This window comes from Azospirillum sp. Marseille-Q6669 (genome assembly GCF_965111635.1).
The window spans coordinates 1092501-1207843 of sequence record NZ_CBCOOP010000001.1 but is presented as its reverse complement, the minus strand read 5'-3'; the positions used below and the strand labels follow the sequence as shown (position 1 = coordinate 1207843).

95 protein-coding genes and 2 pseudogenes (1 of these 97 only partly in view) are annotated in these 115343 nt (G+C 68.9%); 62 read left to right on the top strand and 35 right to left on the bottom strand.

All coding sequences use genetic code 11. The features are described 5' to 3' along the window. From dxs to ACWPXE_RS05155, 3 genes are all read left to right on the top strand, one after another. On the top strand, window positions 1-639 hold the 3' portion of the coding sequence (gene dxs, locus ACWPXE_RS05165; protein ID WP_454016949.1) for a 1-deoxy-D-xylulose-5-phosphate synthase. 1278 nt of this gene lie to the left of the window's left edge; the window shows 639 of its 1917 coding nt (coding positions 1279-1917); its start codon lies beyond the left edge, outside the window; its stop codon occupies window positions 637-639. 249 nt (window positions 640-888) lie between these two features. Continuing rightward, window positions 889-1797 (top strand): histidine kinase dimerization/phosphoacceptor domain -containing protein, encoded by a 909-nt coding sequence (locus tag ACWPXE_RS05160; RefSeq protein ID WP_454016948.1) that lies wholly within the window; start codon window positions 889-891, stop codon window positions 1795-1797. 89 nt (window positions 1798-1886) lie between these two features. After that, window positions 1887-2630, top strand: a complete 744-nt coding sequence (locus ACWPXE_RS05155) for a TlyA family RNA methyltransferase (protein WP_454016947.1) — start codon at window positions 1887-1889, stop codon at window positions 2628-2630. A 258-nt stretch (window positions 2631-2888) separates the two neighbouring features. On the opposite strand, the gene ACWPXE_RS05150 is transcribed toward ACWPXE_RS05155, so the two are convergent. The 8 genes from ACWPXE_RS05150 to ACWPXE_RS05115 form a co-directional block, all read right to left on the bottom strand. Beyond that, window positions 2889-3884: an MDR family oxidoreductase gene (locus tag ACWPXE_RS05150; protein ID WP_454016946.1), complete on the bottom strand. Its 996-nt coding sequence runs from the start codon at window positions 3882-3884 to the stop codon at window positions 2889-2891. Window positions 3885-3952: 68 nt separating this feature from the next. Then, window positions 3953-5557, bottom strand: coding sequence for an AMP-binding protein (locus ACWPXE_RS05145; RefSeq protein ID WP_454017903.1), 1605 nt, complete (start codon window positions 5555-5557; stop codon window positions 3953-3955). A gap of 119 nt (window positions 5558-5676) precedes the next feature. Beyond that, window positions 5677-6933: an ABC transporter substrate-binding protein gene (locus ACWPXE_RS05140; RefSeq protein WP_454016945.1), complete on the bottom strand. Its 1257-nt coding sequence runs from the start codon at window positions 6931-6933 to the stop codon at window positions 5677-5679. Window positions 6934-6988: 55 nt separating this feature from the next. Continuing rightward, window positions 6989-7690 (bottom strand): ABC transporter ATP-binding protein, encoded by a 702-nt coding sequence (locus ACWPXE_RS05135; protein WP_149167731.1) that lies wholly within the window; start codon window positions 7688-7690, stop codon window positions 6989-6991. Further along, the gene (locus ACWPXE_RS05130; RefSeq protein WP_454016944.1) at window positions 7677-8399 is read right to left on the bottom strand and encodes an ABC transporter ATP-binding protein; all 723 of its coding nucleotides are present in this window, start codon (window positions 8397-8399) and stop codon (window positions 7677-7679) included. Before ACWPXE_RS05130 ends, ACWPXE_RS05135 begins: the two co-directional genes overlap by 14 nt. Further along, window positions 8392-9444 (bottom strand): branched-chain amino acid ABC transporter permease, encoded by a 1053-nt coding sequence (locus ACWPXE_RS05125; RefSeq protein WP_454016943.1) that lies wholly within the window; start codon window positions 9442-9444, stop codon window positions 8392-8394. Before ACWPXE_RS05125 ends, ACWPXE_RS05130 begins: the two co-directional genes overlap by 8 nt. Window positions 9445-9447: 3 nt before the next feature. Beyond that, window positions 9448-10332 carry a branched-chain amino acid ABC transporter permease gene (locus ACWPXE_RS05120; protein ID WP_014198513.1) on the bottom strand — a complete coding sequence of 295 codons (885 nt, stop codon included), beginning with the start codon at window positions 10330-10332 and terminating at the stop codon, window positions 9448-9450. A 4-nt stretch (window positions 10333-10336) separates the two neighbouring features. Continuing rightward, entirely contained in the window at window positions 10337-11206 is an 870-nt protein-coding gene (locus ACWPXE_RS05115; protein WP_454016942.1) for a MaoC family dehydratase, read from the bottom strand. 212 nt (window positions 11207-11418) lie between these two features. On the opposite strand from ACWPXE_RS05115, the gene ACWPXE_RS05110 reads away from it, so the two are divergent. Then, window positions 11419-12066 carry a TetR/AcrR family transcriptional regulator gene (locus tag ACWPXE_RS05110; RefSeq protein WP_454016941.1) on the top strand — a complete coding sequence of 216 codons (648 nt, stop codon included), beginning with the start codon at window positions 11419-11421 and terminating at the stop codon, window positions 12064-12066. Between the two features lie 75 nt (window positions 12067-12141). Here ACWPXE_RS05110 and ACWPXE_RS05105 read toward each other — a convergent pair whose 3' ends face one another. Beyond that, on the bottom strand, window positions 12142-13071 hold the full coding sequence (locus ACWPXE_RS05105) for a LysR family transcriptional regulator (RefSeq protein ID WP_454016940.1): 930 nt from the start codon (window positions 13069-13071) through the stop codon (window positions 12142-12144). Window positions 13072-13195: 124 nt separating this feature from the next. Here ACWPXE_RS05105 and ACWPXE_RS05100 point away from each other — a divergent pair, with 124 nt between their 5' ends. Further along, window positions 13196-14386 carry a serine hydrolase domain-containing protein gene (locus tag ACWPXE_RS05100; protein WP_454016939.1) on the top strand — a complete coding sequence of 397 codons (1191 nt, stop codon included), beginning with the start codon at window positions 13196-13198 and terminating at the stop codon, window positions 14384-14386. A gap of 115 nt (window positions 14387-14501) precedes the next feature. After that, on the top strand, window positions 14502-15713 hold the full coding sequence (locus ACWPXE_RS05095; protein ID WP_454016938.1) for an MFS transporter: 1212 nt from the start codon (window positions 14502-14504) through the stop codon (window positions 15711-15713). Window positions 15714-15756: 43 nt separating this feature from the next. On the opposite strand, the gene ACWPXE_RS05090 is transcribed toward ACWPXE_RS05095, so the two are convergent. From ACWPXE_RS05090 to ACWPXE_RS05075, 4 genes are read right to left on the bottom strand one after another with little or no spacing between them, the layout of a single operon-like run. Then, window positions 15757-17361, bottom strand: a complete 1605-nt coding sequence (locus tag ACWPXE_RS05090; protein WP_454016937.1) for a gamma-glutamyltransferase family protein — start codon at window positions 17359-17361, stop codon at window positions 15757-15759. A 55-nt stretch (window positions 17362-17416) separates the two neighbouring features. Continuing rightward, a complete protein-coding gene (locus ACWPXE_RS05085; protein ID WP_454016936.1) occupies window positions 17417-18454 on the bottom strand; it encodes an ABC transporter substrate-binding protein in 1038 nt (345 codons plus the stop codon). Between the two features lie 26 nt (window positions 18455-18480). Continuing rightward, on the bottom strand, window positions 18481-19254 hold the full coding sequence (locus ACWPXE_RS05080; RefSeq protein WP_454016935.1) for an ABC transporter permease: 774 nt from the start codon (window positions 19252-19254) through the stop codon (window positions 18481-18483). A 3-nt stretch (window positions 19255-19257) separates the two neighbouring features. Then, complete coding sequence (locus ACWPXE_RS05075; protein ID WP_454016934.1) at window positions 19258-20100, bottom strand: ABC transporter ATP-binding protein; 843 nt, start codon at window positions 20098-20100, stop codon at window positions 19258-19260. 233 nt (window positions 20101-20333) lie between these two features. On the opposite strand from ACWPXE_RS05075, the gene ACWPXE_RS05070 reads away from it, so the two are divergent. Continuing rightward, entirely contained in the window at window positions 20334-21038 is a 705-nt protein-coding gene (locus ACWPXE_RS05070; RefSeq protein ID WP_454016933.1) for a GntR family transcriptional regulator, read from the top strand. A gap of 32 nt (window positions 21039-21070) precedes the next feature. On the opposite strand, the gene ACWPXE_RS05065 is transcribed toward ACWPXE_RS05070, so the two are convergent. Then, window positions 21071-21469, bottom strand: coding sequence for a nuclear transport factor 2-like protein (locus ACWPXE_RS05065; protein WP_014198525.1), 399 nt, complete (start codon window positions 21467-21469; stop codon window positions 21071-21073). A 16-nt stretch (window positions 21470-21485) separates the two neighbouring features. On the opposite strand from ACWPXE_RS05065, the gene ACWPXE_RS05060 reads away from it, so the two are divergent. Continuing rightward, window positions 21486-22796: an amidohydrolase family protein gene (locus tag ACWPXE_RS05060; RefSeq protein ID WP_454016932.1), complete on the top strand. Its 1311-nt coding sequence runs from the start codon at window positions 21486-21488 to the stop codon at window positions 22794-22796. A 144-nt stretch (window positions 22797-22940) separates the two neighbouring features. Here ACWPXE_RS05060 and ACWPXE_RS05055 read toward each other — a convergent pair whose 3' ends face one another. Both ACWPXE_RS05055 and ACWPXE_RS05050 read right to left on the bottom strand, forming a co-directional pair. Continuing rightward, a complete protein-coding gene (locus tag ACWPXE_RS05055; protein WP_237906424.1) occupies window positions 22941-23195 on the bottom strand; it encodes a DUF4167 domain-containing protein in 255 nt (84 codons plus the stop codon). Between the two features lie 61 nt (window positions 23196-23256). Continuing rightward, a complete protein-coding gene (locus ACWPXE_RS05050) occupies window positions 23257-23721 on the bottom strand; it encodes a hypothetical protein (protein WP_454016931.1) in 465 nt (154 codons plus the stop codon). Window positions 23722-24034: 313 nt separating this feature from the next. Between ACWPXE_RS05050 and ACWPXE_RS05045 the strand changes: the two genes are divergently transcribed. The 10 genes and pseudogenes from ACWPXE_RS05045 to ACWPXE_RS05000 all read left to right on the top strand — a co-directional run bounded on the left by ACWPXE_RS05045 (window position 24035) and on the right by ACWPXE_RS05000 (window position 29117). After that, window positions 24035-25750: an Ig-like domain-containing protein gene (locus ACWPXE_RS05045; protein ID WP_454016930.1), complete on the top strand. Its 1716-nt coding sequence runs from the start codon at window positions 24035-24037 to the stop codon at window positions 25748-25750. Next, a pseudogene (locus ACWPXE_RS05040) lies at window positions 25720-25986 on the top strand (calcium-binding protein); the annotation flags it as partial. The gene ACWPXE_RS05045 and the pseudogene ACWPXE_RS05040, both read left to right, overlap by 31 nt. Window positions 25987-26042: 56 nt before the next feature. Continuing rightward, window positions 26043-26546 (top strand): calcium-binding protein, encoded by a 504-nt coding sequence (locus ACWPXE_RS05035; protein ID WP_454017902.1) that lies wholly within the window; start codon window positions 26043-26045, stop codon window positions 26544-26546. Continuing rightward, the gene (locus tag ACWPXE_RS05030) at window positions 26516-26698 is read left to right on the top strand and encodes a hypothetical protein (protein WP_454016929.1); all 183 of its coding nucleotides are present in this window, start codon (window positions 26516-26518) and stop codon (window positions 26696-26698) included. Before ACWPXE_RS05035 ends, ACWPXE_RS05030 begins: the two co-directional genes overlap by 31 nt. Next, on the top strand, window positions 26656-27402 hold the full coding sequence (locus ACWPXE_RS05025; RefSeq protein ID WP_454016928.1) for a calcium-binding protein: 747 nt from the start codon (window positions 26656-26658) through the stop codon (window positions 27400-27402). The genes ACWPXE_RS05030 and ACWPXE_RS05025 overlap by 43 nt, the downstream gene beginning before the upstream one ends. Next, entirely contained in the window at window positions 27381-27728 is a 348-nt protein-coding gene (locus ACWPXE_RS05020) for a hypothetical protein (protein ID WP_454017901.1), read from the top strand. The genes ACWPXE_RS05025 and ACWPXE_RS05020 overlap by 22 nt, the downstream gene beginning before the upstream one ends. Further along, a pseudogene (locus ACWPXE_RS05015) lies at window positions 27680-27799 on the top strand (calcium-binding protein); the annotation flags it as partial. The gene ACWPXE_RS05020 and the pseudogene ACWPXE_RS05015, both read left to right, overlap by 49 nt. Window positions 27800-27859: 60 nt before the next feature. Continuing rightward, window positions 27860-28603, top strand: coding sequence for a calcium-binding protein (locus ACWPXE_RS05010; protein WP_454017900.1), 744 nt, complete (start codon window positions 27860-27862; stop codon window positions 28601-28603). Beyond that, complete coding sequence (locus ACWPXE_RS05005) at window positions 28531-28857, top strand: hypothetical protein (protein ID WP_454017899.1); 327 nt, start codon at window positions 28531-28533, stop codon at window positions 28855-28857. Before ACWPXE_RS05010 ends, ACWPXE_RS05005 begins: the two co-directional genes overlap by 73 nt. After that, complete coding sequence (locus ACWPXE_RS05000; RefSeq protein ID WP_454016927.1) at window positions 28845-29117, top strand: hypothetical protein; 273 nt, start codon at window positions 28845-28847, stop codon at window positions 29115-29117. The genes ACWPXE_RS05005 and ACWPXE_RS05000 overlap by 13 nt, the downstream gene beginning before the upstream one ends. A 142-nt stretch (window positions 29118-29259) precedes the next feature. Here ACWPXE_RS05000 and ACWPXE_RS04995 read toward each other — a convergent pair whose 3' ends face one another. Further along, the gene (locus ACWPXE_RS04995; RefSeq protein WP_454016926.1) at window positions 29260-29550 is read right to left on the bottom strand and encodes a hypothetical protein; all 291 of its coding nucleotides are present in this window, start codon (window positions 29548-29550) and stop codon (window positions 29260-29262) included. Window positions 29551-29600: 50 nt separating this feature from the next. Here ACWPXE_RS04995 and ACWPXE_RS04990 point away from each other — a divergent pair, with 50 nt between their 5' ends. The 3 genes from ACWPXE_RS04990 (at window position 29601) to ACWPXE_RS04980 (ending at window position 44990) form a co-directional block, all read left to right on the top strand. Continuing rightward, the gene (locus tag ACWPXE_RS04990) at window positions 29601-41972 is read left to right on the top strand and encodes a calcium-binding protein (RefSeq protein ID WP_454016925.1); all 12372 of its coding nucleotides are present in this window, start codon (window positions 29601-29603) and stop codon (window positions 41970-41972) included. 228 nt (window positions 41973-42200) lie between these two features. Next, on the top strand, window positions 42201-43760 hold the full coding sequence (locus ACWPXE_RS04985) for a glycosyltransferase (protein WP_454016924.1): 1560 nt from the start codon (window positions 42201-42203) through the stop codon (window positions 43758-43760). Window positions 43761-43763: 3 nt separating this feature from the next. Continuing rightward, the gene (locus tag ACWPXE_RS04980; RefSeq protein ID WP_454016923.1) at window positions 43764-44990 is read left to right on the top strand and encodes a glycosyltransferase family protein; all 1227 of its coding nucleotides are present in this window, start codon (window positions 43764-43766) and stop codon (window positions 44988-44990) included. Window positions 44991-45065: 75 nt separating this feature from the next. Here ACWPXE_RS04980 and ACWPXE_RS04975 read toward each other — a convergent pair whose 3' ends face one another. Both ACWPXE_RS04975 and ACWPXE_RS04970 read right to left on the bottom strand, forming a co-directional pair. Further along, complete coding sequence (locus ACWPXE_RS04975; protein WP_454016922.1) at window positions 45066-45794, bottom strand: aspartate/glutamate racemase family protein; 729 nt, start codon at window positions 45792-45794, stop codon at window positions 45066-45068. A 61-nt stretch (window positions 45795-45855) separates the two neighbouring features. After that, a complete protein-coding gene (locus tag ACWPXE_RS04970) occupies window positions 45856-47304 on the bottom strand; it encodes a helix-turn-helix domain-containing protein (RefSeq protein ID WP_454016921.1) in 1449 nt (482 codons plus the stop codon). Window positions 47305-47523: 219 nt separating this feature from the next. On the opposite strand from ACWPXE_RS04970, the gene ACWPXE_RS04965 reads away from it, so the two are divergent. From ACWPXE_RS04965 to ACWPXE_RS04935, 7 genes are all read left to right on the top strand, one after another. Continuing rightward, complete coding sequence (locus ACWPXE_RS04965) at window positions 47524-49056, top strand: acyl-CoA carboxylase subunit beta (RefSeq protein ID WP_035678801.1); 1533 nt, start codon at window positions 47524-47526, stop codon at window positions 49054-49056. 23 nt (window positions 49057-49079) lie between these two features. Beyond that, window positions 49080-51080 carry an acetyl-CoA carboxylase biotin carboxylase subunit gene (locus tag ACWPXE_RS04960; protein WP_454017898.1) on the top strand — a complete coding sequence of 667 codons (2001 nt, stop codon included), beginning with the start codon at window positions 49080-49082 and terminating at the stop codon, window positions 51078-51080. Between the two features lie 38 nt (window positions 51081-51118). Beyond that, the gene (locus tag ACWPXE_RS04955) at window positions 51119-51712 is read left to right on the top strand and encodes a biotin transporter BioY (RefSeq protein WP_137141241.1); all 594 of its coding nucleotides are present in this window, start codon (window positions 51119-51121) and stop codon (window positions 51710-51712) included. Between the two features lie 173 nt (window positions 51713-51885). After that, window positions 51886-54039: a methylmalonyl-CoA mutase gene (scpA, locus tag ACWPXE_RS04950; RefSeq protein WP_454016920.1), complete on the top strand. Its 2154-nt coding sequence runs from the start codon at window positions 51886-51888 to the stop codon at window positions 54037-54039. A gap of 102 nt (window positions 54040-54141) precedes the next feature. After that, a complete protein-coding gene (locus tag ACWPXE_RS04945) occupies window positions 54142-54378 on the top strand; it encodes a type II toxin-antitoxin system CcdA family antitoxin (RefSeq protein WP_172428560.1) in 237 nt (78 codons plus the stop codon). Beyond that, the gene (locus tag ACWPXE_RS04940; RefSeq protein WP_454016919.1) at window positions 54378-54698 is read left to right on the top strand and encodes a CcdB family protein; all 321 of its coding nucleotides are present in this window, start codon (window positions 54378-54380) and stop codon (window positions 54696-54698) included. The genes ACWPXE_RS04945 and ACWPXE_RS04940 overlap by 1 nt, the downstream gene beginning before the upstream one ends. A 19-nt stretch (window positions 54699-54717) precedes the next feature. After that, window positions 54718-55410, top strand: coding sequence for a DUF2161 domain-containing phosphodiesterase (locus ACWPXE_RS04935; protein WP_454016918.1), 693 nt, complete (start codon window positions 54718-54720; stop codon window positions 55408-55410). A gap of 7 nt (window positions 55411-55417) precedes the next feature. Here the strand turns inward: ACWPXE_RS04935 and ACWPXE_RS04930 are convergent, their stop codons facing one another. From ACWPXE_RS04930 to ACWPXE_RS04920, 3 genes are all read right to left on the bottom strand, one after another. Then, window positions 55418-57616 carry a tetratricopeptide repeat protein gene (locus tag ACWPXE_RS04930; protein WP_454017897.1) on the bottom strand — a complete coding sequence of 733 codons (2199 nt, stop codon included), beginning with the start codon at window positions 57614-57616 and terminating at the stop codon, window positions 55418-55420. Between the two features lie 94 nt (window positions 57617-57710). Next, entirely contained in the window at window positions 57711-59090 is a 1380-nt protein-coding gene (locus tag ACWPXE_RS04925) for a sigma-54-dependent transcriptional regulator (protein ID WP_454016917.1), read from the bottom strand. Next, entirely contained in the window at window positions 59087-60916 is a 1830-nt protein-coding gene (locus tag ACWPXE_RS04920) for a sensor histidine kinase (RefSeq protein ID WP_454016916.1), read from the bottom strand. Before ACWPXE_RS04920 ends, ACWPXE_RS04925 begins: the two co-directional genes overlap by 4 nt. 229 nt (window positions 60917-61145) lie before the next feature. Here ACWPXE_RS04920 and ACWPXE_RS04915 point away from each other — a divergent pair, with 229 nt between their 5' ends. From ACWPXE_RS04915 to pflB, 8 genes are all read left to right on the top strand, one after another. Then, complete coding sequence (locus ACWPXE_RS04915; protein ID WP_454016915.1) at window positions 61146-62447, top strand: dicarboxylate/amino acid:cation symporter; 1302 nt, start codon at window positions 61146-61148, stop codon at window positions 62445-62447. A 165-nt stretch (window positions 62448-62612) separates the two neighbouring features. Then, window positions 62613-64931 (top strand): NADP-dependent malic enzyme, encoded by a 2319-nt coding sequence (locus tag ACWPXE_RS04910; protein ID WP_454016914.1) that lies wholly within the window; start codon window positions 62613-62615, stop codon window positions 64929-64931. A gap of 65 nt (window positions 64932-64996) precedes the next feature. Further along, a complete protein-coding gene (locus ACWPXE_RS04905; RefSeq protein ID WP_454016913.1) occupies window positions 64997-66691 on the top strand; it encodes a tetratricopeptide repeat protein in 1695 nt (564 codons plus the stop codon). A 111-nt stretch (window positions 66692-66802) separates the two neighbouring features. Further along, a complete protein-coding gene (locus tag ACWPXE_RS04900) occupies window positions 66803-67504 on the top strand; it encodes a hypothetical protein (RefSeq protein ID WP_237906408.1) in 702 nt (233 codons plus the stop codon). Between the two features lie 158 nt (window positions 67505-67662). Continuing rightward, window positions 67663-68946 (top strand): paraquat-inducible protein A, encoded by a 1284-nt coding sequence (locus ACWPXE_RS04895; protein ID WP_454016912.1) that lies wholly within the window; start codon window positions 67663-67665, stop codon window positions 68944-68946. Continuing rightward, the gene (locus ACWPXE_RS04890; protein WP_237906406.1) at window positions 68939-70633 is read left to right on the top strand and encodes a PqiB family protein; all 1695 of its coding nucleotides are present in this window, start codon (window positions 68939-68941) and stop codon (window positions 70631-70633) included. Before ACWPXE_RS04895 ends, ACWPXE_RS04890 begins: the two co-directional genes overlap by 8 nt. Before the next feature lie 8 nt (window positions 70634-70641). Then, complete coding sequence (locus tag ACWPXE_RS04885) at window positions 70642-71265, top strand: PqiC family protein (protein WP_454016911.1); 624 nt, start codon at window positions 70642-70644, stop codon at window positions 71263-71265. 322 nt (window positions 71266-71587) lie between these two features. Beyond that, window positions 71588-73858 (top strand): formate C-acetyltransferase, encoded by a 2271-nt coding sequence (pflB, locus tag ACWPXE_RS04880; protein WP_454016910.1) that lies wholly within the window; start codon window positions 71588-71590, stop codon window positions 73856-73858. 147 nt (window positions 73859-74005) lie between these two features. Here pflB and ACWPXE_RS04875 read toward each other — a convergent pair whose 3' ends face one another. Then, window positions 74006-75442, bottom strand: a complete 1437-nt coding sequence (locus ACWPXE_RS04875) for a sigma-54 interaction domain-containing protein (RefSeq protein ID WP_454016909.1) — start codon at window positions 75440-75442, stop codon at window positions 74006-74008. Between the two features lie 203 nt (window positions 75443-75645). Here ACWPXE_RS04875 and ACWPXE_RS04870 point away from each other — a divergent pair, with 203 nt between their 5' ends. From ACWPXE_RS04870 to ACWPXE_RS04855, 4 genes are all read left to right on the top strand, one after another. Continuing rightward, complete coding sequence (locus tag ACWPXE_RS04870; protein WP_454016908.1) at window positions 75646-76221, top strand: sigma-70 family RNA polymerase sigma factor; 576 nt, start codon at window positions 75646-75648, stop codon at window positions 76219-76221. Then, window positions 76218-76871, top strand: a complete 654-nt coding sequence (locus ACWPXE_RS04865; RefSeq protein ID WP_454016907.1) for a ChrR family anti-sigma-E factor — start codon at window positions 76218-76220, stop codon at window positions 76869-76871. Before ACWPXE_RS04870 ends, ACWPXE_RS04865 begins: the two co-directional genes overlap by 4 nt. Before the next feature lie 68 nt (window positions 76872-76939). Then, a complete protein-coding gene (locus ACWPXE_RS04860; protein ID WP_454016906.1) occupies window positions 76940-78139 on the top strand; it encodes a DNA polymerase IV in 1200 nt (399 codons plus the stop codon). Window positions 78140-78233: 94 nt separating this feature from the next. Continuing rightward, window positions 78234-78626, top strand: coding sequence for a DUF4280 domain-containing protein (locus ACWPXE_RS04855; RefSeq protein ID WP_137104949.1), 393 nt, complete (start codon window positions 78234-78236; stop codon window positions 78624-78626). A gap of 168 nt (window positions 78627-78794) precedes the next feature. Here ACWPXE_RS04855 and ACWPXE_RS04850 read toward each other — a convergent pair whose 3' ends face one another. The 11 genes from ACWPXE_RS04850 to ACWPXE_RS04800 form a co-directional block, all read right to left on the bottom strand. Then, window positions 78795-79472 carry a toxin-antitoxin system YwqK family antitoxin gene (locus ACWPXE_RS04850; protein WP_454016905.1) on the bottom strand — a complete coding sequence of 226 codons (678 nt, stop codon included), beginning with the start codon at window positions 79470-79472 and terminating at the stop codon, window positions 78795-78797. A gap of 1 nt (window position 79473) precedes the next feature. Beyond that, window positions 79474-81549, bottom strand: coding sequence for a type VI secretion system Vgr family protein (locus tag ACWPXE_RS04845; protein ID WP_454016904.1), 2076 nt, complete (start codon window positions 81547-81549; stop codon window positions 79474-79476). Between the two features lie 16 nt (window positions 81550-81565). Further along, the gene (gene tssH, locus ACWPXE_RS04840) at window positions 81566-84181 is read right to left on the bottom strand and encodes a type VI secretion system ATPase TssH (RefSeq protein WP_454016903.1); all 2616 of its coding nucleotides are present in this window, start codon (window positions 84179-84181) and stop codon (window positions 81566-81568) included. A gap of 40 nt (window positions 84182-84221) precedes the next feature. Further along, window positions 84222-85397 carry a type VI secretion system baseplate subunit TssG gene (gene tssG / locus ACWPXE_RS04835; RefSeq protein ID WP_454016902.1) on the bottom strand — a complete coding sequence of 392 codons (1176 nt, stop codon included), beginning with the start codon at window positions 85395-85397 and terminating at the stop codon, window positions 84222-84224. Continuing rightward, window positions 85394-87190, bottom strand: a complete 1797-nt coding sequence (gene tssF / locus ACWPXE_RS04830; protein WP_454016901.1) for a type VI secretion system baseplate subunit TssF — start codon at window positions 87188-87190, stop codon at window positions 85394-85396. The genes tssG and tssF overlap by 4 nt, the downstream gene beginning before the upstream one ends. A gap of 14 nt (window positions 87191-87204) precedes the next feature. Then, window positions 87205-87678 carry a type VI secretion system baseplate subunit TssE gene (gene tssE, locus ACWPXE_RS04825; RefSeq protein WP_454016900.1) on the bottom strand — a complete coding sequence of 158 codons (474 nt, stop codon included), beginning with the start codon at window positions 87676-87678 and terminating at the stop codon, window positions 87205-87207. Between the two features lie 143 nt (window positions 87679-87821). Continuing rightward, window positions 87822-88337: an Hcp family type VI secretion system effector gene (locus tag ACWPXE_RS04820; protein WP_052584407.1), complete on the bottom strand. Its 516-nt coding sequence runs from the start codon at window positions 88335-88337 to the stop codon at window positions 87822-87824. Between the two features lie 38 nt (window positions 88338-88375). Further along, window positions 88376-89845 (bottom strand): type VI secretion system contractile sheath large subunit, encoded by a 1470-nt coding sequence (tssC, locus tag ACWPXE_RS04815; protein WP_454016899.1) that lies wholly within the window; start codon window positions 89843-89845, stop codon window positions 88376-88378. Window positions 89846-89894: 49 nt separating this feature from the next. Further along, window positions 89895-90431, bottom strand: coding sequence for a type VI secretion system contractile sheath small subunit (gene tssB, locus ACWPXE_RS04810; protein ID WP_094306710.1), 537 nt, complete (start codon window positions 90429-90431; stop codon window positions 89895-89897). 168 nt (window positions 90432-90599) lie between these two features. Continuing rightward, window positions 90600-91235 carry a hypothetical protein gene (locus ACWPXE_RS04805; RefSeq protein WP_454016898.1) on the bottom strand — a complete coding sequence of 212 codons (636 nt, stop codon included), beginning with the start codon at window positions 91233-91235 and terminating at the stop codon, window positions 90600-90602. Between the two features lie 128 nt (window positions 91236-91363). After that, window positions 91364-91678 (bottom strand): hypothetical protein, encoded by a 315-nt coding sequence (locus tag ACWPXE_RS04800; protein ID WP_040134766.1) that lies wholly within the window; start codon window positions 91676-91678, stop codon window positions 91364-91366. 169 nt (window positions 91679-91847) lie between these two features. Between ACWPXE_RS04800 and ACWPXE_RS04795 the strand changes: the two genes are divergently transcribed. From ACWPXE_RS04795 to modC, 20 genes are all read left to right on the top strand, one after another. After that, on the top strand, window positions 91848-92600 hold the full coding sequence (locus tag ACWPXE_RS04795; protein WP_454016897.1) for a hypothetical protein: 753 nt from the start codon (window positions 91848-91850) through the stop codon (window positions 92598-92600). After that, complete coding sequence (locus tag ACWPXE_RS04790) at window positions 92597-94540, top strand: hypothetical protein (protein ID WP_454016896.1); 1944 nt, start codon at window positions 92597-92599, stop codon at window positions 94538-94540. Before ACWPXE_RS04795 ends, ACWPXE_RS04790 begins: the two co-directional genes overlap by 4 nt. Continuing rightward, window positions 94537-96561: a PP2C family protein-serine/threonine phosphatase gene (locus ACWPXE_RS04785; RefSeq protein ID WP_454016895.1), complete on the top strand. Its 2025-nt coding sequence runs from the start codon at window positions 94537-94539 to the stop codon at window positions 96559-96561. Before ACWPXE_RS04790 ends, ACWPXE_RS04785 begins: the two co-directional genes overlap by 4 nt. Continuing rightward, window positions 96558-97157, top strand: coding sequence for a lytic transglycosylase domain-containing protein (locus ACWPXE_RS04780; RefSeq protein WP_454016894.1), 600 nt, complete (start codon window positions 96558-96560; stop codon window positions 97155-97157). Before ACWPXE_RS04785 ends, ACWPXE_RS04780 begins: the two co-directional genes overlap by 4 nt. A 10-nt stretch (window positions 97158-97167) precedes the next feature. Continuing rightward, on the top strand, window positions 97168-97698 hold the full coding sequence (locus tag ACWPXE_RS04775) for an SPOR domain-containing protein (protein WP_454016893.1): 531 nt from the start codon (window positions 97168-97170) through the stop codon (window positions 97696-97698). Between the two features lie 217 nt (window positions 97699-97915). Then, a complete protein-coding gene (locus ACWPXE_RS04770) occupies window positions 97916-98668 on the top strand; it encodes an SPOR domain-containing protein (protein WP_454016892.1) in 753 nt (250 codons plus the stop codon). 41 nt (window positions 98669-98709) lie between these two features. After that, window positions 98710-99135, top strand: a complete 426-nt coding sequence (locus ACWPXE_RS04765; RefSeq protein ID WP_454016891.1) for a hypothetical protein — start codon at window positions 98710-98712, stop codon at window positions 99133-99135. A 27-nt stretch (window positions 99136-99162) separates the two neighbouring features. Further along, window positions 99163-100506, top strand: coding sequence for a type VI secretion system baseplate subunit TssK (gene tssK / locus ACWPXE_RS04760; protein ID WP_376999336.1), 1344 nt, complete (start codon window positions 99163-99165; stop codon window positions 100504-100506). 8 nt (window positions 100507-100514) lie between these two features. Continuing rightward, the gene (locus tag ACWPXE_RS04755; RefSeq protein WP_454016890.1) at window positions 100515-101396 is read left to right on the top strand and encodes a DotU family type IV/VI secretion system protein; all 882 of its coding nucleotides are present in this window, start codon (window positions 100515-100517) and stop codon (window positions 101394-101396) included. Window positions 101397-101411: 15 nt separating this feature from the next. After that, window positions 101412-103184 (top strand): type VI secretion system protein, encoded by a 1773-nt coding sequence (locus ACWPXE_RS04750; protein ID WP_454016889.1) that lies wholly within the window; start codon window positions 101412-101414, stop codon window positions 103182-103184. A 522-nt stretch (window positions 103185-103706) separates the two neighbouring features. Further along, on the top strand, window positions 103707-105545 hold the full coding sequence (locus ACWPXE_RS04745) for a hypothetical protein (RefSeq protein ID WP_454016888.1): 1839 nt from the start codon (window positions 103707-103709) through the stop codon (window positions 105543-105545). A gap of 8 nt (window positions 105546-105553) precedes the next feature. Beyond that, window positions 105554-106657: a type VI secretion system protein TssA gene (gene tssA, locus ACWPXE_RS04740; protein ID WP_454016887.1), complete on the top strand. Its 1104-nt coding sequence runs from the start codon at window positions 105554-105556 to the stop codon at window positions 106655-106657. Between the two features lie 3 nt (window positions 106658-106660). Next, window positions 106661-107218, top strand: a complete 558-nt coding sequence (locus ACWPXE_RS04735; RefSeq protein ID WP_454016886.1) for an Hcp family type VI secretion system effector — start codon at window positions 106661-106663, stop codon at window positions 107216-107218. After that, window positions 107215-107802: a TIGR00645 family protein gene (locus ACWPXE_RS04730; RefSeq protein ID WP_454016885.1), complete on the top strand. Its 588-nt coding sequence runs from the start codon at window positions 107215-107217 to the stop codon at window positions 107800-107802. The genes ACWPXE_RS04735 and ACWPXE_RS04730 overlap by 4 nt, the downstream gene beginning before the upstream one ends. A gap of 26 nt (window positions 107803-107828) precedes the next feature. Next, on the top strand, window positions 107829-108770 hold the full coding sequence (locus tag ACWPXE_RS04725; RefSeq protein WP_454016884.1) for a hypothetical protein: 942 nt from the start codon (window positions 107829-107831) through the stop codon (window positions 108768-108770). Window positions 108771-108866: 96 nt separating this feature from the next. Then, on the top strand, window positions 108867-109598 hold the full coding sequence (locus ACWPXE_RS04720; RefSeq protein WP_454016883.1) for an SIMPL domain-containing protein: 732 nt from the start codon (window positions 108867-108869) through the stop codon (window positions 109596-109598). A gap of 417 nt (window positions 109599-110015) precedes the next feature. Continuing rightward, window positions 110016-110807 (top strand): TOBE domain-containing protein, encoded by a 792-nt coding sequence (locus tag ACWPXE_RS04715; protein WP_454016882.1) that lies wholly within the window; start codon window positions 110016-110018, stop codon window positions 110805-110807. A gap of 24 nt (window positions 110808-110831) precedes the next feature. Further along, window positions 110832-111578 carry a molybdate ABC transporter substrate-binding protein gene (gene modA, locus ACWPXE_RS04710; RefSeq protein WP_454016881.1) on the top strand — a complete coding sequence of 249 codons (747 nt, stop codon included), beginning with the start codon at window positions 110832-110834 and terminating at the stop codon, window positions 111576-111578. Between the two features lie 34 nt (window positions 111579-111612). Beyond that, complete coding sequence (gene modB / locus ACWPXE_RS04705; RefSeq protein ID WP_014198586.1) at window positions 111613-112281, top strand: molybdate ABC transporter permease subunit; 669 nt, start codon at window positions 111613-111615, stop codon at window positions 112279-112281. Beyond that, window positions 112278-113384 carry a molybdenum ABC transporter ATP-binding protein gene (gene modC, locus ACWPXE_RS04700; protein ID WP_454016880.1) on the top strand — a complete coding sequence of 369 codons (1107 nt, stop codon included), beginning with the start codon at window positions 112278-112280 and terminating at the stop codon, window positions 113382-113384. Before modB ends, modC begins: the two co-directional genes overlap by 4 nt. A gap of 18 nt (window positions 113385-113402) precedes the next feature. Here modC and ACWPXE_RS04695 read toward each other — a convergent pair whose 3' ends face one another. Further along, on the bottom strand, window positions 113403-114302 hold the full coding sequence (locus ACWPXE_RS04695) for a DMT family transporter (RefSeq protein ID WP_454016879.1): 900 nt from the start codon (window positions 114300-114302) through the stop codon (window positions 113403-113405). 12 nt (window positions 114303-114314) lie between these two features. Between ACWPXE_RS04695 and ACWPXE_RS04690 the strand changes: the two genes are divergently transcribed. Together ACWPXE_RS04690 and ACWPXE_RS04685 are read left to right on the top strand one after the other, a co-directional pair. After that, on the top strand, window positions 114315-114758 hold the full coding sequence (locus ACWPXE_RS04690) for an acyl carrier protein (protein ID WP_454016878.1): 444 nt from the start codon (window positions 114315-114317) through the stop codon (window positions 114756-114758). A gap of 103 nt (window positions 114759-114861) precedes the next feature. After that, on the top strand, window positions 114862-115290 hold the full coding sequence (locus ACWPXE_RS04685) for a DUF1489 family protein (RefSeq protein WP_454016877.1): 429 nt from the start codon (window positions 114862-114864) through the stop codon (window positions 115288-115290). The last annotated feature ends 53 nt before the right edge of the window (window positions 115291-115343 follow it).

Sequence of the window (115343 nt, the reverse complement as noted above, 5' to 3'; positions counted from 1 at the left end):
GGGGCGGACGGGGCGACCCACGCCGGGGCCTTCGACGTGGCCTATCTGGGCTGCCTGCCCGACATCGTGCTGATGGCGGCGGCGGACGAGCTGGAGCTGATGCACATGGTGGCGACCAGCGCCGCCATCGACGACCGCGCCTCGGCGCTGCGCTACCCGCGCGGCGAGGGGGTGGGGCTGGAACTGCCGGAGCGCGGCGAGGTGCTGCCCATCGGCAAGGGCCGCATCCTCCAGGAAGGCACCAAGGTGGCGATCCTCAGCTACGGCACGCGCTTGGCCGAGGCGCGCAAGGCGGCGGCGGAGTTGGGCGCGCGCGGGCTGTCGACGACGGTGGCCGACGCGCGCTTCGCCAAGCCGCTGGACGAGGAACTGGTGCGCCGTCTGGCGCTGGAGCACGAGGTGCTGATCACCATCGAGGAGGGCTCGGTCGGCGGCTTCGGCAGCTTCGTGCTGCAGCATCTGGCGATGGCCGGCCTTCTGGATGGCGGGCTGAAGATCCGCCCGATGGTCCTGCCCGACCGCTTCCTCGACCATGACAGCCCGGCCAAGCAGTATGAGGAGGCCGGCCTCGCCGCCCGTCACATCGTCGCCACGGCGCTGCAGGCGCTGGGGATCGAAGCGGCAGCGGTGCGGGCCTGACTCCGGACGACAAGCGCCGCTGCTCGACCCTGAATGTCGAGCCTGGACGAAGGGGCTAATGCCATTAGCCTAAGGTCGCGCGGGGCGCTTTCTCTGGTGCGGCTGGGACCGCTGTCTTACAATTCGAAAACAATAGATAATTAACGTATCCGGCGGGACTGGGTGTTGTCGAACATGCCTCAGGTGTTTGCAGCGGGTGCAGGGCGTGCATCCGACGAGAACGGCGCTTCGCCTCAGGATGGTCCGGGGATGTTCCGGTCCATCGTTGAGTCGTCTCCGACGCCCACCGCCGTGGTCGACGGGACATCCTTCCGTTGTCTTTACGCCAACGCCGTCATGCGCGCCCTGGGTTTGGAAGCGGGACATGCCCTGGCCGGCCGCTTTCCGGAGGCCTCCGACGAGCGCATGGCCGAGACGCTGCGCAATGGCGAGGGCGCCCGTCTGCGGATCACCGGGCCGGAGGAGGTGTCCTGGGACCTGACTGTGGCCGCGCTCGACGGCGGTCCGCCGCTTCTGGTCACCCTGCGTCCCGCCGAGTCCGAATCGACCGAGACCGCCCATCACCACGCGCGGGAGGTCAGCCACCGGGTCAAGAACACGCTCCAGCTGGTGTCCAGCCTGTTGACGCTCCAGACTCTGTCGGCCAAGGACCCGGACATGCGCCGCGCCTTCCAGGAGGCGTGCAGCCGCATCGGAACGGTGACCCAGGCGCACCAGCGCGTCCATGCCGCCGCCCGCGGCAGCCTCGTCGATTTCGGGGCTTATCTGAGAGACGCCTGCCGGGAGATGGAAAGCCACTTTGCGGTGGGGGGGCCGGAACGGCGCATCGCCGTGACGGTGGAACAGGCGATGCTGCCCGTGGATTCGGTGATTCCGCTCGCCCTCATCCTCAACGAACTGGTCGGCAACGCCACCAAATACGCTTATGCGGCGGGCAGCCCGGGAGACATCGAGGTCAGCCTCGTGCCGCGTGACGAGGGTGGTCGCCGCCTGACCGTCGCCGACCATGGGCGCGGCCTGCCGCCGGGCTTCGAGGTTGCGCGCGCCGACTCGCTGGGCATGAAGGTGGCGCGGGCCTTCGCCGGCCAGCTGAAGGGCAAGCTGCGCGCGGAGCCGAACGCTCCCGGCACGCGCTTCGTCCTGGATCTGCCTTTCTGATCCTCCGTCGCCTGTGACGGCTCATCGCCCCTTGCCGAACGCCGCGTCCTGCGCCATGCATCCAGCCTCGTCGACGGGGGAGTTCTGAGATGGCGCGGGTGCGTGCGGATGTGGCGCTGGTGGAGCGTGGGCTGGCCGAAAGCCGCGCCAAGGCGCAGGCGTTGATCCTGGCCGGGCTGGTCTATTCCGACACCAAGCGCATCGACAAGGCGGGCGACACGATCGCCGAGGACGCCCCGCTGTCGGTGAAGGGGCAGGACCATCCCTGGGTGTCGCGCGGCGGGCTGAAGCTGGTCAAGGGGCTGGACGTTTTCGGTTTCGACCCCGCCGGCCTGACCGCCGTGGACGTGGGCGCCTCGACCGGCGGCTTCACCGACGTGCTGCTGACCCGTGGCGCCGCCAAGGTCTATGCGGTGGACGTCGGGCACGGGCAGTTGGCCTGGAAGCTGCGCAACGACCCGCGCGTCGTGGTTCTGGAGAAGACCAACGCCCGTCACCTGACCAGCGCCGAAATTCCCGATCCGGTGGACATGGTGGTGTGCGACGCCAGCTTCATCGGACTGGAGGTGGTGCTTCCCGCCGCCCTCGCTCTGGTTGTGCCGGGCGGACGGCTCGTCGCGCTCATCAAGCCGCAGTTCGAGGTCGGCAAGGGCCGTGTCGGCAAGGGCGGGGTGGTGCGCGAACCCGAACTGCACCAGGAGGTCTGCGACCGTATCCGCGGGTGGCTCGATGCCCTGCCGGGTTGGCGTGTGCTGGACATCACCGAAAGTCCGATCACCGGCCCCGAAGGGAACAAGGAGTTTCTGATCGGGGCGGTAAAGGACCGGGGCTAACCGGGGTGGAACCATAAACCGTTACGGAAGCACCCGTAAACCGCACTCCGCGGAACCTTAGATTGGTTCACTGCAACCGCGCGCCAGGATCGGCGACCAGAATGCTGGGCGGTTGTAGAGCAGCATCCGATGGGCGATTTCTCTCGTGTCATGCCGCTCGATGGCCGAGCGCGAGGGGGTGCCTGATCTGAGTCTCTGGCCGGTGGGTGGCGGCCACCCGGAGCGGAAGGGTGGCCGCCACGAGGAGGGGCTGCCTCCTCAGCCGCGAACGTCGATGACGACGCGGCCGCGGATTTGACCGGCCAGGATCCGGCTTGCCAGATCCGGCAGCGCCTGGAATGGCTGCACCTCATACATCGTCTTCAGCAGGCCACTGTCCAAATCGCGGGCCAGCCGTGTCCAGGCGGCGTTCCGACGCTCCTGCGGGGCCATGACGGAATCAACTCCCAACAGCGCCACGCTGCGCAGGATGTGCGGCAGGACCGTTCCCGGCAGATCGGAGGAGCCGGCCAAACCGCAAGCGGCGATGGCACCGCCCCAGACCGTCTGCGACAGCGCGTTGACCAGCGTCTGCCCGCCCACCGAGTCGACGCCGCCGGCCCAGCGCTCCTTCTGCAAGGGGGCACCCTTCTCCTGGAGGGCGGTGCGGTCGATGAATCCGCTGGCGCCGAGGCTGCGCAGATAATCGTGAGTCTCCGGCCGGCCGGTTGAGGCCACCACCGGACAGCCGCGCTTGGCGAGCAGCGCCACCGCGACCGAACCGACACCGCCGGCGGCCCCGGTGACCAGAACCTCCTTGCCGCCCGGCTGGATCGCGCCCCATGCCTCCAGGGCATCGACGCAGAGCGCCGCTGTGTAGCCGGCGGTGCCGATTCCCATCGCCTCTTCCAGCGAGAAGGCGTTCGGCAAGCGGGTCAGCCACTCGGGTTTCAGACGCTGGAAACGGGTGTAGCCGCCCCAGTGCGTTTCCGACAGGCCCCAGCCGTTGGTCACCACCTTGTCGCCGGGCTTCCAGGCGGAGGAGCGGGATTCGACCACCGTGCCGGCCAGATCGATGCCGGCAACCATCGGCAGCTTGCGGGCGATGCGCCCCTTGCCGCTGACCGCGAGCCCATCCTTGTAGTTGACGGTGGAATAGGCGACCTCGACCAGAACGTCGTTGTCCGGCAGGTCGGCGAGGGTGAGTTGCTTGAAGCCGCCCTTGGGCTTGCCGCCCACGTCTTCGATCACAAAGGCATTGAAAGTTTCGGCCATGGTTGGGTCCTTGTTTTGCGGCGACAGGAATTGTTGCGGGAATTGTTTAATTCCGGAGGCAGTGCGCGTCAGCCGCCTGCGGAGAACGTCAGCTGCGCCCGCTCCTTCAGCTTGCCACGCTGGATTTTCTCTCCGTTGGGGCTCATCGCCGTCGGGAACTGGTCCACCACGACGAAACGCGCCGGAATCTTGAAATCGGCCAGCGCCGCGCCGACACGCTCGCGCAGGGCGGCCTCGTCGAGAACGGCGCCCTCGCGCAGGCGCAGGAAGGCCACCGGCTTGTTGCCGCGCTCCGTCGCCGCTTCGACGACCACGGCGGTCTCCACGCTGCCGTCGCGTTGCAGCACCGCCTCGATCTCCGCCGGATCGACGAGGAAGCCGCCGAGGCGGAGGACGTCGCCGCTGCGGCCTTTGAAGATGAAGCCGCCATCCACCCGCATCGTCGCCAGATCGCCGGTGATGAAGAAGCCGTCCTCAGTGAAGGCGGCCCGGGTTGCTTCGGGATTGCCGAAATACGCGGAGAACAGCGTGTCCGACGCGATCTCCAGGCTGCCGATCCCGCCCGGCGGCAGGACGCGCCCGGTGGCGGTGTCGCGCACCCGGACCCGCGCCTTGGGATTGACCGGATGGCCACCGGACAGCTTGCGCAGGCCGATCGGGGCGTTCGGGGCCTGTCGTGAGAAGAACGAAAAGATCTCGCTCATCCCGAAACCGTTGGTCATTGGCACGCCGCGCCACTCCGCCTCTTCCGGGAACAGGGCCAGGGTCGGGTTGAAGGAGGCGATCAGGCAGTCGCGCAGGGACGGAAACGGCTTGTCCTCCGGGCAGACTTCGAGCAGGCGCTTGAAGAGGTCGTCCGGTCCGTTCAGGTGGGTGATCGACCGTGACCGGATCAGGTCGCGGGCTTCCTCCGGCTCGAACAGGCTCATCAGCGTGACAGACGCGGCGCCGGCCAGGGTGGCGGCGAATTGCGAGAAGCCGAACACGCCGCAGAACGGGATGGCTTGCAGGAGATGGGCGTCGGCGGCGTCATAGCCGAAGGCGGCGGCCACCTGCGCGGCGTGGTGGGCGACGGCGCCCTGGCGGTGCAGGGCGAATTTGGGAAGACCGGTGGTGCCCGAGGTCGGGAAGATGATGCAGGGCAGCTCCGGTGCTGCGGCGCTTTCCCCAGGCGTTTCGGCCAGCAGGCCGCGGTGATGGACTACCCGCACATCGGGCAGCGGGAAGCCGGACCGCCCATCGTCTTCGCACAGGACCGCCAGACGCAGCGACGCCATCGCGGCGGGGTCGAGTTCGCCCAGCATGGTCAGGAACGGGATGTTCTTGAAGCCGGGCCAGACGACGATGGCCGACGCGCCGGTGCGGCTGACAATGGATTCGACCTCGGCCCGGCGGAAACGGGTGTTTACCGAGACGGCGATGGCGCCGATGTGCAGGCAGGCGAAGAACAGGTCGAGATACGGGATGCCGTTCGGCAGCCAGAAGGCGACCCGGTCGCCCGGACCGACGCCAAGCCCCCGGAGCGCCGACGCGCAGCGCAGGCTGCGGTCCAGCAGATCCCCGTAGGACAGGGAGTGCTCGTTCCATCGGATGCGTGCACCGGGCGCCGTCGCGGCGGCGTGGCGCAACTGGTCGATGGGGGTGACGGTGAAGGGGGAGGCCATGTGCGTCATCACGGTCCTGTCGGCATCCGATAAGCCGTTGGAAAGAAGGAGGGGTGGGGAGGGAAGGCGTCCCCTTCTTCCCAGGAGGGGAGAAGGGGACACCCCGTCGGGCCGATGGCCCGGCGCCGTTACCGGTCGCTCCACTTGGGCAGGGGAACCTTGCGCATCTCGGCGTTGGCGGCGCTCTGCGGCCAGACGACCTGCAGCTTGCCGTCCTGCCACTGCATGACCGAGATCAGCGCCCGGCTGTTCTGCCCCGCTTCCTTCTCGCCGATCTGGTTCAGCTTCACCCCGGCGCCGGTCAGCAGGCTGCCGTCCGGCAGATCGGTGGCGTAGGCGGCCTTGCGCAGCGCCGCCAGATCGGTCGAGCCCGCGCGCGGGATGACGTCCGTGAACAGCGTCCAGAAGCCGCCGAAGGCGATCAGGCCCAGCGGACCCGGATCGCGCTTCTCCTTGGCGCGGAAGCCTTCGATGAACTCCGCGTACAGCTTCTGCGTCGCCTCCGGCAGGTTGGAGACGTTCGGCGAGGCCGGGGCGTCCACGTCGAAGATGCCGTCGGCGCTGGCGCCCGTCGCGGCGAGGAAGTCGGGCAGGGCGTAGCCGGTGCCGATGCCGATCATGACCGGAATGTGGAGGTCCAGTTCACGGACCTGGCGCCAGAACAGGGCGGCGTCGTTCAGGTAGGAGGTCGCGATGACCGCGTCGGGCTTGGCGGCCTTCAGGCTGAGCACCAGGGACGACAGGTCGTTCACGGTGCGGCTGTAGCGCTCGTTGGCGACCAGCTGCATGCCGAGAGTCTTGGTCTGGTTCGCCGCCGCGTCGCCGACCGACTGGCCGAACTCCGAATCCTCGGAGATCACGGCGATGCGCAGATCCTTCGGTTCCTTGCCCAGCTTGCCGGCGATGTCCTTGGCGAAGTCCGCCGCCGTCTGGCCCATCATCGACGCGTTGAAGGTCAGGCGGATGGTGTTCTTGTACTTGCGCTGGGTGATCTTGTCGGCGACGGCGATGGTCTCCCAATACAGGGCGCCTTCGCGCTCCGCCACCTCGCTGGCGGCCAGGGCCAGCGAACTGGCGTAGCTGCCGGCGATCACCGGCACCTTCTCGCGCACGATCAACCGGGTCGCCTCGGCGTTGGCGGCGGTCGGGGCCGGCGCGTCGGCGACGGCGTAGGTCACCGGACGGCCGAGCACGCCGCCGCGCTTGTTGATCATGTCGCGGGCGACCTCGGCGGCCTGATAGGCCTCGTTGCCGATCAGCGCCATCGGGCCGGACAGCGGGAACAGGACGCCGATCTTCAGCGGATCGGCGGCCTGGGACGGGACCGCGGCACCGGCCGCAGCCGCGGCGATGGCCGCCGCGGCGAGGATGGATTTCAAGCTCATGATGGTTTTTCCTCCCATTGTGTTTTGTATCGTCGCGCCGTTGCCCGCCCGCGGATCAGCCGCCGAGATAGGCTTCCTTCAGGCGCGGGTCGGTCAGCAGGTCGGCGGCCGGGCCGGACAGGACGATGTGGCCGTTCTCCAGCACATAGCCCCGGTCCGACATGGCGAGCGAATGCTTCACGTTCTGTTCGACCAGCAGGATGGTGATGCCGGTCTCCTTGATGCTGCGCACCAGCTTGAAGACGACGTCGACCATGATCGGGGCGAGACCCAGCGTCGGCTCGTCGAACATGATGGCGCGCGGCTTGGCCATCAGCGCACGGCCGATGGCGCACATCTGCTGCTCGCCGCCGCTCATCGACCCGGCGAGCTGGCCCGAGCGCTCCCGCAGCCGGGGCATCAGGTCGAAGACCTTCTCCAGACTCTCCGCGCGGTGGGCGCGGGCGTGCGGAGCGAAGGCGCCAAGTTCCAGATTCTCCCGCACCGTCATGAAGGGGAACAGCCGCCGGCCCTCCGGCACCTGGACCAGTCCGTGCCGGGCGATCGCGTGCGGCGGCAGGGAACCGATGTCCTGGTCAAAGAAGGACACCCGTCCGTACCGTTCGACCGTCCCGGAAATGGCGTTCAGCAGCGTGGTCTTTCCCGCCGCGTTGGCGCCGACGACGGAAACCACCTCGCCTTCCCGGACGTCGAGGTCGATTCCATGGAGCGTTTGGATCTCGCCATAGAAGGCATCGAGCTTTCTAACCGTGAGCACCGAAGTCCTCCCCCAGATAGGCTTGGATCACCGCCTTGTCGTTCAGCACGTCGGCCGGCAGCCCCTCGGCCAGCTTGCTGCCGTGGTTCATGACCACGATCCGGTCACTGACTGCCGTGATGACGCGCATCAGATGTTCGATGATCAGGATGCTGACGCCGTGCGCGCGGATGGCCTCGATCAGCAGGATGGCCTTCTCCACCTCGGACGGGTTGAGGCCCGCCATGACCTCGTCCAGCAGCAGCACCTTCGGCCGGGTCGCCAGCGCGCGGGAGATTTCCAGGCGCTTGCGGCCGGGCAGCGGCAGGCTCGCGGCCGGCACGTCGCGGCGGTCGGCCAGCCCGGTCAGGACCAGCGCCTCCTCGGCGATGCGGCGGGCCTCGGCGATGTTGTGCGTCTGGTTGATCGCGCCGACCACCACGTTGTCGAGCACCGACAGCCCGCCGAACGGCTTCACGATCTGATAGGTGCGGGCCAGCCCGGCGCGGCAGACCTGATGCGCCTTCAGGCCGGTGATGCTCCTGCCCTCCAGCAGCACCTGCCCCTCCGTCGGCGGAAAAGCCCCGGCGATGCAGTTGAACAGCGTGGTCTTGCCGGCCCCGTTGGGACCGATCAGGCCGACGATCTCGCCCTTGTTGATGGTGAGATGGACGTCGTTGACGGCGCGGAGGCCGCCGAACTGCTTGCTGATGCCCCGGACTTCAAGCATGGCGGCTCTCCTCGCGGACCGGACGGCGACGGGTGGACCCGCCGAACGCCCCGCGCAGGCGCCGGGCGGTGGCGCGCGGCGCGCGGATGGCGCTCATCAGGCCCTGCGGCATGGCGATGACCATCACGATGAGGAGCGCGCCGTAGACGAGCAGGTACAGGCCCTGAAGGCTGCCGGCGAACTCCGCGCGGAGATACTCGCTGAGCGGAACGATGAGCACCGCGCCCAGGACGGGGCCGAGCGGCGTGCCCATGCCGCCGATGATGGCAATCAGCGCGATCTCCACCGAGAAGCCGATGCTGAGCACGGTGGACGGTTCGATCAGCAGGATGTAGTTGGCGTAGAGCGTGCCGGCGATGGCGCTGAGGAAGGCCGACAGACCGATTGAGAACAGCTTGGCCCGCACGGTGTCGACGCCCAGCGCCTCGGCCGCCTCCTCGTTCTCGCGCATGGCCGCCAGGGCGTAGCCGATCCAGGAGCGTTCCAGCACGTAGGTGATGAGAAGCACGACCAGAAGGGCCGCCATCATGATGTAGACGTACCAGAGCCGGTCGGAAAACATCATGTTGGCGAAGCTCGGGTCGAACGGCAGGGACAGACCTTCCGCCCCGCCGGTGAAGGAGCGCCAGTTGACGATGGCGATGCGCAGCACCTCGGCGAAGGCGATGGAGGCCAGCGCGAAGAACGGCCCCTGAAGGCGCAGGGTCAGCGCGCCAATCAGCGTCGCGAAGGCCACGGCCGCGGCCGCCCCGACGAACATGCCGATCCAGGGCGACAGGCCGAAATGCATGTAGAGCAGTGTCGATCCGTAGGCGCCGAGCCCGAAGAACGCGGCATGGCCAAGCGAGAACTGCCCGGCATAGCCGCCGGCGATGTTCCAGGCGGCGGCTGCCAGCGCCCAGAACAGGACCTTCCAGAGGAAGTGCAGCGTGTAGGAATCGGCGGCGATCAACGGCAGCGCCACCAGGACCGCGACCATCGCCAGGGACAGCAGCAGGCCCTTGCGGGTCGGCCGGTAGGGAGCCAGGAGGGACGTCAGCGTCATGGGTCAGGCCCCCAGCTTTTCGGAGCCGCGCTGACCGAACAGCCCGGCGGGGCGGAGCAGAAGCACGGCCAGGAAGACGAGAAAGTAAGCCATCTGGCGCATCTCGGAACCGATGAAGAAACCGCTCAACGTCTCGATCAGACCGATCGCCAGGCCGCCGATCAGGGCGCCCGCGATGCTGCCCAGACCGCCGAGCACGACCACCACGAAGGCGATCAGCACGAGGTTGATGCCGACCGTTGGATAAACCGGGAACATCGGCGCCAGCAGGGCGCCGGTCAGCCCGGCGCAGGCGGTGCCGAGACCGAAGGTGAACAGGTCGATCCCCTTCACGTCGATGCTCATCAGCGACGCCGACCGCCGGTCCTGCGCGACCGCGCGCATCGCCTTGCCGGTGTAGGAGGTTTTCAGGAACAGATAGATGACGGCGACCACCGCCATCGCGACCGCGAAGGCGATCAGCAGCGGCGCCGGCAGGGCGATGTCGCCGATCCGCAGCACCTTGCCGGCGAACACCGACGCGGTGGTGCGGAAATCGCCGCCGAAGATCATCAGCGTGACGTTCTGCAGGACCAGCCCCAGCCCGACGGTGGCGAAGATCTGCGCCACCTGCGGCGCCCCCTGGATCGGCCGGATGATCGCCCAGGACAGGAACAGGCCGAACAGGAACATCAGCGGCGTGACGATCAGCAGGACAAGGTAGGAGTCGAGACCGCTCCAGCTGTTCAGCACATAGGTCAGGTACATGCCGACCATGACGAAGTCGCCATGGGCGAAGTTCTTGATGCGGGAGACGCCGAAGATCAGCGTCAGACCGATCGAGATCAGCGCGTAAATGCCGCCAAGCAGGAGGCCGGACACCACGAGCTGGACGATGATGGCCGACATGGCGTCATCCCCCTGCCGGAGTCTGTGATGACGCCGGGTCGTAGGACAGCGACCTTACCCGCATGTCCGCCGTGACCTTGCCCTCGTCGTTGCGGCTCTGCGCCATCTCCAGGGCACCGTCGGCGGAGCGGCGGACCCAGAGGCTGGCGTGGGAGTCCCAGAAGACCGGGCGCAGGTAACGCACCTCGACGTCGAAGGCGGCCGGCGGGCGCTCGTCCGCCAGAACGGACAACAGCCAGACCGCCGACATGATTCCCTGGGCCAGCGGGGCGCGGAAACCATGGCGACGCGCGAACTCCTCGTCGAAGTGGATGTCGTTGCCGACGTCCTGGGAGAAGACACGGACCTTGTCGGGCGTCACCTGCTTCTCGCGCAGCAGGGTCCAGCCATCAGCCGGGAAATCCTCCCGTCGCGGCATTCGCGGCGCGTCGCCGGACGTCTGCGGCGTCCGTCCCGGCGGATCGGCGAGGAGGCCGGTCAGTTCGGTCTCGATGCAGACGCGGCCTTCGCCGTCGGTCAGGTGGTAGAGTTCGGTGACGCTGTGGCCCTTTTTCACCCGGTGCAGGTCGCGGACCCAGCCGGTCACGGTCAGCGGTTCCCCGACCCTGGACGGCCGGATCTGGCGATAGACCTGCGAAAAGAACACGTAGCCGTCGATGTCGAGGCCGCTGGCGACCATCGAGTCGAAGCAGTCCAGCCCGAACAGGCCGGCTTCGTACCGGTCGCCGTAAAGGGCGGGATCGACGTCGGCTGCGGTCAGGCGTTCCGCCTGATAGGCCGCGGAATGGGCGACGCTTCGCGACGGGTATTTGAATCCCGGCGGCGCCCAGCGCGCACGCTCGGCACGCGGCGACCTGTTCGTCGCGTTGTCCATGCTCTCCCCCCAATCCCGATTCATGATTGTTGGGTCAATAATCAGATTCGCGGATCGACGTGTCAACTCTTAAGACGGCTTTTCAACTTGAAAGTCGAATCGACGCCCCGGGGGTTGATCGGGGCTTGATCGGAACGCCCGGTTGTGTTCCAACGGAAAGACGCTGGTGGAGCGGGTCACGGTACATCGCGAAGGCTGAGGCAACGGACGACATGGCACGCTGGAACAAATCTGTCCTCAACCCTGAGCAGCAAAGAAGCCTCAAGCTTGAGGTGCTTTATAAAGTTGCCGCCGCGGCCTTCCGTCGAAACGGCTATCATGGAACATCCTTGGTCGATATTGCCGACATACTTGGAGTATCCAAGGCCACGCTCTATTATTACGTCAAGAACAAGCAGGATTTGCTTTTCCAATGCCATCTTGCCGCAGCCGACCAAGCGCTGGAGACCATCTGCACCGACCCGTCACTCAACGGTCTTGAGCGGTTGCGGCGCAGCCTCGTCGCTTACGTTATCTCGATCATCGGCGAGGACAGCTTCAGCGTCGTCATCCTGGAGGAGCGGTCGCTCAGCGACGAACAGTTGCGGGTGGTGATCGAGAAGCGCGATGCCTTCGAGCGCCGCTTGCAGGACGTCGTGCGCGCCGGGGTGACGGATGGCAGCATCCTGCGCTGCGATCCGAAATTCGCCGTCTTCTCCGTCCTGGGGGCCGCAAACTGGGTGACGAAATGGCATCGGCCCGAGGGGGCCTGGACCATCGACGAGATCGCGCAGGCGTCGGCGGCTCTCCTGTGCCGCGGGCTGGCGGCCGAGCCGGTGCCCGGCTACCCGAGCAATCGGCTGTACGGAGACCAACCGTAACGCTTTGAGCGGAATCGACCGTCGGCCGACGATGATCGAGGCCCCGCACGAGGCCGCTTCGGCAACGCCGAGCCCTCAGCTCCGGAGCTGGTCTTCGGGCCTGGGCACCTTGCTCCTCGTCGTCGGGAACACCCTGGCGCAGAGGAAGTCCACCAGCGCCCGAACCTTCGGCGAGGGGTGCTTGCTTGCCGGCCACAGCACGTGGAAGAGGCCGGTGCGTTCCACATGATCGGTCAGGATCGGCACCAGCCGTCCATCGGCCAAGGGCTCGCGGATGGCGAAGTCCGGCAGGAAGGCGATTCCCAGCCCTTGCAGCGCGAAGCACACGCGCGTCTCGATGTTGTTGCAGATCATCGAGGTGGGCAGTTGCAGTTCAGGCTCGCCGGGGGGGTGCCGCAACGCCCAGACCTCCAGCTTGCCGCTGTTGGGAAAGCGGTAGTGCAGGCAGGTTTGCTGCAGAAGATCGGCGGGGGTTTGCGGTACGCCCCGCCGCGCCAGGTAATCCGGCGAGGCGACCAGATGCATCTGGAAGCTGCCAAGCCGACGTGCCGACAGCCGTGAGTCGGCCGGCTCGCCCGTGCGCACCACGGCGTCGAAGCCCTCCTCGATGACATCCACCATGCGGTCGGTGAAATCCAGGTCCAGTTCTATCGCGGGATAGGCGCGCATGAACTCGCCGAGCACCGGCAGCATCAGCGAGCTGACCAGCGGCAGGCTCACCCGCAGGCGACCGCGCGGCGCGGCCGTGAGCTGCGACAACTCCAGTTCCGCGGCTTCGATCTCGGCCAGGATGCGACGGCTGCGCTCCAGGAACAGCGTGCCCTCGGCCGTCAACGTGACGCTGCGCGTGCTGCGATGGAACAGCCGCACGCCCAGCTTCTCTTCCAGCCGCGCCACGCTTTTGCCCACAGCCGAGGCCGACACGCCCAGCAGCCGGCCGGCGGCGACGAAGCTGCGGGTCTCGGCGACCTGCACGAAAACCACGAAGCCGTTCAGGCTGTCCATGATCGGCATCCCCTGGGTGATTGCGGACTGTTTATTCCGCACAACAAGGAAATGTAGCCTACTTTTTCTTTAATCGAGAGATTTCTATCGTCGTGGCATTGCCGATCGCATCGAGGCACCAGCCATGACGAACTCGCCATCTCCTCTGCATCACGCTGCTCCGTCCACCCATCTCTCCACCCGCATCCAGGCCGTCGTCCAGCAGGCCGTGGACGACCGGAGACTGGTCGGTGCCGTTGTTCTGGTCGCCCGTGACGGCGAACTGATCCACCAGCAGGCCGCTGGACTGGCCGACCGCGAAAGCGCGCGGCCGCTGACCGTCGGGACGGTGTTCCGGCTGGCTTCGGTGAGCAAGCCCATCGTCGCCACCGCCGCGCTGGTCCTGGTGGCGCAGGGGCGGCTCGACCTGGACAGCGGTATCGACACTTGGTTGCCCGAGTTCCGCCCCGCGCTGGCCGATGGCCGCCCGGCGCGCATCACGGTGCGGCAGTTGCTCAGCCACACGGCCGGTCTCGGTTACCGCTTCCTCGAGACGGACGCAAACGGCCCTTACGCTCTGGCAGGCGTGTCGGATGGCATGGATGCGTCCGGCATCACCCTCGCGGAAAATCTGCGTCGGCTCGCCAGCGTGCCGCTGCTGTACGAGCCGGGCACGGCTTGGGGCTATTCACTGGCAACCGATGTGCTGGGCGCGCTGATCGCGCGAGTCGACGGCACGCCGCTGGACGAGGCCGTGACGCGGCTGGTGACCGGCCCGCTTGGCATGACCGAAACCGGCTTCACCGTCCGCGATCCCCGTCGTGTGGCCACCGCCTATGTGAACGATGCGCCGCAGCCGCACCGGCTGGCTGAGGGCGAAACGGTTTCGCCCTTCGAGGGCGCCGTCGGCATTGCCTACAGCCCGGCCCGCATCTTCGACACATCGGCTTTCCCGTCGGGTGGCGCCGGCATGGCGGGCACCGCCGGGGACTTTCTGCGCCTGCTGGAAACCTTGCGCCAGGGCGGCGGCGCGCTGTTGCCCGGTGACCTGATCGGGGAAATGGGGCGAGACCAGACCGGCGGGATGGACCTGCCCAATGCCCCGGGCTTCGGCTTCGGCTTGGGCTTCTCGGTGCTGCGCGACCCTCGGCTTGCCGCATCGCCGGAATCGCCGGGGACCTGGCGGTGGGGCGGCGCCTATGGCCATGCCTGGTTCGTGGATCGGGCGTGGGGGCTGAGCGTGGTCGCCTTCACCAACACGCTGTACGAAGGCATGTCCGGCCGCTTCGTTACGGATCTGCGCGACGCGGTCTACGGCGCGCTGGAGGATCGGTGATGACGGCGACACCCGCAAGGATGGCTGCCATCGTGTTTCGCGGCGGCATCACCGGCAAGGAGATCGTCGCGCGGTCCGTCGAGGACGCGGAACGCCGCATGCGGGGGGCTGGACAATGAGGGCCGCCGGCACCGACCGCCTGCCGCTGGCGTCCCTGCTGGCGCTGGCGATGGCGGCCTTCATCACCATCCTGACCGAAGCGCTGCCAGCCGGACTGCTGTCGCAGATGGCGCAGGGTCTGGCGGTGTCCGAGGCCTGGGTCGGCCAGACGGTCACGATCTACGCCATCGGGTCTCTGTTGGCGGCGATTCCGCTGACTGTGGCCACGCAGGGCCTGCGCCGTCGCCCGTTGCTGTTGACCGCCATCGCGGGCTTCGTCGTCGCCAACACCGTCACGACGCTTTCCGGCAGCTACGCGCTGACAATGGTGGCGCGCTTCCTGGCGGGAGTGTCGGCCGGGCTGCTGTGGGCGCTGCTGGCCGGCTATGCCGCGCGCATGGTGCCCGAGCGGCAGAAGGGGCGCGCCATCGCCATCGCGATGGTCGGCACGCCGTTGGCGCTGTCGCTGGGCGTGCCGGCCGGCACCTTCCTCGGCAGCCTGCTGGGGTGGCGGACGTGCTTCGGCCTCATGAGCGCCCTGGCGCTGCTGCTCATGGTGTGGGTGCGCGTGACGGTGCCGGATTTTGCCGGGCAGAGGATGGGCGAGCGGCTTTCGCTGGGGCGTGTCTTCACCCTGGCCGGCGTGCGTCCGGTGCTGTTCGCGGTGCTGGCCTTCGTGTTGGCGCACAACATCCTCTACACCTACATCGCACCGTTCCTGGCGGCGGCGGGCATGGCCGAGCGCACGGATCTGGTGCTGCTGGTGTTCGGCGTCGCCTCGCTGCTGGGCATCTGGATCATCGGCGTGTTGATCGACCGCCATCTGCGCGCGCTCACGCTCGCCAGCACGGCCGTGTTCGCCCTGTCCGCGCTGGCGCTCGGGACGGCGGGTGAGGTGCCGGCCGTGGTGTTCGTGGCGGTGGCCGCCTGGGGCTCGGCCTTCGGCGGTGTGGCGACCTTGTTCCAGACGGCGCTGGCAAAGACGGCGGGAAACGCCGCGGACATCGCGCAGTCCATGCTGGTCACCACTTGGAACACGGCGATCGCCGGTGGCGGAATCGTTGGAGGCGTGTTGCTCGGATGGCTGGGCGTCGGTGCGTTCGCGCCAACCCTGCTGGTGTTGCTGGCGGCGACGCTGGTGGTGGTGCGGGCGGCTCGGCAGCATGGCTTTCCCGCCCCGGCCGGTGCGGCTGACAACCCGGTGCGGCTCAGTTCCGGACGGTGCTGACTGTCCGGATGGGCCGGTCCGGGCCGGTCCCGTCCGCCATCGGTCAAGCGGACCTGGACGATGAAATGACCGCGGCGTTGCAGGGCGAATGCTCTCGGGCTCGAAGCGCGTTGCCTTCGCCGCGCGGATCATGGGTGCCGGACACGGTGCCTCCATCGGCGAGGCGGAGGACCCCGGCTTGGCCGAAGATCGGCGACAGGGCGGGAAGGGGTGCCACCTCATGCCCCAGGGCGGCGAGGTTTCCCATCGCGGCCTCGCCCAGGGACGCCTCGATCTTGAGGCTGTCACGGCTGTCGGAGAAGGTCCTTCCCAGAAGGAAGCGGGGCTGGGCAAGCGCCTCCTCAGGCGTCATGCCGTAGTCGATCAAACCGGTGAGCAGCACGGCAAGGGTCTGCGGCTGGCCGTCCGCACCCTGGGTGCCGTAGAGAAGATGAGGCTTCCCGTTTTTGAGGGCGATGCCGGGGTTCAGGGTGTAGAAGGGCCGCTTGCCGGGTTTGATCGCGTTGCGGTCGCCGGGAACGGTCGAGAATGCCGCGCCGCGATTCTGCCAGAGGACGCCGGTATCGCCGACCAGGACACCGCTGCCCCAGTCGAAATAGGTGCTCTGCAGAACACTCGCGCAGCGTCCCTGCTCGTCGGTTGCGGCGAAGAAAACCGTGTCGCCATGGCGGTAGGGATGCGGCCAGGGCAGGGCGCGTGCCGGTTCGATGGCCGAGGCTTTGCCGGCCAGACGCCACGGGTCGAGAAAGTCCCAGGGCAGCGGCTCGGAACCGTCGGGATCGGCGATGAGCGGCCGGTCCAGAAAGGCCTGCTTCACCGCCTCGACCAGCAGGTGATAGCGGAGCGGGCTTGTGGGGGGCAGGGCCGCCAGGTCGAAGTGGGAGAGAACGCCCATGATCGCCAGCGTGGAAAGTCCCTGCGTCGGCGCAGGCGGGGCCAGCAGGGTCAGCCCGCGATAGTCCAAGCCGACGGGGGCCTCCTCCCGCGTCCGGGTCGCCGCCAGATCCGCGGCGCCGAGGGGGGAGCCCGCGGCGGCCAGTCCCTCGGCCAGTTGCCGTCCGAGCCGCCCGTCATAAAAGGACCGGCAACCGTCCTCGGCCAGCAGGGAGAGGCTGCGGGCGAGACCGGGCTGCGTGAAGAGGTCGCCGGGGACGGCGTCGAAATGATCCGCGAAGCCTTCCCAGTGCGGGATCTCGTCACGCCGGAAATCGAACCAGAACTGTTGCGAGCGGCTGGGGACGTAGCCGTCCCGGGCCTGGGCAATGGCGGGGGCGAGGAGGTCGGCGAAGGGTTGAGTGCCGCCCCATTGTTCGGCGCTGTAGGCAAGCGCTCGCCCCCAGCTGTCGACCGCGCAGGCCGAGGTGACGGTCGAGGCGGGGCCGCGCAGGGGGATCGCAGCCTCATAGGCTGGAAACTGGCCCGCCGCCTGCCCGATGCCGAGGAAACAGCGTTGCCGCCCCTGCCGGTCCGCCACCAGCCAGATGGCGTCGCCGCCGATCCCGCAGAAATGCGGCATGACGACGGACAGGCTGGCGGCGATGGCAACCGCCGCTTCGATGGCGGTGCCGCCCCTCGCCAGAACGGCGGCCCCGGCCTCGGATGCCAGGGGGTGCGGGCTGGTGACCATTCCCGGCCGGGCGACGTTCATCTCTTTCCCCATGCGTGAAGCCCGGCCGCAGTTCCGGCCGGGCTTCGTCCTGCGATCAGTCGGCCTTGTAGGCGAGCTTGCGGTCGGCCGCCGGCGGCAGGAACTGGCGGGTGAAGACCTGCTCCGGCTTGGGCGTGGCCGTCAGCTGGTAGCCTTCGACCATGATGCCGATCGAGCGGGCGAGGCGCGCGTCGTCCACGTCGCCAAGGCCGATCCGGTCGACTTCGGGCGACAGGATGAGTTGCTCGTAGGAGAACTTCATGCGGGCGCGCTCAAGCTCTTCCTTGGCCAGATTGTCGTAGGCAAGGACCGCCTTCACCCCGGCCTCGGCGTCCGCGCCGATCTCCACCGCCGCCTTGTTGACCGCGCGGACGAGGCCGGCCACGGCGTCCGGGTTCTCCTTGATCAGCTTCTGGGAGACCATCATGCCGTTGGAATAGAGGTCGAGGCCGAACTCGCCGAACAGCAGCCAGTTGTAGTCCTTGGCGGGGTCCTGGCGGTTGTTGATCAGGTTGAACCAGCTGGTGATGTTGAAGACCAGGGCGCCGTCGATGTCGCCCTTGATCAGCATCGGCTCCTGCAGGTTCGGTCCCATGTTCTCGATGGCGACCTTGGTCATGTCGACCTTGTTGAGCGTGCCGAGCACGGTGACGAGGCGGGTGGTCGGGGTGCCCTGGGCGCCGCCCAGCTTCTTGCCGACGAGATCGGCGGGCTTGGTGATGTTGGTCGTCTTCTTCGAGACGATCGCGAAGGGCGGCTTGTTCCAGAGCTGATAGACCATGATCGGCACCTCGCCGGGGCGGGTCGCCGCGTTCTGGATGATCGCGTTGATGTCGCCGAAGCCGGCGTCATAGGCTCCCGACATGATGCGGGTCACAGTGGCCGCCGACCCTTCGCCCTGGTCGATGGTGACGTTCAGCCCTTCGGCCTTGAAGTAACCCTTCTGCTGCGCCAGCAGGAAGGGAGCGTCGGAGCCCTGGGTCTTCCAGCCGAGCGTGAACTTGATGTTGGTTTCGGCCAATGCCGGCCCGCTCAGGCCCGGCCCACTCAGACAAAGGCCGAGCGCAAGCGTCGAGAGAAGCTTTTTCAACATGGTAGGCTCCGTTTCGGGATGAAGGGTCAGGCGGAAGCAAAGCCCTGGCGACGGGTGGCCCAGCCGGTGACGCGCGCCTCGACCAGCGAGAAGGCGACGTAGAGCAGGATGCCGAGGGCGGCGAGCAGGAAGAGGCCGGCAAAGACCAGCGGCACGTCGAAGTTCGAGGAGGCCGTCATCATCACGTTGCCGATGCCCTTGTTGGAGGCGACGGTTTCGGACAGCACGCTGCCGACGAAGGCGAAGGTGACGGCGATCTTCAGCGAGGCGAAGAAGAAGGGCATGGTGCGGGGCAGCCCGACGTTCCAGAGGATGTCGAGCTTGCTGGCGCCGAGCGACTTGAGGACGTCCTCCAATTCCGGCTCGGTGGTGGCGAGGCCGGTCGCGATGTTGACGACGATCGGGAAGAAGCACATCGCGAGCGCGGTGAGGATGGCCGGCGTCGCGCCCGATCCGAACCACAGCACGAAGATCGGCACCACCGCGACCTTGGGGATCGAGGAGAAGCCGATCAGCAGGGGATAGACCGTGTCGTAAGCGGTGCGGGAGACGCCGACGGCCGCCCCGATGACCACCCCGACGGTCACGCCCAGGACGAAGCCGATCATCGTGGTCCAGAGGGTCTGCAGCACATGGGGCCACAGGATGCCGAGGCGGTCGACCAGCGTCGCGAACACCTGGCTCGGGCGGGGGAGGACCAGATCGGAGACCTGAAGGGCGAGGCAGAGGATTTCCCACGTCGCGAAGAAGCCGAGGATGAGGATGCCGGCCCAGAGGCGGCGGCGCAGTTCGTAGCTCATGGCTCAGGCTCCGCGGATGGCGGTGTCGGTGCGCGCGTCGATGATGAGGTCGCGCAGCCGCTGGTTGAGGGCGACGAACTCGGAATCGAAGGTCATCTGGATCGTGCGCGGGCGGGGGAAGTCGACGGCGCTGTCGTCGATGATGCGGCCGGGCCGGGCGCTCATCACGCAGACGCGCGAGGCGAGGAAGCCCGCCTCCTTCAGGTCGTGGGTGATGAGCAGGACGGTGGGTTTGCGCTTCAGCCACAGGGATTGCATCGTCCCCCACAGCTCCTCGCGCGTGAATTGGTCGAGCGCGCCGAACGGCTCGTCGAGCAGCAGCAGGCTCGGTTCATGGATGAGGGCGCGGCAGAGGTTCGCGCGCTGCAGCATCCCGCCCGACAGCTGCCAGGGGTAATGGCCGGCGAACTTGTCGAGCCCGACATCGGCCAGCAGGGCGTGCACCCGGTCGCGGTATTCCGTCTTGCGCTTGGCGCGGTAGTCGGAGCGGAAGGGCCGCACGATCTTGAGCGGCAGCATCACGTTCCGCTCGATGGTCAGCCAGGGCAGCATGGTCGGATTCTGGAAGGCCATGCCGATGCGCAAGGCCTTGGCCGCCACCTCGCGCCCGCCGACGAGGACGGCCCCCCGGGTCGGCTGCAGCAGGCCGGCCGTCAGCCGCAGGATCGTGGACTTCCCGCAGCCCGACGGGCCGACCAGGGCGACAAACTCGCCATCGGCGATCCGAAGGTTCGTCTCCTGCAGGGCTGCGAACGACTTGCCCGGCGCGCCGAACGAAACGGCGGCCTGGGAAAGCTCGACGGCGATGGCGGAACGGCCTTGCTGGATGGCTTGGGATGGGGACATGCGGCGCACCTCGTGACGGACTGGTAAACTGTATGCAACAGGTGCGCCAGTTTCCGGAGCGCGCTGCGCGCCACGTCGGGGGTGACCAGCTTTTGGCGAGGAAAAGTGTGTACAATCACTGCATGCATTTGATTTGTGCAGGGTGAAGAGGCTGTTGCATTCAAATGCGGCACTTGGCGAGTTGAATTCCCGCCTGAGCTCCCTTATGCAGAGTGGGTCAGGAGAGGGCGGTGATGGTCGAGGAAAAGCGTTCGAGGAAAACCGGAGGCGACCGTGTCGCGGTGATCTGCACGGCCTTGCGGCGCGCGATCATCGAGCGGGCGCTCTCGCCGGGGGACCGGCTGCCGGAGGATTCGCTGGGCGAACGCTTCGGCGTCAGCCGGACCATCGCCCGCAGCGCGCTCGGGCAGTTGGCGGCGGAAGGCCTTGTCGATCTGCGCCGGAACCGCATCGCCGTGGTCGCCGTGCCGTCCTTCGAGGATGCGCGGGACATCTTCGACATCCGGGTCGATCTCGAACGTCAGGTCGTCCGGCATCTGGCCGGCAAGCTGACCGAGGCCCAGGCGAAGCAGTTGAAGGCCATCGTCGACGCCGAACATCAGGCCCGGCATGGCGCCGAGGGGATTTCGATCCGTCTGGCGACGGAATTCCATGTCCGACTGGCGGAAATGACCGGCAAACCCGTTCTGATCCGCTATGTGACGGAGATCTGCTACCGCGCGGGACTGTCGCTGGCGGTTTTCAGCCGGCCCCATTCGTCCGAATGCGCGGTGAATGAGCATCTGGAACTGATCGAGGCGATCCGGACCGGCCCCACGGACAAGGCCTGCGCCCTCATGGACGAGCATTTGGAGGCCGTGGCCGCCCGCGCGCTTCTGCAAAGCTCGGGCGCCAAGAGCCGCGACCTCATGGATATCCTGGCGCCCTACACCGAATAAGGGCGCCAGGCATTCAGGTCAGGGCATTCAGGTCAGCGGGCGCAGGAAGGGTCGAGAATCCACTCGGCGCTGTCGTTCCAGACATCGGTTTCGACGATCAGCCCGTCCCGCACCACGAAACGGTCGACGTAGCGGTTGTTGTCGAAGGGCGTGCCGTCCGGCCAAGCGCCGTACAGGTAGCCGAGGCTGTAGACGATGGTTTCCGTCTCGCCCGGCACCACGTCGTAGCGCTCGATCCGCTTCTTCACCCATTTGTAGCGGGCGGCGTTGAAGCCGGTCGGCCCGCTCGGCGTATCAAAAACGCGGTGCCCGGTGAAGCGGCAGATGAAACCCGGGGCCACATGCTTCGCCGCGCGCACGGGATCGGGGGCCATGGAGGCATCCAGATAATCCTTCACGGCCTGCAGATCGCGTTCGGTCATCTCGCTCATTGGGAACTCCACAAGTGTGCTCGGTCTGGCATTGAAAGTGCATACTGTTTATGCATGCAAATGTCACGCCGGATCTGAGATGACGCAGAACCAGATTTTCGACCTTCTCTTGCGCAACGCCCGCCTGAGGGGAGGGCAAGGCCTGCAGGATATCGCGGTCAGGCAGGGACGGATCGCCGCCATCGGCCCTGCCTTGGCCGGTACCGCCGTCGTCGAGGCCGTTGTCGAGGAGGATGCCGGCGGGCGTCTCGTCCTGCCGGGGCTGGTCGATACGCACATCCATCTCGACAAGTCCTGCCTGCTCTGCCGGTGCCGCGATGCCGGCGGCGGACTCAAGGGGGCAATCGCCGCGGTGTCCCGCCTGAAAAGGGAGTTCACGATCGAGGATGTCTATCAGCGCGGTGCCCGCACCCTGGAGCGCGCGATCACGCAGGGCACCATGTTCATGCGGACCCATGTGGAACTCGATCCGCAGGTCGGCCTGCGCAGTTTCGAGGCCATGAAGCGGCTCAAGCGGGATTATGCCTTCGCCATCGATCTGTCGATCTGCGTCTTCCCGCAGGAGGGGATGACCCATGATCCGGCGGTCGAACGGTTGCTGACCCAGGCCTTGGCGGAGGGGGCCGATCTCCTGGGCGGCTGTCCTTACACCGATGCCGATCCCTCCCTGCACATGGAACGGATCTTCGCCCTGGCGGTGGCGCACGACGTCGATCTCGATTTCCATCTGGATTTCGATCTCGATCCCAGCTGGTCCCACCTTGAGGAAATCTGCCGGCGGACGATGGCGGCGGGCTGGCAGGGGCGGGTCGCCGTCGGTCATGCCACCAAGCTCGCGGCCATCGATGATGCGGCGCTGGAGCGGATGATCGCGCTCCTGGCCGATGCCGGCGTGGGGGTGACGGCCTTGCCCGCGACCGATCTTTATCTCAACGGGCGCGATGCCAACCACCGCGCCCCGCGCGGGGTGGCGCCGGTTCATCGGCTGGCGGAGGGCGGCGTTGCCGTCTCGGTCGCGACCAACAATGTCCTGAACCCCTTCACGCCCTTTGGCGACGGCTCGCTGATCCGGATGGGCAATCTCTATGCGAACCTCATGCATCTGGGGCCTGAAAGCTTCGGCGGCTGCCTCGATTTGATCTCCAACGGGGCCGCCCGGCTGATGCGGATCGCGGACTATGGCGTCGCGGTTGGCGGACAGGCGGACATGATCGTGCTCGACGCCAACGACGAGACCGACGCCTTCGGCGGAATAGCCGTGCCGCTCATGGGGTTCAAGCGCGGCCGCAAGAGCTTCGTTCGACCGGCCGCGACGCTGCTGAGGTAGCGGGCTCCCCCGCTGTCCGCGGTCGGGGATCGGAGCGTGCCGAGTTCCGTTGCGCGGGCAGCGAGCCGCTCCGGGCTTGCCGGAGGCCATTTGGCCTGAGCCACGCCGCCACGGACCGATCGTGATCGGTGGGGCGGCGGAGCCTCAGGGATCGTTGCGGCCGTGGGCCACACGGAACCAGTGCTCCGCATGCTGGCGACAGGTTTCGGCTTCGACGGAATCGCCGGATCGCTCGGCATCGCTAGCGCGGGCGAGCCATTGTTGGTGCTTCTGCTCGGCGGAGCCGTTGACCTTCTGGTGTGCTCGCGCAGGGGCTCCCTGCGTGGCTTGCCGTTGGGCTGCTTTTCCGAACCGTGGCTGCCGACGGGCTCGATCGCCCACCGGATTGTCGAAAGGCATGAACGTAGATCCTTGGGTGGTCGGTGGACCGCGATCGGAAGCGAAGGATCATTCCCAAACGCTAATCCTGGCGTTCCTTCGTCAGGCCGGAAAAAGCCCGGAAAGCCTCGGTCACATCATTCATGACCTGCGGGAAGAACGCAACGCGGCCGGCAAGCGGACCGTCATTGATGGGTGTGGGGCGGGGGAGCAGACGCGGCAACGGAGGCGGCTTGCCGGGGTCCCGCTCGTCGGCACGGGGAGGCTCGTAGAAATGCAGGGCGAGTTGACCGTCGGGTTCGGCGGCGTAGGGAAGGCCGGGCTCGGTCCGGCGTTCCGCACCGGGAAGGACATACTGATCGCCCTGGGCGGTCCTTTCCGTCAGCGGCATCCAAGACACCCTTTCGCCGGTTGAAGCCTCGCTCAACCTATCAGGTTTCAGCCAATTCGCTCCAGCGAATACGGCGGATTGTCGAGCGCAGAAAGCGCTGAAGGGCCGCGTCGCCGACTTCACGCCGGCGGTGCCGACCGCCTCCACCACCGTCATGCGACACAACATCTCACGGAAGCGTTACGATATTCCCGTATCAGTAGAATTTAAATATCTTGACGCAAGCATTTATCGCATAAAAATCTAATAAGCGTGGTGAACGATGACATTTCGCATAAGTTTTTCATGCAAAAGTAGGCTTTTTGTGAGGCGAGGCGTTCGGCTTCCCCATCCGGGTAGCCCGCCGCCGCAGGCCCATCGTCCGTCGGCAAACCCCGCTCGCGCCCGCCGATGACGGCGTGCCCGTCCGCCTGATCCCATTGCCAACCAATCGACCAAACCGGGCCGAACACCCGGAAAGGGGACGCTGATGACCGACACGACCACCCCTGCCGCCAACGCAGTCATCAACGGTGACTGGCGGACCGAAACCCTTTTGGGCGGGGCCGGGCACGACACGATAGCGAGCGGCGGCGGTGGCGGCTTCATCGACGGCGGGGCCGGGAACGACGTTCTGACGGGCAACTGGGGGGACGACAGCATCCTGGGCGGAGCCGGAAACGACCGCATCGACGGCGGGGAGAACAACGACACCCTCGACGGGGGCAGCGGCGACGACACCATCTACGGCGGCGGCGGCATGGACCGCGTCACCGCGGGCGAGGGCGACGACACGGTGTACGGCGACGGCGGCGTCGACCGGGTGGACGGCGGTGACGGCAACGACGTTCTGTACGGTGGCGACGGCGACGACACGGTGCTGGGCGGCGCCGGGAACGACCGGATGGGCGAGGGCGGCGGTTATTGGAACAACGATCTTTACGACGGTGGTGACGGCGACGACACGCTGGACGGCGGCTATGGCAGCGACACGCTGCTGGGTGGAGCCGGCAACGACAGCCTGACCGTCGGCAACGATTACAACGGCGACCGGCTCGACGGCGGTGCGGGCGACGACACGCTGACCGGTGGGATGGGCGCCGACACGCTCGTCGGCGGCGACGGCGGCGACCTTGTCCAGGGCGGCGGTGGCGACGATCTGGCGATCCAGAGCCTGTCCACCCAGACCCGCGCCGACACGCTGGACGGCGGCGCGGGAAGCGACCGGCTGCGGGTCGAACTGACCCCGGCCCAGATCACCGGAGCGGTCGCGGGCGAACTCGTCCGCCTGCGCGACTTCATCCGGCAGCATGGCAACGACGGCCAGACCTTCACCAGCGAGGCGCTCAAGCTCGCCGCCCGCAACTGGAACACGCTGGAGGTGCTGGTGGACGGCGTGGCCGCCGACGTGGGCAGCCTATCCGGCCGGGCCAACAGCGCCCCGGTGGTGAGCGACCAGACCCTGGCCGGCACGGAGGACACCGTCCTGACCGGCAGCGTCGGCGCGGTGGACGCCGACAATGACGCGCTGAGTTACGCCATCGCCGAGGGGCCGGCCCACGGCATCCTCAACCTGACCGCCGGGGGCCTCTTCACCTACACGCCCGGCGCCAATTACGCGGGCACCGACCTGTTCCGCATCACCGTGTCGGACGGGCGGGGCGGCGGGGCGACCCAGACCGTCACCGTCACCCTGGCCGAGGTCAACGATGCCCCGACCGGCGCGACGCTGGCCGGCGGGCGCGTGGACGAGGCCGCGCCGGCGGGCACGGTGGTTGGCACCGTGCAGGCCGCCGATCCAGAGGGCGGGGCGCTCGCCTACAGCCTGATCGACGACGCCGGCGGCCGCTTCACCATCGACGCGGCCACGGGGCGGATCGCCGTGGCGGAGAGCGCCAGCCTCGATGCCGGTGCGGCCCCCGCCCATGCCGTCACGGTGCGGGTCACCGATGACGGCGGCCTCAGCACGGACACGGTGCTGTACATCGACGTGACGGACGGCCGGAACGAGGCCGCGGCCGACGAGAACGGCCTCCCGGCCTCGGTGGAACTGGCCGCGGAGGCGGGGAGGCCCGGGACGGCAGCGGCGTCGCCATCGGCGGCAGTTGGCAGGCCGAAACCTTGTCCGGGGGCGGTGGGGACGACACCCTGTCCAGCGGCGGCGGGGGCGGCGCCGTGCATGGCGGCGCCGGCGACGACGTGGTGACTGGCGACTGGGGCGACGACAGCCTGGACGGCGGGTCCGGCAACGACACCCTGACTGGCGGCAGCCAGTCCGACGTGCTGTCCGGCGGGTCCGGAGACGATTTGCTGGACGGCGGCAGCGAGAACGACACGCTCTACGGCGGCTCCGGCAACGACACGCTGATCGGCGACAGCAACGAAGACGTTCTGTATGGCGGGCTGGGCGACGACCTTCTGGACGGCGGCACCAACGCCAACACGCTCTATGGCGGGGCGGGCGACGACACGCTGCTGGGGGCGGCAACGAGGACCTTCTGGACGGCGGCAGCGGCGATGACCGCATCATCACGGGAACCGGCAACGACAGCATCCGCGGCGGCGCCGGCAGCGACTGGATCGACTCCGGAGAGAACGACGACACCATCGACGCGGGCAGCGGAAACGACCTCGTCCTTGCGGGCGGCGGCGCGGACCGCATCACCGCGGGCGATGGCGACGACACGGTCTATAGCGACGGCGGCGGCGACCATGTGGACGGCGGCGACGGCAACGACGTTCTGTATGGCGGCGAGGGCGACGACACGCTGCTGGGCGGCGCCGGGAACGACCGGCTGGGCGAGGGCGGCTCCTACTGGAGCAACGACCGCTACGACGGTGGGGATGGCGACGACACGCTGGAGGGCGGCTTCGGCAGCGACACGCTGATCGGAGGGCGGGCAACGACAGCCTCAGAGTCGGCGACGACTACAACGGCGACCTTCTGGACGGGGGTGACGGCGACGACACGTTGGTCGGCGGAATGGGCGACGACACGCTGACCGGCGGCGACGGCGACGACGTTCTGACCGGCGGCGGCGGGCACAACGTCCTGATCGGTGGCGACGGTATCGACACCGTCGATTTCGGGGCGGGCTCGGACCTATCGCCGTGGACCTCTCCAACGGGGGCGTGCAGCACGGCGGCTGGATGAGCGAAAGCCTGTCCGGGATCGAGAATGTCCGGGGTGGGGCCGGCAACGACACGCTGATCGGCGACGCGGGCGACAACCAGTTCTCCGGCGGGGCCGGCGACGACAGCCTGGACGGAGCCGCCGGGAACGACAGCCTGGAGGGCGGCGCCGGGGCCGACACGCTGATCGGCGGCGAGGGCACCGATACCGTCGCCTACAGCGGATCGGCCAGCGGCGTCACGGTCGATCTGGCCGCAAGCACCGGGGCCGGCGGCGACGCCGAGGGGGACCGGATCAGCGGGGTCGAGGACATCATCGGCTCCAGCCACGACGACCGCCTGACGGGCGACGGCGGCGCCAACCGCATTGACGGTGCGGCGGGTGACGACACGCTGGACGGCGGGGCTGGGGCGGACACGCTGATCGGTGGCGAGGGCGCCGATACCGCGGACTATTCGGCCTCTCCGGAGGCGGTGACCGTCGATCTCGACGCCGGAACGGGCCATGGCGGCGATGCGGAGGGGGACATCCTGACCGGCATCGAGAACGTCATCGGCTCCGCCTTCGGCGACCGTCTGACTGGCAACGGCGGCGGCAACCGGCTCGACGGTGGTGCCGACGACGACACGCTGGCCGGTGGCGCCGGGCGGACACGCTGGTCGGCGGCGAGGGCACCGACACCGCGGATTATTCGGCCTCGGCGGTGGCGGTCACCGTCAACCTGACGACCGGGCTTGGCAGCGGCGGCAACGCGCAGGGCGACCGGCTGAGCGGGATCGAAAACTTGCTCGGCTCGGACGGCAACGACCGGCTGACGGGCGACGCCGGAGGCAACCGGATCGACGGGCGGGCGGGCAACGACACCCTGGCCGGCCTGGGCGGGGCCGACACGCTGATCGGCGGGGCTGGAACCGACACCGCGGATTACTCGGCCTCGACCGCCGCGGTGACCGTCGATCTCGCCACCGGGACCGGCCTGGGCGGCGATGCGGAGGGGATGTTCTGGCCGGCATCGAGAACGTCACCGGTTCCAGCCGCAACGATCGGCTGACGGGCGACGGCGGGGCCAACCGGCTCGACGGCGCTGCGGGAGACGACACGCTGGTCGGTGGTGCGGGCGCCGACACTCTGGTCGGCGGTGCGGGCACCGACACCGCGGACTATTCCGCCTCCACCGCCGGGGTGACGGTCAGTCTGGCGAGCGGCACGGGAACCGGCGGCGATGCGCAGGGTGATCGGCTGTCGGGGATCGAGAATCTGCTCGGCTCCGGCGGCAACGACCGGCTGACCGGCGACGCCAACCGCAACCGCCTGGACGGGCAGGACGGCAACGACACGCTGGCCGGCCTGGGCGGGGCCGACACGCTGATCGGCGGGGAGGGCACCGACACCGCGGAATACCTAGCCTCGGCCAACGGGGTCACCGTCGATCTGTCGACCGGCCTGGGGATCGGCGGCGACGCTGAAGGTGACCGTCTGACCGGCATCGAGAACCTGACCGGCTCCAACCAAGCCGACCGCCTGACCGGCGACGGCGGGGACAACCGCCTCGACGGTGCGGCGGGCGACGACACGCTGATCGGCGGCGAGGGTGCCGACACGCTGGTCGGCGGGGCGGGCATCGACACTGCCGAATATTCCGCCTCCGCCGACGCGGTGGTCGTGGACCTCGCGGCCGGCACCGGCAGCGGCGGCACCGCCGAGGGCGACCAGTTGAGCGGGGTCGAGAACCTGATCGGCTCGGCCTTCGACGACCGGTTGACCGGTGACGGCCTGGACAACGTTCTGAAGGGCGGGGCGGGCGCCGACACGCTGGAGGGCGGCGGCGGGGCCGACACCGCGGACTATTCCGGATCGGATGCGGGGGTTACGGTCGATCTCGTCACCGGGATTGGCCTGGGGGCGACGCCGAAGGCGACCGCCTGACCGGCATCGAGAACCTGTCGGGTTCCGGCCACGCCGACCTTCTGATCGGCGACGGCGGGGCCAACCGGCTGGACGGTGCGGCGGGCGACGACACGCTGATCGGCGGGGCCGGAGCCGACACGCTGGTCGGCGGCGCGGGCATCGACACCGCGGACTATTCCGCCTCCGCCGCCGGGGTGACGGTCGATCTCGCGGCGGGCACCGGCAGCGGTGCCGACGCGGAGGGGATCGTCTGTCCGGCGTGGAAAGGGTGATCGCCACCGGGCAGGCCGACAGCCTGACCGGCGACGGCGCGGACAATTACCTCGACGGCCGGGGCGGGGCCGACGCGCTGGCGGGCGGGGCCGGCAACGACACGCTGCGGGTTCTGGACGAGGGCTTCGTCTCGGTGGACGGCGGTTCGGGCGACGACACGCTGCGGTTCGAGGGCAGCCGGCTGATGCTGCTGGGCACCGCCGTGAACGTGCACGGGATCGAGCGGTTCGACCTGACCGCCGAGGGCATCAGACGCTGATCTTCAACGAGCAGGGCGTCCGGGCCAACGCGGGCGGCGCGCCGCTCTACGTCACCGGCGACCGCGATGACTTCGTGACCTTCAAGGAGTCGGGCTGGCGGCGGGTCGGCACGCTGACCGAGGATGGTGTCCTCTACAACAGCTACCGCCGCGGCGACAGTGTGGTGAACGTCCAGGACGGCGTCCGCATGTTCGGCGACCTCGTGCTGACCGGCACGCCGGGCGACGACGTGATCACCGCGCCATCCGGCGCCGGCCATGTCGTTGTCTTCGGCGAGGGCGGGAACGACATCGTCCGGCTGGGGCGGGTTTCCGGCATGAAATCGCGCATCTGGTGCGCATCGACGACGACCTGCACATCCTGTTCGACGCGGGCGGCGGCCCGGCGGGCGAGGACGGCTACGCCCGCGACCGCGTCACCATCATGGAACATTTCGCCGCTAACGGCGCGGCGGGGCGGGCATCGGCGGCATCCGGGAGTTCGTGTTCGCGGACGGCGTGGTCTGGCCGGTGTGGGGCGACATCCTGCTGATGGGCGGCACGGGCGACGACACCATCGCCATCGAGCCGGGATTCACCAGCCGCACGGTCCATGCCGACGACGGGGCGAACGTCATCTGCTTCGGCGACGACGTGACCGCCGCCGACCTGCGCCTGTCACGCCGCGGCGACGATCTGGAAATCCGCATCGCCGGGACCGACCGCTCGGTGATCGCCTTCAACCACTTCTCCGCCGACGTTCTGGCCGGGGCCGGCAACGGCGGAATCCAGGCCATCGAACTGGCCGACGGCACCGTTTGGCGGGTGAGCGGCGCCGACATCGTCATCAGCACCACCGGCAACGACACCACCGTGTTCGGCCTCGGTGGCGGGGAGGTGACGCTTTACGGCAGCGAGGGCGCCGACACCATCAGTTTCGCGCTGACCATCGACCCCGACCGGATGCGGCTGTCCCGCGAGGGCGACGACCTGCGCATCGCCTACACCGGAAGCTCCGACTCCTGGATCGTCAAGAACCACTTCGACGGCAACCCGGACGGCGTCTCCACCATCCGCTTCGGCGACGGCACGGCATGGGCCGTCGACAACACCTGCCTGATCGTCGGCACCGGCAGCGATGAGGTCTTCACCATCACGGCGGGCCTGGGCGGGCGGGTGCTGGCCGGCGGCGGCGGAGCGGACGGGCTGGTGCTCGGCGCCGGAATCCGCCCCACGGATGTGGCGCTGAGCCGCGACGGCAACGCCCTGATCATCGGCATCGCCGGAACCACGGACCGCGTCACTGTGCTGAACCAATTCGACGGGCTGGCCGCCGGCAACAGCGGGCTCCGCACCATCACCTTCGCCGACGGCACAGTGTGGAGCATCGGCGCGGCGGAGGGCTTTCGCATCGGCGGCGACACCGCCGACCTCTTCACGGTGAAGCCCGGCGACGGCGCGGTGACCCTGTTCGCCGGCAAGGGCTTCGACACGCTGACCTTCGGCACCGGCATCCTCACCGATAAGCTGAGCTTCGTGCGGGAGGGCGAGAACCTCGTCATCGCCGTGCAGGGCAGCGCCGAGCGCATTACGGTGCTGAACCACTTCGCGACCGGATGGGGCGCGTCGGTGCTGGAGAATGTGGTCGTCGGCGGGCGGACGTGGCGGTTGACCGATCCCAACGTTCTGGTCGGTAGCGCCGGGGACGACAGCTTCACGCTGGCGCCCGGCACCGGCTCGCGGATCGTGCTGCCGGGCATCGGCATGGACCAGATCACCATCGGCCAGGGCATCGACCCGGCCAACGTCCGGCTCCAGCGGGTCGGCGACGATCTGGTGGTGACCGTCTACGGCCTCGGCGACACGCTCACCGTGCTCAACCACTTCGCGGGCGGGGCCAGCGGCGGCGTCCATTCCATCCGGTTCGTGGACGGCAACATCTGGAACATCTGGGGCCACCAGATCCAGCTCGGCGGCAGCAGCACCGAAACCTTCGAGGCCAAGCCGGGCATCGGGCACGTCTCGATCTATCCCGGCGGCGGGACCGATGTCCTGCGCTTCGATCCGCGCATCGACAGCCTCGGCACGGTGCTGCGCCGCTCCGGTGGCGATCTCGAGATCGTCATGGGCGACGGCAGCGACGTCGTCACCATCCTGAATCACTTCCTCGGCAACGCGCTCCGCAGCGTCGCCTTCGGCGATGGCAAGGTCTGGACGGTCGGCGGCAACGGCGTCCAGGTCGGCACCGACGGCGATGATGTCTTCACGCTGATGCCCGGCATGGGCAACGTCATCGTGTATGGCGGTGGCAAGGCCAACGGCGACCGGATCGTCGCGGCCCCCGGCGTCGATTCGAAGGACCTGCGGCTGACCCGCGTCGGCGACGACCTGCGCGTCACGCTCGGCGCCGACAGCATGACCATCGTCAACCAGTTCGCGTCGGGCGGGGTGGTGATGATCCCGGAGATCATCTTCCTCAACGGCGTGGTCTGGCCGATCGCCGGATCCACCGTCCACATCAGCGGAGGCGGCCGGGAAACCCTGCCGGCGGCCCCGATCATCTATCCCGGCGGTCCCGGCCAGCATCTGAACATCGACGCCGACCCGGGCAAGGCGCGGGTGGTCCGCGTCGGGGCGGATCTGCACATCACCATCGAGGGACGGCAGGACGAGATCGTCATCGTCAACCATTTCGCGATGGACGGCGTCGGCGACCTCGTCTTCGACAACGGCACCACCTGGAACATCCAGGGCGGCAAGGTGCTGATCGGCGGTTCGGGCCATGACGAGTTCGTCATCCAGGCCGGCATGGGCGACGTCATCATCTATCCCGACACCTCCGGAGACGACCGGGTGCGGATCGTGGACACCGTCGACGGGTCGAAGATCCGGCTGACCCGCTTCGGCGACGATCTGCGCGTGACGGTGGACGGCACGAAGGACTCCCTGACCATCGTCAACCATTTCGCGGGGGCGCCGCTGGAGGCGATCCAGCGACCGGACGGCACCATGATGCCGCTGACCGGCGACACGGTGGTGTTCGGCGGGAAGGGGCCGACCCAGTTCCTGGTCGGGCGGGATACCGGCTCGCAGACGATCTACACCGAAGGCGGCGATTCGCTGGTGTTCGGCGACATCGACAGCACCGAGGTCGTGATGTTCCGCACCGGCTCGGACCTGGAAATCCACATCGACCGCACCAGCCAGGTCATCACCGTCCTGAACTACTACGGCGCCATCAAGGACCTGACGTTCCCCGACGGGCGGAGCTTCGACCTCTCCTCCCGGGACACGCTGATCGGGGGGGGGCGGGGCGACGTCTTCCAGATCGGCAGGACCGGCCCCGCCCAGCAGGTCATCCATTCCGGCGGCGGCGGCACCATCAACTTCGGCCCCGACGTCGGTCCGGGCGACGTGACGCTCGCCCGCGACGGCAACGATCTCCTGGTGGTCTTCATCGGAAGCGGACGGACGGTGCGCGTCGTCAACCAGTTCGCTCCGCCGACCGAGGGCATGTCGCGGGGTCTGGAGGCGGTGACCTTCTCCGGCGGCAAGGTCGTGAACGTGTGGGGTGACAATGTCGTGTTCGGCGACGCCGGCACCGACGACTTCACGATCCTGCCCGGCCAGGGGCGGCTCTACGTCTTCCCCGGCGGCGGCACCGACCGCCTCACCCTCGGGCCGGGCATCGCGCCGGCGGACGTCCGCATGGAGCGGGACGGCGTCGACCTGCGCATCTTCACCGACGACGGGCGCATCGACCTGATCGCCGTCAACCATTTCGGGCCGAACGGAGTCGCGGGGTCCGGCTCGGGCCTGGGCACCGTGACCTACGAGAACGGGCAGAGCTGGACGGTCGGCGGCAACGGCATCCTGATCGGCAGCCTGGGCAACAGCACCTTCAACGTCGGCGCCAACAGCGGACCGACCACGATCCATCCGGGCGGCGACCTCAACCGGCTCAGCTTCACCGCCGGGGTGCCGCCGGCCAACCTGCGGCTGGTGCGCATCCACGACGATCTGCGCATCGTCTCGGCGGACGGCACGGTCAACATCCTGGTGGTCAACCATTTCGAGAACCGTCTCGACGAGGTGAGCTTCCCCTCGGGACCGTCGTGGAATCTCGGCGTCGAGCATGTGTGGATCGGCGGCGACGGGCCCTCGGTCTTCCAACTCGACGACCTGGGGTCGGACCAGACGGTGTTCCCCGGCAGCGGCGACACGGTCGGCCTGCCGCCGGGGCTGGACTGGAAGGACGTGGTACTGTCCCGCTCGGGCAGCGACCTCGTCGTCGTGATCCGTGAGACGGGCCGCCAGATCCGCATCGTCAACCACTTCTCCTACAGCGACGGCACCACCGGGCTGGCCGGCCTCCAGTTCGCCGACGGCACCACTCTGCCGCTGGGCGAACTGGCGATGCTGGGCGGGACGACGGGCGACCTGCTGACCGGTACGGCGACCGACGACGTGCTGCTTGGCCAGGATGGCGACGACCGGCTGAGCGGCGGCGGCGGCAACGACACGCTGGTCGGCGGGATCGGCAACGACACGCTGGACGGTGGCGCGGGCAACGACACCTACGTGTACCGGCCCGGCGACGGGCGCGACACGCTGCTGGACACCAGCGGGTTCGACACCATCGAGATGGGGCCGGGGATCACCCGCGGCGGGATCTACTTCGCGCGCTTCGGCAACGACCTGCACATCCGCTTCCGCGGCCGGCCGGCCGACGAGATCATCGTGACCGGACGGTTCAATCTGGCGGGCGACGGTGCGTCCTACGTCGAGCGGATCGACTTCGCCGACGGCACCCGCTTCGACCTGACGCGGACCGACATCGCGCTGGAGACGGTGGCAACCGCCGCCAACGAGCAGCTCTTCGGCTACAACGTCGGGGACCGGATCGAGGGCAAGGCGGGCAACGACTCCATCCTCGGCTACGCCGGGGACGACACGCTGATCGGCGGGACGGGATCGGACTCCCTCGACGGCGGGGCCGGCAACGACCTGCTGGACAGCCGCGACGATCCGGGCACGGACGGCGCCCGCGACGTGGCCTATGGCCGCGACGGCGATGACACCATCCTGGGCGGCGGCGGCGGCGATCTGCTGTACGGCGGCACCGGGAACGACAGCATCGACGGCGGGGAGGGCGACAACTCCATCGACGGGGAGGACGGGGACGATCTGCTGATCGCCGGAAGCGGCCACGACACCGTCTATGGCCGGGCCGGCAACGACACGCTGGCCGCCGGGGCCGGCAACGACACCCTCTACACCGGCGCCGGGGATGACCTGATCCGCTACGGCGGCGGCAGCGACACCATCACCAACGAAGGCGGCAACGACGTTCTGGAGTTGGGGTCCGGCATCGCGCCGGAGGAGGTGTATTTCGCGCGCTTCGGGAAGGATCTTTACGTCCGGTTCCGCAATTCGGGTGAGCAGATCGTTCTGACCGGGCGTTTCAACGGGGCGGGCGACGGGACCAGCTTCGTGCAGACCCTGCGCTTCGCCGACGGATCGACCTTCGATGTGACCCGCAAGGACATCGCGCTGGAGACCGTGGCGAACCCCGCCAGCGAGGTGTTGGAGGGCTACAACGTCGGCGACGTCATCCGCGGCATGGCCGGCAACGACACCATCTATGGCTACGCGGACAACGACACCCTCGATGGCGGAGCCGGCAGCGATTCCATCCTCGGTGGCACCGGCGACGACAGCCTTGAGGGCGGCGACGGCGGCGACACCCTCGACGGCGAGACGGGCGACGACACGCTGTCCGGCGGTCTCGGCAATGATTTCCTCTACGGAGGGGCGGGTCGCGACACGCTGTCCGGCGGCGACGGGGCCGACTACCTGTATGGCGGCGCCGATGACGACATCCTGAACGGCGATGCCGGAAACGACACGCTGGAAGGAGGCGACGGCAACGACACCCTGACCGGCGGGGAAGGCACCGACACGCTGTTCACCGGTCTTGGCGACGACCTCGTCCGCTACGACGGCGGGCGCGAGACGATCAGCAACATCGGCGGGCAGGACGTTCTGGAGATCGGCGGCGGCCTGTCGGCGTCGGACCTCTATTTCGCGCGCTTCGCCGACAACCTCCATCTGCGCTTCCGCGGGCGGTCCGACGAGGTGATCCTCGCCAACCGCTTCAGCGGGGCGGGGGACGGCGCGTCCTACCTCCAGACGCTGCGTTTCGCTGACGGCACGCTGGTGGACATCACCAACCCGATGCTGGTGCTCGACACGGTGGCGACCGATGCGTACGAGAAGCTGGAGGGCTACAACGCCAACGACACCATCCAGGGCCTGGGTGGGGTTGATACCATCTATGGCTATGCCGGCGACGACCTGCTGGACGGCGGTGCCGGCAATGACCTGCTCGATGGCGGCGCGGGCGACGACCGGTTGCTGGGCAACATCGGCGACGACCGGCTGGAGGGCGGGGACGGCAACGACACGCTGGAAGGCGGCGACGGCAACGATCTGCACTACGGCGAGGCCGGTGACGACGTCATCGCCGCGGGCAACGGAACCGATTACGTCGAGGGCGGCACCGGGGATGACACGGTCAGCGGCGGCGCGGGCGAGGATACGGTGTTCGGTGGGGCGGGCAACGACAGCCTGAGCGGCGACGACGGCAACGACAGCCTGTATGGCGAGGCCGGCGACGACACGCTGGAAGGCGGCGCCGGCACGAACACGATTTCGACCGGCTTGGGCGACGATCTGATCCGCCACAGTGGCGGACGGGACACCATAGCCAACGAGGGTGGCCGGGACGTCCTGGAGATGCGCGCCGGCCTGTCCAAGGCGGACCTCTACTACGCGCGCTTCGGCAACGACCTTTACCTGCGTTTCCGCAACGCAGCGGACGAGATCGTGCTGAGGAACCGTTTCAACGGCGCGGCGGACGGGGCGAGCTACGTCCAGACGCTGCGCTTCGCCGACGGCGCGCTGGCGGACATCACCGACCCGGCGCTGGTGCTGGAGACGGTGGCGACCGACGCGACGGAAAGGCTGGAGGGTTACAACGTCAATGACACCATCCGGGGGTTGGGCGGTCACGACACCATTTCCGGTTATGCCGGCGACGATGTTCTGGATGGTGGGACCGGCAACGACCTGCTCTATGGCGGAGCCGGCGACGATACGCTGACCGGGGGCGCCGGGACCGACCAGCTGTACGGCGATGCGGGCGACGACCTGCTGCTGGGCGGGGACGGCAACGACAGCCTGAACGGCGGTGACGGCGACGACACGCTGATCGGCGGACTCGGTGCCGACCAGTATTACGGCGGCGCCGGAAACGACTGGATCGACAACAGCGACGACGTCGGAACCGGCGCCTCGGGCAATGTGGCCTATGGCGAGGCGGGCAACGACACCATCATCGGCGGCGACGGGGGTGAGACCTTCGGCGGCGGCGACGGTGACGACAGCCTGCTGGGCAACGCCGGGAACGATTGGCTGGAAGGCAACGCCGGCGACGACTGGGTCGAGGGCGCGACCGGCAACGATACGCTCAAGGGCGGTGACGGCAACGACACTCTGCTGGGCGGCAGCGGAACCAACACGATCTCGACGGGCCTGGGCGATGATCTAATCCGCCACGGCGGCGGGCGGGACACCATCACCAACGAGGGCGGCCGGGACGTCCTGGAGATGCGCGCCGGCCTGTCCAAAGCGGACCTCTACTACGCGCGCTTCGGCAACGACCTCTACCTGCGTTTCCGCAACGCGGCGGACGAGATCGTGCTGACGAGCCGCTTCAACGGTGCGACGGACGGGGCGAGCTACGTCCAGGCGCTGCGCTTCGCCGACGGCGCGCTGGCGGACATCACCGACCCGGCGCTGGTGCTGGAGACGGTGGCGACCGACGCGACGGAGACGCTGCAGGGTTACAACGTCAACGACACGATCCGGGGGCTGGGCGGAAATGACGCCATCTATGGCTATGCCGGCGACGACCTGCTGGACGGCGGGCTGGGCGCCGATGCGCTTTACGGCGGGGCGGGCGACGACCGCCTGATTGGCGGGGACGGCAGCGACAGCCTGGAGGGCGGCGATGGCATCGACACGCTTGAAGGAGGAAACGGCAATGACACGCTATTGGGTGATGACGGCGATGACACGCTGATCGGTGGAGCGGGCAACGATGTGATCCACAGCGGCGCCGGAAACGATCTCATCTGGTTCGACAGTGGCGTGGACACGGTCCACAACACCGGCGGCGACGATGTGGTCGACCTGGCTGGGGCCTTCGCGTCTGGTAGCCACTACTTCGTTCGCTACGGGACCGATCTGTATGTCCGGTTCCAGGGGATGAGCGACCAACTGATCATCGCGGGCCGTTTCAACGGCGACGGCGACGGCGACGGGGCGAGCTATGTCCAGACGCTGCGCTTCGCCGACGGGACCCTGGTGGACCTGACCCGGCAGGATCTTGTGATGACCACCGTCGATACCAACGCCGGCCAGAAGATCGAAGGCTACAAGGTTGGGGACTTCATCGACGGCCAGGGTGGCAATGACACCATCCTCGGCTATTCCGGCGACGACACGCTGATCGGTGGGGCGGGCGTCAACCAACTGTACGGTGGTGACGGCGACGATTTGCTCGACGGCCGGTCCGGCCAGAACGAGAGCCTCTATGGCGAGGCGGGCAACGACACCGTCTATGGCAGCGCGGGCAGCGACGGTTTGCAGGGTGGCACGGGGGACGATGTCCTGGATGCGGGCTCTGGCAACGACATCGCCTTTGGCGGTGACGGCGACGATACGATTGTCGGCGGCAGCGGGGAGGACCGTCTGTGGGGGGACGGCTTCTCAACGACCGGCAATGAGGTCATCGTTATCCGAATCCGGATGGGCGGACATATAACATGGTTCTGGCCGCGGACGATCGTTACGCTTGACGGGACAGTGCTGATGGACGCACGGGTGGACGTCCATTACTCGAATTTGGGACAGGACGGCAGCAGCACCGCGTACAAAGGGAACACTCAGGACTTCGTGTTCACCGTCCGCGACCGGAGCGAAGCGGATCGGCTGCAGATCCACGTCGTCAGCGAGTATCAAGGCTCGTCTCTGGCTCGGGCAGGCGTCTACATCGCTGGTATCGAAGTCGCAGGCTATCCTTTCTCTGGTGGCTGGTACATCTGGGAAGGGGGTACATCCACATGGGGGCTGGATAGCATACTGCCTTCTCCATCCCCGACCGAAGCGGCCGGAAACGACATCGTCAGCGCCGGTGACGGCAATGATTGCATAGGTGGCGGTGTCGGTGACGATGAGCTTGATGGTGGTACCGGCAACGATACGATCCTGGGCGGTGCCGGCAACGACACCATCAGGGGAGGGGCCGGTTCCGATGAAATGCATGGTGGGGCAGGCGACGACCTAATCGACAACCGTGACGACCCCAACGCCGGTGGCATCAACGACATGTCCTATGGGGGCACAGGGCGCGACACCATTTACGGCGGCGGCGGGACGGACGTGTCTTATGGTGGCGCTGGCGACGACTTGATAGACGGAGGAGCTGGAAAGGACACTCTTTTTGGAGAGGCCGGAAACGACTCCATCCGCGGTGGCGCCGATAACGACCAGCTTTACGGCCAGGACGGCAACGACACGCTCGACGGTGGGGCTGGCAACGACTCTCTTGATGGCGGCGCCGGGGATGACCTGTTCCTCTATGCCGGTTCCGGGCAGGGACAGGATTCCATCCGTGGCGGTGGCGGCAACGACGTGCTGGAACTCGGTGCCGGGCTGGCGGCGGAGCAGCTTTATCTCTCGCGCTTCGGCGACGATCTGTATCTCACCTTCCGCGACACGGGCGACCGCATTGCCGTGGTCGGCCGCTTCAACGGGGAAGGGGATGGGATCAACCACGTCCAGACGCTGCGCTTCGCCGACGGGATCCTGGTGGACCTTACCGCGCCGGACATCGCGCTGGAAACCTACGGTCTGGCGGCGGGGGAGACGTTGCGCGGCTACCGGATGGGCGACCGCATCGAGGGCAACGGCGGCAACGACTCGATCCTCGGTTATGGTGGTGACGACACGCTGAAGGGCGGCGACGGCGCCGACGCGCTGTATGGCGGGCTTGGCGACGACGTGCTGGACGGCGGGGCCGGCGCCGATTACCTGGAGGGCGGCGACGGCAACGACAGCCTGTCCGGCGGCACGGAGAACGACACGCTGTTCGGTGGGGTCGGAAACGACACGCTGAACGGCGGGACGGGCGCCAACGGCATCGACGGAGGGGCCGGCGACGACCTCGTGGTCTATGGCGGTGGAACCGACACTGTCGTCGGCGGTGGCGGCAACGATGTTCTGGTCTTTGGGGAAGGCTACGGCGCCGACGCTTTGCGGCTGGAGCGTTACGGCAAGGATCTTCATCTGGTGTTCGCCGCGACGGCGCAGCGGATCGTCATTGCGAACCGCTTCGCCAGCACTGGTGCCGGAGATGGGCTCAACTATCTGCAGACCTTGCGCTTCGCCGACGGCACGGAGATCGACCTGTCCCGTCCGGACATCGTCGTCACAACGAACGACGACAACGCCGGCCATACGCTGGAAGGCTACAACGCCGGTGACGTGATCCGGGGCAACGGCGGCACGGACTCCATTTACGGATATGGCGGCGACGACACGCTGTATGGCGGGGCCGGTGTCGACAGGCTGTACGGTGGCGACGGCGACGACCTGATCGACGGCCGTGACGACACCGCCGGCGACGCCGCCTACGGTGACGGCGGCAACGACACGTTGCTCGGCGGGACGGGCGGCGACGCTCTCTATGGCGGTGATGGCGACGATTGGATCGACGGTGGCGCCGGCAATGACTCCCTGGAGGGCGGGGCCGGTGAGGACCGTATGGACGGCGGCTCCGGCATCGACACCATCAAGGGCGGTTCGGGCAATGACATCGTCAGCGGCGGTTCGGGCAATGACATTCTGTATGGTGATGCCGATCAGGACACGCTGTCGGGCGATACGGGCAACGACACTCTCTATGGTGGAGCCGGCAACGACGTGATCGATGGCGGCGACGATGCCGATACCCTCTACGGCGAGGACGGGGACGACACGCTGGCCGGCGGGCTGGGCAACAACTGGATCGTCACGGGAGCCGGGGACGACCTCGTTCTCTACCAGGGCGGCCGCGACACCATCACCGGGGGCGGCGGGAACGACACTCTGGCCTTCGGAGAGGGGTTCGACGTCGCGAGCCTGCGTTTCGAGCGGTTCGGGGCTGACCTGCACATTCTGTTCGACGGCTTGCCCGATCGCATTGTGGTTGCAAACCGCTTCAACGGGGCCGGCGACGGGGCGAACTATCTCAAGACCCTGCGCTTCGCCGATGGCTCAACCTACGACCTGAGCCGTCAGGATCTCGTCATCGACACGCGGGACGACAACGCCCGTCACACCTTGGAAGGCTACAAGGTCGCGGACGTGATCCGAGGCAACGGCGGCGATGACGCGATCTATGGCTATGGCGGCGACGACAGCCTCTATGGCGGGGCGGGGGCCGATCTGGTGCGTGGCGGCGACGGCGACGACCTCATCGACAGCAGCGACGACGGGGCGAGCTTCGACACGCTCTATGGCGATGCCGGGCAGGACACCATCATCGGCGGTGGCGGCAACGACACTCTGTATGGCGGCGATGGCGACGATCGGCTCGACAGCGGCGGCGGGAACGACTCCGTGGACGGTGGGGCGGGAGCCGATACGCTGTCCGGGGGTGCCGACAATGACCTGCTCTTTGGCGGCAGCGGAAACGATGTCATCGATGGCGGCGCCGGCAACGACGCCCTGTTCGGCGAGGCCGGTGACGACACGCTGTCGGGCGGTGCCGGCGACGACAGCATCGACGCCGGCCTGGGGGACGATCTGATCCGGTATGGGGGCGGGCGGGGCACGATCCTGGGCGGCGGCGGCAACGACGTGCTGTTGATGGGCGAAGGCTTCTCGGCGGACCAACTCCATTGCGCGCGGTTCGGAACCTTCCTTGTGCTGCGCTTCCACGACCGTGATGAGCAGATCGTCATCGCCAACCGCTTCAACGGGACCGGCGACGGGACGAACTATCTCCAGACCGTCCGCTTCGCCGACGGCACCGAGGTCGATCTGTCGGCCCAGGACCTGCCGCTGCTGACGGTCGGCGGCGAGACGACGGAGACGTTGTGGGGCTATGCCGGGGACGATTGGATCGACGGCGGAGGGGGCAACGACACGCTGTTCGGTGAGGGCGGGAACGACACGCTGATCGGCGGCTCCGGTTGGGACGAACTGCACGGCGGCGCCGGCAGCGACCTTCTGGACTGCCGCGGCGACGCGGGTTCCTCCGACGTGGCGTACGGCGAGGCCGGCGACGACACGCTGATCGGCGGCGGTGGAAACGATCAGCTTTCGGGCGGTGACGGCGACGACGACCTCTACGGTGGGGCCGGCAACGACACGCTGGCCGGCGGGCCGGGCAACGACACCTACCGCTTCGCGCCCGGCGGCGGCAACGACCGCATTGTTGAAAACGACGCGGACACCGGCAACGACCGCCTCGTGATCGACAGCGCCGTCGATCCGCACCAGCTGTGGTTCCGCAAGATCGGGACGGACCTGGAACTGCAACTCGTGGGCACCGCCGACAAGGTGACGGTCGCCGGATGGTTTTCCGGCACCACTCATCGCCTGGACAGTCTCGAGATCGCCGGCGGTCCGGTGTTGCAGGCGTCGTCGGTGGACCAGATGGTTCAGGCCATGGCCGGCTTCACCCCGCCGGCATCCGGCACGACGAGCATTTCCTCCGGCGCCTATCCACAGATCGACGCCGTCATCACCGCCCTGTGGCGGTGATGACGGCTGCGGCTGCGGCGGCGGATAGGTTGCAGCGTCCGGCCCATCGCGATGGGCCGGGTCCACCTGCCAAGCGCCATCACCGCGCCCTCTCCCGGCTGAGGATGCGCACGGTGATCGCGTTGACTTCCACTCAAACCGCTCCTATAGGTGGCAAAATCGCATTCGCCCAAATCTCTCGGGTCGAGCTGGGCCAGCGCTTCTCGAGTCAACCGGGGCCGTCTTCCCATGCAAGATCTCAGCTCCCGAGCCGCCGTCCTGACCAACCTCATCGCTCGGCTGCAGGGCCCAGCCGGAACCGGCGAGGCGCTGAGGGAAATTTCGGAAAGCTGTGACGCTGCACGCGCGGCAGGTTTGGGAAGCGACGCCGCGGCGATGGAGACGCTGGACGCCGCGACCGCCGGTCTGGACCCCATTCTTCGGGAATCGGCGCTGGCCCATGTCTCGGGCGATCTTCGCCGATACGTGAACATCCTGGACATGCTGGACCATGTGCTGGACCTGGCGCCGCTGGACGGCATCAACCAGATCTACTGGTCGATGCAGCGCCAGCTTTTCCTGGTGCGGATGGACATGGCGTCGGTTCCCGACTTCACGACCGGCCGGCTGCTCCCCTTCTATGAGCGGTTCCTGCGGCAGCTATCCTCCCGGCTGGGCACAGCTCCGGCCCCGCGCCGGGCGGGGCGGCCGGACAAGGGCAAGGTCGTCATCGTGACCAACCAGTTCCTGTCCGACCAGCACCAGCCATCGCGCGACCTGCTGCTGCTTGCGGTCCGGCTGCAGCGGGACCTCGGCCGGACGGTTCTGGTGCTCAACACCAACATGATGCCAGACCGCTACTACAGCCCGTTCATTCCACCCTTCGCCGCCGCCGTCGAGGAACGGCTGTCCGGCGAGCAGACGATCCGGTTCGAGGACGAGACGGTCCGCATGCTGTCCTCCACCGCACCCGGCATCGCCGCGGAGAAGGTGAACGGCTTCCTGGCGGCCGTGGACGCCTTCGATCCGGATCTGGTGATCGCCTTCGGCGGTTCGGTCGTCGTCGCCGATCTTCTGGAGGGCGTGCGCCCGCTGCTGTGCATCCCCACCACGACCGGCCAGACCATCTCGCTCGCCGACATCGTGCTGGACTTCGGAGGCCGAGTGCCCCCCGCCGGTGAGGGGCGGCTGGCCCGCTCCTGGCGGCCTTTCCGCTTCGGCCTGTCGCTGCGCCGCACCGGCGACACCGCCACGCGCGCGGAGTTTTCCATTCCGGATGCCGCGTTTGCCTGCATCGTTGTCGGCAACCGCCTGGACGCGGAGGTCGATGGCGACTTCCTGGAATTGCTGGAGCGGATTTTGGACGCGGTGCCACAGGCGCTGGTGCTGTTCGCCGGGGGAGCGGAGGCCTTGCCCGGCCGGCTGTCCGGCCGCCGCCACGCCGCGAGGCTGCGCTGCCTTGGCCATGTCGACCGCATGGAGGCTCTGCTCCAACTCGGCGACCTTTTCCTGAATCCGCGCCGCACCGGCGGCGGAGCGGGGGCGGCACAGGCGCTGGCCGCCGGATTGCCGGTGCTGTCGCATGCCGGCGGCGATGTGGCCAGCGTCGCCGGCCCCGCCTTCCTGGTCGCGGATGATGAGGCGTTCGTCGCCCGCGCCGCGGCTCTGGCGGCCGATGCGGCGCTGCTTGCCGCGGCGAGAGGCGAGGCCCGTGCCCGCTTCGCGGCGGTGGAGCAGGAAGGGAGCAACCTGCCGCAACTCGCCGCCTACATGGCCGAGGCGGTCGCACTGTTCAGGAAGCCGGAGTAAGCCGTGCGATTCCTTCTATGCGGCCAGGGCACGTCCGAAATCCTGTGGTCGATCCAGGCGGCTCTGGTGGATCTCGGCCATGAGTCCGTGCTGGCCTTGCCCGACATCTCGCAGGACCTGATCGACCGGCGGATCGACGTTCTGTTCGTTTTGAACCTGTTCGACATTCCCCGCCCGACGGTGGAGATGCTGCGCGCCTACATCGCCGGATTCGGCCTGCCGCCGGCCGTCGTCCACATCTGTTTGAAGCATCCGCTCGAGGAGGTCGGGGCACGCTCGACGGAGCAGATCCGCGAGACCGACCGGTGGATGACGGAAAACAACATTTCCATGTGGTGCATGTGCCGGGGATCGGCGGAACAGTCCGCCCGGCTCGGCCTGACGCGGGTGTTCCACGAGCCGCTCGGTGTCCATCGCTGGATTTACACCAGCCCGGCGCAGGGCGGTTCCGTCGATCTGTACAAGCGCTGGATGTCGCACGGGACACCTGGCCTGCAACGCCATCCCTACGCCGCGATGAAGGGGCCGTCCGACACCGGAGAGGCGGAAGCCTCGGTGCGGGACCGCTTCCTCTATCTGGGGCAAGGCTGGCCGGACCACATCGAATCCGGCCGCGAGCCGGTACCCCCGGCGATCCACCGCCATGCGGAAGCCGTGTCCGCCGCGATGATGGAGCGGCCGACGCTGCACAGGCTGCAGGCCATGGACCTGTGCGGGCTGACGGAATGGTCGGCGGACCCCGCCTGGACGCTGGATTTCAACCGTGCCTTCACCATCGCCTTCGCCGTCGAGAACCGCCGCCGTTTCGCTCTCGCCCTCCGGAGCGGCTTCGGCGAGGTTTTCTCGCTTTGGGGCAACGGCTGGGAACGGTTTGGGATCGCTTCCGAGCCGGTGTCATCCGCGCCACGCAACGTCTATCACGCCGCCGGAGCCTGCCTGGATTTCGGCAGCCTCGCCTATGATACGGCGATCTTCCCAAGGACGCTGGAAATCATCAAACGGGACGGGCTGCTGGTGAGCTGGCGGCACACGGACACGGACCGGCTGTTCGGCCCGCATGAGGATGACCTGACCTTCACCGGCGAGAAGGACGCGCTTCAGGTCCTGTCGGCACTGGCCGGAGATGCCGACCGCCGCGCAAGGCTGCGGTCGGCACATCGGGACTGGGCTTTCGAACACCTGGCCCTCACCGCCATCCTGCCGAGGATCATTGCGAGGTTGCAGGACTGATCGGGGTCGTTGTTCATCGCCCGTGCGCAGGGCGCGCGTCGCCGCCGGGCTTCCAGCACGCCGGATCGGTGGCCCTTATTCGCCCAGCGCGAAGGCCACGGCGGCGGTGGCGTGGAGCGCCGTCGTGTTGAACATCGGGAATTCCGGGCGGTCGGCCTGATCGACCAGCAGGAAGATCTCCGTACAGCCGAGGATCACCCCCTGCGCCCCGTCGGCAGCCAGCCGGTCGATGATTTCCAGGTATTGGGCCTTGGATTCGGGGCGCAGATCGCGCCGCACCAGCTCGTCGAAGATGATGCGGTCGACCGTCGCCTTGTCGGGGTCGGAGGGCACCATGATCTCGACCCCGAAGCGCTCCTCGTAACGGCGGCGCAGGTCGTCGGAGAGCATCGTCGGCATGGTGCCCAGCAGAGCGACCCGCGACAGGCCGGCGGCCCGCATCGCGGCACCGGTCGGATCGGCGATGTGGATGAAGGGGGTGGCGCGCTCCGCCATGATCGGCTCGACCACACGGTGCATGGTGTTCGACACGCACAGGATCACGTCGGCTCCGGCGCGCTCCAGCGCGTCCACCTTGCCGGACAGGTAGCGGTGCGCGGCGTCCCACTCGTTCCGGCGGACGAAATGCTCGATGTTGCCGAAATTGACGCTGACGATGACGATCTCGCCGTTGTCCCAGCCACCGAATCGGGCGTTCAGCCCCTCGTTCAGCAGGCGGTAATACTCAGCGGTGGCCTGGTTGCTCATGCCGCCGAGGACGCCGATGGTCTTCTGGGGCAGGGGCCGGGCGGTGGGAGTCGTCATGTCGCGATCCTGTCGGTTGGGCCGCGGATGATAGAGCGGCCGCATCGGAATCGCCAACCCTTCAGGCCTTTTCCACGGTCCGCCCCTCCTGGGTGAACAGGTAGGGGACGAAGCTGCGGTGGTGCTCGTCCACCGAGAGCTGGCTTCCGATGGGCGGGAAGGCGCGCTGTTGGCAGTCGGTGCGCTCGCAGATGCGGCAGTTCACGCCGATCGGCACCGCGGCGGCCTCGTTGGAGGTGTCGATGCCGGCGGCGTAGACGATCTCGTTGGCGTGGGTCGCCTCGCAGCCCAGCCCGACGGCGAACTGCCGCGACGGCTTCAGATAGGCGCCGCCGCGCTTGGTCACCGTGCGGGCGATGCCGATGTAGGTGGTGCGGTCGGGCATGGTGGCGAACTGCACCAGGATCTTGCCGGGCTGGGCGAAGGCCTCGTGCACATTCCACAGCGGGCAGGCGCCGCCGAAGCGCGCGAAGTGGAAGCGCGTGGCGGAATGGCGCTTGGTGATGTTGCCGGCCATGTCCACCCGCACGAAGTAGAAGGGCAGCCCCCGCGCCCCCGGCCGCTGCAGGGTGGACAGCCGGTGGCAGACCTGCTCGAAGCTGGCGCCGAAGCGGCTCTGCAGCTGTTCCACGTCGTGGCGCAGCGCACGGGCCTGGGCGGCGAAGGCGCGGTAGGGCAGGACCAGCGCCCCCGCGAAGTAGTTGGCGAGCCCGACCCGGCAGATCGACCGCGCGTCCTCGCTGGAGAATTTCGCCTGGGCGACCCGCTCCTCGATGGCGTCGCCGAAGCCCAGCAGGGCGATCTGGTGGGCCATGTGGAAGGCGCGACTGGGGCCGTTCAGCAGGGCGGACAGGCGCAGCGTGCCGGTGCTGCCGTCGTAGCTGCGCATGGCCGTCTCCCCGTCGTCGGCGACGATCTTGACCCGCACGTCGTGCCGCCGCTTCAGATAGGCGGCCAGCTCGTTCAGCAGGGCGCCGGAGTGGATCTTCTCCGTGTCCCACAGCTTTTCCGCCGCTTCGTCCAGCGGGCCGATGTAGTTGTTGCAGTAGTGAAAGTAGTCGCGGACCTCCTCGTAGGGGAATTGCGGCCCGGCGAAGGCGTCGCTCGGTTCCTGGTTGGACAGGCTGTCGGCCAGCGATTGCACCCGCTCGTGAAGCTTCTGATAGGCTTGGTGCAGGCTCAGCACGCGGCGGGCCAGCTCCGGGCTGGAGCCGACGGCGCTGCGCAGCTCGGCGTTGGTCAGGGGAGCCCCAGCGAACAGCGGGTCGGCCAGGGCCTCGCGCAGATCGGCGACCAGACGGCTGTCCTCGTCCTCCACGAAGTTGGACAGGTCCACCTCGAACACGGCGGAGATTTTCAGCAGCACCGGCAGGGTCAGCGGGCGCTGGTTGTTCTCGATCTGGTTCAGGTAGCTCGGCGACAGGTCCAGCGTCTTGGCCAGCGCCGCCTGGGTCAGCCCGCGCTGTTCGCGCAGGCGACGGAGCTTGTAGCCGAGGAAGAGCTTCTGCATGGACCCGCCTATCACCCGAAGATTATGCCGAAGTGCATATTTGCAATCTTGGCAAACCGCGCGCTGCGTTTGCAAATATGTTCGCAACTTCGCACATTTTTCCCGCCCGGCCAATTGCCCTGTTGCAAATCTTGTGAATAATCCAGGCGTTCCGGTGAGGGGACCGCTGCCACAAGGTTCGCAAGGTCCTCCGCCGCTCGCCAAAGTGGGAAACGCCTGATGCAAGAAATTCTGGCCAAGTTGGACGCCATGCGCTCCGGTGCGCGGCTGGGCGGCGGCGAAAAGCGCGTCGCCGCGCAGCACGCCAAGGGCAAGCTGACCGCGCGGGAGCGCATCGAACTCTTCCTCGACGAAGGCTCGTTCGAGGAGTTCGACATGTTCGTGCAGCACCGCTGCAACGACTTCGGCATGGAAGGCCAGAAGGTTCCCGGCGACGGCGTGGTCACCGGTCACGGCACGGTGAACGGGCGTCTCGTCTTCGTCTTCAGCCAGGACTTCACCGTCTTCGGCGGCTCGCTGTCGGAAGCCCACGCCGAGAAGATCTGCAAGATCATGGACCAGGCGATGAAGGTCGGTGCGCCGGTCATCGGCCTGAACGATTCCGGCGGCGCCCGCATCCAGGAGGGCGTGGCCTCGCTCGGCGGCTACGCCGAGGTGTTCCAGCGCAACGTCAACGCCTCGGGCGTCATCCCGCAGATCTCCCTGATCATGGGGCCGTGCGCCGGCGGTGCGGTGTATTCGCCGGCCATGACCGACTTCATCTTCATGGTGAAGGACAGCTCCTACATGTTCGTGACCGGCCCGGACGTGGTGAAGACGGTCACGCACGAGGTGGTGACGGCAGAGGAGCTGGGCGGGGCGATCACCCATTCCAGCAAGTCCGGCGTGGCCGACATGGCCTTCGAGAACGACGTTGAGGCGCTGCTCCAGCTCCGCCGCTTCATCGACTTCCTGCCGGCCTCCAACCGCGAGCGGGCGCCGGAGCGTCCCTGCACCGACCCGATCGACCGCGACGACCTGTCGCTCGACACGCTGGTGCCGGAGAACCCGAACAAGCCCTATGACATGAAGGAGCTGATCCTCAAGACGGTCGACGAGGGCGACTTCTTCGAGCTTCAGCCCGACTATGCCAAGAACATCATCATCGGCTTCGGCCGCATGAACGGCAGCACGGTCGGCATCGTCGCCAACCAGCCGATGGTGCTCGCCGGCTGCCTGGACATCGACAGCTCCAAGAAGGCCGCGCGCTTCGTGCGCTTCTGCGACGCCTTCGAGATTCCGATCCTGACCCTGGTGGACGTCCCCGGCTTCATGCCCGGCACCTCGCAGGAGTACGGCGGCATCATCAAGCACGGCGCCAAGCTGCTGTTCGCCTACGCCGAGGCCACCGTGCCGAAGATCACCGTGATCACGCGCAAGGCCTACGGCGGCGCCTATGACGTGATGGCGTCCAAGCATCTGCGCGGCGACATCAACTACGCTTGGCCGTCGGCGGAGATCGCGGTGATGGGGCCGAAGGGTGCTGTGGAGATCATCTTCCGCGGCGACATCGGCGACACCGCGAAGATCGAGGCGCGCACCGAAGAGTACCGGCAGAAGTTCGCCAACCCGTTCGTCGCGGCGTCGCGCGGCTACATCGACGACGTCATCATGCCGCACGGCACCCGCCGGCGCGTCATCAAGGCGCTGTCCATGCTGAAGAACAAGCAGCTCCAGAACCCCTGGCGCAAGCACGACAACATCCCGCTCTGAAGGCGCGCCGCCCCATGACGACCCTGTTCTCAAAGATCCTGATCGCGAACCGCGGCGAGATCGCCTGCCGCGTCATCCGCACGGCGCGCCGCCTGGGCATCAAGACGGTCGCCGTCTATTCGGACGCCGACAGGAACGCCCTGCACGTCGAGATGGCCGACGAGGCTGTCCACATCGGCGCCGCCCCCTCGGCGCAGAGCTACCTGCTGATCGACCGCATCGTCGACGCCTGCAAGAAGACCGGCGCCCAGGCCGTCCATCCCGGCTACGGCTTCCTGTCGGAGAAGCGCGAGTTCCAGGAGGCGCTGGCCGCCGCCGGGATCGCCTTCATCGGTCCGGACGCCCACGCCATCCAGGCCATGGGCGACAAGATCGAGTCGAAGAAGCTGGCCAAGGCCGCCGGCGTCAGCACGGTGCCCGGCTATCTGGGAGTCATCGCCGACGACAGCGAGGCGGTGACCATCGCCCGCGACATCGGCTACCCGGTGATGATCAAGGCGTCGGCCGGCGGCGGCGGCAAGGGCATGCGCGTGGCCTGGAACGACGAGGAGGCCCGTGAAGGCTTCCGCTCGGCCCAGAACGAGGCGCGCTCCTCCTTCGCCGACGACCGCGTCTTCGTCGAGAAGTACATCCAGCAGCCGCGTCACATCGAGATCCAGGTGCTGGCCGACGGGCAGGGCACGGCCCTGTATCTGGGCGAGCGCGAATGCTCGATCCAGCGCCGCCACCAGAAGGTCATCGAGGAGGCGCCGTCGCCCTTCCTCGACGCCGCCACCCGCAAGGCGATGGGCGAGCAGGCCGTGGCGCTGGCCCGCGCCGTGGACTACAAGTCGGCCGGCACGGTCGAGTTCATCGTCGACGCCGAGCGCAACTTCTACTTCCTGGAGATGAACACCCGCCTCCAGGTGGAGCATCCGGTCACCGAATTGGTCACCGGCCTCGACCTCGTCGAGCTGATGATCCGCGTCGCGGCGGGCGAGAAGCTCACTCTGAAGCAGGACGACATCAAGCTGCACGGCTGGGCCATCGAATCCCGCGTCTACGCTGAGGACCCCTTCCGCAACTTCCTGCCCTCCACCGGCCGGCTGACCCACTACCGCCCGCCGTCGGAGGACCCGCATGTCCGCGTCGACACCGGCGTCTACGAGGGCGGCGAGATCTCCATGTTCTACGACCCCATGATCGCCAAGCTGTGCAGCTGGGGTTCGACGCGCGACGCCGCCATCGCCCGCATGCGCGAGGCGCTGGACCAGTATTACATTCGCGGCGTCAGCCACAACATCCCGTTCCTCGCTTCGCTGATGGCCAACCAGCGCTTCGTCGACGGCCGGCTGACCACCAACTTCATCGCCGAGGAATACCCGACCGGCTTCCACGCCTCCGACCTGCCGCCGGACGACCCGGCGGTCCTGATCGCCGTCGCCGCGGTGATCCACCGCTGCCTGAACGACCGCGACATCCAGATCTCCGGCAAGATGCCGGGCAACAAGGTCCGGGTGCGCGACGACTGGGTCGTCGTGATGGACGGCGCGCAGCACCCGGTCCATGTCCACCCGACGGACGGCAGCCCGCAGCGCATCGGCTACACCGTCGATTTCGAGGGCAGGCACCATGTGGTGTGGAGCGACTGGACGCTCGGCCAGCCCCTGTTCCGCGGCACGGTGAACGGCGCGCATGTCTGCGTCCAGGTGGACCGCGTCGGCGTCGGCTACCGCCTGTCCCACTCCGGCAGCCAAGCGCTGGTCAAGGTGCTGACGCCCAACGCCGCGCGGCTCGACGCGCTGATGCCGGTGAAGGCGCCGCCGGACATGTCGAAGTTCCTGCTGTCGCCGATGCCCGGCCTGCTCGTCTCGGTCGCCGTGACCGAGGGGCAGGAGGTCAAGGCCGGCGAGGTGCTGGCCGTGGTCGAGGCGATGAAGATGGAAAACATCCTGCGCGCGGCGCAGGATGGCACGGTGTCCAAGGTGCACGCGACGCCCGGCTCCAGCCTGGCGGTCGATCAGAAGATCCTGGAGTTCGCGTGAGCCAAGCGGGCTCCGACATATAGGGAAAGGTAAGGACGATGGCTTTCGCAAACACGCTTTCGCAGCGTGCCGCTTCGCTTCTCGAGACGGTCGCCCCGCGGGGCGGCCTGCTCACCGCCGCCACCGCGGCGGTTCTGGGCAGCCTGCTGCTGGCCGCCTCGGCCAAGGTGCAGGTGCCCTTCTGGCCGGTTCCGATGACGATGCAGAGCATGGTCGTCATCCTGCTCGGCATGGCCTACGGCAGCCGCCTCGCCACGGCGACGGTCCTGCTGTACCTGCTGGAAGGCCTCGCCGGTCTGCCGGTCTTCGCCGGTCCGGGCGCCGGTCCGGCCTACATGGCCGGCCCGACCGCGGGCTACCTGCTGGGCTTCGTCCTGGCTGCCGGCGTCACCGGCTGGCTGGCCGAGCGCGGCTGGGACCGCAGCCCGCTGAAGGCCGTCGGCGCCCTGGCGATCGGTCACGCCCTGCTGTTCGTCCCGGGCGTCGCCTGGATGGCCGTCCTGTTCGGCGGCGAGAAGGCCGTCGCGCTGGGCCTGACGCCGTTCCTGGCCGCCACGGTGCTGAAGACCGCGCTGGGTGCCGCGATCATGCAGGCCGCCTGGAAGGTCGTCGCCCGCCGGTCGCAGGGCTGAGAGTAAGGGGCTCGTACTTGCCCCCCCCCCGGCCCTCCCCCGCTTCCGCAGGGGAGGGGCCTGTTCCCCCCCCCCTGCGAAGCGGGGGAGGGCCGGGGTGGGGGCAAGACACTCCCGTTTCATTGATCGTTTCAAATCATTCGAACCAAGAAGCCGTGTCGAGGAGACGTCCCATGAGCGAGTTCCCGAAGAAGACCCAGGCCGACTGGCAGACCCTGGCCACCAAGGACCTGGGCGCCAATGGGACGCTCGAAGACCTCGTCTGGAAGACTCCGGAGGGTCTGGACGTCAAGGCGCTCTACACCGCCGCCGATCTGGAAGGGCTGGAGTTGGACAGCCTGCCCGGCTTCCCGCCCTTCACCCGCGGCCCGCGCGCCACGATGTACGCGGTGAAGCCCTGGACCATCCGCCAGTACGCCGGCTTCTCGACCGCCGAGGACTCCAACGCCTTCTACAAGGCGAACCTGAAGGCCGGGCAGATGGGCCTGTCGGTCGCCTTCGACCTCGCCACCCACCGCGGCTATGACAGCGACCACCCGCGCGTGGTCGGCGACGTGGGCAAGGCCGGCGTCGCCATCGACAGCGTCGAGGACATGAAGATCCTCTTCGACGGCATCCCGCTCGACAAGATGTCGGTGTCGATGACCATGAACGGCGCGGTGCTGCCGATCCTCGCCGGCTACATCGTCGCGGCGGAGGAGCAGGGCGTCAGCCAGGACAAGCTGAGCGGGACCATCCAGAACGACATCCTCAAGGAGTTCATGGTCCGCAACACCTACATCTACCCGCCCGAACCCTCGATGCGGATCATCGCGGACATCATCGAGTACACGGCGCTGAACATGCCGAAGTTCAACTCGATCTCGATTTCCGGCTACCACATGCAGGAGGCCGGGGCGACCGCGGTGCAGGAGCTTGCCTTCACCATCGCCGACGGCCTCGAATATGTCCGCGCCGCCATGTCCAAGGGGCTGCCGGTCGACAAGTTCGCGCCGCGCCTGTCCTTCTTCTTCTCCATCGGCATGAACTTCTTCATGGAGATCGCCAAGCTGCGCGCCGCGCGCCTGCTGTGGTCGACCCTGATGAAGCAGAAGTTCGACCCGAAGGACGCCCGCTCGCTGGCGCTGCGCACCCACTGCCAGACCTCCGGCGTCTCGCTGACCGAGCAGGACCCCTACAACAACGTCATCCGCACCACCATCGAGGCGATGGCGGCGGTTCTGGGCGGCACCCAGTCGCTGCACACCAACGCCTTCGACGAGGCGCTGGGCCTGCCGACGAAGTTCTCCGCCCGCATCGCCCGCAACACCCAGCTCATCATCGCCGAGGAGTCGGGCGTCACCAACGTGGTCGATCCGCTGGGCGGCTCCTACTACATCGAGAATCTGACCCACAGCCTCGCCAACGCCGCGCTCGACCTCATCAACAAGGTCGAGGATCTCGGCGGCATGACCAAGGCGGTGGACAGCGGCATGCCCAAGCTGCTGATCGAGGAGGCCGCCGCCCGCCGGCAGGCCCGCGTCGACCGCGCCGAGGAGGTGATCGTCGGCGTCAACAAATACCGTCCGGAGAACCCCGAGATGGTCGACGTGCTGGACATCGACAACACGGCGGTCCGCGAATCCCAGATCGCCCGCCTGAACAGCGTGCGCGCCAACCGCGACGACGCCAAGTGCCGCGCCGCCCTGGAGGCTCTGACCAAGGCAGCCGCGGAGAAGTCCGGCAACCTGCTGGCCCTGTCGGTCGAGGCCACCCGGGCCCGCGCCACGGTCGGCGAGATTTCCGACGCGCTGGAGAAGGCCTTCACCCGCCATGTGGCGGTCATCCGCTCCGTTTCCGGCGTCTACGGCGCCGCCTACGAGGGCGACGAGGGCTTCAAGAAGATCCAGGAGGAGGTGTCCGCCTTCGCCGCCGAGGAGGGCCGCCGCCCGCGCATCCTCGTCGTCAAGATGGGCCAGGACGGCCACGACCGCGGTGCCAAGGTGATCGCCACCAGCTTCGCCGACATCGGCTTCGACGTGGACATCGGGCCGCTGTTCCAAACGCCGGAGGAGGCCGCCCGTCAGGCGGTGGAGAACGACGTGCACGTCATCGGCGTGTCGTCCCAGGCCGCCGGCCATAAGACCCTGGTCCCGCAACTGGTCGAGGAACTGCGCCGCCAAGGCGCCGGGGACATCCTTGTCGTCTGCGGCGGCGTGATCCCGCCCCAGGACTACGACTACCTCTACAAGGCGGGAGCCGCCGCCATCTACGGCCCCGGCACCAACATCCCGAAGGCCGCCTCCGACATCCTGGCCATCCTGCGCAAGCAGAAGACTGCGGCGTAACCGGTGTGGAGGGGCGGGCCACGCTCTCTCCCAGCGAGGACTGGACGCCATGAGGAAACATGCGCATAGTGTTTGCGCATGTTTTTTCGTTGGAGGGTGTCCATGGCGCGCGGATCAGTGCAGAGGAAGCCCACCAACGTCTCGGCCCGGCCCGATCTGATCGCCGAAGCGAAGAGCTTGGGCATCAACCTGTCGCAAGTCTTCGAAGCCGCCGTCGAGCAGTCGGTGAAGGACGCGAAGCGGGAGCGCTGGATCGAAGAAAACCGTTCGGCCTTTGATGCCTACGACTCCTATGTGGAAAAGCACGGCGTGTTCAGCACCGGGAAGCGGATGTTCTGATGCGTTTCCTGGATGTCTGCCGGAATCCGGATGCGGTCGGCCGACCTGACCATCCGGTTCCGTTTCTTCTCGTCGTTCAAGGGAATCATGTTGCGGTGCGCTCCACGCGCGTCGTCATTCCTCTCGTCCGGACGTCTGAAGCGGGAACACCCATTCGTGATGTGATGCCGGTGCTCGATATTCAGGGCGAGCAACTGGTTGCCATGACGTCGCAGATTGCGGGCATTCCGGTGACGGGCATCGGCGATGTGGTGATGAACATGTCCAGTCGGCACCACGATATCCGGCGCGCCATCGATGTGCTGACCGGCGATTTGTGAGCGGTTGAACCTTAAGCCCATGTCCATCACCGCCGAAACCGACCTCTACGCCCCCGTCAAGGCCTTCCTCGAAGCCCAGGGCTACGACGTGAAGGCCGAAATCCACGGCTGCGACCTGGTCGCGGTGCGCGGGGCCGAGCCGCCGCTGATCGTCGAGCTGAAGAAGCGCTTCACCCTTGACCTGCTGCTTCAGGGGGTGGATCGGCTCGCCCTGACGGACACCGTCTATCTCGCCGTGCCGCAGCCGGGGCGCAAGGCCAGCGGCGCGTCGCCCCACGACAGCGGGGTGCGCAAGCTGTGTCGGCGGCTGGGCGTCGGCTTGCTGATCGTCGACACCGGCCGGGCCGCGGGGCATGAGGTGGAGGTTCTGCTCGACCCCGTTCCCTACAGCCCGCGCAAGGACAGGACGCGCACCGCCCGCTTGCTGGGAGAGCACGCGCGGCGCCGCGGCGATCCCAACCGCGGCGGCTCCACCCGCGTGCCGATCGTCACCGCCTACCGCCAGGATGCGCTGCGCTGCGCCCGGCTGTTGCAGGCCGGGCCGCTGTCCCTGAAGGCGCTGCGCGCCGTCGGGGCGCCGAAGGACGCCGCGGCCATCCTTCAGCGCAACGTCTACGGCTGGTTCGAGCGGATCGCCAAGGGCACCTATGGATTGACCGAGGCCGGCGTCCAGGGCGTGGAAACCTTCGCCCACGCGCTCGCCGCCGAATAGGCGTGCTTTACCGCGCCGTCGCGCACCAGCGCCGCCAGAGCGTGCGGAAGGCGGCTTCGTAGGCGCGTGCCAGTGCCGGAACGTCGCCGAGCGGGGAGGACGCGACACGGCCCCGCAAGCCCGCGCGCAGGGCGGCCAACGCGCCGAGGTCGGCGGCCAAAGCCGCGGCGCGGGCGGCGTAGGCATCGGCATCGGGAGCGATCAGGTCCGGCAACCCGACGGAGGTCATGATGGCGGACCCCACCCGCGCGATTCCCAGATCCCGGCGGCGGCCCGCCGGCACGATCACCGGCACCCCCATCCACAACGCCTCGCAGGTCGTGGTGTGGCCGTTGTAGGGGTAGGGGTCCAGCCCGATGTCCACGTCGTTGTAGTCGGCGAGGTTGGCGCGGATGCCGGCCGGCGGGCGGCGAAGCTCCAGCCGGTCCGAGGCCACGCCGTGGCAGGCGAACAGCGCCGTCAGGTGGGCGCGCGAGGCCGGATCGCGCATCGCCTTGTACTTCAGCAGAAGGCGGGAGGTCGGGACGGCCCTCAGCACGCCCGCCCACAGGGCCGCCGTTTCCTCAGTGATCTTGCTGAGGTTGTTGAAGGAGCCGAAGGTGATGAAACCGTTGCGCGACGCTGGCAGCGGGCCGACTTCCGGCGCTTCCGGCGGCCCTTGATACGCCCAGGAGAAGCGGGGCAGCCGCAGCAGCGGCTCGGCGTAATGGGCCTCCTCCCCCGGCGGGGCGAGCAAGGCGTCGGTGATGCAGGCGTCGAATCGGTCGATGCCGGTCGTCACGATGTTCACCGCCGTGGTCACCTGCACCGGCGCCGGGCGCCGGGTGAAGACGCCCAGCCGGTTGCCCGCCGTGTGGGAGGCCAGATCCACCAGAACGTCCACCCCGTCCCGCCGAACCCGGACGGCCAACTCCTCCTCGGTCAGGGCGGCCGCGTCGCACCAGCGGTCGGCCAGGGCGCGGAAGCGCTCCGTCTTGGCGTCGGGGGCGGTGGCGGTCGAATAGAAGAACAGCTCCACCGCCGACCGGTCGAAGGCGCGGAACAGCGGCTCCATGTAGAAGGAAAAGGCGTGGTTCCGGAAGTCGCCGGACACCAGCCCGATGCGCAGGCGGCGGTTCGGGTCGGGATCGTTCGCCGGGCGCGGCAGGGGCGCCGACACGGCGAAGCGCTCCGCCCAGCGCCGTGATTCCTCCCGCAGGCCCGCGCCGTCCTGACCGCTGCGGTAGAGCAGGGCGCACAGATATCGGCTGCGCGCGTCGCGGTCGTCGGGGGCGAGCCGGACAGCCCGCTGGAGCAGCGGCAGCGATTCCTCCACCCGTCCCATCAGACCCAGCGCCCCGGCGAGGTTGCTGAACGCCCCGGCGTGGCCAGGACGCAGCGCGAGTGCCCGCCGCGCCGCCTCGGCCGCCGCGCCGTAACGTCCCAAGGTCTCGCAGGCGGCGGACAGATTGACCCAGCCCTCCACATGGCCCGGCTGCACGGAAAGCGCCCGCCGGCAGGCGGTGGCGCCGTCCGCGGTGCGACCGCTCTCGTCGAGCAGCAGGCCGAGGTTGCTCAAGGCTTCGGCGTGGCCGGGGGCGAGCGCCAGCGTGCGGCGGAATTCCCGCATCGCTCCGCTCCGGTCACCCAAGGCATACAGCGCCGCCGCGCGGTCGAAGCGGACGCCCGCATCCTCCGGCAGCAGCCCCACCGACCGCTCCAGAAGCGCCGCGGCCTCCGCACGCCGCCCGGCGTCGCGGTGGGGGCGCGCCATGATCTGCAGCAGAAGGGCGGCGCGTCCCGCGGCGCGGTGGTCGCTGGGCACCAGCCGCACCGCGCGCTCCAGCGCCGCGACCGCCGCTTCGCGCAGGTGGGTGCCGCCGTGGGGCAGGGCGTTGCCGAAGCGGTACCAGCCCTCCGCCGCGTCGGGGGCCAGCGACAGGGCGCGGCGATGGGCGGCAGCAGCCCGTTCCGGGTGCCCCGCAGCGTCGAGGATGTTGGCGAGGTTGGCGGGATAATCCGCCGCGTCGGGGCGCAGCGCCATGGCCTCGCCGATCAGCGCCGCGGCTTTTTCCACGCGCCCGGTCTGCCCGTACAGCACGCCCAGCAGGTGGCGGGCGTCGGCCTGTTCGGGGGCGGCCTCCAGGATGCGCCCGTACAGGATCTCCGCCTCCGCCAACCGCCCGTTCATGTGGTGATCGAGCGCGGCGGCGAGGGCTTCGGTTATGGTCGCCAGGGCGGGCCTCCGGTGTTCATGGGGCGGGCGGGTCGGATGGCTTTTTCGCCCATCGCGGTCCTTCCGTCCACCGTCCGAAGAAAGGTCACTCCACGAAATCCTCGCGGCTGAGGCCGTAGCGCTTCAGCTTGTCGTAGAAGGTCTTGCGGGGGATGTTCAGCGCCTCGATGGCGGCCTTCACGCTGCCTTTGCAACGGGCCAGCTCGCTTTCGATCAGGCTCTTCTCGAACAGGTCCACCTGCTCGGCCAGCGACAAGCCGCTGCGTCCCGCCGCCATCGCCGGAGCGGCGCCGCCCACGGCGGACAGCGCGTCGTCCAGCCCCAGGACAAAGCGGTCGGCGGCGTTGCGCAGTTCGCGGACGTTGCCGGGCCAGTCGTGGGCCGCCAGCCGCTGCACCTGCGCCGGGCTCGGCGCGCGGGGCTCGCGGTTGTAGCGGGCGGCGGCCTGGACGACGAAATGCTGGAACAGCAGGGGGATGTCCTCGCGGCGGTCGCGCAGCGGCGGGATGGTCACCACGACGACGTTGAGCCGGTAATAGAGGTCCTCGCGGAACTTGCCCTCGCTGGCCGCCTTGCGCAGGTCCACCTTGGTCGCGGCGACGACGCGCAGGTCCACGGGGATCAGCTCGTTCGAGCCCAGCGGTTCCACCACCCGCTCCTGGATCACGCGCAGCAGCTTGACCTGGAGCGACAGCGGCATGCTCTCGATCTCGTCGAGGAAGAGGGTGCCGCCGCTGGCGTGCTCGATGCGCCCGACGCGGCGCTTGCCGGCCCCGGTGAAGGCCCCGGCCTCGTGCCCGAACAGCTCGCTCTCGAAGATCGCCTCGGGCATGGCGCCGCAGTTCAGGGCGACGAAGGGGTGCTTGCGCCGGTTGCTGCCGGCGTGGAGGGCGCGGGCGACCATCTCCTTGCCGGTGCCGGTCTCGCCCAGCACCAGCACGTCGGCGTCGGTGTCGGCCACCGCGGCGATGGCGCTGCGCAGCCGCTCGATCCCCGGCGTCCGCCCGACGATGGGCGAGGTCTCCCCGGCGGGCAACCCGGCCAGCTGGTCGCGCAGGCGCCGGTTCTCCAGAACCAGCCGGCGCTTCTCCACCGCGCGCCGCGTCACCTCGACCAGCCGGTCGGAGGGGAAGGGCTTTTCCAGGAAATCGTAGGCGCCGCGCCGCATCGCCTCCACCGCCATCGGCACGTCGCCGTGGCCGGTGATCAGGATGACCGGCAGTTCGGGGTCGAGCGCGAGGGCGCGCTCCATCAGCTCCAGCCCGTCGATCTGCGGCATGCGCACGTCGGTGACCAGGGCGCCCGGCCAGTCGCGGCCGAGATGGCGCAGCGCGCGCTCCGCCCCGTCGCAGGCGGTGACGTCGAAGCCCGCCAGTTCCAGCGCCTGCTGCCCGGCGAGACGGACGGACCGCTCGTCGTCCACGAAGAGGACGGAGCCGCCCGGGGCGATGCTGCCGGTCGTCATGTCTGGATATCCCTGCGCTTGAGGCGGATGGTGAAGAGGGCGCCGCCCTCCGGATGGTTGGCGGCGGTCAGGCTGCCGCCGAAATCCTCGACGATGCCGTGGCTGATCGACAGGCCGAGGCCGAGCCCGTCGCCCGCCTCCTTGGTCGTAAAGAAGGGCACGAACATGCGCGGCAGGTCGGCCTCCGCGATGCCGGGGCCACTGTCGCGGACGGTCAGCACCGCCTCCTCCCCCTCCGCGGCCAGAGCGATGCGGACATGGCGGTGGGGGGAGGCGCGCATGGCGTCGGCGGCGTTGCCGATCAGGTTGACCAGCACCTGTTGCAACCGTACGTCCTCGCCGGTGACCAGCAGGGGGCCGGGCGGCAGATCGGTGTCCACCGTCACGGACTCGCGGCGCAGCCGGGCCTCCAGCAGGGCCAGCGCCTGTCCGACGGCGGCGGCGGCGGACACCGCGCCCAGCGTGCCCGAGGCGCGCCGGGCGAAGCCCTTCAGGCTGCGGGTGATGGCGGCCATGCGGTCGGTCAGGTCCGCGATCTCCGCCAGATTGTCGCGCACCGCGTCCGGCCGCCCGCGCTCCAGCAGCACCACCGCGTTGTCGGCGAAGCTGCGGATGGCGGCCAGCGGCTGGTTGATCTCGTGCGCCATGGCCGCCGACATCTGGCCGAGCGCCGCCAGCTTCGCCGCCTGGGTCAGTTCGTTTTCGGTGGCGCGCAGCTCCGCGGTGGCGGCGGCCACGCGGCGCTCCAGCTCGGCCCGCGCCTCCTCCTGGAGGGCCAGCCGCTCCACGAGGTTGAGGCGGCGCTGGGCCAGAGCGTGGCCGGTCAGGGCGGCCAGCGCCACCACCGCGGCGGCGAGCAGCCCGGCCTGCTGGGCGCGGGTGGCGACCGGGGCGAGGCTGGTCAGGGCGTGGATCGTCCAGTCGCCGCCGGGCACCGCGGCGGATTGCAGGAGGTAGCGCCGCTCCGCGTTGCCCTCCCTCAGGGTGATGCGGTCGGATGCCCCGCCGAAGGCCCAGGGCAGGGTGGGGATCTCCTCGGTCGCGGGGGCCGCCGCCGCGGGCAGCGTGACCGGCATCCGGCGGGGCAGGGCGTTGTAGCGCCAGCCCTCGACGTTGGTGATGAAGACGACGCCGTCGCGGTCGGAGACCAGAACCTTCTCCCGGCCGTGCGACCAGGCGCGTTCCAACTCCTGGAAGCCGACCTTCAGGACCACGACGCCGGCCGGCCGGCCGCCCGCCCGCCCATCTGTGCGGTTTTCCGCCACCACCCGCTGGGCCGTGTAGTAGCCGGGGACGAGCGAGGTGGTGCCGAGCGCGAAGTGATGCCCCTCCCCCTGCTCCATGGCCGACTGGAAATAGGGACGGTAGCTGAAATTCTGCCCGACGAAGCTGGGCGCGGCGTTCCAGTTGCTGGCCGCGACGGTGGTGCCCGCTCCGTTCATCACATAGAGGGCCGACGCCTTCAGCGTCGCCGCGATGGCCTCCAGCTTGCGGTTCATGCGGTCCACCCGCTCCGGGCTGGGGTCGCGCAGCAGGTCGGCGACCTCTTGGTCGCGGGCGAGCACCATCGGTACGGCGGCGTGCCGCTCCAGCTCCGTGCGCAGGTTGGATTCGTACAGCGACAGCTGCGCCGCCCCCTGTTCGCGCAGGGATTCCCCGGCGTTGTCCGCCGCTAAACCCGCGGCCACCGCCGCCGCCAGCGGCATGCCGACGACCAGCACAGCCAGCATCACCCGCCGCGGACGGGCGAACAGGAGGGGCGTCCGCCGGGCAACCCAGTCGCGGCTTTGCGAAAATGTCCAGCGGGTGGGGGCGATCCTAACCAACGGTCCTCAATCCATGCTGCGCCGCAACAAGGCATCGCAATGTGCGGATTTTCGCACATGGATTCTGCCCCTGTCGTGCGGATTCTGACCCACGCGTTCCGTCAGAGCGCTGCGATTGCTCGTTTTTACTTTTGGCACACCGTTTGCTTTGAGAGAGGCATGACGGACAGGCCGCCGACCGCGAGACAAGAGCGGCAGCCCATTTCAGGAACGCCACGAGGAGACGATCATGCACGCCCAAGGGCAGCCCCAGAAAAAGCCATTCTACACGAACCTGACCGTTCAGGTTCTGACCGCGATCACCATCGGCATTCTGCTCGGCCATTTCTATCCGGCTCTTGCGGTGCAGATGAAGCCCCTGGGCGACGTCTTCATCAAGATGATCAAGATGGTCATCGGCCCGATCGTCTTCCTGACCGTGGTCACCGGCATCTCCTCGATCGGCGACATGAAGAAGGTCGGCAAGGTCGGAGGCAAGGCGATCCTGTACTTCGAGATCGTCACCACCTTCGCTCTGGGGCTCGGCCTGCTGGTCGTCAATCTGGTGAAGCCGGGCTCGGGGATGAACATCCAGGCCGGCTCGCTGAAGGCCGACGCCGTCGCCAAGTACGCGACCGAGGCGCAGAACCACACGACCATCGACTTCCTGGTCAACATCGTCCCGGACAACGTCGTCGGCGCCTTCGTCAAGGGCGACATGCTGCAGATCCTGTTCTTCGCGGTGATCTTCGGCGTCGCGCTGTCCGCCATGGGCCAGAAGGGCAAGGTGGTCGAAGACATGTTCGAGAAGGTGTCGCACGCCATGTTCGGCGTCATCGGCATCCTGATGCGCGTCGCCCCGCTGGGTGCGTTCGGCGCGATGTCCTTCACCATCGGCAAGTACGGCGTGTCGTCGCTGACCTCGCTCGGCCAGCTGATGGCGGCGGTCTACATCACGATGGCGCTGTTCGTCTTCGTCGTGCTGGGCAGCATCGCCCGCCTGTACAACTTCAGCCTCCTGACCTTCCTGCGCTACATCAAGGACGAGCTGCTGATCGTGCTCGGCACCTCCTCGTCGGAGTCCGTGCTGCCGCGCATGATGGAGAAGATGCAGAAGTTCGGCTGCTCCAAGCACGTCGTCGGCCTCGTCATCCCGACCGGCTACTCGTTCAACCTCGACGGCACCTCGATCTACTTGTCGATGGCCGCGATCTTCATCGCCCAGGCCTTCAACATCGACCTGACGATCTGGCAGCAGCTCACCATCCTCGGCCTGTTGATGCTGACGTCCAAGGGTGCGGCGGCGGTCACTGGCGGCGGCTTCGTGACGCTGGCGGCCACCCTGTCGGCCACCGGCCACCTGCCGATCGAGGGGCTGGCGCTGCTGCTGGGCGTCGACCGCTTCATGTCGGAAGCCCGCGCCATCACCAATCTGATCGGCAACGGCGTCGCCACCATCGTGGTCGCCAAGATGGAAGGCGAGTTCGACGAGACCAAGGCGGTCGCCGAATATCAGGAGCACTTCAAGGAGCCGGCCCTGGCCCGCATCTGACGCGGGTCCGGCCTCCCGTTCCAGGGGGGTAAAAAGGAGGGGGCGGTCCGCCGCGGACTGCCCCTTTCCCATTCCGGTACTCGGACAATTCGGGTATAAGCCGGAGGGGAAACAGTTCGTCGTTCGGCAAATTAACTGAAATCAAGTTAAAAGGGGAGAGGACGTATGTCCGGCGACTTCGACGCGATGGCGCTTGAGTACCACCGGAATCCGAAGCCCGGTAAGTTGGCGATCGTCGCCACCAAGCCCATGGCGAACCAGCGCGACCTCGCGCTGGCCTATTCGCCGGGCGTGGCCGCGGCGTCCAGCGCCATCGCCGCCGACCCGGCCCAGGCCGCGGAGCTGACGGCCCGCGCCAATCTCGTGGCGGTCATCACCAACGGCACGGCGGTTCTGGGCCTGGGCGACATCGGTCCGATGGCCGCCAAGCCGGTCATGGAGGGCAAGGCCGTCCTCTTCAAGAAGTTCGCCGGCATCGACTGCTTCGACCTGGAGCTGAACGAGAAGGACGTCGACGGTCTGGTCGACACCATCGTCCGGCTGGAGCCGACCTTCGGCGCCATCAACCTGGAAGATATCGCCGCCCCCGCCTGTTTCGAGGTGGAGCGCCGCTGCCGCGAGCGAATGAAGATCCCGGTCTTCCACGACGACCAGCACGGCACCGCCATCGTGGTGGGTGCGGCGGTGCTGAACGGGCTGAAGCTGGTCGGCAAGGACATCTCCACCGTCAAGGTCGTCTCCACCGGCGGCGGCGCCGCGGGCATCGCCTGCCTGGACCTGATGCTCAGCCTGGGCGTCAAGCGCGAGAATGTCTGGCTGGTCGACCGCATCGGCGTGGTCCACAAGGGCCGCAACGAGGAGATGAACCCCTACAAGGACGCCTACGCGCAGGACACCGACGCCCGCGTGCTGAACGACATCATCGACGGGGCGGACATCTTCCTCGGCCTGTCGGGCGCCAAGGTGCTGAAGCCGGAGATGCTGGCCCGCATGGCCGACAAGCCGCTGGTGCTGGCTCTGGCCAACCCGGAGCCGGAGATCATGCCGGACCTCGCCCGGCAGGCCCGGCCCGACGCCATCATCGCCACCGGCCGCTCGGACTTCCCCAACCAGGTCAACAACGTCCTCTGCTTCCCCTTCATCTTCCGCGGCGCGCTCGACGTCGGCGCGACGACGGTGAACGAGGAGATGAAGATCGCCGCCACCCACGCCATGGCCAGCCTCGCCCAGGCCGAGCCGTCGGACGTGGTGGCCGCCGCCTATGTCGGCGAGAACCTGCGCTTCGGGCCGGACTACATCCTGCCCAAGCCCTTCGACCCGCGTCTGGTGATCGAGGTGTCCTCGGCGGTCGCCAAGGCCGCCATGGAGTCGGGCGTGGCGACGCGGCCGATCGTCGACTTCCGCGCCTACCGCGACAGCCTCGGCCAGTATGTCTTCCGCTCCGGCCTCGTCATGAAGCCGGTCATCACCAAGGCGAAGGCGGCGCCCAAGCGCATCGTCTACGCGGAGGGCGAGGAGCCGCGCGTCCTGCGCTGCGCCCAGGTGGTGGTGGACGACGGCATCGCCCATCCGGTCCTGCTCGGCCGCGCCGACGTGATCGAGCGGACGATCGCCGACATGGGCCTGCGCATCCGCATCGGCAAGGACGTGGAGGTGATCGAGGCCGCCCGTGACCTGCGCTGCCACAACTACGCCGAGGTCTACCGGCAGCTCATGGGCCGCCGCGGCGTGTCGCCGGCCAACGCGCTGAACGTCGTGCGCACCCAGCCGAGCGTCTTCGGCGCGCTGATGGTCCGCCGGGGCGAGGCCGACGGCATGGTCTGCGGCACCTCGGGCCGCTACGGCGACCATTTCAACCACGTCATGGACGTGATCGGCCTGCGCAAGGGCGTGAAGGTCGCCGGCGCGATGAACGGCCTGATCTCGCAGAAGGGCACGCACTTCATCTGCGACACCTACGTCAACCCCGACCCGACCGCCGAGCAGGTGGCCGAGATCGCCCGGCTGGCGGCGGAGGAGGTGAAGCGCTTCGGCATCGAGCCGAAGGTGGCGCTGCTCTCCCACTCCAACTTCGGCAGCGCCGACACCCCGTCGGCCCGCAAGATGCGGCTGGCCTACCAGCTCATCGCGGAGGAGAATCCCGACCTGGAGGTGGACGGCGAGATGCACGCCGACGCCGCCCTGTCGGAGGTGCTGCGTAAGGGCGTTCTGCCCGACAGCCGCCTGAAGGGCGAGGCGAACCTGCTGGTGATGCCGACTCTGGACGCCGCCAACATCGCCTTCAACATGCTGAAGATCATGGCCGACGCGCAGAATGTCGGGCCGATGCTGCTGGGCGCCGCTCGCCCCGTGCACATCGTCACCCCGTCGGTGACGACGCGCGGTCTGGTCAACATGACAGCGGTGGCGGTGGTCGACGCCCAGCTCGCCGCTCCGGTGAACGCCGCCCCGCGTCCCCCGGCGCTGCAGGACGGCGAGGACTGAGCAACCGCCACCGCGGGGCCGGACGGCGCTTGCGCCGCTCCGGTTCCGCGGGCCACTCTGCCGGGATGAGTCCCGACGCCCCTTCCCGCGATGACCTGTCCTCCCTGACGGCATCGGCCGCCCGCCATCACGCGCAGGGACGGCTGGCCGAGGCGGTGACCGCCTACACCGACGCCTTGCGGCTGGACCGCCGCAACCCGGCGCTTCTCTACGGCTTCGGGCTGGTGCTGCGCGATCTCGGACAGACTGACGGGGCCGCCACATGCTTCGAGGCGGCCTTCGCTCTTGATCCCGCATGCGTGGACGCGGCCGACAGCCTGGGCACGCTGCGCGCCGGGCAGGGCCGTTTCGCGGAGGCCGAAGCCTGCCACCGCGCCGCTCTGGCCCGTGGCGCCGACCACGCACCGATCTGGAACAATCTGGCCAACGCGCTGAGCCGGCAAGGCCGTGCGGCGGCGGCCCTGGCGGGGTGGCAACGCGCCGTCCTGCTCGACCCGGCCTTGCCGGAGGGGCTGTCCAACCTCGGCGGCGGGCTGCGCGACGCGGAACGGCTGGACGAGGCCGAGCGGGCACACCGCCGCGCCCTGCGGCTGATGCCGGACGAACCGCAGGCCAACAACAATTTCGGCCACGCGCTGCAGGCGCGGCTCCGCCACGCGGAAGCGGCCCGCTGGTTCCGCCGCGCCCTGGCGCTCGAACCCGGCTATGCGGCGGCACTCTGCAATCTCGGTCTGGCGGTGCAGCGTCTGGGCGACGGGGGGCTGGCGGACCGTCTGTATGGGCGGGCGCTCCGCGTAAGTCCCGACTTGCCGCTGGCCCAGTTCAACCGCGGCCTGCTGCGGCTGGAGCGCGGCGCGCTGGAGGAGGGTTGGGCCGGCTATGGCTGGCGCTTCGCGTCCGGTCAGGCGGGTGGGGCGCGTCAGCTGCGGATGCTGGCGTGGCGTGGCGAGGATCTGGCGGGCAAGCGCCTGCTGATCTGGGGCGAGCAAGGGGTGGGCGACACCATCCTGTTCTCCTCCCTCTGCGCGGAGGCCATCGCCCGTGCCCGTTCCGTGGTGATCGAAACCGACCGGCGGCTGGTGCCCCTGTTCGCCCGCTCCTTCCCCGCCGCGCTGGTCCGTCCCCAACGGAGCGACGCGGGCACCGTGCCCGATTGCGACCTGCACACGCCCATCGGTTCCCTGGCGCGGGTCTTTCGCCGCGACCTGTCCGCCTTCGCCAGTGCTGCTGGCGGCTGGCTGGTCCCCGACCCGGTTCGGGTGGCGTTCTGGCGTGACCGTGTCGCTGCGCTCGGCCCCGGCCTTCGTGTGGGGATCGGCTGGCGCAGCGCGCTGATGACTGAATCGCGCCGTGCCGCCTACAGCCGGCTCGACCAGTGGGGGGCGCTGTTCGCCGTGCCGGGTTTGGTCTTCGTCAACCTCCAGTATGGCGTGTGCGAGGCCGAGCGGGTTGCGGCGGAGGACCGGTTCGGCGTCGCCATCCATCGTTGGGACGATCTCGACCTGACCGATGACTTCGATGGGACGGCGGCGCTGATGGCGAACCTGGATCTGGTGATCGCGCCGGCCATGGCGGTTGGGGAACTGGCGGCGGCGCTCGGTGTGCCGGTCTGGCGCTTTGGCGGGCGGGACTGGACCCAGCTCGGCACTGCGGTGCGCCCCTGGTTTCCGGCGCAGCGCCTGTTCCAGCCACGGGCTGGGGAGGGCCTCCCTGGCGTGCTGAACCGGATGGCCGCACAACTCGCCCGACGCCCTATCTGAAATTTCGGCGAAAAACAATTCGCAACTTTACGTGCTTTGCAGTAAAGTGAGGATCCAGCGATCCATTCGCGCTTCTCCGTTTGGGGAGCGCGCCTGATGGGAGAAGGTGCCATGTCTGACGGAATGGCCGGCGTCAACCAGATGGTCTCGGACCTCAACAAGTCCGTGTCCGCTGCTGTGGAGCGCATGAACGCGCAGCGGGAGGCCGAAGCCGCTGCCGCCGCGAACGTGCAGGAATTCCGCAAGGACGTCCGCAAATCCTCCGTCAACACCCCCGGCTTCGCCACGGACATGGGCGTTCTCGCCAAGAACGTGACCCGCCTGAACGTGGTCGGTGCGCTGGGCGCCGACGATCCCGTCGACTTTTACAAGTTCCGCGTGACGACCAAAGGCGAAATGACGCTGGGGCAGGTCGGCGACGAGGGGCTGCGCGTCCAGGTGATGTCCAAATTCGGCACGGTTCTGGCCGACAGCGACAAGAGCGCCGGAAAGAACTACGACGCTTTCAAGAGCATGATGCAGGGCGAGTACGAACTCGACCGCGGCGACTACACCCTGCGCCTGACGCGCGAGAAGGGCCAGTCGCCCAAGGACGCCAAGAACTACGCCATCCAGCTCAGCATGGGCAAATACACCCAGGATTACGACACGGTCGCCAAGGCGCCGAAGAAGGGTGAGAGCCCGTTCAACCTGTCCACCGGCCAGCAGGCCATGCTGGATGGACTGAGCCAGGCGGCGTCGAGCCTGAATTCCATCCCTACCGGCCAGACCGGCACGCAGAAGCTGATGGGCAGCTTCAATCTTTTCGTCTGACCGAAATCTATCTTCCGCAAGGCTGAAGCCCTTTCCCCATCCATGGGGGAAGGGCTTTTTTCATCCAGGGCTTGCGGTCTGCCCCGCTCGGCGCTCCCCCACCGGCGCACCCCGCAATCGGCGGACCTTTCGCCCGTGGGAAATGTTAAGCCAACGCTATGACCTCACCGGACCAACCGATCCTGCTCTGTCACGACTGCGGCGCGCCGCACGCCCTGCCGCCGGCCTTGCCCGGCCATCGTGCGGAATGCCACCGCTGCGGGGCGGTGCTGCGCCATTTCCGGACCGGCGGGCTGGGGCACGCGGTGGCCCTCGCCATCGCCTCGACGATCCTGTTCGTCACCGCCAATCTGTTCCCAATCCTGACCTTCGAGCTGGAGGGGCGGGCTCAGACGGCGACCCTGCTCAGCGGCTCGGTGGCGCTGTGGGACGGCGGCTACGAGGTGCTGGGCGTCCTGGTCTTCTTCGTGCTGTTCCTGGCGCCACTGGCGCAGGTGCTCGGCACGCTCTACGTCGTGATGCCGCTCGCCGCGGGGCGGACGGCGGCGCCGGGCGCGGCCTGGACCTTCCGGACCGTGGCGCGGCTGCGCCGCTGGGCGATGGCGGAGGTCTTCCTGCTCGGCCTGATCGTCGCCTATGTGAAGCTGTCCGATCTGGCGGAGTTGGAGCCGGGGGCGTCGCTGGCCGCCTTGGTCGCCTTCATCCTGGTGCAGGTGTGGGGGGAGGCGTCGCTCAGCCCCTTCGAGGTGTGGGAGCGGATCGCCCCGCAGACCCGTGTCGCACAAGCCGCCAACGCCGATCCGGAGCAGCTGACCGCCTGCCACGACTGCCATCAGGTGGTCGCCGGCCCGGAGGGCGGCGGGTCGGAGGGCGCCTGCCCGCGCTGCGGCGCCCGGTTGCACCACCGCAAGCCGAACAGCCTGCCGCGCGGCTGGGCGCTGATCTCCGCGGCGACAATCCTCTACATTCCGGCGAATCTGCTGCCGATCATGACGGTGGTCTATTTCGGCGCCGGCCAGCCCGACACCATCCTGTCCGGTGTGGAGGCGCTGATCGCGGCGGAGATGTGGCCGGTGGCCCTGCTGGTCTTCTTCGCCAGCATCACCGTGCCGGTGCTGAAGTTGATCGGGCTGGCCTATCTGCTGTGGACGGTGCAGCGGGGGTCGCCGAAGCGGCAACGCGACCGCACGCGGCTCTACCGGTTGATCGAGGGGGTCGGGCGCTGGTCCATGGTGGACATCTTCATGATCTCGCTTCTGGCGGCCTTGGTCCAATTGGGCGCCATCGCCACCATCCACGCGGAGCTGGGTGCCGTCGCCTTCGCCGCGGTCGTCATCATCACCATGCTGGCGTCGGACTCCTTCGACCCTCGGCTGATCTGGGATGCGCCGCCCCGGCGGGCGCAGCGGCAGGATTCCTCTATGATTGATGCCCATGACTGATCCGAAGCCCACGGTGGAGCCGGCCAGCCCGGTGATCCGCCGCCGCCGCGGCCTGCCGCTGATCTGGCTGGTGCCGCTGGTCGCCGCGCTGGTCGGCGGCTGGCTGGCCTGGAGGACGCTGAACGAGCGCGGCCCGACCATCACCATCACCTTCGACACGGCGGAGGGGCTGGAGCCCGGCAAGACCCGCGTGCGCTACCGCGACGTTGATGTCGGAACGGTCCAGGGGGTGGCAGTCTCGCCCGACCTGGCGAACGTCATCGTCTCCGTGCGCATGGTGAAGGGCGCCGCCTCCTATCTCAACGACCGGACGAGCTTCTGGGTGGTCAAGCCGCGGCTGGGCTTCGGTGGTGTGTCGGGCCTCGGCACGCTGATCTCGGGCGCCTACATCGGCATGGACCCGGGGACCGGCAACGGCGAGGCGCTGACCGCCTTCCGGGGCCTGGAGGAGCCGCCGCTGATCCGCTCCAGCTCTCCGGGCCGGCGCTTCGCGCTGCGCGCCGACCGGCTGGGCGGGCTGGGGCCGGGGGCGCCGATCTACTACCGCGGCATCCAGGTCGGCGAGGTGGTCGGTTACGAATTCTCCCAGGACTGGCAGTCGCTGACCATACCGGTCTTCATCCATGCGCCCTACGACCGGATCGTCCGGCCCAACACCCGCTTCTGGAACGCCAGCGGCCTGTCGGTGTCCATCGGGCCGGAAGGGCCGACGGTGGCGTTGGAATCGCTGCAATCGCTGGCGACCGGCGGCGTGTCCTTCGAGACTCCCGGTCTCGGCGGCCCCGGCGACAGTGGCGAGATCGCGGCGGAGGGCACGGACTTCCCACTCTATGAGAGCCGGAACGCTGCCAGCGACGCCCGCTTCACCCGGCGGGTGCCCTTCCTGGTGCATTTCGACGGGTCGGTGCGCGGGTTGCATCCGGGGTCCGCGGTGGAGTTCCGCGGCATCCGGGTGGGCGAGGTGACCGACATCCGCCTCGACGTGGACCCGGTCACCGGCGAAGCCCGCATCCCGGTGACCCTGAACATCGAGCCGGAACGGCTGGGCAGCGATCTGCCGGCGGCGCACGACACCGAGACTGCATATGCCCGCATGAAGGCGCTGGTGGAGCAGGGGCTGCGGGCGCAGTTGCGCACCGGCAACCTGCTGACCGGCGAACTGATCGTGACGCTCGACCTGTTCCCGGACGCACCGAAGGAAACACTGGTCCGCGGTGGTCCCTACCCGGAACTGCCCTCCCAGCCGAACGTGCTCGACACCGCGACCAAGACCGCCACCGACCTGATGAACGAGCTGGCCCGCGCGCCCATCGCCGAAACAGTCGTGGAACTGCGCTCGACCATCCAGAAGGCCGGCGCCCTGATCGGCTCGCCGGAGATCGCGCAGGCCATCGGCTCGCTCAGCCGGTCGCTCGCCGAACTGGAAAAGACGACGCAGGCGCTGGGCAGCGAGGGCGAGCCGACCATCCGCGCCCTGCGCGACGTCGCGGAAAACACCTCCAAGCTGGTCCGGCAGGCCGAGAAGACGCTCAGCAGCGCGGACGGGCTGGTCAACTCGTCCCGCCCCGCGGTCAGCGACCTGCAGGGGCTGGTGCGCGAACTGACCGCCGCGGCCCGCTCCATCCGCGGCCTGACCGACTATCTCGAACGCCATCCCGAAGCCCTGATCCGGGGCAAACGCGGTTGAGGATTCCCATGGCTCCGATTGTTCACATCCGCCGCCACGCTAATCGCCTTCTGCTGTGCGCTTCCGCCGTGGTTTTGCTGGCCGCCTGCAGCACGCAGCCCAGCCGCTTCTACCATCTGGACGCCGTCACGCCGGACGCCGCCCCGCCGAGCGCCGCCCCGTTGCGGGGAAGCGAGACGCAACGGCGCGTGATCGGGCTGGAGGACGTGAAGGTCCCCGGCTATCTCGACCGCTCCGAGCTGGTGATGCGGGCGCCGGGCAACCGGCTGGTCGTCATGGAGTTCGACCGCTGGGGCGGCCCTCTCGACGAGATGGTGACCCGCACGCTGCTGCGGAATCTGGAGAAGGGCCTGCCGGGTGCGGAGGTGGTGGGCCTGCCGCTTCAGCGCGACTTCCCGCTGTCCCAGGTGGTGGAGGTGACGCTGGACCGCTTCGACGCGGCGGAGGACGGGCCGGCGGTTCTGGAGGCGCGCTGGCGTGTCTTCGACCAGGGCGGCGACCGGCTGCGCCGTCTGGGCCACACCGCGGCGCAGGAACCGGTGAGCGCGGCCGGCGATCCTGGTGCCGTCGCCGACGCCCTCAGCCGCACGCTGGCCCGCTTGGCGCAAGATATCGCAAGTGCGCTGCGCTGATCCCGGCCGTCTGTTTTAAAACGGGCGATCCAAATGAAAATATTCGATCTCCGATGGATTGTCTCAATTGCTGCGACGCAAAAGCGGCAGGTTTCTTCTGCTTTTATGACAGGACCTACCTTGGACGGTGCCCTGCGTATTTCGCAGGGATTGATTGATTGGGATCAATGAGGCTGGGGAGCTTTGGGCGCCTACTGATCGGGCAAGCGCGATGCTTGGTCGGGCGGGTCCGTCCGGTCCGGCGCCGCGCAACGTGGCGCGGCCCCCGCCGGGGAGGGCAGGGACCGCCGCAGACCAACAGAGGCGCGTCATGGATTCCCTGATGTTCGAACCGAAAATCCCCGTTGCCGAAGCCGAGACGCCGAACCCCTGGCGCGGTTTTGCGCCCGGTTCCTGGCGGACCACGGTCGATCTGCGCGATTTCATCGTGAAGAACGTCCGCCCCTACGGCGGCGACGGCAGTTTCCTCTCCCCGGCCAGCGACCGCACCCTGTCGCTGTGGAACAAGGTGCGCGATCTCCTGAAAGAGGAGCGCGCGGCCAAGGGCGGCGTTCTCGACGCCGACACGGAACTGGTGTCCTCCATCGTCAGCCACGCCCCCGGCTACATCGACCGGGAGCTTGAGGTCATCGTCGGGCTTCAGACGGACAAGCCGCTGAAGCGGTCGATCATGCCCTTCGGCGGCTGGCGGATGGTCAAGACGGGCCTGGAAGCCTACGGCTTCAAGCCCTCGCCCAAGCTGGACGACGTGTTCCCGGCGCTGCGCAAGACGCACAACGACGGCGTCTTCGATGTTTACACCGACGAGATGCTGCGCTGCCGCAAGTCGGGCGTCATCACCGGCCTGCCGGATGCCTACGGCCGTGGACGCATCATCGGCGATTACCGCCGGCTGGCGCTCTACGGCGCGACCTTCCTGATCGAGGACAAGAAGGCCCAGTACAAGAGCCTGGAGGTCGACCGCATCGACGAGCACACGCTGCGCCTGCGCGAGGAGATCACCGAGCAGATCCGCGCGCTTCGCGACCTCGTGACGATGGCGGCGTCCTACGGCTTCGACGTGTCGCGCCCGGCGACCAACGCCTTCGAGGCGGTGCAGTGGACCTACCTCGCCTATCTGGCAGCGGTGAAGGAGGCCAACGGAGCGGCCATGTCGCTCGGCCGCGTGTCGAGCTTCCTCGACGTCTACATCGAGCGCGACCTGCGCGAAGGCCGCCTGGACGAGGCGGGCGCTCAGGAACTGATCGACCAGTTCGTCATCAAGCTGCGCATGGTGCGTTTCCTGCGGACGCCGGAATATGACCAGCTCTTCTCCGGTGATCCGACCTGGGTGACGGAGTGCATTGGCGGCATGGCGCTCGACGGGCGCACGCTGGTGACCAAGGGCAGCTTCCGCATGCTCCATACGCTCCAGAATTTGGGTCCGGCGCCGGAACCGAACCTGACCGTGCTGTGGTCGGAAAGCCTGCCGGAGGGCTTCAAGAAATTCTGCGCCGAAACGTCGATCAAGACCTGCTCGGTGCAGTACGAGAACGACGACCTGATGCGGCCTTACTGGGGCGACGACTACGGCATCGCCTGCTGCGTCTCGGCCATGCGCATCGGCAAGCAGATGCAGTTCTTCGGCGCCCGCGCCAACCTCGCCAAGACGCTGCTCTACGCCATCAACGGCGGCCGCGACGAGGTCTCGGGCGAGCAGGTCGGCCCGGCCTTCGCGCCGATCACCGGCGACGTGCTCGACCACGACACGGTGGTCGCCCGCCTGCTGCCGATGATGGAATGGCTGGCGCGCGCTTACATGAACACGCTCAACGCCATCCACTTCATGCATGACAAGTACATGTACGAGCGGCTGGAGATGGCGCTGCACGACCGCGACGTGCTGCGCACCATGGCCTGCGGCATCGCCGGCCTGAGCGTGGTCGCGGACAGCCTGTCGGCGATCAAGCACGCCACGGTGAAGGTGGTGCGCGACGAGCGCGGGCTGGCCACCGACTTCGTCATCGAGGGCGACTATCCGGCCTTCGGCAACAACGACGACCGGGTGGACGGGATCGCGGTGTGGCTGGTCGAGACCTTCATGGGTCTGCTGCGCAAGCAGAAGGCCTACCGCGACGCGGTGCCGACGCAGTCGGTGCTGACGATCACCTCGAACGTGGTCTACGGCAAGAAGACCGGCAACACGCCGGACGGGCGCAAGGCCGGCCAGCCCTTCGCGCCGGGAGCCAACCCGATGCACGGGCGCGACCGCAAGGGCGCCGTCGCCTCGATGGCGTCGGTGGCCAAGCTGCCCTACGCCCACGCCCAGGACGGCATCAGCTACACCTTCACCATCGTGCCCGGCGCGCTGGGGCCGACCGAGGGTGAGCGGGTGGACAATCTGGTGGGCATGCTGGACGGCTATTTCGGCCAGGGCGGCCACCACATCAACGTGAACGTCTTCGACCGTGAGACGCTGCTGCACGCCATGGACCATCCGGAGCTGTACCCGCAGCTGACCATCCGGGTGTCCGGTTACGCGGTGAACTTCATCAAGCTGACCCGCGAGCAGCAGATGGACGTCATCAGCCGCACCTTCCACGGCGCGCATTGAGTGCCTGAAAGTCCCCTCTCCCCTCCGGGGAGAGGATTAGGGTGAAGGGGCGCCCGAAGGGCGGAAACGCAGCCTCGTTGCAGTGCGTTTCCGGCCTTGCGGCTGCCCCTCATCCCATACCCTTCTCCCCTGAGGGGAGAAGGGCTTCTACACCGTCCCCTGTGTGTCCTCCTTGATCCCCAGCGCCTGCATCCGCTCGTAGAGCGAGGCGCGCGAAATCCCCAGAAGCTTGGCGGCCTTCGCCTTCACCCCGCCGGTGCGCGACAGGGCGCCGACGATGGCCGCACGCTCCGTGTCCTTCAGCACGTCGCTCAAGGGACGGTCGCCACCCTCCGCCAGCCGCTCGCCCGAACCGGCGGGACCCGCCGCGCGCGGCAGGGCGCCGCGGATGTGCTCGGCGGTCAGGACCGCGTCGTCGGTCATGGCCGACACCCGTTCCAGCACGTTGCGCAACTCCCGCACATTGCCCGGCCAGTCGTAATCCTCCAGCACGGCGATCGCCCCGGCGGTCAGCTCCCGCGACGGGGCGGCGGTCGTGAAGGCCAACTCGTCGAGGATGCGGTCGGCGATGCTGCCGATGTCCTCCGTCCGGTCGCGCAACGGCGGCAGGGTGATCGGAACCACGTTCAAACGGTAATAGAGGTCGGCGCGGAACTGTCGCTCGCGGACCAGGGCGTCGAGGTCGCGGCTGGTCGCCGCGATGACGCGCAGATCGACGCGCACCACCTTGTTCGATCCAACCGCCTCGAACTCCCGCTCCTGCAGCACACGCAGCAGCTTGGCCTGGAGCGGCAGCGGCATGTCGCCGATCTCGTCGAGGAACAGGGTGCCGCCGTCGGCGAGCTGGAACTTGCCCTCGCGCATCTTGCGGTCGGCGCCGGTGTAGGCGCCGGGGGCGACGCCGAACAGCTCCGATTCCAGAAGGTTCTCCGGGATCGCCGCGACGTTCACCCCGACGAAAGGTGCGTTGGCGCGCGGGCTGGCGGCGTGGATGCCGTGGGCCAGCAGCTCCTTGCCGGTGCCGGTCTCGCCCAGCAGCAGGACGGTGCTGTCGAGCTGCGCGGCGCGGCGGGCCAAGCGCTTCACCTCGCGCATGGAATCGCTGTTGCCGATCATCTGCGACAGGGAATATTTCGCGCGCCGCTCCTGCGCCAGTTCCTGCCGGGCGCGGGTCAGCTCCTCCTGGAGCTTCTGGTACTTCGACATCAGCGGGCGCAGCCGGTCGGCCCGGTCGAACAGCGCGAAGCCGATGGCGCCGATCAGCGTCCCGTCCTCGTCGCGCAGCGGCAGGCGGGTGACCACGATGGTCCGCTCCTTGATGTCCATCAGGTCGAGCAGCATGGTCTGCCCGCTCTCCACCACATGGCGCATCTGGCTGTTGGGAATGACATCCTCCACCGGGCGGCCCAGCGCGTCCTCGGGGTTGCCGGAATAGCCCAGCAACTCCAGATAACGGTCGCCGATCCAGGCGATCCGCGCGTCCCGGTCGACGACGATCAGCCCGACGCAGGCGTCCGCCAGATGCTGGAACAGCGACTCCACGGCCCTGGCCCGCAGATGTTCGAAGTTCGGTTCGAGGCTCATGCCTTCTTCCTTCTTGATGAGGGGCTTGGTGGAGGGCGTCGCGGACCTAGCATCAAGTGGGGGCACCATACCAGGGAATCCAGTTGGGGGATGCCCCGCCCCTACGCACGACGCTGATCCTATGCCGAATTACGCCGTGTGCCGCGACACACGCTGTTGTATGGTGCGGCAAGACCGAGACCGACCGAAGACTTGTCCCTGGCATGCTGCCGAAGGCCGATTCGAACGACCCGACCATGCCGGACCACGAGCAATTGCTGCTTGCCGTCGCGCGCAACCGCGATTCCACCGCCTTCCGCGCGCTGTTCGACCATTTCGCGCCGCGCATCAAAGCCTACATGCGCCGGCTGGGCGCCGACAGCAGTGCTGCTGAGGAGCTGGTCCAGGACGTCATGATGGCGGTGTGGCTGCGGGCGGACCGCTTCGACCCGGCGCTGGCCAGCGCCTCCACCTGGATCTACACCATCGCTCGCAACCGCCGGATCGACCGCGTCCGGCAAGAGCGGCGGCCCGAGCTTCAGCCCGACGACCTGATGCAGGACGGGGGGGAGGAGCCCACGCCCGACCACCAGTTCGAAGCGGCCGAGACGGCCTTCCGTCTGCGCGCGGTGATCGGCAACCTGCCGCCGGAGCAGGCCGACGTGCTGCGGCTCGCCTATTACGAGGACAAGGTTCATGCGGAAATCTCCGCCGAACGCGGCATCCCGCTGGGAACCGTGAAGACCCGCTTGCGGCTGGCCCTCGTTCGCCTGCGCCGGGCTTTCGGGGAGGGGGCGTGACCGTGCCGGCCCATCATCCCGCCCCCGAACTGCTTCTCGACTACGCCGCTGGCAGCCTGCGCGAGGTGCAGTCGCTGCTGGTCGCCGCGCATCTCGCCTATTGCCCGGACTGCCGGGCGCAGGTCGCGGAGCTGGAAGCCTGCGGCGGCGTCCTGCTGGCGGATCTGCCGCCGGAGCCGGTGTCCGATTCGCTGTTCGGCACCCTGATGACCCGGCTCGACGCGACGGCCGCCGCGCCGGCGCCCGTTCCCACGCCGGCCGGAAAGAGCCTGTTTCCCGGCCCGCTGCGCCGCGCCATTGGGGCGGAGCCGGAGGCGCTGGAATGGGTGCGCATCGTTCCGGGCGTCCATCTGTCGGCCTGGGGCGTCAGCGCCGGAACCGCCTCGGCCTGCCTGCTGCGCATGGCGCCGGGGTCCCGGGTGCCGGCCCACCGCCACACCGACAGCGAGATGCTGCTGGTGATGAACGGCGGCTTCTCCGACGAGTTCGGGGCCTATCGGGTCGGCGACGTGGCGTCCTACGACACCGGCACGCCGCACCACGCCGTGGCCGACGCGGACGGGGAATGCCTGTGCCTGCTGGTGCAGGACCAGCCCCTGGTCTTTACCGGTCCGCTCGGCTGGCTGCTCAACCGGGGTTTCCGCTTCTGAGCGGAAAACTGGAACGGGACGGGAACATTCCTTTCCCGCCGCGGGCGCGCTGCTGCTAGACTGCGGCCATGGCTGTGTTCGACGATTGCAAGGTCCTGTGCCGTGACTGCGCGGCGGCCCTCCGCGGGAGCGAGCCGCGCTGCCCGAAATGCGGCGGCCGGCGGCTGGTCCGGCATGAGGAGCTGCACGGCCTCGCCATCGGCCACATCGACTGCGACGCCTTCTACGCCACGGTGGAGAAGCGTGACCGGCCCGAGCTGGTCAGCCGCCCGCTGATCATCGGCGGCGACCGGCGCGGGGTGGTGGCCGCCTGCTGCTACATCGCGCGGATGGCGGGGGTGCGCTCGGCCATGCCGATGTGGCAGGCGCTGGAGGCCTGCCCGGACGCCGTGGTGCTGCGGCCCGACATGGCGAAGTACAAGGCGGTGGGCCGGCAGGCTCGGGAGCTGATGCACGCCTTCACCCCGCTGGTCGAGCCGCTGTCCATCGACGAGGCCTTCCTCGACCTGTCGGGCGTGGCGGAACGGCTGAGCATCAGCCCGGCCCAGGCGCTGGCCGAGCTGGTCCGCCGCTTCGAGAACCAGCTGGGCATCACCGCCTCGGTCGGGCTCAGCTACAACAAGCTGTTCGCCAAGATCGCCTCCGACCTTGAAAAGCCGCGTGGCTTCTCGGTGATCGGGCGGGGGCAGGCGCTGGACTTCCTGGCGCCGAAGCCGGTGTCGATCCTGTGGGGGGTCGGGCCGGTGCTCCAGCGCAAGCTGCAGTCGGACGGCATCCGCACGGTCGGCGACCTGCGCGGCTGGTCGGAGATCGATCTGGTGCGCCGCCACGGCAAGATGGGCCGCCTGCTGCACCGCTTCGCCCGCGGCCAGGACGACCGGAGGGTGGAACCGGAGACGCCGAGCAAGAGCATCTCAGCCGAGACGACCTTCGACTGGGAGACCGCCGACAAGGCGGCACTGAAGGACGCGCTGCTGCCGCTGGCCGAGACGGTGGCGCGCCGCCTGTCCGCCGCGGGCTTGCGGGGGCGTAGCGTGGTGCTGAAGATGAAGACCGCCGATTTCCAGACGATCTCCCGCTCCCGCCGCGTCGATCCGCCCGCGCGGTCGGCGGGGCTGATTTGGCAGACCGGCTGCGAGATGCTGGATGCCGAGCCGGACGGGCGGTCGATCCGCCTGATCGGCGTCGGCTGCACCGACCTGCTCGACCCGGAGACCGAGGCGGAGCCGGGCCTGTTCGACGGCTTCGGCCCGTCTCCGCCGGGTTGAAGCGAATTCGGACCAATCCGGTCCAGGGACCGCTTGCCGCGGGACGGCGGAGGCGCCCACTCTTCGCCTGGGCGTTTCGGTATGGAGAGACGGGATGAGTCAGGCGGTGTGCGCGGGAGCCATGATGACCTGCAGCTTCGGGGCGGCGCCGTCCGCCCTGGTGGTGCTGCCGCTGAACCGGACGATGGCCGGCGGTCCGCCGATGGCGAACATCATGGACAACAAGCCGATTATGAACATTCCGCCCTTCGGCGTGTGCACCAGCCCGGCCAACCCGGTGGTCGCCTCGATGATTCCGGTGCCGCCGCCGGGTGTGATCAAGCCGCAGCCCTGCGTTCCCTGCACCGTCGCCCCCTGGGTGCCCGGCGCGCCCACGGTGATGGTCGGCAACATGCCAGCCCTGACCTCCACCAGCAAGTTGATGTGCAATTGGGGAGGGGTGATCCAGATTACGTTGCCAGGGCAGTTCACGGTGCAGACGCCGTGATCGACTCTTATTTGTGGCGGTTTAGCCCTCTCCCCTCTGGGGAGAGGGTGGCCCGAAGGGCCGGTGAGGGGGATGTGCGAGGCGGGACGTTCGGCAAAAGCGCAACCCCCTCACCCTAACCCTCTCCCCAGAGGGGAGAGGGGATTATGGCTGCCGGCCCAAGCCCTGTCACCCCGCCGGGGGCTGCAGCACGGCGATTTCCTTGCCGTCCTCCGAATAGGTCCGCAGCGGTTCGATCAGCAGGCCGCGGCGGTAGACGCCGTGCTGCATCAGCGCGCCGGAGGGGAAGAAACGGCGCAGCACCCCGTCCTGAAGCCCGTCCAGGAAGGCCGCGCGCTCGCTCACCGTGCCGTCGTCGTAATAGCCCAGGACGGGGCCGTGCAGGCGGTCGTTGGCGTAGCTCTCGCGCCGCATCGGACGGCCTTGCGGGCTGTGGAACAGCGCCTCGCCCTCGCGCTTGCCGTCGCAATACTGGAAGACGGCGGCCACCGTGCCGCTCTCGTGGAAGAAGACCGACGGACCGTTGAGAAGGCCGTCGCGGTAGGTCATGCGGCAGGTCGGGCGGGCGTTGGCGTAGAAGGTGGTCTGGCCGTGCTGCACGCCATCCGCATACTCCGCCACCTGGACCAGGGCGCCGCCGGGCGCGTAGTTGCGCACCTCACCGTGCAGCTTCCCGGCGCGCAGTCGGGCGCGGAGGATCGGGTGACCGTCTTCGCCGTAGGCGGTGTAGAGGCCATGAAACTGCTCGTCGCGCATCTCGCCGCTGCGCACGATGCGGCCCTGCTCGTCGCGCTCCTCCACGGGTTGGGGATCGGATACGGCTTCATCGGCTGTCTCACCGGCCATCTCAATTCACCTTCACCAGGGTGCCTTTGACGGTCATGATGGCGCCGGCGCTGACCTCGCCCATGGTTTGGGCCTTCAGCGTCGCGGACAGTCCCTCGGCGGTCAGGGCCATGCCGGCTTTCAGGTTCATGCCCATGCTCGCCTTCACGTCCATGCCCATGCCCGACTTGATCTCCATCGCCATGCCGGACTTCGCGTTGAAGGCGCTACCGGCGTCGAGCTTCATGTCCGTGCCGGACTTGACGGCGACCTCGCCGGAGGTGGCGGTCACCTTCACCGACTTGCCCTTGATGACCACGTCGCCGGTCACGTCGATGGTCAGGTTGCCCTTCACGGTCAGGGTGTAGTCGCCGTCGGCCTTGTGGATGAAGTCGGCCTTGTTGGTGTGGGTCTCGTTCCCCTTCACCGTCACGGCGCGTGTGCCCTTCGCGACCTCGTGCGTCTCGTTGCCGTCCGACACGGTGATGCTGTGATCGTTCTTCACGGTCAGCTTGCGGTCGTGCTGGATGTCGATGGTGCTGTCGTTCTCGACCGTCTCCACCTCGTCGTGTTTGACGAGGCGGGTCACGTCGTTCAACACCTCGACGTTCATGTCCTTCTGGGCGTGAACGAAAATCTCCTCGGCGTCGGCCTTGTCCTCGAAGCGGATCTCGTTGAATTTGCCGGTGCCGTTCTTCGAGGTCTGGGTCTTGATGGTGCTCTTGGTCGAATCGTCGGGCAGCGTGTAGGGCACGGTCTGCTCGGCGTTGTAGACGGAGCCGGTGACCAGCGGGCGGTCGGGATCGCCGTCGAGGAAGGTCACCACCACCTCCTGCCCGACGCGGGGGAAGAACATGATGCCGTAGTTCTTGCCCGCCCAGTTCTGCGCGACGCGGACCCAGCAGGAGCTTTTCTCGTCCTTCTTGCCCAGCCGGTCCCAGTGGAACTGCACCTTGATGCGCCCGTACTTGTCGAGCCAGATCTCCTCCCCGCTTTTGCCGACGACGATGGCGGTCTGGGTGGAGTGGATGCGCGGCTTCACCGCCGTGTCGAGCGGACGGAAGGGCAGGTCGGGCGGGAAGGCGGTGAAATGGGCGTTGAAATGGCCGCTCGCCCCGTCGATGCGCACGGAATACAGGACATACTCGGCGTTCAGGTCGCTCTTGCTGTGGCCGGACACGGTGATGCGCGTCCCGGCCTCCAGCGACCGGCATTCGCCGCTGCCGCGCACCCGGCGGCCGGGGAAGGCCAGGGCCTGCTGGCGCAGCTTGGCCATCGCCTCGCCATCCGACGAGGTGGTGTGGCGGCCCATGTAGTCGCTGACCGTGCCGAAGCCCGACGCGCCTTCGGCTGTCGCGTAGAGGTCGGTCGAGGGCGTCTCGAAATGGTAGCCGTCGATGCCGTAGCTCTTGGTCGTCACCCGCCGCTCGACGCTGAGCCCGTTCAGCACATGGTCTTCGTCGTCGTGCCCTTCGGTGGTGCGGTATTCGAAGGCGTCGAGCAGCGTGCTCTTGGCGAAGGCGTTGGCCCCGTCGCCCAGCACCAGCGTGTGCTTCCCGTCCTCATGCGCGAAGTAATAGAAGATGCCTTCCTCTTCGAGCAGACGGGCGACGAAGTTGTAGTCGGTCTCGCGGTACTGGACGCAATATTCGCGCTTGGCGTAGGTGCCGGTCAGTGATTTCTTGAGGTCGGTGTAGCCGGCGCCCTTGCAGACCTCCTCGACAATTTCCGGGACCGTCTTCTCCTGGAAGATGCGGCAGTCGCCGGAATGGGTCAGCATCCACAGCCAGGGGTGAAGCTCCGCCTCGTAATGGGCGACCTGGCCGCGGTCGTCGACGTGGGTCAGTTCGATCCGTCCGACGATGGCGTTGATGTAACGCACCGTCTCCTGATCGCCGAGCGTGATGGCGACGGTCACCGCCTTGCCGACGACGCGGTCGAAGGCGATGTCCTCGTCCGACGAGATCATGGTCACGCGGTAGGTGAACAGCGACGACAGCCGCTCCTCCCCCACGATGGTGCGCAACGCCAGCGCGTCCGCCCCCAGCGGGGTGGTGATGGACAGATACTGGCCGTCCTGGGAAAAGCGCTTTGCCATCCTCGCCGCTCCCCGGTCAGGCCGCCGTGCCGTCCACGCCGACGGTGAAGCGCCCGTCCGCGCCATGGTCCACGGTGATGCGGCCCACCGGCTGGCCGGCGGCGACGCGGTCGAGGATGCGGATCGCCACCTCCGGCACCACGAACTCCGACAGCAACGTGTCGATCATGCGCGCCCCGGCGTCGGAGTTCAGCGCCCGCAGAACCAGCGCCTCCACCGCCGCGTCGGTGACGGCCAGCTCGGCGCCGCGGTTGCCGGCGGTGCGGCGTTGCAGCTTGTCCAGCTTCATCGTCACGATGCGGCGGATCTGCGCTTCGCTCAGCGGGTAGTAGGGCACGACCGACAGGCGGCCGAGGAAGGCCGGGCGGAAGCGGCGGCGCAGCACGTCGGAAATGGCGGCCAGCCCCTCCTCGCGCGCCTCGCCGATGCGCCCGGCGTCGAGCGCCTCGCGGCCGAGCGCGAACAGCTCCGTGTCGCCTAGGTTGCTGGTCAGCAGGATCAGCGTGTTGCGGAAGTCCACCTCCACGCCCTCGCCGTCCTCCAGCACGCCCTTGTCGAAGACCTGATAGAACATGTCCAGCACGTCGGGGTGGGCCTTCTCCACCTCGTCCATCAGCACCACCGCGTGGGGGCGGCGGCGCACCGCCTCGGTCAGCACGCCGCCGCTGCCGTAGCCGACATAGCCCGGCGGGGCGCCGCGCAGCGTCGCCACCGCGTGGGCCTCCTGATACTCCGACATGTTGATGGTGATGAGGCTGTCCTCGCCGCCGTTCAGCAACTCGGCGAGGGCGAGGGCGGTTTCGGTCTTGCCGACGCCGCTGGGGCCGCTCAGCAGGAAGACGCCGATGGGGCGCTGCGGCTCGCCCAGACCGGCGCGGTAGCCGCGCACGGCCCGCGCGATGGCCTGGAGCGCCTGCGGCTGGCCGATGACGCGGGCGGCCATGCGGTCCTCCAGCGTGGCGACCACCTCCAGGTCGTCCTTGGACATCGAGCCGACCGGAATGCCGGTCCAGTTCGACACCACGGCGGCGACCACCGCGCCGTCCACCCGGTGCGGGACGAGCGGGCTGTCGCCCTGGATCGCTTTCAACTTTTCCGTGGCGGCGGCGGCCTCCACCGCGTGGCCGGCCTTCAAGGCGGCCTCCACCGCATCGACCAGATCGCGCTCGCGAGTCCAGCGCTCGTCCAGCGCGGCCTTCTCCAGGGCCAGCGCGCCGCGGCGTTGCGAAATCTGCGACAGGCGGGCGTGGTGGGCGGTGCCGGGTTCGGCCTCCAGCCGTTCCGCCTCGCGGGCCAGGATGGCGTCCTCGCGCTCCATCGCCTCGATGGCCTCGGGCTTGGAGCTGCGGGCGATGGCGACGCGGGCGCAGGCGGTGTCGAGCACGCTGATCGCCTTGTCGGGAAGCTGGCGGGCGGGGATGTAGCGGGCGGACAGGGCCACGGCGGCGGCGATGCCGTCGTCCAGCACGCTGACCCCGTGATGCTCCTCGAAGCGGCGGACGAGGCCGCGCAGCATCGCCGCCGCCGCCGTCTCGTCCGGCTCCGGCACCGAGACGGGCTGGAAGCGGCGGGCCAGCGCCGGGTCCTTCTCGAAATACTTCTTGTACTCGGCCCAGGTGGTGGCGGCGATGGTGCGGAACTCGCCGCGCGCCAGGGCGGGCTTCAGCAGGTTGGCGGCGTCGCCCTGGCCGGCGGCCCCGCCGGCGCCGATCAGCGCGTGCGCCTCGTCGATGAAGACGACCATCGGCACGGGGGAGGCCGAGACCTCCTTGATGATCGACTTCAGCCGGTTCTCGAACTCGCCCTTCACCCCGGCCCCGGCCTGGAGCAGCCCGAGGTCGAGCGTGCGGATGACCATGCCGCGCAGCGGCGGCGGCACGTCGCCCTCGGCGATGCGCAGGGCCAGCCCCTCGACAATGGCGGTCTTGCCGACGCCGGGGTCGCCGACCAGGATCGGGTTGTTCTGGCGGCGGCGCATCATGACGTCGATGACCTGCCGGATCTCGCGGTCGCGCCCGATCACCGGGTCGATCTTCCCGGCCTTGGCCTGGGCGGTCAGGTCCTGGCTGTACTGGTCGAGCATGGCCCGTCCGTCCGAGGCGGCGGAGACCGGAGCGGCGGCGGGAGAGGATTCGGGTGCCGCGGTGGACGGTCCGCCCGCCTTCAGGGCGCGGACCAGCTCCGGCAGGTCCGACGCGGTGCGCTCGCGCGGCAGGGCGAGCAGCGAGGGGGCGGACTCCGTGATCACCGCCCGCACGGAATCGCAGGCGACCGCGGCCCAGAGGATGGCCGGGAGAAGGATCTGCGGGCTGTCCAGATGGGTGACGGAGATCAGCAGCGCCGTCTCCAGCATCTCCGGCACGCGGGGGGAGAAGGCCGGGGTGCGGCTGTTGCCGCGGCGGATGCGGTCCAGCGCCGCGTCCAGTTCCGTTTCCAGCCGGCCCGCCTCGACGCCGTAATGGCGCAGGATGCCGGCGACGGTGGCGTCCTTCAGACGCAGCAGGGCCAGCAGCACATGCTCCGCCTCGACGTCGTAGTGGGTCTGCGAGACGCACAGCGCGGCGGAGCGTTCGAGAACCTTGCGCCCGTCGCGGTCGAGCTTTCCGATGAGGGACTTGATGTCGGCGGTCACGGGGCGGCTCCCTGGGATGACGTTGCGGGCGGGGCGGGGGTCAGGTGCTTTCGAAGTCCCCTCTCCCCTCTGGGGAGAGGGTTAGGGTGAGGGGGGCGCGTGGCGGTACGTCCGGCACAAGCGCAACCCCCTCACCGGCCCTCCGGGCCACCCTCTCCCCAGGGGAGAGAGGGTTATAGGGGGCGGGGTCGAGGGTCAGGCGCCCGTCCTTCAGGTTCGGGCGGCCCGGCGCCCGCAGCCAGGAGGTCCAGCCGAGGCGGCTGCCCCCCTCCGGCTTGGTGGACAGGCGCGTCGGCGGCACCTTAGTGGCCTCCAGCACCAGCACGATGCGGAAGTCCATGCCGTCCCCGGTGTGGAAGCGGGCGAGCGCGCAGAGCGTCTGGTGGTGCCGCCCGTCGGGCAGGAACTCGCGGAAGCGCTCCAGGCTGTCGAGCGTCAGTTCGATGGCATAGCAGCTCTGCTGGTCCCAGACGCGGCGGCCAAGCACGACCGTGCGGCCCAGGCTGTTGTTCCGCGCGCCGAAACCGCCTCCGATGCGGGTCCGGCTCTCGTCGTCCAGCGGCAGCCAGCGCCCGACGAAGCTCTCGACCCGCACCTTGACCCGGAAGACGGCGCCGAGGATCGCCTCCAATCCAGCCGACGAGCGGCGCCGGTTGGCGAGGATGCCGGAGAAGGCCAGCAGCATGCGGTCGGGCGTGTCGGGCAGGCGCTGCTCCAGGCCGGGCGTGCCGATGCCGGCCAGCGCGCGCAGCACGCGGGCCATCAGGGTGCGTTCCGGGTCGCGCTCCAGCAGGGGCAGGCTGCCCTGGCGGGTGCGGTAGAAGATCGACATCAGGCGGTGGTTGAAGATGTCGTAGAAGGCCGAGCCCGCCGTGTCGCGCCGGGCCGCCCGCTCGACGAGCAGTTCGGTGGCGACGTAGGGCAGGGGGCCGTTGATGCCCGCGACTCCCAGCACGGGGGAGCGCACCACGCCGCGCCCGTCCTCGGTCCGCCGCGCCTCGACGACGTCGCTGGCGGGGAAGACGAAGCTGGGATCGTGCTCGATGCGGACGGCCTCCTGCTCCGGGTCGATGCCGGTGCCGAGCGGCGCGTAGCCGGGAGCGGCGCGCTCCAGCAGGGCGATGGCCTGCAGCAGGTCGAAGCCCCAGGGCTCGGCCTCCAGCCGGTCGATCAGGGCGGGAGGTTGGCCCGAGGGGTGGAAAGGGCGGTCCGTCACAGGACCGGCTGGCTGCCGGCAAGGCGCGACCATGCCTTCCACACCCCTTCCCGTTGCACCGAACGCAGCCGAAGCTGGGCGAAGGCGTTGACGTTGATGTAGAGCCCGAGGAAGCGGCTGAGCACGCCGCCGAAAACCAGCGGGCTGGCCCCGACGAAGTTCCGCTCGTCCAGGGCCACCGTCACCTCCAGCCCGCGCACGAAGCCGCGCCAGGCGTCCTGCCCCATGCGGTGGAGCACCGGGCGGGAGGACAGGCCCTGCACACCGCGGATCTGGTGCTGGGCGGACGGGTCGTCGGGCGCGTGCAGCAGCAGAATGGATTGCAGAGCGCGCAGCCCCTCGGCGTCGCCGGTCAGGCTGAGATGGTTGACCGACAGGTGCGAGATCAGCTTCCAGGCCGAGGAGCCGCCCGCCGGGGCGGGGCGGCCGGGGGTCGGCTTGTGCAGGCAGCGGATGGTGGCGATGGGGGCGGATTCTTCGATCATCAGCGCGGCCCCCGCCGGGACCTGCTCGGCCAGCGCCCGGTTGGTGCAGAGCGTGCGCACCAGAAGCGTCTCGTCCGCCGGGTCGGTCGGCGTCAGGTCGAGGTGGTGCAGGCTGAGATGCAGGTCGGTGCCCGGCACGTCCTCGCGCTGGGTCGGCTCGCGGGCGGCCAGCCAGAAGCCGCGCGGCTCCGTCTCGGCCTCGGCGTGCTGGTGCGAGAAGAGGGGGACGTAGCGGTGGTGCATGCCGTCGCCGTCGCGCAGGCCGCTGACCTCCAGGATCGAATGGACCTCGGTGGTGCGCTCGCGCAGGGCGTCGGGGACGACGCGGTAGGCGGTGCGCCGGTGGTTCAGCCGGATCGGCTCCGCCGTGCGGTTGAACAGGTTGACGATCGGCGTGCAGCCGAGGACGAAGCTGTCCTTGCGCAGGGTCAGCCGGTTGGGAAGGGGGCGCGACACCGCGATCAGGATGTCCACGACCTCCCCCGACAGCCGGCCCCGGGGAAGCGGCAGGTCGTAGAAGTCGAACTTCTGCGGGAACTCGAAGTATTCCTGCAGCAGGCCGTAGGCCGGCTGGGCGTGCTTGGGGTGCGGCAGCACCGTCTCGTCCGGACCGAAGCCGACGGGGGCGATCAGGTTCTCGCCGCGCAGCCGCACCGGCGGCTTGCCGGGCTGGACGTAGGCGATCTCGATCACGCCGCACAGGAACAGCTCGTGCAGGGCGGAGGTGAGGATGGTCTCGCCGTCGATGAACAGACGCAGCTTGTCGATCGGCAGATTTTCGAAGGACTGGTTGCGCGTCTCCAACCTTAGCCGCAGCACCGACGCGGTGGCGGCGCCGTCGAGGAAGTCGTACCGGTCGGCCGGTTCCACCGCCGCGTCGGTCACCGCGACCGGCCACAGCGTCACGTCGTAGGCGGTGCGGAAGCGGCAGCGGATGTTGTCCTCGGCCACGGCGTGCAGTGGCGTCCCGCGCGGCACGCGGAAGCCGCCGGTCAAGCGCCCCTCGCCGGGCGTCGGCTCCATCCGCGCGATGCCCATGGCCGGGATCGGCGCGATCATCTGCGGGTGAAGGATGCCGAGCAGCGCCTCGGAGAAGCGCGGGAATTCGCGTTCCAGATTGAGTTGCAGGCGTCCCGACAGGAAGGCGAAGGACTCGATCAACCGCTCGACGTTCGGGTCGGCGGCCTGATCCGGCCCCAGCGCCAAGCGGCGAGCGATCTTGGGATAGCTGCGCGCGAAGGCTTCGCCCGCCCGACGGACGTAGAGAAGCTCGCGTTCGTAATGGTCGAGGAGGTCCTCGCGCCGCATCCTGGTGCGTCCTTTCAGCCGGACTGGCTTGGCTCGGTGGCGGCCGGGCCGCGCAGGCCCACGTCGAATTCCAGCCGTTCGGTGACGGTACCCGCCACGACTTCGCCGGAGATGCTGGTGACCATGGTGCCGCGCCCGCTTCCGGCGCTGACGGTCACCCGCGGGCGCTTCAGCCGCGGCTCGAAATCGATGATGGCTTGGCGCACCATCCGCTCCACCTGACGGCGGTCGGCGTCGGAGGCGGCGTCCAGATGCGTGATGTCGGAAATCCCATAGTCCAGCGCCGTTCCGCCGAGGTCGGGGCGGCGCGTGCCGGTGCTGCGGCTGTCGAGGATGCGGGCCACCTCGCGCCGGATCGACGCCTTGAGGTCGGGCATGGACAGCACCGTGGCCGAGGGCTCGTCGCCCGTCGGGTGGTCCGGTTCGAAGTCGATCAGCCGTTCGAACAGCAGCGACCGTCCACCGGTCATCGTCTTGGGCTGGGTCATCGCCGTGTCCGTTGGAGCTTCAGTTCCTTCTCCCCTCCGGGGAGAAGGTCAGGATGAGGGGGTTGCGCGTGTGCCGGACGTGCCGACATGCACAACCCCCTCACCCTTCCCTCTCCCCAGAGGGGAGAGGGTTATTTACCACCTCAGCTGTCGGAGACGGTGCCCTTCAGCAGGTTGAACTTCACGCCGCCACCGCCTTCGTGCTTCTGCTCCTCGGTGTAGCGCTTGTAGGTCCAGTAGATCTCGGTGGCGTTGATCTCGATGGTCTCGGTCGTGTCGCCCTCGTTGACGCTCAGGCTGTGCTTGGCGATCAGCGGGTTGGTCAGCTCGATCGTCAGGAACTCGCCCCACTGGTGGCTGTCGCCGATCGGCTTCAGGCAGTGGATGGTCCACTGCTTCTTCGCCGTGTCGGAGTTGGCCGAGCGCAGCAGCAGCGAGATCAGCTTGGGCGAGGCCCGGTCCCACTTGCGCTCAAGCGTGATGTTCTCGACCTTCGGGGTGTGGACCGTACGGCGGGCGTTGGTCGACACTTCCATTTCGACGGTCATGTCCTGCGACAGGGATTCGCACAGGATCATGTCCTTGAACACCACGCCCCCGGCGATCTCCACCGCGGACTCCCCCTGGACGTTGGGGATATCGAGAATGATCATAGACATGCGGATTTACTCCGGACGATGCGTTCGGGGGGAGGGGATCAGGCTTCCGGCGCCGGCAGTTCGGCGACCATGCGGATGGAGGCCGACAGCTCTTCGAGCTGGAAATGCGGACGCAGGAAGATGTTGGCGCGGTAGACGCCCGGACGGCCCGGCACGTCGTAGACGTCGATGCGGGCCTCGCGCAGCGGGAAACGGGCCTTCGTGCCCTGCGACGCCTCGTCGTCCAGCAGGACGTAGTTGGCGATCCAGGTGTTCAGGTGGTCCGTGATGTTGTTGCGCGTCAGGAAGGCGCCGATCTTGTCGCGCAGCATCACCTTCAGGTAATGGGCGAAGCGCGACGACACGAGCATGTACGGCAGCATCGCGGAGATGCGGGCGTTCGCGTTGGCCTCGTCGGTGTTGTAGACCTTCGGCTTGTTCGTGGTCTGGCCGCTGAAGAACGCTGCGTAATCCGTGTTCTTGCAGTGGACCAGCGAGATGAAGCCGAGGTCGTTCAGCTCCTTCTCGCGGCGATCGGTGATGGCGATCTCCGTCGGGCACTTCAGGGCGACGTCGCCCTCGTCGGTCTTGAAGGTGTGGCTGGGCAGACCCTCGACCTTGCCGCCGCCTTCGACGCCGCGGATGGCCGCGGTCCAGCCGTGCTTGGCGAAGCTGTCGGTGATGCGCGCGGCCAGCGCCCAGGAGGCGTTGCCCCACAGGTACTTGGAATGATCGCGGCCGTCGGTGTCCTCGACGAAATTCATGCCTTCGACCGGAACGGTGTTCGGGCCGTAGGGCAGGCGCATCAGGACGTGCGGCATGGTCAGCGAGACGTAGCGGGAGTCCTCCGACGAACGGAAGGACCGCCACTTCACCATCTCGGCCGTCTCGAAGATCTTCGACAGGTCGCGCGGGGCGCCCAGCTCGCCGAAGTTCTCCATGTCGAACATCGCCGGCGATACGGCGCTGATGAACGGCGCGTGGGCGGCGGCGGCGAGGTTCGACATCTTCTCCAGCAGGGAGATGTCCTGCGGATGGCGACCGAACTCGTAGTCGCCGACCAGCATGCTGTAGGGCGTGCCGCCCAGCGTGCCGTACTCGGCCTCGTAGACCATCTTGAACATGGCGCTCTGGTCGAACTCGACCGCGCTGTCCAGGTCCTTCTGGAGGTCCTTGCGCGAGACGTTGAGGACGCGCAGCTTCAGCGTCGTCGAGGTCTCGGTGTTCATGACGAGGTAGTTGAGGCCGCGCCACGTGCCTTCCAGCTTCTGGAAGTCGGGGTGGTGCATGACCTCGTTCAGCTGGTCGCTGATCAGCTCGTCGATCTGCGCGATGCGCTGGTTGATCGCCTCGACCACGTCGATGGCGGAGGCGTCGCCGGTCTCGGCGAGGACCTGGTCGACGAATTCGGTCAGAAGGTCGCGGGCGTAGGGCCGTTGGCCCTCCTCGCGCGCCATCTTGCCTTCGACCATCATGCGGTCGAGCAGGGACAGATTGGCGGCGCTCTCAACGGACGTTTCCGTGCTCACCTGTTCGCTCCGTGAAGGGGGTTCTGATTGGGCTTGACGGGACGGGGAATCAGGCGGGCTCGCCCGCGGGCTCGCCGGCCGGGGTGCCGGCCACCGGGCCGAGGAGCTTCTTCAGCTCGTCCTGCTGTTCGGTGCTGGTGATGACGTCGTTCAGCAGGCCGTTCAACTCGTCGTTGCCGTCCAGCTTGGCCAGCAGGTCCGACAGCTTCTGGCGGGCTTCGAACAGGCGGCTCAGCGTCGGCACCTGCTTCAGCACCTCGACCGGCTGGAAATCGTCCATGTGGCGCATGTTCAGCAGGATGTTCAGCTTGCCGCCGTCCTCCTGCAGTTTGTTGTCCACTTGGAAGGCGAGGCGCGGTCCGACGGAGGCCATCACGTCGTTGAAGTTGTCGCGGTCGATCTCGACGAACTTGCGCTCCTTCAGCTTGGGAAGGGGCTTCTCCGGCTTGCCGCTGAGATCGGCCAGGATGCCGACCAGGAAGGGCAGCTCCTTCATCTCCTGGGCGCCACCGGTGTGGACCTCGTAGGTGAGCTTCACCCGCGGCGGGCGGACGCGCTCCAACTTCTTCTGACTGCTCTCGCTCATATCTGACGACCTCATAGGGTTGTGCGCGTCGCGCGCCGGCTGTCGAGCTTCGCCATCATTCGAAAGGCACCCCTGCGGAGGCCAGCCGAGATGGACCCCAATTGGACGACATCGCCCCGGAACACCTCCGTTTCGGAGGGAATGTCCGGCGTACGAAGCATCGCCCGCTCAGCTTCGAAGGTGCTGCAAGAGGAAGTTGCGGGCCTCCAATAGTTGACTCATCCGCTCGGCGCTGGAGAGCAGGCCGGTGTCGGGATGGAAGATCGGGGCCAGCGTGCGGAAGCGGCTGTTCACCACCTGCGGGTCCAGCCCCCATTCGTGAGTGAAGCCGAGCACATAGGTGGCCTGCCAGGGCTTGCGGATCGGCTGACGCAGCGGGCGGAAGGCCAGCGTTTCCAGCGCCGCCGTCAGCTGCTCCAGCCGCAGGCGGCAGCGGCTCATCTCGCTCTCCACGGCGTTCAGCTCGCCCGCGGTGATGAGATGCGCGCCGTCGTCGTTGCCGATGGTGGCGGCGACCCAGGCGGCTTTGCGCACGGTCGCCGCGTCCAGTGGGGTGGGGTGGCGCACGCGCAGCTTCGGCACCACCCGCACGCGGCGGGTGCCGCCGCTCTTCAGCGTCACGGTGCGGTGGGAGACGTCCACCGGCTCGGGGCTGCCGGGATCGGGCAGATGGGTCAGCGCCTCCGGCCCGACCAGCGTCAGGCAGGAGCGGATCAGGGCGGGCACCGTCATGCCGCGCGCCGCCGCCGCGGAGTCCACGGCGGCGTAAAGGGCATGCTGACAGGGTGCTGTGATGGTGGGCAAAGGGCCTCCGGGTACGCACGGCGGTAGTGCCCCGCAAGGTGTGCGATGGCGGGCCGTCGCGGAACGCCTTGTTGGTCCACTCCCGGAGTCACGCCGCCGGAACTGCGTCCGTTGCGGAGCGAAGGCGGTCAGTCGCCTTTGCCGCCGCGGAATTCCTCCATCACGGCGCGGATGCCGGTTTCCAGGGCCCGGACGCGGCGGCGCTGCCGCTCCTCCCGCCGCGTGGCCTCCTGCGCCTCGCCGCGCAGGCGGTCCACCTCCTCGACCAGCGAGGGGGCGACGGTGCCGCGGTCGGTGTAGAACAGCCCGACCTGGATGACCTCGTAGAGGGAGGTCCCAGCGGGCATCAGCCGCTCCAGCGCGGAGAGGGCGGCCAGCCGCTCGCCGGGGGAGTCGCTGCGCAGCCGGGCGAGGATCGCGTGCAGGCGGGCATCCCGGTTCATGATGGCCGTTTCATGATGGAGCGCGTCCTTTCTGGTTGGCCGGTCTGGTTCGCCGGGGGAGTATCGCAGGGGCCGGGGAGCGGCAAAAGCAGATCAGACCAAGTTGGGCCAATCTGAACGGGATGCCCCCGTGGAAAGCCGCTATAGCCGGACCCTTGGGAGGCTGGCCATGCTCTACGGTTTCGGGCGTCTGGCGCTTGTTTTGTGGCTGTGCGCCGTGGGCGGGCAGGCGTTCACGCTGTTTGCCTTTCACAACGCGGTGGCGGAGGCGCACACGGCGGAAATCGCCGCGCGCGCCTCGGCGCTGGCCAGCCGCGTGGCGGCCAGCGCGGCGGAGCGCGCCGCCATCGGCTTTCCGCTCGCCGACCAGAACGACCTGCAAAGGCTGATCGAGGTGGCCTCCACCGGCGGCGGGGGCGTGCGGCTCTATGTGGTGGACCCGCGCGGGACCGTGCTGTTCGCCACCGCCCAGGCGGCGGGGACGCCGGTGCCGGCCTCCTGGATGGGCGGCGCCGCGGGGGTGCCAGCGGAGCCGTGGGATCTCGCGGATCGCGATGGCGTGCTGGTGGGCGTGCCGGTAGCTGATGCCCTGGGCAAGCCCGCCGGCGCCGTGCTGGGCCTCGCCCCGCAGCAGGACGCGCGGGTGGAGGTTCTGGCCGCGCTGCGCGAGACGGCGACGGTCACCGCCGTCTTCCTGGCGGCCATCGGGATTCTCGCTGTTCTGGGCACCCGGCTGCTGCTGTCCGGCGTCTGCCAGTCCGTTCTGGCGCGGACGGCCTTTTATGCCGCCGAGGCGCGGCAGCTTCAGGCCGATGCGTCCGCCGCCGTGGCGGTTGGCGATCCGGCGCTGTCCGCCGTCCTGGCCGGGCTGCGCGCGGCGGAGGCCGAGGCCGCCCGCATCGACGGGGAGGTGCTGCGATGACCCGCCCGGCGACACCGTTCCTCAATCGAGGGATGTTGCGGCGGTTCATCCCGCTGATGGCGGTGGTGGTCGTCGTGCCCTGGCTCGCCACGCTGGCAGCGGCGCTGATCGCCGCGGCGGGGCTGGCCGACCGGGGAACCGCCTCCCGCGCCGAGATCGTCGGGACGGGCATCGCCCATGACCTGGAGAAGGCGCTGGCGCTCGGCCTGCCGCTCGACCGCATGGCCGGGATGGACGATTATCTCGGCGAGGCCGGCGCAGTGTTTCCGGAGATCAAGCTGATCCTGGTGGTGGACGGTGCCGGACGTCCGCTGTTCCAGAAGTCCGACGCGGCGCGCCCCGACCTGTCGGTCCGGCTGGTGCCGGCGGAGACCGATTGGTCCGCGCTGGGTCTGGTCCTGCAACGCTTTCCCATCCGGCAGGGCGCCGCCACCGCGGGGGAGGTTCTGCTGGGCCGCAGCGCCGTGGCGCAGCCGGCCAACGCGCTGCGCATCCTGATCGACTTCGCGGTGGCGCTGAGCATCGCGCTGGCGCTCGGCGGGCTGGCGCTGCGCACCATGCTGAACGCCCAGGTGACGGCGCCGCTGCGGCTGGCGGCCTCGCTGGAGGCCAACCTCGCGCGCTCAGCCTATGACCTCATTGCCCCGCCGGTGGAGCAGAGCCTGATCGGCACCCTGCTGGCCGAGATGAACCGGGTGGTGACCGGCGTGAACGACCGCTTCGCCCGTCTGCGCAGCTATCTGGCCGAGGTGCGCGATCTCAGCTTCAACAAGGATGCTGCGGCGGAGGTGGCGCCGCTGATCGAGCGGATCGAGCGGCTGGGCCGCTTCTCGCCCGACCGGCTGACCGCGCTGGCGCCGCCGGACGCCGGGTCGTTGCCCTACGCCACCGCCTTCTGCGCCGGTGTGGGGGTGGCCGTGGCCACGGCCATGGCGGCGCGGCACCTGCCGCCGGGCGTGGCGCTCGGCGGGGTGGTTCTGGGCATGGCCGCGGCGGTTCCGCTCGCACTGGCGCTCGGCCGCCGCGCGCCCATCGGGGGGGCGCTGGCGCTGGGCGGCTGGGCGCTGCTGAATGGGCTGGGCGACGGGGCGACGGTGTGGCTGACCGGCGCGCTGCTGGGCGGGCTGGCTGCGGCGTTTCCCTTCCAGGCGGTGCGTCCCGCTACGGAGAGCCTGCGCGCCGGACCGCCTGTGTCCGCCGCAGGCGGTCTGGTCGCTGGAACCGGGCTATCGGTTCTGTGCCTCGGTGGCGGTGTGCCGGGTGTCCTCATGGCCGGCGCCGTGCTGTCCGGGATGGCCGGTCTGCTGGCCGCCGTCCGGCTGGAGCGGCGGGCCGGCCTGACCCATCCGCGTGTGACCCTCCGTGCTCTTCTGGCGGTGGACCGCTGGTGGGCGGACGGTGCGCTGCGTCCGAAGGGCTGGGGGCTGTGGCTGGTCACCGCGCTTGGCCTGGCGGCGCTGAGCCGGGCCGACGGCGGAGGAGCGATGGACGCCCGACGGGTCGCGGAACTCTTCTGGCTGCACGCAACCCCGGCCTGGCTGGCCGCCGCGCTGGTCGCGGCCCTGGTTCCACGGGGCGGAGCGGCATTGCTGAGTTTGGGTGGAACGGCGGTGGCCGGGCTCCTTCTGGCGCTCGGCCCGGTGGAGCCGGGAACCGCCGTCGCGCTGGGCGCCGCCGCGGCTCTCGGCGCCGGGCATGCGGGATTCGCGGCGTCGGGGAACTGGGGGGGGCTGACCGCGGTCCGCGCCGCGTTGACTCTGGCCGGAACGCTCGGCGTGCTGTGGCTGTCCGGCGGGAGCAACACGGTGGTGGCCACCGGAACGCTGCCCTCCCTCGCCCTGCTCGCGGGGATCGCCGCGCTGCCGCCGCTGGTGCTGGCGCTGTGGCGCCACGCCACGCCACGCCGGCGCGTTCCGGTCGAAGGGGAGGCCGCGCGATGACCGGTCTTCGCCAGCGCATGACGGTGGCCGCCGCCGCGGTGGTCCTCGCCGTGCTCGTCACCACCGCGGTCTTCGCCCTGCTGCGCATCGAGAGTGGGGCCACCCGCCACGCCGAGGACGAGGGGCGGATGACCCTGCGGCTGTGGGAAGGGCTGCTCGACCAGTCTGCCGCCGCCGCTCGGGTGGCAGTGGGCGATCCCCGCCTCACCGATGCCCTGGAGCGCGGCAACGCCGCGGCGGCGGCAGAGCGGCTCGGCGCGCTGGGCTACACCGCGGCAACGGTGGTCAACGGCGCGGGGCAGACCCTGCTCTCCGTCCCGGCCGACCAGCCGATCCGCCTTCTCGACGAGCGGCGCATCGGGCAGGTGCTGGCCCGCAACGACACTCAGGACGGCTTGGTGCTGACCGGCGGCGCCGCGCAGCTTCTGCTCGCCCGCCCCCTCGGCGCGCAGCGGCCGGCCGACCGGGCTCTGATCGCCATCCGCCCGCTGACCGGCAGCCTGGAGGCGCTGGCCGGCGTCCTCGGCGGCTCCGCCTTCCTGGTCGGCAGCGACGGCACATTGTACGGCCATGCCGGGCCGCTGGCCTGGGCTGACGTGCGTCCCGCCGCGGAGCGCGGCGAGGAGGTGCAGGCGACCATCGGCGCCCGCGGCTACGGCGTGCGCAAGCTGCGCCTGCCCAAGGTGGCCGGCACGGAGGGGGACGGCACGCTGTACCTCGTCACCGTGCGCGAGACCACGCTGGCCACCATGGCCGACAGCCTGCTCGACAGCTCCGCCCTTCTCGTCGTGCTGATAGTGCTGGTGGCGGGGACGCTGGGGCTGGACTGGTACTTCCGGCGCGTCTTCACGCCGGTCTACGCCTCAATGTCCGCTTTGTCGGCTCTGGCGGCGGGCGACACCGGCGTCGCCGTGCTGGGGGCGGAGCGCACGGACGAAGCCGGGCAACTCGCCCGCACCGTCGAGGTCTTCCGCAGCCGCAGCCGCGCGTTGCGCGACGCCGAGGAGCGGCGCGCCCGTCACTGGCTGCGTCAGCAGTCCTTCATCCGCCGCCAGATGCTGCGCCTGTCCGAAACCCTGCCGGAGCAGGGGCGGCGGGAACTCCTCGCCGACCTCGCCCGCATCGAGGCGGCGTCGGAGGGCCGGACGCCCTGCGCGCGCACCGACGACCCCGGCGCGCTCGCCGTCGCCTTCGAGGTGATGGCGGAACGCGTGCGCGACCAGCACACCGCGCTCGACGGCATGGTCCGCCAGCTTCAGTCGGCGTTGGACACCCGGACCGAGCTTGTGGAGCTGCAGAAGCAGTTCGAGATCGCCCGGCGCATGCAGGCGGCCATCCTGCCGCCCGACCTGACCACGGCGCCCGACCTGGAAGCGTCGGGCCTGATGCGTCCGGCGGCGGAATTCGACGGCAGCTTCTACGATTTCTTCCTGACGGCGGACGGGTCGCTGGCGGTCCTGATCGGGCAGGTGTCGGGCGGCGGTCTGGCGGCGGGCTTCATGACGGTGACGGCGCGCGCCGCGCTGCGGACGCTGGCGGCGGCCGGGCTCGGGCCGGCAGCCTGCCTGACCGGCGCCAACCGGCTGCTGGCGGCGGACAACGCCGCGGGCCTGTCGATCGGCCTCGCCATGGGCATCGTGTCGCCGCGCTCGCGCCGGCTGGTCTTCGCCGCCGCGGGCGTGCCGGAGCCCTTCCTGCTGCGGCGCTTCGGCGATGTGGTGGACCTGCCGGTGGCGGCCAACCCACCGCTCGGCCTCGATCCCGCGATGACGGCGGTGGAAACCGCGCTCGACCTGCCGGTGCCCTCGACGCTGGTGCTGTGCAACGGCGGGCTGCTGGACGGCGAGAACCGCTTCGGCGTCGCCTTCGGGCGGACGCGGCTGACCGGCATCCTCGGCAACCTCGACGACCTGTCCGCCGCCAGCGTCACCGCGGCGGTGTCCGCCGGGCTGGCCGAGCATGGCGGCGGCGCCGCGATGGCGGTGGACCGGCTGTGCGTCGCCCTGCGGGTGCGGGCATGAGGACGCGCAACGTCCTGGCCGGCGCGCTCGCTCTGATGGGCGCCTTGCTCGCCGGGCCGGCGGCGGCGGAGCTGGCCCCGGCGTCCGACGGGGGACCGGCGCTGTTCCAATGCAGCCGCTACCTGCGCAACGGGGAGGCGCTTTACGGCATCCCGCCGGGCATCCTGCACGCCATGAGCGTCGTGGAATCCGGGCGGGCCGGGATGCCCTGGCCCTGGGCGCTGAACGTCTCCGGCCGCCCGCACTATCCGGCGACGCGGCGTGAGGCGCTGCGGCTGATGCAGGACGGCGAGGGCGGCCTGCGCGGCGACGTGGCAGTCGGCTGCATGCAGATCCACACGCGCTGGCACGCCGGGTCCTTCGCGGGGGGCGAGGACATGCTGGACCCCGCGGTCAACGTCGCCTACGCCGCCCGCTTCCTGCGGGAGCTGTACGACCGCCACGGCTCCTGGACGGAGGCGGTGCGCCGCTACCACGCCAGCGACCCGACGGCGCAGGACACCTACCTCTGCCTCGTGCTCGACCGGCGGGTGCGGCTCGGCTACCAGCGCGAGACGGCGGAGATGCGCCGGCTGTGCGGCGGCCCGGAATCGTGAGCGCGGAGCCATGAAGAAACTCCTGATCGGCGTGCTGGCGCTGCTCCTCCTTCTGGTGGCCTTCGCGGGCGGCTATTTCCTGGCCGGAGGATCCTTGCCGGGTACGGCGGAGGAGACGGCGCCCGCAGAGGCGAACGCCGCGCCCGCTTCGCCGACCGCAGCACCGCCGACCGCAGCACCGCCGGACGCGGCGAAGACGGAGCCGGAGAAGGCTGCGCCGGCCGCGGTCCCGGTCCGCCCCGTTGCCGCCGTGAAGGCGGCGACGGCGCGCTTCTCCATCGAACTCGGCGTCTTCCGCTCCGCCGGGAACGCCCAGGACTTCGCGGCGGCGCTGGTCGAGCGGGGCCTTCCGGTGGAAATCGTCGAAACCATGGACGCCGCCGGCGGGCAGTGGCACCGCGTGCGCGCGGGCGCCTTCGCCGACCGCTGGCAGGCCGAGGCGCGCCGCCCATCCTTCGAGCGGACCGCCGGGATCGGCGGCGTGGTGGTCGAGGAGCCGCTTCCCGCCGCCCAACCCGCGAAGGCCGGCGGCGGCGAATGATCCAGTTCGGACCAACGGGATAACCCACCGGATTTGCGGGCTTCTCCGCAGGACGGGACGGGCCTCCGGTCCATCGCCGCGAAACCTCCGCGGGACTACGCCAGAACGAACCAGACAGCGCGCGGATTTGGGCCGCCGGGATGCTTCTATCAGGCTGGGCCGTCACCCTGCACGGCGAGCGGTCCGCCCGACGGTTTCTTCCTCAGGATTTTCCGCGATGACCACGATCACGCTCGGACGATGGCAGGTGGCGGCTTTGGCCGCCGGCGTCGCCGTGCTGACCGTCGTGGCCCTGCTGCTGGGCGCGGTGTTGGCGGCGCTGATCCTGACCGGCGGCGACAACACGCCGGTGGCGTCGGCCTCCGCTCCCGCCACTGTGCCCGCCGCGGCGTCTACCGCTGGCGGCGGACTGGGTGCGATGGCACGGAGCAACATCGCCGACAGCTTCGAGGCCCGCCAGGGCGTGATCGAGACGGCGGACATCTTCAGCGACGAGGCGCGCGGGCGGGCGATTTCGGCGACCGAGCCGATGACCCGCGGCGCCGCGGATGCGGCCCGCCGCTTCCTGCCCGGCTGGATGGCCGGCACCGCCGCCCACGTCATCGAGAAATCCGCTTACCGCGTCACCGAATTCGCCGGCAACAGCGTGGAAGGTGTTGTCGAGGATACGCTGAACGACCGGCTGGACGCCCTGAAGGAAGATGGCCCGGCGCCGGTCCGCCACTACGCCATCGAACTCGGGCGCTTCGCGACCCCGGCCAACGCGGAGTCCTTCGCCGCCGCCGCCGCCCAGCGCGGCGTGCGCGGCACGGTCGATTTCGCGCCGCTGCCGGGCGGCAACGCCCCCTACGCCGTGCGCACCGGACGTTACGCCGCCGCTGACGAGGCCGCCCGCGCGCTGGACGCGCTGACGCGGGCGAACGGGGTGTCCGGAACCGTCGTCACCCTTGCCGAAGCGGGAGAGCGCTGAACGCCATGAGTCCGGTGAACGGAAAACGAGTGGGGCCGCGATTGGCAACGGCCGGCGCGCTGGCGCTGGCGCTGTTCGCCGCCGGATGCGCGGACAAGCCGCGCGCCGCGCTGGACAGCGTGTCCTTCACGGTCGCCCCCGCTGCCAACGACACCACGCCGGTCGCCATCGACCTCGTGTCCGTTCGCGACAAGGCGCTGGTGGACAAGCTGGGGGCGCTGACCGCCACGGAGTGGTTCGGCCAACGCGAGCAGTCCATGCGCGACCATCCGACCACGCTCGGCGTGACGAGCTGGGAACTGGTCCCCGGCCAGACGCTGAAGGCGGACCTGCCGCCGGGCGAGCCGGCCTGGGCGATCCTGGTCTTCGCCAACTATTCCACGCCGGGACCGCACCGCCTGCGCGTGCCGGACACACGAACGCTGACCCTCACCGCCGGGGACAAGGATGTCGAACTGGTTCCGTGATGTTCTTTCCTTCTCCGTGAGGACCGCATGACCGAGGCGCGCGACATTCCCGACGCCATCGACTGGCACGACGGGATGCTGCTGGCCCCGCAGCATTTCCAGCAGCAGGCGCTGCGGCACGAGCGGCAGCTGACCTACCATGTCCGGCAGGCGCGGCCCTTCCATTGGGGCGTCGTCCATCTCCAGGTCGACCGCGTGCAACTCGTCTCCGGGCTGGTCCAGGTGCGGGAGTTGGAGGCGATCCTGCCCGACGGCCTCGTCGTGGACTACCGCGCCGGGATCGACGAGCCGCTGGAGGTGGACATCTCCGCCTACGCCGACCCGGTGGGGCAGACGCAGATCACCATCCACCTGATCGTTCCCGCCGCCCGCGGCGACCGCGCGCCGGGGCCGGGGGAGACGCCGCGCTACGTCTCGGTCGAGGGCGCCCCGGTCGCCGACCAGCATGGCGGGGAGGAACTGTCGATCGCCCGGCTGCGCCCGCGGCTGGCCCTGTTCGCCACCACCGGCCCGACGCAGAAGCCGCCGCAGAAGTTCGTCTCGATGCCGATCGCGCAGGCGACCTTCCGCAACGACGCCTTCGTGCTGACCGACTTCGTGCCGCCGGCGCTGACCGTCGCCGCCAACGCGCCGCTCGGCCGGCTGGGGGCGGAGGTGGTGCGGCGTGTGCGCGAGAAGGCGCTGTTCCTGGCCGAACGCTCCGGTGTCGGCAACGGCAACCCGGCAACCGAGCTGGCCGAGGCCGCGCGGGCGGAAATCCGCAGCCTCGTCACCGGCCTGCCGCCGCTGGAGGCGCAACTCGGCGTCGGCGTCTGCCACCCGTTCGACGTTTACATGTCGCTGTGCACGCTCGCCGGGCACCTGTCGGCCTTCGCCAGCGGCGCCGTGCCGGCCAAGCTGTCGCGCTACGACCACGACGACCCGATGGCGAGCTTCGGCGAGGTGCGCGACTTCATCCTGCGCATGATCGACCGGGTGAAGGAGGGCGTCGCCCGCATCCCCTTCACCTTCGAGGACGGCATGTTCGGGCTGCCGATGGACGAGGCCTGGCTGAAGGGCCGGCTGGTCGTCGGCGTGCGCGGCCCGGCCTCCGCCCCGGTCAGCGAGGTCGCCGCCTGGATGGAGAATTGCATCGTCGCCTCCCGCTCGCGGCTGGAGACGCTGTCCGGCCTGCGCGTCAAGGGGGCCGAGCGCGTCGCGCTGGACGACAGCGGCGAGGGCGGGGTGGCCGCCCCGCGCGGCGTGGTGCCGTTCGAGATCAAGGTCGATCCCCGCTACATCGTCCCCGGCGAGCGGCTGGAGATCTGGAATCCGGACTCGCTGGGCAGCCGCTTCCGCCCCGTCGAGATCACCCTCTTCGTCAGCGCCTGAGGCTGGGAATGACCGCCATGCTGCACCGCCGGGATCTGGTCGATCACTTCCTCGCCTTCGCGCGGGAACTCCGGAAGCACCGCGCCGCGGTCGGGGCGGGTCGTCCCGCCGCCGCCGCGAAGCCCGAGGGCGCCGCTGGGGAGACGGCGGACAGCCTGCCGGCCTTCCTGACCGAGGACGCCCTGGCCATCCCGGCGCCCCGCGGTGCCGCCGCGGCGGTGCCGGCCCTGGTGTTGGAGCCCGACGCCGAGATCATCATTCGCCGCCTTCAGGACTTCCTGGAAGCGCAGGCGGTCCAGGTCGGGCGCACCGGCACCGACCTGATGATCAGCCAGCACCGCGAGGCGCAATACGCCATGGCGGCGCTGGCCGACGACCTGTTCATCCACGACGTGGAATGGAACGGGCGGGAGCTGTGGCGCAGCGTGCTGCTCGAGCAGGCGGTGTTCCGCACCCGTCTGGCCGGCGAGCGGGTGTTCGACCGGATGGAGGCGCTGCTCGCCAGCAACGACCGGCGGCTGGTGCAACTGGCGGCGGTCTACCTCTGCGTGCTCGGCATGGGGTTCAAGGGGCGCTGCCGGGTGCCGGGCGGCGAATCCACCCTGCGTGACTACAGCGCCCGCCTGTTCGAGTTCATCGCCGGCCGCGAGTCCGAGCTGGGCGCCGGGGTGCTGCCCGGCGGGCGCACGCTGATCCCCGCCGCCTACGCCTACACGCTGACCGACGGCAAGGCGCGCACGCTGGCGCGCGGGCCGCGCTGGCCGCTGGTGCTGGGGGCCATCGCCGGGCTGTGGCTGGTGCTGGGTCAGGCGCTCTGGTGGATGTCCACCGCACAGCTTTCCAACGCGGCGGACGCGGTGCTTCAGGCATCCGTCCGCGTGACCCGCTGACGGGAGAGGACGGTCATGGAACTCCTGGCAGCGGTCCTGTCCGGCATCGCCGGCAACCAGATCTGGGTCTTCGCGGGGCTTCTCGTCCTCGTGCTGCTGATCATCGCGGTGATGGCGGCGATCCTGCTGCGCGCCCGCAGCGCGGCACCGCCCGCCCCGGCGGAACCCGCCGCCCTACCGCCGCCCGACGCCGCGGCGGAGGAGGGCGGGGCGGTCCCGGCGCTGGCCGCCACCGCGCCCGACGTCACCATCCGCGACATCCGCCGCCTGTTCCGCGACGGTCTGGCCGCCTATCGCGAGACGCTGTCGCGCAACGTCTATCTGGTGCCCTGGTATCTGCGCACCGGCGTGGCCGCATCGGACGACGCCGGCCTGCTGTCCTGCGCGGAGGAGGTGCGCCCCCCGGTGACCGCCGAGCGGCACGCCGGCTTCTCCTGGCGCTTCTACGACCGGGCGGTGGTCATCGATGTAGACGATCCCCGCGCCGCCTGGGCAGGCGTTCTGGACCTGCTGGGCCGCCGCCGTCCGATGCTGCCCGCCGACGGGCTGATCCTGACCGTTCCGCTGGCCGAGCTGGACGACGTGCGCCGCGCCACCGCGCGCGGGACGGAGCTGTACGCCCGGCTGTGGGAGATCCAGCGCACGTTGGGTTTCGCCCTGCCGGTCTATGTGGTGGTGACGGGCTGCGAGGAGGCCCCCGGCTTCGCGGCGCTGGCCGACGCCCTGCCGCCGTCCCTGACCGGCGGGATGCTCGGTTGGTCGAGCCCCTACGCGCTGGAGACGGCCTTCTCCCCCGACTTCGTGAGCGAGGCGCTGCAATCGCTGGCGGACGGCCTGCTGGCGGTGGAGCTGGAGGTGTTCGGTGCTGCGGCCACGCCGGACGGCGCCCCGCTGTTCGCCCTGACGGAGCGGCTGACCGGGACGGAGGCGGCCTTGCGCGCCCTGCTCGGCACCGCCTTCAAGCGCACCGCCTATCAGGAAACGCTCTACGTCCGCGGCATCTACTTCACCGGCCGTCCCGATCCGGACGCGGCGGCGCTGTTCGGGCGCGACCTGCTGAACCGCAAGATCTTCCCCGAAGCCGGCCTGCCCAAGCCGACCCGCGCGCTGGCCGCGTCCCGCGCGTGGCGTCGCTATTCCTGGCCGGTGGGGACGGGGGCCGCCGCGCTGGCCGCCATCCTGCTGCTGTGGATGGGCGTGCAGCGCGCCTCCACCCTGTCGGACCGGCTGGTTCCGGTGCTGGCCGACATTCCGGGCGGGCTCCAGCAACTCGCCGACCAGCGCCCGGCGGTCGAGGCCGGGGCGCCGATGACCGCCGCCTACGGCGATCCGGCCGCCCGCTTCGTGCAGGGCGTGACGATGCTGCCCACCGATTGGACCTTCAACCCGCTGCCGGCCTCCTGGATCAGCGGCGTCCCGGATTCGGTGTCGGGAGCGCTGGCCGTCGGCTACCGCCGGCTGGCCCTGTCGACCGTGCGCGACGTGGCCGAGGACCGGCTGCGCCGACTGACCCGCGACGGCGGGGTGGGGCCGGCGGGGCGGGCGCCTTCGAGCGGCTGCGCGCCTTCGCAGGCGAGGTCGGCATCGCCGAGGGGCTGGCCCGCGCCTACAACAACGTCGACGCCCGCGATCCGACCCTGCCGCTGGACGAGGTGCTGGACTTCGCGCTGGGCTCCGGCGTGGCGCGCGGCTTCTCCGCGCGGCTGCACGGCTGGGAGATCGACCAGCCGCCGGGCGGCACCGCCATCCCGGCGCCGGGACCGGGCGCGCAACGCCCCATCGACCTGACCGCCCACCGGGCCGAGGTCAGCCGCCGTTTCCGGCAGTACGCCGACGCCTATCTGCGCGACCTCGCCATGGGCGGCCTCGCCGCCGCGCGGCTGTCGGTCGCCGCCAGCGAGCTGGAATTGTTGGCCGGCGGAGCGCGGTCCGGCGCCGACGCGGCGGCGGCCTACGCCGAGGTGCTGTCGAGCCTGGAGGACGCCGCCCGCGGCCTGGGGGCGGAGCGCGGCGCCTGGATCGGCGCCAACGGCCCCGTCCTGCCGCCGGAGTTCGAGGCGCTGCTCGGCCGGCTGGAGAAGTCCGACCTGCTCGGCCCGAACCTGCGCGCCGACATCCTGGATCTGGCGCAGCGCCGCTACGACGAGGCGGGCGTCGGCGCCCGCAGCCTGGACTCGGTGATCGGCCGCCTGGGGGAGGGCCCGCAGGGGGGGCCCCGCTTGGGCCCCGGCGGAGGGGCAGTTCCGCCCCCCCTGGGGGGTGAGTGTGCCCGCCGGTTTCAGGAGGAGGGACGACAGGGGCGCGTGGGCGATGCCCGCCGTGGGCGCCGGCTGGGACCGCGCCGCGCTGGACAGCATCCCGCCGCTGGTCGAGGACTATCTGCTGTTCGACGCCAAGGACCTGCCGCAGGCGCCGGCCATGCTGCGCACCTCCATGCGGGCGGCGGCGCAGCACCAGCGCCGCCAGGGGGTGGAGCGCATCCTCGCCCGCGCCCTGGCCGGCAGCCCGGCGGGCGGCGGGGTGGACCGGGCGGGTGGGCTGGCGCAGCTCCGCGCCTCGGCCCACGCGCTGCGCACCGCCTTCCCAGTTCTGGCCGAAACCATGCAGTCCTTCCGCCAGATCGGGCTGACCACCTCCGCCGACACCATCCGCGACACGGTGGCCCGGCAGGCCAACTCCGTTCTGGCCCAGGCCGACCGGCTGTTGGAGGGCGACCAGCTCTACCGGCCCGACGCCCACGCGCTGGACGTCTGGGTGGACGGGCCGCTGGTGCCGCACCTGCTGTTCGGGCAGACCACGCCGGCTGGACTGGCGCTCTATCTCGGCAATGCCCGGCAGGAGGTGACGGTGCTCGCCCGCGACATCGCCGCCCCGGTGGTGGAGATCCTGGAGCGTCCGGTGATGGGCGCCGGCACCGGTTCGGGCGCCGCCTCCAAGTGGGCGCGCATCATCACCGAACTGGACAAGTACGACGGCGGTCGCCCGAACAGCTCCCTGGCGCAGCTCGAAAAATTCGTGACGGTGGAAAGCGCCGCGGTGGACGCCGCCGGTTGCCAGAATCTCGGCGCCATCGACGGCGTGCCCGACGACTTCTTCCGCAGCCGTCTGGCCGAGCTGAAGCAGTGGATCGCCACGCGCTGCGTGCTGGCCGCCGACGCCCGCGTCTACGACGCCTACGTGGACATGGCCGCGTCCTTCAACGAGATGCTGGCCGGCCGCTTCCCCTTCGCCGCCGCCGCGGTGGCGGGCGAGGAGGCGGACCCGGCGACGGTGCGCGCCTTCTACGAGCGGTTCGACGCGCGCTCGGCCTTCGTGCTGGAGGGGCTGCGGCGCGGCGAGCGCTTCGGCACCGCCGGGCGGGAAGCGCTGCGCTTCGTCGAGACGATGGAGCGGGCGCGCCCGCTGCTGATCGCCGCGGTGACCCCCGACCAGAGCGGCGGCCTGGCGCTCGACCCCGCCTTCCGCGTCAACCGCGGCCGTGAGGCCGGGGGCAGCGACATCATCGAATGGAAGCTCGCCACGCCGAACGGCGCCCTGTCCAGCATGCTGCCGCGGACGCCGTTGCGCTGGTACCCCGGCGACAAGCTTAGCGTGACGCTGCGCTGGGCCAAGGACGGCACGGTGCTTCCCGTGTCCGGAGTCGGTGCGGGGGTGACGGTGGATGGGCCTTCGCTGCGCTTCGACTACGACGGTCCCTGGGCGTTGTTCGCCCTGGCCAGCCGACAGGCCGCGCCGCAGCGCGACCGCCGCCCCGGCCCGGACACCGAGCCGCTGCTGCTGTTCGAAGCCACGGCCAGCGGCCCCGTCAAGGAAGCTGCCGCCGCTGCCCCGATGCCGATCGCTCCGGTGGCGCAGGCGACGCCGCAACCCGCGGTGAAGCCCAACGTGCGGGTCTTCATGACGCTGGCGGTCAAGCGCACCGTTCTGTCCGACGGCAAGCCGCCGCGCGAGGAGAAGGTGGCCGTGCCGGCGCTGCCCGCGCAGGCGCCGCCGCTCGCCCCGGTCGGCTCCATGCGGCGGATGCCGGGTCTGGCCGGCTGGCCGGCGCCATCGGGCGCGGTGGCTCCGGCGGACCGCGCCTTCTTTGATCTGGGCACCCCGCCGTCCCAATCCCCGATGCTCCGCCCCGCGGCCCAACGCTTCCCGTGAGCAGCACCATGACCACCACGCCCCACCCGCTGATCGACATCGGCGCCCTGCTCCAGCCCATCCCGGGCGACGATCCGGCGGGCGACGACCTGCGCCACGGGCCGGAGTTCGACGCGCTGACCGAGGCGCGCCGAATGGACGACGATCTGGACCAAGGCATCTGGCAGACCACCGTCAAGAAGGCCGACTGGAAGGGCGTCGTCCAGCAGTCCTCGGACCTGCTGACGACCCGCACCAAGGACCTCCAGGTCGCGGCGTGGCTGGTCCAGGCGCTGGGCCACCTGCACGGCCCGGCGGGGCTGGCGCCGGGACTCCTGCTGGTCCACGGGCTGGTCGAGGACTTTTGGGACGGCCTCTACCCGCGCCTGGACGACGGCGATCCGGAGCCGCGGCTGGCGCCGCTGGTCTGGCTGGACAGCCAGCTGTCGCGTGACCTGATGGCAACTGCGATCACCCAGCCGGGGCCGCACACGGACGAGACGCACCGTTTCCAGGACTGGCAGAACGCCCAGCGCCTGCGCAAGCTCGCCACTCGCGACCCGCGCGCCTTCCACGCGGCGGTCGATGACGGCGAGGTGACGGTCGAGCAGATCCTCGCCGCGCAGGACCGCACGCCGCCCGACTTCTACCAGACCCAGCACGGTCATCTGCGCGATACGGTGACGGCGGTGCGCACCCTGGCGGCGGAACTGGACGCCGTGGCCGGCCGCGCCGCTCCCGGCTTCAGCCAGCTTCTGAAGACCCTGGAAAGCCTGATCCAGTTCCACCGCGAAGCGCTCGCCAAGCGCGGCATCGATCCGGACGGCGCCCCTGCCGCGCCGGAGGAGGCCGAGGGCGGGGAGGGGGCCACCATCGACGCGTCCGCCGAAATCATCCCCGCCGCCGCCTTCACCCGCTCCGGCGGGCCGCGGACCCGGCAGGAGGCCTACGCGATGCTCCACCAGATCGCCGATTTCCTGGCGCGGGAGGAGCCGCACAGCCCGACCTCCTACCTTGTCCGCCGAGCCGCCGCCTGGGGGAACCTGTCCCTGCCGGAGCTGTACGCCGAGCTGCTGGGCGACCGCGGCGAGGTCGGGCGGATCTTCGGCCTTCTGCGGCTTGAGGAGCGCTGAGCCATGCCCCGCATTCTGCTCGACTATCCCGGCATCAAGGGCGAGTCGCTGATCCGCAACTACAAGAATCTGGCCGACTGCGTCAGCTTCGACCTGTCCTCGGGCAAGCGCGAGGTCGGCGGCTTCAACTACGACGACCCGATCGAGGAGACCTCCTATTTCAGCGGCCGGAAGGCGCAGAAGCAGGACAAGCTCGGCGTCGACAGCCTGAAGCTGGAGCGCCACTTCGACCTTGCCTCGCCCAAGCTGATGCAGGCGGCCTTCGATCCGCAGAAGAAGGACGTCACCGCGACGATCCACTTCTTCCGCACCTTCGCGCAGTTGCAGGGCGGCGAGTTTTTCGGCGAAAGCGACATCTTTGCCGAGCCGTACCTGACCATCATCCTGAAGAACACGCAGATCACGGAGTACGTGCTGTCGGTCGACGACGACGACAGCAGCAACGGCACCGAGACCATCTCGCTGGCCTTCGACCAGCTGCAGATGACCTACCAGCACCAGATCGACGGCCGGAAAATCGGCCAAATCCGTGGCGATATCACATTGGCGAGCAAGTCATGACCCAGTCGAACCCGTCGGCCCTGACCGGCGACACCGCCCTCCTGTCCCGAAACGGTCAGAGGCGCCGCGGTCCGGCGCGCCGGGCCGAGCATTTCCTGGAGCAGGTGATGTTCCAGAGCCGCTGGCTCCTGGCGCCGCTCTATGTCGGCTTGGTGGGCGCGCTGCTGATGATCGGCTGGCGCTTCGCGCTGGAACTGGTGCACGCACTGCCGCTTCTGATTCATGGCACGGAAAACGACATCATCCTGATCGTGCTCGGGCTGGTCGATCTGACGATGGTCGGCAACCTCGTGCTGATGGTGATCTTCAGCGGCTATGAGAACTTCGTCTCGAAGATTGATGTCGCCGGCCACGCCGACCGCCCGGAATGGATGGGCAAGCTGGATTTCAGCGCGCTCAAGGTGAAGCTGATCGCCAGCATCGTGGCGATCTCCTCCATTCAGATCCTGAAGACCTTCATGAACGTGTCGGAGGTGTCCGACCGCGACCTGATGTGGCTGGTCGCCATCCACGTCACCTTCATCGTCTCCGGCGTGCTGCTGGCGACCATGGACGTGCTGGTGAAGAAGAGCCACGCGCACTGACATCCGGCAGGAAAGGAGAGGGCATCATGATTCGGTATGCGCTGGCGTTCCTCGCCATCCTTATGACCGGCCTGCCCGGAGCGTCATGGGCGGAGCCGGCGAAGGTGGTGGTCGGCACCTACGTCAACCAGATCACCGGGGTGAACCTCCGCGACAATCAGGTCAATGTGGACTTCTACGTCTGGTTCCGCTGGGACGACGACTCCCTGAACCCGCTGGAGACGTTCGAGCTGATGAACGGGCGGATCGAATCCCGCACGCCCACCCCGGTCCGCAAGCTGAAGGACACCAACTACGGGCAGGCGCGCGTCCAGGCCGTTCTGAACCAGCCCTGGGACGTGAGCCGCTTCCCCCTGGACACCCAGACCATCCGTCTGGTGATTGAGGACAGCGACCTGACGGCCGAGCACTTCGTCTATGTGCCGGACACCGACAACAGCACGCTCGATCCCGACGTCGACGTCTCGGGCTACACGCTGACCAGCAACGGCGCCACCATTTCGGCGCACCGCTACCGCACCAACTACGGCGACATCACCCTGCCGAAGAACCACGAGTCGGTCTATTCCCGCTATACCCACGCGATCACCCTGGAGCGGCCGGATTCGGTCTATTACATCAAGACCTTCTCGACCATCTTCATCTCCTCGCTGGTGGCCTTCCTGGCCTTCCTGGTGAAGCCGGTGGACCTCGACCCCCGCTTCGGACTGGGCATCGGCGCGCTGTTCGCCGTGGTCGCCTGCTACTTCGTCATCGCCAGCGACCTGCCGCGCAGCAGCGGCTTCACCCTGTCGGACCGGGTCAACCTCGCCTCCATGGGCATGATCTTCCTCAGCCTGATGCAGAGCGCGGTGTCGCTGATGATCTACGAGCGGAACGCGGCGAAGTCCCTGCTTCTGGACCGCTGGTGTCTGGTGGTCTTTCCCGTCACCTACGCGCTGCTGTGCGTCTGGCTGACGACGGTGTGACGCTGGTGATCTGATACCGCCGCGGGGCGCCGCTCCGGCCTGAGCTTCGCCACAATCCTCCGCCATGCTCCGCAGAGAGCGACGAGGGAGAGTGGGATGATCGGAAACCGGACGGCGCTGGCTGCGGCGGCGTTTCTCGCCATCGGGATCGCGGTGGCGGGCTGGTCGGCGGGGCGGGAGGTCGCCCAGGTCCGGCTGGCCGACCGCTTCGTCACCGTGAAGGGCTCCGCCGAGCGCGAGGTCAAGGCGAACCTCGCGCTCTGGCCGGTGCGCTTCGTCGCCACCGGCGACGACCTGTCCGCCGTCCAGGCGAAGACGGCAGCCGATGAAAAGGCCGTGCTGGCCTTTCTGGAACGCTACGAGCTGAGCGCCGACGCCGTCGTTTCGCGCTCGCTCGATCTCGTGGACCTGCTCGCCCAGGCTTACCGCCAGGGGCCGGCGGATCAGCGCTACATCCTCACCCGCACCCTGATGATCCGCAGCCCGGACGTGGAGCGGGTCGACCGCGCCAGCCAGAATCTGGCGGAGTTGCTCGACCAGGGCGTTACCCTGGGCGGGGAGCCGGGCATGGGCTCCGGCCCCAACTACCTGTTCACGCGGCTGAACGACGTGAAGACCGAGATGATCGCCGAGGCGACCGCCAAGGCACGCGAGGCGGCGACCCAGTTCGCGACCGACAGTGGTGCCACCCTGGGCGGCATCCGCCGCGCCAATCAGGGTCTGTTCCAGATCCTCGCCCGTGACGAGGCCCCCGGCATCATGGAAAGCCGGCAGATCGACAAGATCGTCCGCGTCGTGTCCACGCTCGACTGGGAACTGGTGGATTGACGGGGCGGCAGCGCTCCGCCCTCCCTCCCGCTGTATAGGTCATCTACATATTGGATTCGCCGCATCCGGCCAGCCCTTGCCCAGAAGGCGGCGGGCGGCACGGCCTGCGGATGGCTCATGGGCCATGATGTTGCGGAAACTGACAGTCCTGTTTCCGTAATCCGTCGATTGCGCTGCCAAGCGAGCAATAAACCCACGACTGATACCAAAATACGCTTAGAAAATCGGCAGAGTGGGCGGATGCCATGCATTGTTTGCACGATGCATTTCGTGGGTTGAACGGTTGTTCAGACCGATATCCTGCACCCTCTCGCCGATATTCCTGGAAAGATGACGATTCAGGCAAAAAGCGCTGGTTCCCCTGTTCCGAGAATGGTTATATAGCTAACGTATATAGCGAATTCGGGGTGCCCACTCATGTCCGTCCAACCGCAGGTGTCGTTCGCCGGGCCGCACGCGTCGCCGATCGGCGCGGAGCGCATCCGGCTGCTGGAGGCGGTGGGGCGCGAGGGCAGCATTTCCGGCGCGGCGCGGTCGGTCGGTGTCACCTACAAGGCGGCCTGGGACGCCATCGACGCCATGAACAACCTGTTCGGCCGCCCGCTGGTCGAGGCGCAGGCCGGCGGAAAGCGCGGCGGCGGAACCGCCTTGACGCCGGACGGCGTGCGGCTGGTCGCCACCTTCCACCGTCTGCAGAGCGAGATGGTCCGCGCCTTCCAGGTGCTGGAACCGGAACTCAACGGCACCGGCCTGTCGGCGGCCAGTTTGATGTGGGGATTCTTCATGCGCACCAGTGCCCGCAACGCCCTTCGCGGAACCATCACCGCCATCACCGACGGGGCGGTGAACGCCGAAATCACCCTGGCCATCTCGGACCAGACCTTGATCGTCGCGATCATCACCCGCGACAGCGTGCGCGACCTGGGCCTGTTCCCGGGGCGCGCGGCGACGGCGCTGATCAAGGCGCCCTTCGTGATCCTCGCCCCGGCGGACGAGGCGAAGCGCACCTCGATGCGCAACCGCGTGGAAGGCGTGGTGTCCCGCCGCGAGGACGGCGCGGTCAACAGCGAGATCACCCTGGACATCGGCGGCGGCAAGACGCTGACCGCCATCATCACGCTGCGCAGCGCCGATGACATCGGCCTGAAGCCCGGCGACCCGGCCTGCGCGCTGATCGACGCATCGCACATCATTCTTGCGGTGGATTGACGATAGATCGGAAGGAGTTTTCGAATGACGCGTTTCCTGCTTGCCGCCGTCGCGCTGCTGTCCGTCTCGGCGACGGCCCAGGCCGACGAATTCAACGTCGCGGTCGCCGCGAACTTCACCGCCCCGGCGAAGGAGATCGCCTCCGCCTTCGAGCAGAAGACCGGCCACAAGGCCGTCCTGAGCTTCGGCGCGACCGGCCAGTTCTACGCCCAGATCAAGCAGGACGCGCCCTTCGTCGTCTTCCTCGCCGCCGACGACGAGACCCCGAAGAAGGCGGTGGAGGAGGGCTTGGCCGTTCCGGAGTCCCGCTTCACCTACGCCGTCGGCCGTCTGGTGCTGTGGACCAAGGCCGGCGACGCGCCGCTGGGCGAGGGCACGCTGCGCAAGGGCGCCTTCGAGAAGCTGTCGATCGCCAACCCGGCGACCGCGCCCTACGGTCTCGCCGCCGTGCAGACGATGAAGAAGATGGGCGTCTACGAGGCGATCCAGCCGAAGATCGTCCAGGGCAACAGCATCGCCCAGGCCTTCCAGTTCGCCGAGACCGGCGCCGCCGAGCTGGCCTTCGTGGCCCTGTCCCAGGTGATTGCCAAGCCGGACGGCACCCGCTGGCCGATTCCGGAAACGCTGCACGACCCGATCTTCCAGGACGCCGTCCTGCTGAAGAAGGGCGCCGGCAACGAGGCCGCCACGGCCTTCCTCGCCTTCCTGAAGGGGCCGGAGGCAGCCGCGGTGATCTCCAAGTACGGCTACGGCACGAGGGCGCCGAACTGACCATGCCGGCCTCCCTGGTAAGGACAGCCCGCCGATGAGCTGGCAACCGATCATCCTGACCCTGGAGCTGGCGGCGCTGACGACGGTCATCCTGCTGATCGTCGGCACCCCCCTGGCCTGGTGGCTGGCGCGGTCCGGAGCTTGGTGGAAGGAGGCGGTGGCCACGGTGGTGGCGCTGCCTCTGGTCCTGCCGCCGACGGTTCTGGGCTTCTACCTGCTGATGCTGCTGGGGCCGAACGGCCCCGGTGGGTGGCTGGCCTCCCTGTGGGGCGCCCGCTCCATGGCCTTCACCTTCGAAGGGCTGGTCATCGGGTCGGTGCTGTACTCCATGCCTTTCGTGGTGCAGCCGATCCGCAACGCCTTCGAGGCGTTCGGCGACCGCCCGCTGGAGGCGGCGGCGACGCTGCGCGCCTCGCCGCTCGACACCTTCTTCACCGTGGCGGTGCCGCTGGCCCGCCGTGGCTTCCTGACCGGCGCCGTGCTGGGCTTCGCCCACACCATGGGCGAGTTCGGCGTCGTCCTGATGATCGGCGGCAACATCCCCGGCCAGACCAAGGTCCTCTCGGTGGCCATCTACGACTATGTCGAGACGCTGCAATGGGACGAGGCCCATCTGCTGGCCGGCGGCATGCTGGTCTTCTCCTTCACGGTGATCCTGACGATGATGATGCTGGAGAAGCGCATCGGGCGGGGCGGGCGATGAGCCTGTCGGTGCATTTCCACGGGACGCTCGGCCAGTTCGCTCTGGACGTGGCGTTCGAGGCGCCGGGCCGCGGCATCACCGCGCTGTTCGGCCCGTCCGGTTGCGGCAAGACCTCGGTGCTGCGTTGCGCGGCCGGATTGCAGCGGCTGAACGGGCGCTTCGCCCTGGACGGCGATGTCTGGCAGGAGGGGCGAACCTTCCGGCCGACGCACAAGCGGCCCATCGGCTACGTCTTCCAGGAGGCCAGCCTGTTCCCCCATCTGTCGGTGCGCACCAACCTGCTGTTCGGTCATCGCCGGACGGTGGGGCGCGGCGTGCCGGAGCACATCCGCCTGGACGACGTGGTCGACCTGCTGGGGCTGGGGCATCTGCTCGACCGCTCGCCCGAGCATCTCTCCGGCGGCGAGCGCCAGCGGGTCGGCGTGGGCCGCGCGCTGCTCTCGCAACCGCGCCTGCTGCTGATGGACGAGCCCCTGGCGGCGCTCGACCGCTTCAGCAAGGAGGAGATCCTCCCTTATCTGGAGCGGCTGCACGGTGTCCTGTCCGTTCCCGTCCTCTATGTCAGCCACGACATCGCGGAGGTCGAGCGGTTGGCCGACCATCTGGTGCTGCTGCGCCAGGGGCGTGTCGTCGCCGCCGGCCCCATGCAGGAGCTTCAGGCCGATCCCACCCTGCCCATCGCCCGCATGCCCGAAGCCGGGGTAACCCTGCCCGCGGTGGTGGCGGGACGGGAGGACGCCTACGGCCTGACCCTGCTGCGGCTGGATGGCGGCCATCTGCTCGTTCCGGGCGACCTCGGACCGCAGGGGACGGCGCGGCGCGCCCGCATCGCCGCGTCCGACGTCAGCCTCGCCCGCAACCCGCCGGAGGGCAGCACCATCCTGAACGCGCTTCCCGCCCGCATCGTCGCGGCGGAGCGGCACGACGACGTCCAGATGATGGCCGTCGTGGCCCTGGGCGAGGAGGGGAGGGGGGCGCGTCTGCTCGCCCGCGTCACCCGCAAGAGCTGGGACGCCCTGGGGCTGTCGCCGGGCCAGCCGGTCTACGCCCAGGTCAAGGGCGTGGCCCTGGTACAGGAAGCTCTGGTTCAGGAAACGATGTGATTCAGGGCGCGCTGCGCGTTACCCCGGCGTGAATCGCCTGGGCAGGCGCAGCGCTCCCGTCCCCATCGCGATTCCGAACAGAACGCACAGCAGTCCCGCCGCGTGGGCGAGCGTGAAGGCCTCGCCCAGGAACAGCACGGCGGCCAACACGCCCGCCGCCGGAATCAGCCCGGTGAACAGCCCGGCCCGGTTGGCCGGCACATGGGCGATCCCGCGCATCCACAGCACCACCGCCAGCAAGCCGCCGGTCAGGCCGGACGCCACGAACAGCAGCCAGACCCAGCCGGGAACTGCGACCGGATCGAAGCCGCCCAGCGTGGCCAGCGCACCCGGCGCCATCATCGTGGCCGCCAGCACATTCGCCAGACAGGTCAAAGCCAGAGGCGAAATCCGCCCGCCGAGCTGCCGGGCGAAGACTCCGTACAGCCCCTCCGACACCACCGCGCCCAGCACCAGCGCGTTGCCGACGACGGAATCGTCCGGTCCACCGCCGCCACCGGGGCGTAGATTCAGCGCGACCATGCCAACGACCGCCAGGGCGATGGCCGCGGCGCTGCCGGCTCCGATCCGCTCGCGCAGGATCAGCGCCGCCCCCAATGCCGTCATGGCCGGGATGGTGCTGGTGATGATTCCAGCGGCCACCGCACTGGTCTCGCGCAGCCCATAAAGAAGGAACAGGTTGAACAGCACCATGCCAAACAGGGAGAGCAGGGTTAGGCTCGTCCAGTCCCGGCCATTGCGCGGCATCGCCGCCGTTCCACCCCTGAGGGCAAAGGGCGCCAGCAGCACCGCGACCAGGGCGAAGCGCATTTCCGCCGCCACAAGCGGTGGGATATGGGATACGATCACCTTGGACGCTGGAACGGACAGGCCGACCAGGGCCATCGACAGGGCGAGGTTGAGATAAGCGGCGCGCATGGGCCGTATTCTATGAGCGCCGCCGCCGTCTTACGGAAGCGGCATTTTCACGCAATGAATTTGCAAAGAATGCGTGTCATTCTTTGCGCCAAGGTCGCGGTACACAAGGGGCGGGGTATGTCGGAGCCGATCCTCGGGATTACCAATTGGATGCATCTGTTCCGCTGGATCGTGAAACTGATCCGTGACGAATATGGCGTGGATGAAAAAGTTCTGACCCGCAACGCCGTGCTGGATGGTGGGATCGGCCTCACCGCCGAGCAGCTCGAACAGGTTCTGGACCACATCGCCGAAACCTTCGAGCTGACCTTCCCCGAGAACACCCTGAATGAAACTGTGCGGTTGGAAGACCTCTGCACGCTGACGGCCTGGATGCGCGGCCTCTTCAAGAAGCCGGACTTCGTCACCCCGCCGTTCGAAGAGCGTTGCCGGTCCCTCAACAACGTACCGGCCTGACCCGCGCGCCGCGCTTCCAACAACGCATGGCTGGAAACGCTGCCGTGGGTTCCCATCTGCGGCAGCGACCCCGTCCCGCCACCCCTTCTACCTTGAGCCTTTCATGCCGTTGCATCTTATCAAGCTCGCCGTCGGGATCGACGACCTCGACCATTTGGCGGCGGTGCAGGCGCGCCGCGCGCAGACCGTCGACGGCCGGTCGATGATTCCCGTGTTCACGCGCCGCGTGCCGAAGCGGGGGGAGGAAATCCTCGCCGGCGGTTCGATCTATTGGGTAGTCCGCGGTTCTGTCGCCGCCCGCCAGCGGGTGATCGCCATCGACACCACCGTGGACGAGGAAGGGGAGAACTGCTGCATTCTTGGAATGGACCCGCAACTGGTCGCCACCGTGCCGACGCCCCACCGCCCGTTCCAGGGATGGCGCTATCTCAATCCGGAAACGGCGCCCAGGGACCTGTCCGAAGCGGGCGGGCAGGGCGACGAATTGCCGGCCCATCTGGCGGCGGAACTGCGCTCGCTCGGCCTGCTGTGATCGGTTTGCCCGGCTGCGGCCCGCCAACCTATTGATTTTTCACGATCTGGCAG

Excerpts from the sequence above, each read along its gene's own strand:
- tssE (WP_454016900.1), bottom strand. The coding sequence starts at position 87,678 with ATGACCCAGCCCAAGACGATGACCGGTGGACGGTCGCTGCTGTTCGAA.
- ACWPXE_RS04780 (WP_454016894.1), top strand. The coding sequence starts at position 96,558 with ATGAGGACGCGCAACGTCCTGGCCGGCGCGCTCGCTCTGATGGGCGCC.
- modB (WP_014198586.1), top strand. The coding sequence starts at position 111,613 with ATGAGCTGGCAACCGATCATCCTGACCCTGGAGCTGGCGGCGCTGACG.
- modA (WP_454016881.1), top strand. The coding sequence starts at position 110,832 with ATGACGCGTTTCCTGCTTGCCGCCGTCGCGCTGCTGTCCGTCTCGGCG.
- ACWPXE_RS04895 (WP_454016912.1), top strand. The coding sequence starts at position 67,663 with ATGACCTCACCGGACCAACCGATCCTGCTCTGTCACGACTGCGGCGCG.
- ACWPXE_RS04900 (WP_237906408.1), top strand. The coding sequence starts at position 66,803 with ATGTCTGACGGAATGGCCGGCGTCAACCAGATGGTCTCGGACCTCAAC.
- ACWPXE_RS04735 (WP_454016886.1), top strand. The coding sequence starts at position 106,661 with ATGCCCCGCATTCTGCTCGACTATCCCGGCATCAAGGGCGAGTCGCTG.
- ACWPXE_RS04985 (WP_454016924.1), top strand. The coding sequence starts at position 42,201 with ATGCAAGATCTCAGCTCCCGAGCCGCCGTCCTGACCAACCTCATCGCT.
- ACWPXE_RS05095 (WP_454016938.1), top strand. The coding sequence starts at position 14,502 with ATGAGGGCCGCCGGCACCGACCGCCTGCCGCTGGCGTCCCTGCTGGCG.
- tssF (WP_454016901.1), bottom strand. The coding sequence starts at position 87,190 with ATGCGGCGCGAGGACCTCCTCGACCATTACGAACGCGAGCTTCTCTAC.
- pflB (WP_454016910.1), top strand. The coding sequence starts at position 71,588 with ATGTTCGAACCGAAAATCCCCGTTGCCGAAGCCGAGACGCCGAACCCC.
- ACWPXE_RS04755 (WP_454016890.1), top strand. The coding sequence starts at position 100,515 with ATGACCGCCATGCTGCACCGCCGGGATCTGGTCGATCACTTCCTCGCC.
- ACWPXE_RS04875 (WP_454016909.1), bottom strand. The coding sequence starts at position 75,442 with ATGAGCCTCGAACCGAACTTCGAACATCTGCGGGCCAGGGCCGTGGAG.
- tssK (WP_376999336.1), top strand. The coding sequence starts at position 99,163 with ATGACCGAGGCGCGCGACATTCCCGACGCCATCGACTGGCACGACGGG.
- ACWPXE_RS05050 (WP_454016931.1), bottom strand. The coding sequence starts at position 23,721 with ATGACGGTGGTGGAGGCGGTCGGCACCGCCGGCGTGAAGTCGGCGACG.
- ACWPXE_RS04890 (WP_237906406.1), top strand. The coding sequence starts at position 68,939 with ATGACTGATCCGAAGCCCACGGTGGAGCCGGCCAGCCCGGTGATCCGC.
- ACWPXE_RS04730 (WP_454016885.1), top strand. The coding sequence starts at position 107,215 with ATGACCCAGTCGAACCCGTCGGCCCTGACCGGCGACACCGCCCTCCTG.
- ACWPXE_RS05090 (WP_454016937.1), bottom strand. The coding sequence starts at position 17,361 with ATGAACGTCGCCCGGCCGGGAATGGTCACCAGCCCGCACCCCCTGGCA.
- ACWPXE_RS05150 (WP_454016946.1), bottom strand. The coding sequence starts at position 3,884 with ATGGCCGAAACTTTCAATGCCTTTGTGATCGAAGACGTGGGCGGCAAG.
- ACWPXE_RS04940 (WP_454016919.1), top strand. The coding sequence starts at position 54,378 with ATGCGTTTCCTGGATGTCTGCCGGAATCCGGATGCGGTCGGCCGACCT.
- ACWPXE_RS05100 (WP_454016939.1), top strand. The coding sequence starts at position 13,196 with ATGACGAACTCGCCATCTCCTCTGCATCACGCTGCTCCGTCCACCCAT.
- ACWPXE_RS04745 (WP_454016888.1), top strand. The coding sequence starts at position 103,707 with ATGCCCGCCGTGGGCGCCGGCTGGGACCGCGCCGCGCTGGACAGCATC.
- ACWPXE_RS04820 (WP_052584407.1), bottom strand. The coding sequence starts at position 88,337 with ATGTCTATGATCATTCTCGATATCCCCAACGTCCAGGGGGAGTCCGCG.
- ACWPXE_RS04715 (WP_454016882.1), top strand. The coding sequence starts at position 110,016 with ATGTCCGTCCAACCGCAGGTGTCGTTCGCCGGGCCGCACGCGTCGCCG.
- ACWPXE_RS05155 (WP_454016947.1), top strand. The coding sequence starts at position 1,887 with ATGGCGCGGGTGCGTGCGGATGTGGCGCTGGTGGAGCGTGGGCTGGCC.
- ACWPXE_RS05065 (WP_014198525.1), bottom strand. The coding sequence starts at position 21,469 with ATGAGCGAGATGACCGAACGCGATCTGCAGGCCGTGAAGGATTATCTG.
- ACWPXE_RS04695 (WP_454016879.1), bottom strand. The coding sequence starts at position 114,302 with ATGCGCGCCGCTTATCTCAACCTCGCCCTGTCGATGGCCCTGGTCGGC.
- ACWPXE_RS04770 (WP_454016892.1), top strand. The coding sequence starts at position 97,916 with ATGACCACGATCACGCTCGGACGATGGCAGGTGGCGGCTTTGGCCGCC.
- ACWPXE_RS04845 (WP_454016904.1), bottom strand. The coding sequence starts at position 81,549 with ATGGCAAAGCGCTTTTCCCAGGACGGCCAGTATCTGTCCATCACCACC.
- ACWPXE_RS04925 (WP_454016917.1), bottom strand. The coding sequence starts at position 59,090 with ATGACGACCGGCAGCATCGCCCCGGGCGGCTCCGTCCTCTTCGTGGAC.
- ACWPXE_RS05145 (WP_454017903.1), bottom strand. The coding sequence starts at position 5,557 with ATGACGCACATGGCCTCCCCCTTCACCGTCACCCCCATCGACCAGTTG.
- modC (WP_454016880.1), top strand. The coding sequence starts at position 112,278 with ATGAGCCTGTCGGTGCATTTCCACGGGACGCTCGGCCAGTTCGCTCTG.
- ACWPXE_RS05115 (WP_454016942.1), bottom strand. The coding sequence starts at position 11,206 with ATGGACAACGCGACGAACAGGTCGCCGCGTGCCGAGCGTGCGCGCTGG.
- ACWPXE_RS05125 (WP_454016943.1), bottom strand. The coding sequence starts at position 9,444 with ATGACGCTGACGTCCCTCCTGGCTCCCTACCGGCCGACCCGCAAGGGC.
- ACWPXE_RS04785 (WP_454016895.1), top strand. The coding sequence starts at position 94,537 with ATGACCGGTCTTCGCCAGCGCATGACGGTGGCCGCCGCCGCGGTGGTC.
- ACWPXE_RS04970 (WP_454016921.1), bottom strand. The coding sequence starts at position 47,304 with ATGCAGAAGCTCTTCCTCGGCTACAAGCTCCGTCGCCTGCGCGAACAG.
- ACWPXE_RS04965 (WP_035678801.1), top strand. The coding sequence starts at position 47,524 with ATGCAAGAAATTCTGGCCAAGTTGGACGCCATGCGCTCCGGTGCGCGG.
- ACWPXE_RS05140 (WP_454016945.1), bottom strand. The coding sequence starts at position 6,933 with ATGAGCTTGAAATCCATCCTCGCCGCGGCGGCCATCGCCGCGGCTGCG.
- ACWPXE_RS04955 (WP_137141241.1), top strand. The coding sequence starts at position 51,119 with ATGGCTTTCGCAAACACGCTTTCGCAGCGTGCCGCTTCGCTTCTCGAG.
- scpA (WP_454016920.1), top strand. The coding sequence starts at position 51,886 with ATGAGCGAGTTCCCGAAGAAGACCCAGGCCGACTGGCAGACCCTGGCC.
- ACWPXE_RS04725 (WP_454016884.1), top strand. The coding sequence starts at position 107,829 with ATGATTCGGTATGCGCTGGCGTTCCTCGCCATCCTTATGACCGGCCTG.
- ACWPXE_RS05075 (WP_454016934.1), bottom strand. The coding sequence starts at position 20,100 with ATGTCCCCATCCCAAGCCATCCAGCAAGGCCGTTCCGCCATCGCCGTC.
- ACWPXE_RS05055 (WP_237906424.1), bottom strand. The coding sequence starts at position 23,195 with ATGCCTTTCGACAATCCGGTGGGCGATCGAGCCCGTCGGCAGCCACGG.
- ACWPXE_RS04860 (WP_454016906.1), top strand. The coding sequence starts at position 76,940 with ATGGCTGTGTTCGACGATTGCAAGGTCCTGTGCCGTGACTGCGCGGCG.
- ACWPXE_RS04690 (WP_454016878.1), top strand. The coding sequence starts at position 114,315 with ATGAGCGCCGCCGCCGTCTTACGGAAGCGGCATTTTCACGCAATGAAT.
- ACWPXE_RS04685 (WP_454016877.1), top strand. The coding sequence starts at position 114,862 with ATGCCGTTGCATCTTATCAAGCTCGCCGTCGGGATCGACGACCTCGAC.
- ACWPXE_RS04945 (WP_172428560.1), top strand. The coding sequence starts at position 54,142 with ATGGCGCGCGGATCAGTGCAGAGGAAGCCCACCAACGTCTCGGCCCGG.
- ACWPXE_RS04795 (WP_454016897.1), top strand. The coding sequence starts at position 91,848 with ATGCTCTACGGTTTCGGGCGTCTGGCGCTTGTTTTGTGGCTGTGCGCC.
- ACWPXE_RS05110 (WP_454016941.1), top strand. The coding sequence starts at position 11,419 with ATGGCACGCTGGAACAAATCTGTCCTCAACCCTGAGCAGCAAAGAAGC.
- ACWPXE_RS05105 (WP_454016940.1), bottom strand. The coding sequence starts at position 13,071 with ATGGACAGCCTGAACGGCTTCGTGGTTTTCGTGCAGGTCGCCGAGACC.
- ACWPXE_RS05085 (WP_454016936.1), bottom strand. The coding sequence starts at position 18,454 with ATGTTGAAAAAGCTTCTCTCGACGCTTGCGCTCGGCCTTTGTCTGAGT.
- ACWPXE_RS04935 (WP_454016918.1), top strand. The coding sequence starts at position 54,718 with ATGTCCATCACCGCCGAAACCGACCTCTACGCCCCCGTCAAGGCCTTC.
- ACWPXE_RS04790 (WP_454016896.1), top strand. The coding sequence starts at position 92,597 with ATGACCCGCCCGGCGACACCGTTCCTCAATCGAGGGATGTTGCGGCGG.
- ACWPXE_RS04910 (WP_454016914.1), top strand. The coding sequence starts at position 62,613 with ATGTCCGGCGACTTCGACGCGATGGCGCTTGAGTACCACCGGAATCCG.
- ACWPXE_RS04870 (WP_454016908.1), top strand. The coding sequence starts at position 75,646 with ATGCTGCCGAAGGCCGATTCGAACGACCCGACCATGCCGGACCACGAG.
- ACWPXE_RS04850 (WP_454016905.1), bottom strand. The coding sequence starts at position 79,472 with ATGGCCGGTGAGACAGCCGATGAAGCCGTATCCGATCCCCAACCCGTG.
- ACWPXE_RS05070 (WP_454016933.1), top strand. The coding sequence starts at position 20,334 with ATGGTCGAGGAAAAGCGTTCGAGGAAAACCGGAGGCGACCGTGTCGCG.
- tssB (WP_094306710.1), bottom strand. The coding sequence starts at position 90,431 with ATGAGCGAGAGCAGTCAGAAGAAGTTGGAGCGCGTCCGCCCGCCGCGG.
- ACWPXE_RS04855 (WP_137104949.1), top strand. The coding sequence starts at position 78,234 with ATGAGTCAGGCGGTGTGCGCGGGAGCCATGATGACCTGCAGCTTCGGG.
- ACWPXE_RS04995 (WP_454016926.1), bottom strand. The coding sequence starts at position 29,550 with ATGTTCCATGATGGTGACGCGGTCGCGGGCGTAGCCGTCCTCGCCCGC.
- ACWPXE_RS05045 (WP_454016930.1), top strand. The coding sequence starts at position 24,035 with ATGACCGACACGACCACCCCTGCCGCCAACGCAGTCATCAACGGTGAC.
- ACWPXE_RS04975 (WP_454016922.1), bottom strand. The coding sequence starts at position 45,794 with ATGACGACTCCCACCGCCCGGCCCCTGCCCCAGAAGACCATCGGCGTC.
- tssA (WP_454016887.1), top strand. The coding sequence starts at position 105,554 with ATGACCACCACGCCCCACCCGCTGATCGACATCGGCGCCCTGCTCCAG.
- ACWPXE_RS04750 (WP_454016889.1), top strand. The coding sequence starts at position 101,412 with ATGGAACTCCTGGCAGCGGTCCTGTCCGGCATCGCCGGCAACCAGATC.
- ACWPXE_RS05130 (WP_454016944.1), bottom strand. The coding sequence starts at position 8,399 with ATGCTTGAAGTCCGGGGCATCAGCAAGCAGTTCGGCGGCCTCCGCGCC.
- ACWPXE_RS05160 (WP_454016948.1), top strand. The coding sequence starts at position 889 with ATGTTCCGGTCCATCGTTGAGTCGTCTCCGACGCCCACCGCCGTGGTC.
- ACWPXE_RS04775 (WP_454016893.1), top strand. The coding sequence starts at position 97,168 with ATGAAGAAACTCCTGATCGGCGTGCTGGCGCTGCTCCTCCTTCTGGTG.
- ACWPXE_RS05120 (WP_014198513.1), bottom strand. The coding sequence starts at position 10,332 with ATGTCGGCCATCATCGTCCAGCTCGTGGTGTCCGGCCTCCTGCTTGGC.
- ACWPXE_RS04800 (WP_040134766.1), bottom strand. The coding sequence starts at position 91,678 with ATGAACCGGGATGCCCGCCTGCACGCGATCCTCGCCCGGCTGCGCAGC.
- ACWPXE_RS04885 (WP_454016911.1), top strand. The coding sequence starts at position 70,642 with ATGGCTCCGATTGTTCACATCCGCCGCCACGCTAATCGCCTTCTGCTG.
- ACWPXE_RS04915 (WP_454016915.1), top strand. The coding sequence starts at position 61,146 with ATGCACGCCCAAGGGCAGCCCCAGAAAAAGCCATTCTACACGAACCTG.
- ACWPXE_RS05080 (WP_454016935.1), bottom strand. The coding sequence starts at position 19,254 with ATGAGCTACGAACTGCGCCGCCGCCTCTGGGCCGGCATCCTCATCCTC.
- ACWPXE_RS04720 (WP_454016883.1), top strand. The coding sequence starts at position 108,867 with ATGATCGGAAACCGGACGGCGCTGGCTGCGGCGGCGTTTCTCGCCATC.
- ACWPXE_RS04905 (WP_454016913.1), top strand. The coding sequence starts at position 64,997 with ATGAGTCCCGACGCCCCTTCCCGCGATGACCTGTCCTCCCTGACGGCA.